104 protein-coding genes, 2 tRNA genes, 3 rRNA genes and 3 pseudogenes (2 of these 112 only partly in view) are annotated in these 115,343 nt (G+C 51.5%); 44 read left to right on the top strand and 68 right to left on the bottom strand.

Features of this window, described 5'->3' with window-relative positions:
- The 4 genes from sbp to cpxP form a co-directional block, all read right to left on the bottom strand.
- A protein-coding gene (gene sbp / locus KXD89_RS21180; protein ID WP_001045689.1) for a sulfate/thiosulfate ABC transporter substrate-binding protein Sbp crosses the window boundary here: on the bottom strand, positions 1-144 show its 5' portion. The gene continues 846 nt to the left of window position 1, outside the view; only the first 144 of its 990 coding nucleotides appear in the window; the start codon lies at positions 142-144; the stop codon falls past the left edge of the window.
- 319 nt (positions 145-463) lie between these two features.
- Positions 464-1,426, bottom strand: a complete 963-nt coding sequence (pfkA, locus tag KXD89_RS21185) for a 6-phosphofructokinase (RefSeq protein ID WP_000591795.1) — start codon at positions 1,424-1,426, stop codon at positions 464-466.
- A gap of 180 nt (positions 1,427-1,606) precedes the next feature.
- The gene (gene fieF / locus KXD89_RS21190) at positions 1,607-2,509 is read right to left on the bottom strand and encodes a CDF family cation-efflux transporter FieF (protein ID WP_001076742.1); all 903 of its coding nucleotides are present in this window, start codon (positions 2,507-2,509) and stop codon (positions 1,607-1,609) included.
- Positions 2,510-2,657: 148 nt separating this feature from the next.
- Complete coding sequence (gene cpxP, locus KXD89_RS21195) at positions 2,658-3,158, bottom strand: cell-envelope stress modulator CpxP (protein ID WP_001223800.1); 501 nt, start codon at positions 3,156-3,158, stop codon at positions 2,658-2,660.
- Positions 3,159-3,307: 149 nt separating this feature from the next.
- On the opposite strand from cpxP, the gene cpxR reads away from it, so the two are divergent.
- On the top strand, positions 3,308-4,006 hold the full coding sequence (gene cpxR / locus KXD89_RS21200; RefSeq protein ID WP_001033722.1) for an envelope stress response regulator transcription factor CpxR: 699 nt from the start codon (positions 3,308-3,310) through the stop codon (positions 4,004-4,006).
- Positions 4,003-5,376, top strand: coding sequence for an envelope stress sensor histidine kinase CpxA (cpxA, locus tag KXD89_RS21205; RefSeq protein WP_000580417.1), 1,374 nt, complete (start codon positions 4,003-4,005; stop codon positions 5,374-5,376). The genes cpxR and cpxA overlap by 4 nt, the downstream gene beginning before the upstream one ends.
- A gap of 105 nt (positions 5,377-5,481) precedes the next feature.
- On the opposite strand, the gene yiiM is transcribed toward cpxA, so the two are convergent.
- The 3 genes from yiiM to sodA form a co-directional block, all read right to left on the bottom strand.
- Positions 5,482-6,156, bottom strand: a complete 675-nt coding sequence (yiiM, locus tag KXD89_RS21210; RefSeq protein WP_001270260.1) for a 6-hydroxyaminopurine reductase — start codon at positions 6,154-6,156, stop codon at positions 5,482-5,484.
- A 148-nt stretch (positions 6,157-6,304) separates the two neighbouring features.
- Positions 6,305-7,288: a 2-keto-3-deoxygluconate transporter gene (kdgT, locus tag KXD89_RS21215; protein ID WP_001166063.1), complete on the bottom strand. Its 984-nt coding sequence runs from the start codon at positions 7,286-7,288 to the stop codon at positions 6,305-6,307.
- 259 nt (positions 7,289-7,547) lie between these two features.
- A complete protein-coding gene (gene sodA, locus KXD89_RS21220) occupies positions 7,548-8,168 on the bottom strand; it encodes a superoxide dismutase [Mn] (RefSeq protein ID WP_000122641.1) in 621 nt (206 codons plus the stop codon).
- Positions 8,169-8,452: 284 nt separating this feature from the next.
- Between sodA and rhaT the strand changes: the two genes are divergently transcribed.
- Positions 8,453-9,487, top strand: coding sequence for an L-rhamnose/proton symporter RhaT (gene rhaT / locus KXD89_RS21225; RefSeq protein ID WP_000063526.1), 1,035 nt, complete (start codon positions 8,453-8,455; stop codon positions 9,485-9,487).
- Here rhaT and rhaR read toward each other — a convergent pair.
- Both rhaR and rhaS read right to left on the bottom strand, forming a co-directional pair.
- Entirely contained in the window at positions 9,484-10,332 is an 849-nt protein-coding gene (gene rhaR, locus KXD89_RS21230) for an HTH-type transcriptional activator RhaR (protein ID WP_001336056.1), read from the bottom strand. The genes rhaT and rhaR overlap by 4 nt on opposite strands.
- 73 nt (positions 10,333-10,405) lie before the next feature.
- Positions 10,406-11,242 carry an HTH-type transcriptional activator RhaS gene (rhaS, locus tag KXD89_RS21235; RefSeq protein WP_000217137.1) on the bottom strand — a complete coding sequence of 279 codons (837 nt, stop codon included), beginning with the start codon at positions 11,240-11,242 and terminating at the stop codon, positions 10,406-10,408.
- A 287-nt stretch (positions 11,243-11,529) separates the two neighbouring features.
- Between rhaS and rhaB the strand changes: the two genes are divergently transcribed.
- The 8 genes from rhaB to KXD89_RS21275 all read left to right on the top strand — a co-directional run bounded on the left by rhaB (position 11,530) and on the right by KXD89_RS21275 (position 20,871).
- Positions 11,530-12,999: a rhamnulokinase gene (gene rhaB / locus KXD89_RS21240; protein WP_000144073.1), complete on the top strand. Its 1,470-nt coding sequence runs from the start codon at positions 11,530-11,532 to the stop codon at positions 12,997-12,999.
- Positions 12,996-14,255, top strand: coding sequence for an L-rhamnose isomerase (gene rhaA / locus KXD89_RS21245; RefSeq protein ID WP_001311268.1), 1,260 nt, complete (start codon positions 12,996-12,998; stop codon positions 14,253-14,255). The genes rhaB and rhaA overlap by 4 nt, the downstream gene beginning before the upstream one ends.
- 450 nt (positions 14,256-14,705) lie before the next feature.
- Entirely contained in the window at positions 14,706-15,530 is an 825-nt protein-coding gene (gene rhaD / locus KXD89_RS21250) for a rhamnulose-1-phosphate aldolase (protein ID WP_001179745.1), read from the top strand.
- 9 nt (positions 15,531-15,539) lie between these two features.
- The gene (rhaM, locus tag KXD89_RS21255) at positions 15,540-15,854 is read left to right on the top strand and encodes an L-rhamnose mutarotase (protein ID WP_000619493.1); all 315 of its coding nucleotides are present in this window, start codon (positions 15,540-15,542) and stop codon (positions 15,852-15,854) included.
- Positions 15,855-16,154: 300 nt separating this feature from the next.
- Positions 16,155-16,601 carry a PTS fructose transporter subunit IIA gene (locus KXD89_RS21260; RefSeq protein WP_000729595.1) on the top strand — a complete coding sequence of 149 codons (447 nt, stop codon included), beginning with the start codon at positions 16,155-16,157 and terminating at the stop codon, positions 16,599-16,601.
- Positions 16,602-16,611: 10 nt separating this feature from the next.
- Positions 16,612-18,063 (top strand): PTS fructose-like transporter subunit IIBC, encoded by a 1,452-nt coding sequence (locus KXD89_RS21265; protein ID WP_000446023.1) that lies wholly within the window; start codon positions 16,612-16,614, stop codon positions 18,061-18,063.
- Positions 18,053-19,123 (top strand): aminopeptidase, encoded by a 1,071-nt coding sequence (locus KXD89_RS21270; RefSeq protein ID WP_001019484.1) that lies wholly within the window; start codon positions 18,053-18,055, stop codon positions 19,121-19,123. Before KXD89_RS21265 ends, KXD89_RS21270 begins: the two co-directional genes overlap by 11 nt.
- Entirely contained in the window at positions 19,123-20,871 is a 1,749-nt protein-coding gene (locus tag KXD89_RS21275; RefSeq protein WP_000931299.1) for a putative frv operon regulatory protein, read from the top strand. Before KXD89_RS21270 ends, KXD89_RS21275 begins: the two co-directional genes overlap by 1 nt.
- A 49-nt stretch (positions 20,872-20,920) precedes the next feature.
- Here KXD89_RS21275 and KXD89_RS21280 read toward each other — a convergent pair whose 3' ends face one another.
- A complete protein-coding gene (locus tag KXD89_RS21280; protein ID WP_001295677.1) occupies positions 20,921-21,976 on the bottom strand; it encodes a YiiG family protein in 1,056 nt (351 codons plus the stop codon).
- Positions 21,977-22,128: 152 nt separating this feature from the next.
- The gene (gene fdhD / locus KXD89_RS21285) at positions 22,129-22,962 is read right to left on the bottom strand and encodes a formate dehydrogenase accessory sulfurtransferase FdhD (protein WP_000753617.1); all 834 of its coding nucleotides are present in this window, start codon (positions 22,960-22,962) and stop codon (positions 22,129-22,131) included.
- A gap of 193 nt (positions 22,963-23,155) precedes the next feature.
- Here fdhD and fdnG point away from each other — a divergent pair, with 193 nt between their 5' ends.
- From fdnG to fdhE, 4 genes are read left to right on the top strand one after another with little or no spacing between them, the layout of a single operon-like run.
- Positions 23,156-26,206 (top strand): formate dehydrogenase-N subunit alpha, encoded by a 3,051-nt coding sequence (gene fdnG / locus KXD89_RS21290; protein WP_010723259.1) that lies wholly within the window; start codon positions 23,156-23,158, stop codon positions 26,204-26,206.
- Positions 26,207-26,218: 12 nt separating this feature from the next.
- On the top strand, positions 26,219-27,121 hold the full coding sequence (fdoH, locus tag KXD89_RS21295; protein WP_000331377.1) for a formate dehydrogenase O subunit beta: 903 nt from the start codon (positions 26,219-26,221) through the stop codon (positions 27,119-27,121).
- Positions 27,118-27,753 (top strand): formate dehydrogenase cytochrome b556 subunit, encoded by a 636-nt coding sequence (gene fdoI / locus KXD89_RS21300; RefSeq protein WP_000829013.1) that lies wholly within the window; start codon positions 27,118-27,120, stop codon positions 27,751-27,753. The genes fdoH and fdoI overlap by 4 nt, the downstream gene beginning before the upstream one ends.
- A complete protein-coding gene (gene fdhE, locus KXD89_RS21305) occupies positions 27,750-28,679 on the top strand; it encodes a formate dehydrogenase accessory protein FdhE (protein ID WP_000027703.1) in 930 nt (309 codons plus the stop codon). Before fdoI ends, fdhE begins: the two co-directional genes overlap by 4 nt.
- 329 nt (positions 28,680-29,008) lie before the next feature.
- Here the strand turns inward: fdhE and yiiF are convergent, their stop codons facing one another.
- The 9 genes and pseudogenes from yiiF to yihV all read right to left on the bottom strand — a co-directional run bounded on the left by yiiF (position 29,009) and on the right by yihV (position 35,239).
- Positions 29,009-29,251 carry a protein YiiF gene (yiiF, locus tag KXD89_RS21310; protein WP_001086388.1) on the bottom strand — a complete coding sequence of 81 codons (243 nt, stop codon included), beginning with the start codon at positions 29,249-29,251 and terminating at the stop codon, positions 29,009-29,011.
- Between the two features lie 217 nt (positions 29,252-29,468).
- On the bottom strand, positions 29,469-29,687 hold the full coding sequence (locus tag KXD89_RS21315; protein ID WP_001295676.1) for a CopG family transcriptional regulator: 219 nt from the start codon (positions 29,685-29,687) through the stop codon (positions 29,469-29,471).
- A gap of 376 nt (positions 29,688-30,063) precedes the next feature.
- A pseudogene (locus KXD89_RS22620) lies at positions 30,064-30,180 on the bottom strand (hypothetical protein); the annotation flags it as partial.
- 359 nt (positions 30,181-30,539) lie between these two features.
- Entirely contained in the window at positions 30,540-31,481 is a 942-nt protein-coding gene (gene fabY, locus KXD89_RS21320; protein WP_001297068.1) for a fatty acid biosynthesis protein FabY, read from the bottom strand.
- A 44-nt stretch (positions 31,482-31,525) separates the two neighbouring features.
- A complete protein-coding gene (gene dtd, locus KXD89_RS21325; RefSeq protein ID WP_000560983.1) occupies positions 31,526-31,963 on the bottom strand; it encodes a D-aminoacyl-tRNA deacylase in 438 nt (145 codons plus the stop codon).
- Complete coding sequence (locus KXD89_RS21330; RefSeq protein WP_000920762.1) at positions 31,960-32,832, bottom strand: virulence factor BrkB family protein; 873 nt, start codon at positions 32,830-32,832, stop codon at positions 31,960-31,962. Before KXD89_RS21330 ends, dtd begins: the two co-directional genes overlap by 4 nt.
- Positions 32,826-33,425 carry a glucose-1-phosphatase gene (gene yihX, locus KXD89_RS21335; RefSeq protein ID WP_001295269.1) on the bottom strand — a complete coding sequence of 200 codons (600 nt, stop codon included), beginning with the start codon at positions 33,423-33,425 and terminating at the stop codon, positions 32,826-32,828. The genes KXD89_RS21330 and yihX overlap by 7 nt, the downstream gene beginning before the upstream one ends.
- A 98-nt stretch (positions 33,426-33,523) precedes the next feature.
- Positions 33,524-34,309 carry a DeoR/GlpR family DNA-binding transcription regulator gene (locus tag KXD89_RS21340; RefSeq protein WP_000059678.1) on the bottom strand — a complete coding sequence of 262 codons (786 nt, stop codon included), beginning with the start codon at positions 34,307-34,309 and terminating at the stop codon, positions 33,524-33,526.
- Positions 34,310-34,342: 33 nt separating this feature from the next.
- Positions 34,343-35,239, bottom strand: a complete 897-nt coding sequence (yihV, locus tag KXD89_RS21345) for a sulfofructose kinase (RefSeq protein ID WP_000621656.1) — start codon at positions 35,237-35,239, stop codon at positions 34,343-34,345.
- A gap of 167 nt (positions 35,240-35,406) precedes the next feature.
- Between yihV and yihU the strand changes: the two genes are divergently transcribed.
- The 8 genes from yihU (at position 35,407) to ompL (ending at position 45,375) form a co-directional block, all read left to right on the top strand.
- The gene (gene yihU / locus KXD89_RS21350) at positions 35,407-36,303 is read left to right on the top strand and encodes a sulfolactaldehyde 3-reductase (RefSeq protein WP_000718893.1); all 897 of its coding nucleotides are present in this window, start codon (positions 35,407-35,409) and stop codon (positions 36,301-36,303) included.
- 23 nt (positions 36,304-36,326) lie between these two features.
- Positions 36,327-37,205: a sulfofructosephosphate aldolase gene (gene yihT, locus KXD89_RS21355; RefSeq protein ID WP_001046453.1), complete on the top strand. Its 879-nt coding sequence runs from the start codon at positions 36,327-36,329 to the stop codon at positions 37,203-37,205.
- Between the two features lie 16 nt (positions 37,206-37,221).
- Complete coding sequence (gene yihS / locus KXD89_RS21360; RefSeq protein WP_000870916.1) at positions 37,222-38,463, top strand: sulfoquinovose isomerase; 1,242 nt, start codon at positions 37,222-37,224, stop codon at positions 38,461-38,463.
- Positions 38,464-38,600: 137 nt separating this feature from the next.
- Positions 38,601-39,503 carry an aldose-1-epimerase gene (locus tag KXD89_RS21365; protein ID WP_001295268.1) on the top strand — a complete coding sequence of 301 codons (903 nt, stop codon included), beginning with the start codon at positions 38,601-38,603 and terminating at the stop codon, positions 39,501-39,503.
- A gap of 198 nt (positions 39,504-39,701) precedes the next feature.
- On the top strand, positions 39,702-41,738 hold the full coding sequence (gene yihQ, locus KXD89_RS21370; protein WP_000380843.1) for a sulfoquinovosidase: 2,037 nt from the start codon (positions 39,702-39,704) through the stop codon (positions 41,736-41,738).
- A gap of 45 nt (positions 41,739-41,783) precedes the next feature.
- On the top strand, positions 41,784-43,169 hold the full coding sequence (locus KXD89_RS21375; RefSeq protein ID WP_000018380.1) for an MFS transporter: 1,386 nt from the start codon (positions 41,784-41,786) through the stop codon (positions 43,167-43,169).
- Between the two features lie 42 nt (positions 43,170-43,211).
- A complete protein-coding gene (locus KXD89_RS21380) occupies positions 43,212-44,615 on the top strand; it encodes an MFS transporter (protein ID WP_001295267.1) in 1,404 nt (467 codons plus the stop codon).
- A gap of 67 nt (positions 44,616-44,682) precedes the next feature.
- On the top strand, positions 44,683-45,375 hold the full coding sequence (ompL, locus tag KXD89_RS21385; protein ID WP_072647347.1) for a porin OmpL: 693 nt from the start codon (positions 44,683-44,685) through the stop codon (positions 45,373-45,375).
- 90 nt (positions 45,376-45,465) lie between these two features.
- On the opposite strand, the gene KXD89_RS21390 is transcribed toward ompL, so the two are convergent.
- The 4 genes from KXD89_RS21390 to typA form a co-directional block, all read right to left on the bottom strand.
- Positions 45,466-46,731, bottom strand: a complete 1,266-nt coding sequence (locus KXD89_RS21390; protein WP_000956313.1) for an MFS transporter — start codon at positions 46,729-46,731, stop codon at positions 45,466-45,468.
- Positions 46,732-46,832: 101 nt separating this feature from the next.
- Positions 46,833-47,813 carry a sugar phosphate isomerase/epimerase gene (locus tag KXD89_RS21395; RefSeq protein ID WP_000256396.1) on the bottom strand — a complete coding sequence of 327 codons (981 nt, stop codon included), beginning with the start codon at positions 47,811-47,813 and terminating at the stop codon, positions 46,833-46,835.
- Positions 47,814-47,820: 7 nt separating this feature from the next.
- Complete coding sequence (locus KXD89_RS21400) at positions 47,821-48,531, bottom strand: GntR family transcriptional regulator (RefSeq protein ID WP_000829798.1); 711 nt, start codon at positions 48,529-48,531, stop codon at positions 47,821-47,823.
- Between the two features lie 216 nt (positions 48,532-48,747).
- Positions 48,748-50,571: a ribosome-dependent GTPase TypA gene (gene typA / locus KXD89_RS21405; protein ID WP_000570668.1), complete on the bottom strand. Its 1,824-nt coding sequence runs from the start codon at positions 50,569-50,571 to the stop codon at positions 48,748-48,750.
- 372 nt (positions 50,572-50,943) lie between these two features.
- On the opposite strand from typA, the gene glnA reads away from it, so the two are divergent.
- The 4 genes from glnA to KXD89_RS21425 all read left to right on the top strand — a co-directional run bounded on the left by glnA (position 50,944) and on the right by KXD89_RS21425 (position 55,331).
- Positions 50,944-52,353, top strand: a complete 1,410-nt coding sequence (glnA, locus tag KXD89_RS21410) for a glutamate--ammonia ligase (RefSeq protein ID WP_001271717.1) — start codon at positions 50,944-50,946, stop codon at positions 52,351-52,353.
- A gap of 285 nt (positions 52,354-52,638) precedes the next feature.
- Positions 52,639-53,688: a nitrogen regulation protein NR(II) gene (gene glnL / locus KXD89_RS21415; protein WP_000190577.1), complete on the top strand. Its 1,050-nt coding sequence runs from the start codon at positions 52,639-52,641 to the stop codon at positions 53,686-53,688.
- 11 nt (positions 53,689-53,699) lie between these two features.
- Entirely contained in the window at positions 53,700-55,109 is a 1,410-nt protein-coding gene (gene glnG, locus KXD89_RS21420; protein ID WP_001188777.1) for a nitrogen regulation protein NR(I), read from the top strand.
- A gap of 111 nt (positions 55,110-55,220) precedes the next feature.
- Positions 55,221-55,331 (top strand): YshB family small membrane protein, encoded by a 111-nt coding sequence (locus KXD89_RS21425; RefSeq protein ID WP_000893994.1) that lies wholly within the window; start codon positions 55,221-55,223, stop codon positions 55,329-55,331.
- Positions 55,332-55,559: 228 nt separating this feature from the next.
- Here the strand turns inward: KXD89_RS21425 and hemN are convergent, their stop codons facing one another.
- The 3 genes and pseudogenes from hemN to KXD89_RS22370 all read right to left on the bottom strand — a co-directional run bounded on the left by hemN (position 55,560) and on the right by KXD89_RS22370 (position 57,916).
- Entirely contained in the window at positions 55,560-56,933 is a 1,374-nt protein-coding gene (gene hemN / locus KXD89_RS21430) for an oxygen-independent coproporphyrinogen III oxidase (protein ID WP_000116090.1), read from the bottom strand.
- A gap of 188 nt (positions 56,934-57,121) precedes the next feature.
- On the bottom strand, positions 57,122-57,631 hold the full coding sequence (gene yihI / locus KXD89_RS21435; RefSeq protein ID WP_001295266.1) for a Der GTPase-activating protein YihI: 510 nt from the start codon (positions 57,629-57,631) through the stop codon (positions 57,122-57,124).
- 118 nt (positions 57,632-57,749) lie between these two features.
- Positions 57,750-57,916, bottom strand: a pseudogene (locus KXD89_RS22370) (hypothetical protein).
- Between the two features lie 296 nt (positions 57,917-58,212).
- On the opposite strand from KXD89_RS22370, the gene yihA reads away from it, so the two are divergent.
- Complete coding sequence (gene yihA / locus KXD89_RS21440) at positions 58,213-58,845, top strand: ribosome biogenesis GTP-binding protein YihA/YsxC (protein ID WP_000183349.1); 633 nt, start codon at positions 58,213-58,215, stop codon at positions 58,843-58,845.
- A 380-nt stretch (positions 58,846-59,225) separates the two neighbouring features.
- On the opposite strand, the gene polA is transcribed toward yihA, so the two are convergent.
- Positions 59,226-62,012 (bottom strand): DNA polymerase I, encoded by a 2,787-nt coding sequence (gene polA, locus KXD89_RS21445; RefSeq protein ID WP_000250006.1) that lies wholly within the window; start codon positions 62,010-62,012, stop codon positions 59,226-59,228.
- Positions 62,013-62,375: 363 nt separating this feature from the next.
- Here polA and KXD89_RS21450 point away from each other — a divergent pair, with 363 nt between their 5' ends.
- Positions 62,376-63,308, top strand: a complete 933-nt coding sequence (locus KXD89_RS21450; protein WP_001311257.1) for an acyltransferase — start codon at positions 62,376-62,378, stop codon at positions 63,306-63,308.
- Between the two features lie 40 nt (positions 63,309-63,348).
- Here KXD89_RS21450 and KXD89_RS21455 read toward each other — a convergent pair whose 3' ends face one another.
- The 4 genes from KXD89_RS21455 to KXD89_RS21470 all read right to left on the bottom strand — a co-directional run bounded on the left by KXD89_RS21455 (position 63,349) and on the right by KXD89_RS21470 (position 66,909).
- The gene (locus KXD89_RS21455; protein WP_001333507.1) at positions 63,349-64,779 is read right to left on the bottom strand and encodes a YdgA family protein; all 1,431 of its coding nucleotides are present in this window, start codon (positions 64,777-64,779) and stop codon (positions 63,349-63,351) included.
- Positions 64,780-64,933: 154 nt separating this feature from the next.
- Positions 64,934-65,560 carry a thiol:disulfide interchange protein DsbA gene (dsbA, locus tag KXD89_RS21460; protein ID WP_000725337.1) on the bottom strand — a complete coding sequence of 209 codons (627 nt, stop codon included), beginning with the start codon at positions 65,558-65,560 and terminating at the stop codon, positions 64,934-64,936.
- Positions 65,561-65,576: 16 nt separating this feature from the next.
- Entirely contained in the window at positions 65,577-66,563 is a 987-nt protein-coding gene (gene srkA, locus KXD89_RS21465; RefSeq protein ID WP_001065497.1) for a stress response kinase SrkA, read from the bottom strand.
- Between the two features lie 76 nt (positions 66,564-66,639).
- Positions 66,640-66,909, bottom strand: coding sequence for a YihD family protein (locus KXD89_RS21470; RefSeq protein ID WP_001295263.1), 270 nt, complete (start codon positions 66,907-66,909; stop codon positions 66,640-66,642).
- A 69-nt stretch (positions 66,910-66,978) separates the two neighbouring features.
- Between KXD89_RS21470 and mobA the strand changes: the two genes are divergently transcribed.
- Positions 66,979-67,563 (top strand): molybdenum cofactor guanylyltransferase MobA, encoded by a 585-nt coding sequence (gene mobA, locus KXD89_RS21475; RefSeq protein WP_001052181.1) that lies wholly within the window; start codon positions 66,979-66,981, stop codon positions 67,561-67,563.
- Positions 67,545-68,072, top strand: coding sequence for a molybdopterin-guanine dinucleotide biosynthesis protein MobB (mobB, locus tag KXD89_RS21480; RefSeq protein WP_000907622.1), 528 nt, complete (start codon positions 67,545-67,547; stop codon positions 68,070-68,072). The genes mobA and mobB overlap by 19 nt, the downstream gene beginning before the upstream one ends.
- A gap of 271 nt (positions 68,073-68,343) precedes the next feature.
- On the opposite strand, the gene rrf is transcribed toward mobB, so the two are convergent.
- The 9 genes from rrf to pepQ all read right to left on the bottom strand — a co-directional run bounded on the left by rrf (position 68,344) and on the right by pepQ (position 77,816).
- Positions 68,344-68,459 (bottom strand): 5S ribosomal RNA (gene rrf, locus KXD89_RS21485).
- A 95-nt stretch (positions 68,460-68,554) separates the two neighbouring features.
- A 23S ribosomal RNA gene (locus tag KXD89_RS21490) occupies positions 68,555-71,458 on the bottom strand.
- 183 nt (positions 71,459-71,641) lie between these two features.
- Positions 71,642-71,717, bottom strand: a tRNA-Ala gene (locus KXD89_RS21495).
- Positions 71,718-71,759: 42 nt separating this feature from the next.
- Positions 71,760-71,836, bottom strand: a tRNA-Ile gene (locus KXD89_RS21500).
- A gap of 68 nt (positions 71,837-71,904) precedes the next feature.
- Positions 71,905-73,446, bottom strand: a 16S ribosomal RNA gene (locus KXD89_RS21505).
- Together the 16S, 23S and 5S rRNA genes with 2 tRNA genes alongside form the textbook arrangement of a ribosomal RNA operon.
- A 377-nt stretch (positions 73,447-73,823) precedes the next feature.
- On the bottom strand, positions 73,824-74,369 hold the full coding sequence (gene hemG, locus KXD89_RS21510) for a menaquinone-dependent protoporphyrinogen IX dehydrogenase (protein WP_000853959.1): 546 nt from the start codon (positions 74,367-74,369) through the stop codon (positions 73,824-73,826).
- 11 nt (positions 74,370-74,380) lie between these two features.
- Positions 74,381-75,832, bottom strand: a complete 1,452-nt coding sequence (trkH, locus tag KXD89_RS21515) for a Trk system potassium transporter TrkH (protein WP_000545677.1) — start codon at positions 75,830-75,832, stop codon at positions 74,381-74,383.
- Positions 75,833-75,870: 38 nt separating this feature from the next.
- A complete protein-coding gene (locus tag KXD89_RS21520) occupies positions 75,871-76,485 on the bottom strand; it encodes an IMPACT family protein (RefSeq protein WP_001308167.1) in 615 nt (204 codons plus the stop codon).
- A complete protein-coding gene (gene pepQ, locus KXD89_RS21525) occupies positions 76,485-77,816 on the bottom strand; it encodes a Xaa-Pro dipeptidase (RefSeq protein ID WP_000444561.1) in 1,332 nt (443 codons plus the stop codon). The genes KXD89_RS21520 and pepQ overlap by 1 nt, the downstream gene beginning before the upstream one ends.
- Before the next feature lie 189 nt (positions 77,817-78,005).
- Between pepQ and fadB the strand changes: the two genes are divergently transcribed.
- The gene (gene fadB / locus KXD89_RS21530; protein WP_000965936.1) at positions 78,006-80,195 is read left to right on the top strand and encodes a fatty acid oxidation complex subunit alpha FadB; all 2,190 of its coding nucleotides are present in this window, start codon (positions 78,006-78,008) and stop codon (positions 80,193-80,195) included.
- 9 nt (positions 80,196-80,204) lie between these two features.
- Positions 80,205-81,368, top strand: a complete 1,164-nt coding sequence (fadA, locus tag KXD89_RS21535; RefSeq protein WP_000438725.1) for an acetyl-CoA C-acyltransferase FadA — start codon at positions 80,205-80,207, stop codon at positions 81,366-81,368.
- 380 nt (positions 81,369-81,748) lie between these two features.
- On the opposite strand, the gene fre is transcribed toward fadA, so the two are convergent.
- Together fre and ubiD are read right to left on the bottom strand one after the other, a co-directional pair.
- A complete protein-coding gene (gene fre / locus KXD89_RS21540; RefSeq protein ID WP_000209826.1) occupies positions 81,749-82,450 on the bottom strand; it encodes an NAD(P)H-flavin reductase in 702 nt (233 codons plus the stop codon).
- Between the two features lie 45 nt (positions 82,451-82,495).
- Complete coding sequence (gene ubiD, locus KXD89_RS21545; RefSeq protein ID WP_000339804.1) at positions 82,496-83,989, bottom strand: 4-hydroxy-3-polyprenylbenzoate decarboxylase; 1,494 nt, start codon at positions 83,987-83,989, stop codon at positions 82,496-82,498.
- 166 nt (positions 83,990-84,155) lie between these two features.
- Here ubiD and rfaH point away from each other — a divergent pair, with 166 nt between their 5' ends.
- Positions 84,156-84,644 carry a transcription/translation regulatory transformer protein RfaH gene (rfaH, locus tag KXD89_RS21550; RefSeq protein WP_001192396.1) on the top strand — a complete coding sequence of 163 codons (489 nt, stop codon included), beginning with the start codon at positions 84,156-84,158 and terminating at the stop codon, positions 84,642-84,644.
- On the opposite strand, the gene tatD is transcribed toward rfaH, so the two are convergent.
- From tatD to udp, 9 genes are all read right to left on the bottom strand, one after another.
- Positions 84,641-85,423 (bottom strand): 3'-5' ssDNA/RNA exonuclease TatD, encoded by a 783-nt coding sequence (gene tatD / locus KXD89_RS21555; protein WP_000459630.1) that lies wholly within the window; start codon positions 85,421-85,423, stop codon positions 84,641-84,643. The two genes, rfaH and tatD, sit on opposite strands and share 4 nt — an antisense overlap.
- A gap of 41 nt (positions 85,424-85,464) precedes the next feature.
- The gene (gene tatC, locus KXD89_RS21560) at positions 85,465-86,241 is read right to left on the bottom strand and encodes a Sec-independent protein translocase subunit TatC (protein WP_000109943.1); all 777 of its coding nucleotides are present in this window, start codon (positions 86,239-86,241) and stop codon (positions 85,465-85,467) included.
- A 2-nt stretch (positions 86,242-86,243) separates the two neighbouring features.
- Positions 86,244-86,759: a Sec-independent protein translocase protein TatB gene (gene tatB, locus KXD89_RS21565; RefSeq protein WP_000459594.1), complete on the bottom strand. Its 516-nt coding sequence runs from the start codon at positions 86,757-86,759 to the stop codon at positions 86,244-86,246.
- 3 nt (positions 86,760-86,762) lie between these two features.
- Positions 86,763-87,032: a Sec-independent protein translocase subunit TatA gene (gene tatA / locus KXD89_RS21570; RefSeq protein ID WP_001295260.1), complete on the bottom strand. Its 270-nt coding sequence runs from the start codon at positions 87,030-87,032 to the stop codon at positions 86,763-86,765.
- Between the two features lie 78 nt (positions 87,033-87,110).
- Positions 87,111-88,751 (bottom strand): ubiquinone biosynthesis regulatory protein kinase UbiB, encoded by a 1,641-nt coding sequence (gene ubiB / locus KXD89_RS21575; protein WP_000187530.1) that lies wholly within the window; start codon positions 88,749-88,751, stop codon positions 87,111-87,113.
- On the bottom strand, positions 88,748-89,353 hold the full coding sequence (ubiJ, locus tag KXD89_RS21580) for a ubiquinone biosynthesis protein UbiJ (protein ID WP_001295259.1): 606 nt from the start codon (positions 89,351-89,353) through the stop codon (positions 88,748-88,750). Before ubiJ ends, ubiB begins: the two co-directional genes overlap by 4 nt.
- Positions 89,354-89,366: 13 nt before the next feature.
- Positions 89,367-90,122, bottom strand: coding sequence for a bifunctional demethylmenaquinone methyltransferase/2-methoxy-6-polyprenyl-1,4-benzoquinol methylase UbiE (ubiE, locus tag KXD89_RS21585; protein WP_000227958.1), 756 nt, complete (start codon positions 90,120-90,122; stop codon positions 89,367-89,369).
- 94 nt (positions 90,123-90,216) lie between these two features.
- Positions 90,217-91,644 carry a DNA recombination protein RmuC gene (gene rmuC / locus KXD89_RS21590; protein ID WP_000347714.1) on the bottom strand — a complete coding sequence of 476 codons (1,428 nt, stop codon included), beginning with the start codon at positions 91,642-91,644 and terminating at the stop codon, positions 90,217-90,219.
- Between the two features lie 140 nt (positions 91,645-91,784).
- Positions 91,785-92,546, bottom strand: coding sequence for a uridine phosphorylase (gene udp, locus KXD89_RS21595; RefSeq protein ID WP_000045177.1), 762 nt, complete (start codon positions 92,544-92,546; stop codon positions 91,785-91,787).
- Between the two features lie 261 nt (positions 92,547-92,807).
- Between udp and KXD89_RS21600 the strand changes: the two genes are divergently transcribed.
- Entirely contained in the window at positions 92,808-93,623 is an 816-nt protein-coding gene (locus tag KXD89_RS21600; protein WP_001336442.1) for a dienelactone hydrolase family protein, read from the top strand.
- Between the two features lie 39 nt (positions 93,624-93,662).
- On the opposite strand, the gene metE is transcribed toward KXD89_RS21600, so the two are convergent.
- Positions 93,663-95,924 carry a 5-methyltetrahydropteroyltriglutamate--homocysteine S-methyltransferase gene (gene metE / locus KXD89_RS21605; protein WP_072647351.1) on the bottom strand — a complete coding sequence of 754 codons (2,262 nt, stop codon included), beginning with the start codon at positions 95,922-95,924 and terminating at the stop codon, positions 93,663-93,665.
- A gap of 236 nt (positions 95,925-96,160) precedes the next feature.
- Here metE and metR point away from each other — a divergent pair, with 236 nt between their 5' ends.
- Positions 96,161-97,114, top strand: coding sequence for an HTH-type transcriptional regulator MetR (gene metR, locus KXD89_RS21610; RefSeq protein WP_000573621.1), 954 nt, complete (start codon positions 96,161-96,163; stop codon positions 97,112-97,114).
- Here metR and bioP read toward each other — a convergent pair.
- The 3 genes from bioP to pldB form a co-directional block, all read right to left on the bottom strand.
- On the bottom strand, positions 97,002-97,901 hold the full coding sequence (gene bioP, locus KXD89_RS21615) for a biotin transporter (RefSeq protein WP_001196238.1): 900 nt from the start codon (positions 97,899-97,901) through the stop codon (positions 97,002-97,004). The two genes, metR and bioP, sit on opposite strands and share 113 nt — an antisense overlap.
- 75 nt (positions 97,902-97,976) lie before the next feature.
- Positions 97,977-98,777, bottom strand: coding sequence for a sugar/pyridoxal phosphate phosphatase YigL (gene yigL, locus KXD89_RS21620; RefSeq protein WP_000285362.1), 801 nt, complete (start codon positions 98,775-98,777; stop codon positions 97,977-97,979).
- Positions 98,778-98,784: 7 nt separating this feature from the next.
- Positions 98,785-99,807, bottom strand: coding sequence for a lysophospholipase L2 (pldB, locus tag KXD89_RS21625; RefSeq protein WP_000487654.1), 1,023 nt, complete (start codon positions 99,805-99,807; stop codon positions 98,785-98,787).
- 110 nt (positions 99,808-99,917) lie between these two features.
- Here pldB and rhtB point away from each other — a divergent pair, with 110 nt between their 5' ends.
- Positions 99,918-100,538, top strand: coding sequence for a homoserine/homoserine lactone efflux protein (gene rhtB, locus KXD89_RS21630; RefSeq protein ID WP_000171710.1), 621 nt, complete (start codon positions 99,918-99,920; stop codon positions 100,536-100,538).
- A 61-nt stretch (positions 100,539-100,599) separates the two neighbouring features.
- On the opposite strand, the gene rhtC is transcribed toward rhtB, so the two are convergent.
- The 3 genes from rhtC to pldA form a co-directional block, all read right to left on the bottom strand.
- Positions 100,600-101,220 carry a threonine export protein RhtC gene (gene rhtC / locus KXD89_RS21635; protein WP_000928824.1) on the bottom strand — a complete coding sequence of 207 codons (621 nt, stop codon included), beginning with the start codon at positions 101,218-101,220 and terminating at the stop codon, positions 100,600-100,602.
- A gap of 63 nt (positions 101,221-101,283) precedes the next feature.
- Entirely contained in the window at positions 101,284-103,113 is a 1,830-nt protein-coding gene (recQ, locus tag KXD89_RS21640; protein WP_000035581.1) for an ATP-dependent DNA helicase RecQ, read from the bottom strand.
- A gap of 132 nt (positions 103,114-103,245) precedes the next feature.
- Positions 103,246-104,115: a phospholipase A gene (gene pldA / locus KXD89_RS21645; RefSeq protein WP_001259700.1), complete on the bottom strand. Its 870-nt coding sequence runs from the start codon at positions 104,113-104,115 to the stop codon at positions 103,246-103,248.
- A 164-nt stretch (positions 104,116-104,279) separates the two neighbouring features.
- Here pldA and yigI point away from each other — a divergent pair, with 164 nt between their 5' ends.
- The 4 genes from yigI to KXD89_RS21665 all read left to right on the top strand — a co-directional run bounded on the left by yigI (position 104,280) and on the right by KXD89_RS21665 (position 106,558).
- Positions 104,280-104,747 carry an acyl-CoA thioesterase YigI gene (gene yigI, locus KXD89_RS21650; protein WP_001277142.1) on the top strand — a complete coding sequence of 156 codons (468 nt, stop codon included), beginning with the start codon at positions 104,280-104,282 and terminating at the stop codon, positions 104,745-104,747.
- 51 nt (positions 104,748-104,798) lie between these two features.
- A complete protein-coding gene (gene rarD / locus KXD89_RS21655) occupies positions 104,799-105,689 on the top strand; it encodes an EamA family transporter RarD (RefSeq protein WP_000339104.1) in 891 nt (296 codons plus the stop codon).
- Positions 105,690-105,783: 94 nt separating this feature from the next.
- A complete protein-coding gene (yigG, locus tag KXD89_RS21660) occupies positions 105,784-106,164 on the top strand; it encodes a protein YigG (RefSeq protein ID WP_000944218.1) in 381 nt (126 codons plus the stop codon).
- A gap of 13 nt (positions 106,165-106,177) precedes the next feature.
- Complete coding sequence (locus KXD89_RS21665; protein WP_000032581.1) at positions 106,178-106,558, top strand: DUF2628 domain-containing protein; 381 nt, start codon at positions 106,178-106,180, stop codon at positions 106,556-106,558.
- A gap of 42 nt (positions 106,559-106,600) precedes the next feature.
- Here the strand turns inward: KXD89_RS21665 and corA are convergent, their stop codons facing one another.
- Both corA and ysgD read right to left on the bottom strand, forming a co-directional pair.
- Complete coding sequence (corA, locus tag KXD89_RS21670; RefSeq protein WP_000947159.1) at positions 106,601-107,551, bottom strand: magnesium/cobalt transporter CorA; 951 nt, start codon at positions 107,549-107,551, stop codon at positions 106,601-106,603.
- A gap of 151 nt (positions 107,552-107,702) precedes the next feature.
- The gene (gene ysgD, locus KXD89_RS21675; protein ID WP_211180520.1) at positions 107,703-107,759 is read right to left on the bottom strand and encodes a protein YsgD; all 57 of its coding nucleotides are present in this window, start codon (positions 107,757-107,759) and stop codon (positions 107,703-107,705) included.
- A 161-nt stretch (positions 107,760-107,920) separates the two neighbouring features.
- Here ysgD and KXD89_RS21680 point away from each other — a divergent pair, with 161 nt between their 5' ends.
- Positions 107,921-108,685, top strand: a complete 765-nt coding sequence (locus KXD89_RS21680) for a phosphodiester glycosidase family protein (protein ID WP_000951133.1) — start codon at positions 107,921-107,923, stop codon at positions 108,683-108,685.
- Positions 108,686-108,831: 146 nt separating this feature from the next.
- Here KXD89_RS21680 and uvrD read toward each other — a convergent pair whose 3' ends face one another.
- From uvrD to KXD89_RS21710, 6 genes are all read right to left on the bottom strand, one after another.
- Positions 108,832-110,994, bottom strand: coding sequence for a DNA helicase II (gene uvrD, locus KXD89_RS21685; protein ID WP_000383406.1), 2,163 nt, complete (start codon positions 110,992-110,994; stop codon positions 108,832-108,834).
- Between the two features lie 83 nt (positions 110,995-111,077).
- Positions 111,078-111,794: a 5-amino-6-(5-phospho-D-ribitylamino)uracil phosphatase YigB gene (gene yigB, locus KXD89_RS21690; RefSeq protein ID WP_001213584.1), complete on the bottom strand. Its 717-nt coding sequence runs from the start codon at positions 111,792-111,794 to the stop codon at positions 111,078-111,080.
- Positions 111,794-112,690: a tyrosine recombinase XerC gene (gene xerC, locus KXD89_RS21695; protein WP_000130691.1), complete on the bottom strand. Its 897-nt coding sequence runs from the start codon at positions 112,688-112,690 to the stop codon at positions 111,794-111,796. Before xerC ends, yigB begins: the two co-directional genes overlap by 1 nt.
- Complete coding sequence (locus tag KXD89_RS21700; RefSeq protein ID WP_000812796.1) at positions 112,687-113,394, bottom strand: DUF484 domain-containing protein; 708 nt, start codon at positions 113,392-113,394, stop codon at positions 112,687-112,689. The genes xerC and KXD89_RS21700 overlap by 4 nt, the downstream gene beginning before the upstream one ends.
- Complete coding sequence (gene dapF / locus KXD89_RS21705; RefSeq protein WP_001160654.1) at positions 113,391-114,215, bottom strand: diaminopimelate epimerase; 825 nt, start codon at positions 114,213-114,215, stop codon at positions 113,391-113,393. Before dapF ends, KXD89_RS21700 begins: the two co-directional genes overlap by 4 nt.
- A gap of 36 nt (positions 114,216-114,251) precedes the next feature.
- Positions 114,252-114,455, bottom strand: coding sequence for a lipoprotein (locus KXD89_RS21710; protein WP_000799889.1), 204 nt, complete (start codon positions 114,453-114,455; stop codon positions 114,252-114,254).
- A 158-nt stretch (positions 114,456-114,613) separates the two neighbouring features.
- Here KXD89_RS21710 and KXD89_RS22375 point away from each other — a divergent pair.
- Together KXD89_RS22375 and cyaY are read left to right on the top strand one after the other, a co-directional pair.
- A pseudogene (locus KXD89_RS22375) lies at positions 114,614-114,792 on the top strand (DKNYY family protein); the annotation flags it as partial.
- 125 nt (positions 114,793-114,917) lie between these two features.
- Positions 114,918-115,238, top strand: a complete 321-nt coding sequence (gene cyaY / locus KXD89_RS21715) for an iron donor protein CyaY (RefSeq protein ID WP_000999947.1) — start codon at positions 114,918-114,920, stop codon at positions 115,236-115,238.
- Between the two features lie 39 nt (positions 115,239-115,277).
- Here cyaY and cyaA read toward each other — a convergent pair whose 3' ends face one another.
- Positions 115,278-115,343, bottom strand: partial view of a class I adenylate cyclase gene (cyaA, locus tag KXD89_RS21720; protein ID WP_000281668.1) — the end only. It continues 2,481 nt past the right edge of the window; 66 of the gene's 2,547 nt are visible here — the last part of the coding sequence; its start codon lies beyond the right edge, outside the window; it ends in the stop codon at positions 115,278-115,280.

Consider the following 115,343-nt stretch of genomic DNA (forward strand, 5'->3'; position numbering starts at 1 on the left):
TTTCCAGTGGGCGCTGAATGCCTTGTTGTACTGTTCGTACAATTCGCGCGTTGGATCATATGAAACGTTAAGAAGCTGAATATCCTTTGCCATAACGCTGGTTGCCGCCAGCAAAAATGTTAACCCTACGCCCCACTTGTTCATCGCCCGACTCTCTTATGTTGTGTTGTGATGAGCAAAGCGTGCCAGAAGGTTAACCAAACATTAAAGAATAAAAAAAGATTGGCTATAACTTGCGGGTATATGTTGAGGGATTAAAAAGGCGGAAGAAATCCGCCTCATATTGCTGACAAAGTGCGCTTTGTCCATGCCGGATGCGGCGCGAACGCCTTATCCGGCCTACAAAAGTTTGCAAATTCAATAAATTGCAGAATTCATGTAGGCCTGATAAGCGAAGCGCATCAGGCATTTTTGCTTCTGTCATCGGTTTCAGGGTAAAGGAATCTGCCTTTTTCCGAAATCATTAATACAGTTTTTTCGCGCAGTCCAGCCAGTCACCTTTGAACGGACGCTTCATGTTTTCGATAGCGTCGATGATGTCGTGGTGAACCAGCTGTTCGTTCTGGATACCTACACAACGACCGCCGTAACCTGCCAGCAGCAGATCGATAGCGTAAGCGCCCATACGGGAAGCCAGAATACGGTCGTAAGGCACCGGAGAACCACCGCGCTGGATGTGGCCCAGCACAGTTGCGCGGGTTTCACGACCGGTTTCTTTCTCGATGAAATGCGCCAGTTCGTCAACATCACACATATGTTCGGTAATCGCCACGATCGCGTGTTTTTTACCTTTCGCGATACCCGCTTTGATTTCGTTTACCAGGTCTTCACGGCTGAATTCAACTTCCGGAACCACAACGAATTCACAGCCACCGGCAATGGCCGCAGCCAACGTCAGATCTCCACAATAACGGCCCATCACTTCCACCACGGAAATACGCTGGTGAGAAGAAGAGGTGTCACGCAGACGGTCGATCGCTTCTACAACGGTGCTCAGCGCAGTGAAGAAACCGATAGTGTAGTCAGTGCCTTTGATGTCGTTGTCGATAGTGCCCGGCAGACCGATGCACGGGAAGCCCATTTCGGTCAGACGCATTGCACCCATGTAGGAACCGTCACCGCCGATAACCACCAGCGCGTCGATACCACGTTTTTTCAGGTTTTCGATAGCCACGGCGCGGATGTTCTCGTCGCGGAATTCCGGGAAACGCGCAGAACCGAGGAACGTACCGCCACGGTTGATCATGTCAGACACGCTGTAACGGTCTAGCTGTACCATACGGTCTTCATACAGACCCAGATAGCCGTCATAAATACCCATTACTTCCAGACCTTCTGTCAGCGCAGAACGAACAACCCCGCGAATTGCGGCGTTCATGCCTGGCGCATCACCGCCGCTTGTCAACACACCGATTTTCTTAATCATGACTACCTCTGAACTTTGGAATGCAAAATGAAATCTGTTGCCGGAAGTCTTCTTGCACATCGAAGTGATCCAACGAATGTGCAAATAGTATAACAATCACTTCCTGCTGAATTGATTCAGGTCAGGCCAAATGGCGGTATTTTATACACAAAATGCGGGTCTGGCTCTCTTTTATACTGATTATGAAAGCATAGACCGTTTACCCTCCCTGGGTACGACGGAACAGGGGTCCTGATGGATAATTACATCCGATCCCGGAAAACGCCGTAAAATAGCCTGCTCTACCTGATCCGCCACCATATGTGCCTGAACCAAAGGCAGAGAGTCTTCCATTTCCAAATGAATCTGAATAAAGCGGGTCGGCCCTGACTGCCGCGTGCGAAGATCGTGAGCGCCGCTAACACCCGGCCAGGAAGTCACGATATCAATAATTTCTTGCCGTTCCTCATCAGGCAATGCGCGATCCAGTAATGACTGTACCGCCTCATATCCCATGCGTAACGCGCTATATAAAATATAGATGCCGATTCCCAATGCAAACAGAGCATCGGCGCGATGCCAGCCGTACCAGGACAACCCCAGCGCCAGCAGAATTGCGCCGTTCATCATAACATCAGACTGGTAATGTAGCATATCAGCCCGCACCGCCTGGCTTTGCGTCCGCCGCACCACCCAACGCTGAAACGAGACAAGGATAATCGTACAAATTAGCGCCACAATTGTCACGATAACCCCGACGCCTGGATCTGTCATCGGTGTTGGAGATATCAGATGTTGAATACCCGTCAAAAACAGGAATAGTGCCGAACCGGAGATAAACATACTTTGCGCCAGCGCCGCGAGGGACTCAGCTTTACCGTGACCAAACGAGTGATTATCGTCGGCAGGTTGCAGGGAATATCGCACCACCAATAAATTCGTCAACGACGCGCCGATATCCACCAGCGAATCCACCAGCGCGGCGAGAATACTCACCGACCCGGTATACCACCATGCAAAAATTTTAATCAGCAATAGCAGCGAAGCCATCGCCGTCGCAGCAATCGCCGCCCGACTGACCAGCCGTCCATAAGATTGATTCATAAATACTCCCGCTATCAACTGACGCTAGTATAACGGAAGCAAATCATCTGCAATGCATTAAGCAGCAGGCAAATTGAGGATAAAAAAAACCCCCACAGCATGTGGGGGAAGACAGGGATGGTGTCTATGGCAAGGAAAACAGGGTTTACTACTGGGAACGTGAGTTGCTACTACTCAATAGCTTCAACGATGAACTTTTTTGCCATTGCGTCACGTCACGCAACTGCTCCATTCGTTGTTGATGTTTCTCGTTTAAAACCGCTTGCTGCTCCGGCGTTAACAGGCGATACATTTGGTTGCGGACTTTTGCCATCTCAACCTGACGAGCAATTTGCTCATTCGCCATTTTTTCTGCCTGTGCGCGCACAGCGTTTTCATCAAAATTTTCTGCGGTGACAAGGCGATGCATTGTCTCCAGTTCGCTAACATTAACAGGAGGCTGTTCGTGCCGGGCCTGTTGCATAAGATCTCGCATCTGCTGACGCTGATGTTCGGTTAAACTTATGCCGTCGAACATATGGCTCTGCGTACTGCGCTGCGTAAGTTCTTCACCCGGATGCCAGTTATCGCCTGAACCGACTTCAGCAGCGTGGCTTAATGAACTGACTGCCAGCGTTGAGGCCATGACGGCAGCGGTAACTATGCGCATCATTTGCTCCCAAAATCTTTCTGTCGCGATTCAACGATAGAGAGTTTACGATTCAGGCTGCAAACATGCGTCAGGGGGTGTAAAACAACGTAAAGTCATGGATTAGCGACGTCTGATGACGTAATTTCTGCCTCGGAGGTATTTAAACAATGAATAAAATCCTGTTAGTTGATGATGACCGAGAGCTGACTTCCCTATTAAAGGAGCTGCTCGAGATGGAAGGCTTCAACGTGATTGTTGCCCACGATGGGGAACAGGCGCTTGATCTTCTGGACGACAGCATTGATTTACTTTTGCTTGACGTAATGATGCCGAAGAAAAATGGTATCGACACATTAAAAGCACTTCGCCAGACACACCAGACGCCTGTCATTATGTTGACGGCGCGCGGCAGTGAACTTGATCGCGTTCTCGGCCTTGAGCTGGGCGCAGATGACTATCTCCCGAAACCGTTTAATGATCGTGAGCTGGTGGCACGTATTCGCGCGATCCTGCGCCGTTCGCACTGGAGCGAGCAACAGCAAAACAACGACAACGGTTCACCGACACTGGAAGTTGATGCCTTAGTGCTGAATCCAGGCCGTCAGGAAGCCAGCTTCGACGGGCAAACGCTGGAGTTAACCGGTACTGAGTTTACCCTGCTCTATTTGCTGGCACAGCATCTGGGTCAGGTGGTTTCCCGTGAACATTTAAGCCAGGAAGTGTTGGGCAAACGCCTGACGCCTTTCGACCGCGCTATTGATATGCACATTTCCAACCTGCGTCGTAAACTGCCGGATCGTAAAGATGGTCACCCGTGGTTTAAAACCTTGCGTGGTCGCGGCTATCTGATGGTTTCTGCTTCATGATAGGCAGCTTAACCGCGCGCATCTTCGCCATCTTCTGGCTGACGCTGGCGCTGGTGTTGATGTTGGTTTTGATGTTACCCAAGCTCGATTCACGCCAGATGACCGAGCTTCTGGATAGCGAACAGCGTCAGGGGCTGATGATTGAGCAGCATGTCGAAGCGGAGCTGGCGAACGATCCGCCCAACGATTTAATGTGGTGGCGGCGTCTGTTCCGGGCGATTGATAAGTGGGCACCGCCAGGACAGCGTTTGTTATTGGTGACCACCGAAGGCCGCGTGATCGGCGCTGAACGCAGCGAAATGCAGATCATTCGTAACTTTATTGGTCAGGCCGATAACGCCGATCATCCGCAGAAGAAAAAGTATGGCCGCGTGGAACTGGTCGGTCCGTTCTCCGTGCGTGATGGCGAAGATAATTACCAACTTTATCTGATTCGTCCGGCCAGCAGTTCTCAATCCGATTTCATTAACTTACTGTTTGACCGCCCGCTATTACTGCTGATTGTCACCATGTTGGTCAGTACGCCGCTGCTGTTGTGGTTGGCCTGGAGTCTGGCAAAACCGGCGCGTAAGCTGAAAAACGCTGCCGATGAAGTTGCCCAGGGAAACTTACGCCAGCACCCGGAACTGGAAGCGGGGCCACAGGAATTCCTTGCCGCAGGTGCCAGTTTTAACCAGATGGTCACCGCGCTGGAGCGCATGATGACCTCTCAGCAGCGTCTGCTTTCTGATATCTCTCACGAGCTGCGCACCCCGCTGACGCGTCTGCAACTGGGTACGGCGTTACTGCGCCGTCGTAGCGGTGAAAGCAAGGAACTGGAGCGTATTGAAACCGAAGCGCAACGTCTGGACAGCATGATCAACGATCTGTTGGTGATGTCACGTAATCAGCAAAAAAACGCGCTGGTTAGCGAAACCATCAAAGCCAACCAGTTGTGGAGTGAAGTGCTGGATAACGCGGCGTTCGAAGCCGAGCAAATGGGCAAGTCGTTGACAGTTAACTTCCCGCCTGGGCCGTGGCCGCTGTACGGCAATCCGAACGCCCTGGAAAGTGCGCTGGAAAACATTGTTCGTAATGCTCTGCGTTATTCCCATACGAAGATTGAAGTGGGCTTTGCGGTAGATAAAGACGGTATCACCATTACGGTGGACGACGATGGTCCTGGCGTTAGCCCGGAAGATCGCGAACAGATTTTCCGTCCGTTCTATCGTACCGATGAAGCACGCGATCGTGAATCTGGCGGTACAGGTTTGGGGCTGGCGATTGTTGAAACCGCCATTCAGCAGCATCGTGGCTGGGTGAAGGCAGAAGACAGCCCGCTGGGCGGTTTACGGCTGGTGATTTGGTTGCCGCTGTATAAGCGGAGTTAAACTTCGCATTTGCAGGCAGGATAAGGCGTTTACGCCGCATCCGGCATTTGAGCAGGATGCCTGATGCGACGCTGATAGCGTCTTATCAGGCCTACACTCCGGGGGTTATTTTCCCCACAACCGGCGGGAAAAATCTTCGATCTTGCCGCTCAGTCGGCGCTTTTGCATCGTCCGCGTCCAGCTTTTCGATAACCCGGCAGCGGAGAGTAAACGGTGATATTGATCGTCATCAAACGGCATATGCCATGCGATGGCGGCAGCCTCCTGCACGGTCACATCGCTGACACGGGAAACCAACTCCAGCGGCGCGTCCGCAGACACTTTCCCTGGCGCTATCACGCTATACAACCACCCCACCTTACCTGTGTTTTGCATCAACTGCGCTATATCGCTGATATCAAAATGGTAATTGAGTTTATAGCAAGGCGAGCGCGGCTGGCTGACCTGAATTAATGCCTCTCCCCAGCGGAAAATATCGCCCATATAAACATTACTTTCCGTCAGGCCGTCGGTTGAGAGGTTTTCACCAAACGCAGGCGCAACAAACAACTCCGCCTGTTCCGGAAATTCCCGCGCCCAGTAGAGATAATGCTCACGAGGATAATGACACAGCGCTCTGTCTGGCCCGCCGTGAACCTTTTTCTCCGCCTGCTCGTCACCTTCCAGCCCCAGCTCCGTCAGCATCAACTCACCATCAACCTGGATTTTAGCAATTGCGCTGGGTTTGCCTTCGGGATAAGCCTGAATCTTGCCTGTGTATACATCAACCGGATATCGCATCTGTTCCCTCTCCACGAGAAATTTCCCCATTAGACCATATTTATTTTATGTCAGGCGTGCTGTTTTCGCGGTAAGTATCCAGGCAGGAACTCAATAGCAAACCGGACGAACGTTAGTTCATCCGGCTGTGGGGATTAAGGAAGCAGGTTTATTTCACCGTACCTAAAATTTCGATTTTCGCTGCTCTGGCTTTGACTTTACGTGACCAGATAGAGGTAAGAATTGGCACCAGAATCGAAGTCACAATGACCGCCGTCGCTACCAGCGAAGTTGCTGCCGGAGCCATCGGTTTAAACGCAGGCACCATTTCTGCAATCAGCACAGGTGTCGCTACCGCGGCCCCTGCGGAACTGGAAGCGGCAATTCCGGCAGTGCCATCGCCACCGCCAATCAATTTATCGGCGATAATCAACGGAATACCGGTCACGATAATTACTGCCACACCCAACAGGATCCCCAGCAAACCAGTCTGGGCAATCACAGTCAAATCAATGGTATTGCCCAGCGCGAAGGCAAAGAATGGAATCAGCGTTTGCACCGCTTTGCTGAAAAATTCTCGCAATTCAGGGTCAAGGTTCCCCAGGGCAAAGCCCACCAGGAACGGTAATACTGCGCCGACGAAAACATGCGGTTCAAACGAGGCAATCCCGGCAGTGCCCAGAATAATCATCGTCATGAGCGGCCCGGACTCCAACGACATCAACACAAATGCCCCAGCTTCTTCTTTTGTGCCGTACTGCTGCATGATGGAAGCGTAAAGTCCGCCATTGGTCATATCCATCGCCGCCACCAGCGCCAGCGTTGAAAGTCCGGCAAAGAATCCAACTTCAACACCATGTTCCGGAATAATACGCGAGGCAATTGCCGCAACCACCCACGCGACGGCAATTTTAGTTACCACCAGCGTACCGGATTTACGCAGTACCGTTCCCGTCGCGCTTAATTTTATTGACGCCCCCATGCAAAAAAACCACACCGCCAGAATGGGCACCGTACCGGTAATCATCCCGTTGGTGAATGATCCAAAATATTTCCCCGCCCCCGGCGAGAAGGTGTGGCACAGTGCGCCAAGGAATAGCGGGACGAGCATCATCCCCCCCGGGATTTTCTCAATCGAGCGTTTTATCTGCATTTCCATCACCTGTCGGCATATTTTTAAGGGCTGATGCGTAATTCCTCAATGGAGCATCAGTGTTGATGGAAACGAAGATAGACATTCATTTAATCAATAAAAGTGATCAAAACCACATCAATTGAAACGCTGTTTTATTTTTATCGGATCATTGTTTTTATTTTGAAATTGATCACAAAAAAACCACCGCCGTTGGCGATGGTTCATTTTTTAAGCTGATATGCGGCCTATACGCCTCATTGCAGCAGGCGGCAAATGATTATTTTTTCGCCGCAAAACGTGCCGCTGCTTCGTCCCAGTTCACCACGTTCCAGAACTCTTTAATGTAGTCCGGACGGCGGTTCTGGAATTTCAGGTAGTAAGCATGTTCCCACACATCCAGGCCCATAATCGGGAAGCCGGAAGCGCCAGAAATAGCTTCACCCATCAGCGGAGAATCCTGGTTAGCAGTAGAAACCACCGCCAGTTTATCGCCTTTCAGCACCAGCCATGCCCAGCCGGAACCAAAGCGGGAAGCTGCCGCTTTTTCAAATTCTGCTTTGAAGTTATCAACGGAGCCGAAGTCACGTTCGATAGCCGCTTTCAGGTCACCCTGCAGGGTGGTGCCTTTTTTCAGACCTTTCCAGAACAGGCTGTGGTTAGCGTGACCGCCAGCGTTGTTGCGCAGTACGGTTTTCTTGTCTGCTGGCAGCTGGTCCAGTTTGGTGATCAGCTCTTCAACCGGCAGGTTGGCAAATTCTGGCAGGCTTTCCAGCGCCGCGTTGGCGTTGTTTACGTAGGTCTGATGGTGTTTGGTGTGGTGGATTTCCATGGTCTGCTTATCGAAGTGCGGTTCCAGGGCATCGTAAGCATACGGCAGGGATGGCAGGGTATAGCTCATATTCATCTCCAGTATTGTCGGGCGGCCGATTGTTAATGCCGCGTAAGCAGTTGGTTCATTATAGTTAATTAAATGATATTGAAAATGATTATCAATGCCGTACTTTTCGTAAGGGTATGGTTTTGCAGGAAAATGCCCGAGATGTGAAGCAAATCACCCACTTAATGCCGTGATTGCCAGTAAATCGACAACGGCGGCAACAGGCGAAAGGTTAATCGACAGCACGATTTTTACACTCATCTCGTCGGAGATGTGACGCGACGAAAAATGATGAGGATAAGAAGATGAGTAACGCGATTACGATGGGGATATTTTGGCATTTGATCGGCGCGGCCAGTGCAGCCTGTTTTTACGCTCCGTTCAAAAAAGTAAAAAAATGGTCATGGGAAACCATGTGGTCAGTCGGTGGGATTGTTTCGTGGATTATTCTGCCGTGGGCCATCAGCGCCCTGTTACTACCGAATTTCTGGGCGTATTACAGCTCGTTTAGTCTCTCTACGCGACTGCCTGTTTTTCTGTTCGGCGCTATGTGGGGGATCGGTAATATCAACTACGGCCTGACCATGCGTTATCTCGGCATGTCGATGGGAATTGGCATCGCCATTGGCATTACGTTGATTGTCGGTACGCTGATGACGCCAATTATCAACGGCAATTTCGATGTGTTGATTAGCACCGAAGGCGGACGCATGACGTTGCTCGGCGTTCTGGTGGCGCTGATTGGCGTAGGGATTGTAACTCGCGCCGGGCAGTTGAAAGAGCGCAAGATGGGCATTAAAGCCGAAGAGTTCAATCTGAAAAAAGGGCTGGTGCTGGCGGTGATGTGCGGCATTTTCTCTGCCGGGATGTCCTTTGCGATGAACGCCGCAAAACCGATGCATGAAGCCGCTGCCGCACTTGGCGTCGATCCACTGTATGTCGCTCTGCCAAGCTATGTTGTCATCATGGGCGGCGGCGCGATCATTAACCTCGGTTTCTGTTTTATTCGTCTGGCAAAAGTGAAGGATTTGTCGCTAAAAGCCGACTTCTCGCTGGCAAAATCGCTGATCATTCACAATGTGTTACTCTCGACACTGGGCGGGTTGATGTGGTATCTGCAATTCTTTTTCTATGCCTGGGGCCACGCCCGCATTCCGGCGCAGTATGACTACATCAGTTGGATGCTGCATATGAGTTTCTATGTATTGTGCGGCGGTATCGTCGGGCTGGTGCTGAAAGAGTGGAACAATGCAGGACGCCGTCCGGTAACGGTGTTGAGCCTCGGTTGTGTGGTGATTATTGTCGCCGCTAACATCGTCGGCATCGGCATGGCGAATTAATCTTTCTGCGAATTGAGATGACGCCACTGGCTGGGCGTCATCCCGGTTTCCCGGGTAAACACCACCGAAAAATAGTTACTATCTTCAAAGCCACATTCGGTCGAAATATCACTGATTAACAGGCGGCTATGCTGGAGAAGATATTGCGCATGACACACTCTGACCTGTCGCAGATATTGATTGATGGTCATTCCAGTCTGCTGGCGAAATTGCTGACGCAAAACGCGCTCACTGCACGATGCCTCATCACAAAATTTATCCAGCGCAAAGGGACTTTTCAGGCTAGCCGCCAGCCGGGTAATCAGCTTATCCAGCAACGTTTCGCTGGATGTTGGCGGCAACGAATCACTGGTGTAACGATGGCGATTCAGCAACATCACCAACTGCCCGAACAGCAACTCAGCCATTTCGTTAGCAAACGGCACATGCTGACTACTTTCATGCTCAAGCTGACCGATAACCTGCCGCGCCTGCGCCATCCCCATGCTACCTAAGCGCCAGTGTGGTTGCCCTGCGCTGGCGTTAAATCCCGGAATCGCCCCCTGCCAGTCAAGATTCAGCTTCAGACGCTCCGGGCAATAAATAATATTCTGCAAAACCAGATCGTTAACGGAAGCGTAGGAGTGTTTATCGTCAGCATGAATGTAAAAGAGATCGCCACGGGTAATGCGATAAGGGCGATCGTTGAGTACATGCAGGCCATTACCGCGCCAGACAATCACCAGCTCACAAAAATCATGTGTATGTTCAGCAAAGACATCTTGCGGATAACGGTCAGCCACAGCGACTGCCTGCTGGTCGCTGGCAAAAAAATCATCTTTGAGAAGTTTTAACTGATGCGCCACCGTGGCTACCTCGGCCAGAGAACGAAGTTGATTATTCGCAATATGGCGTACAAATACGTTGAGAAGATTCGCGTTATTGCAGAAAGCCATCCCGTCCCTGGCGAATATCACGCGGTGACCAGTTAAACTCTCGGCGAAAAAGCGTCGAAAAGTGGTTACTGTCGCTGAATCCACAGCGATAGGCGATGTCAGTAACGCTGGCCTCGCTGTGGCGTAGCAGATGTCGGGCTTTCATCAGTCGCAGGCGGTTCAGGTATCGCTGAGGCGTCAGTCCCGTTTGCTGCTTAAGCTGCCGATGTAGCGTACGCAGTGAAAGAGAAAATTGATCCGCCACGGCATCCCAATTCACCTCATCGGCAAAATGGTCCTCCAGCCAGGCCAGAAGCAAGTTGAGACGTGATGCGCTGTTTTCCAGGTTCTCCTGCAAACTGCTTTTACGCAGCAAGAGCAGTAATTGCATAAACAAGATCTCGCGACTGGCGGTCGAGGGTAAATCATTTTCCCCTTCCTGCTGTTCCATCTGTGCAACCAGCTGTCGCACCTGCTGCAATACGCTGTGGTTAACGCGCCAGTGAGACGGATACTGCCCATCCAGCTCTTGTGGCAGCAACTGATTCAGCCCGGCGAGAAACTGAAATCGATCCGGCGAGCGATACAGCACATTGGTCAGACACAGATTATCGGTATGTTCATACAGATGCCGATCATGATCGCGTACGAAACAGACCGTGCCACCGGTGATGGTATAGGGCTGCCCATTAAACACATGAATACCCGTGCCATGTTCGACAATCACAATTTCATGAAAATCATGATGATGTTCAGGAAAATCCGCCTGCGGGAGCCGGGGTTCTATCGCCACGGACGCGTTACCAGACGGAAAAAAATCCACACTATGTAATACGGTCATACTGGCCTCCTGATGTCGTCAACACGGCGAAATAGTAATCACGAGGTCAGGTTCTTACCTTAAATTTTCGACGGAAAACCACGTAAAAAACGTCGATTTTTCAAGATACAGCGTGAATTTTCAGGAAATGCGGTGAGCATCACATCACCACAATTCAGCAAATTGTGAACATCATCACGTTCATCTTTCCCTGGTTGCCAATGGCCCATTTTCCTGTCAGTAACGAGAAGGTCGCGAATTCAGGCGCTTTTTAGACTGGTCGTAATGAAATTCAGCAGGATCACATTATGACCTTTCGCAATTGTGTCGCCGTCGATCTCGGCGCATCCAGTGGGCGCGTGATGCTGGCGCGTTACGAGCGTGAATGCCGCAGCCTGACGCTGCGCGAAATCCATCGTTTTAACAATGGGCTGCATAGTCAGAACGGCTATGTCACCTGGGATGTGGATAGCCTTGAAAGTGCCATTCGCCTTGGATTAAACAAGGTGTGCGAGGAAGGGATTCGTATCGATAGCATTGGGATTGATACCTGGGGCGTGGACTTTGTGCTGCTCGACCAACAGGGTCAGCGTGTGGGCCTGCCCGTTGCTTATCGCGATAGCCGCACCAATGGCCTAATGGCGCAGGCACAACAACAACTCGGCAAACGCGATATTTATCAACGTAGCGGCATCCAGTTTCTGCCCTTCAATACGCTTTATCAGTTGCGTGCGCTGACGGAGCAACAACCTGAACTTATTCCACACATTGCTCACGCTCTGCTGATGCCGGATTACTTCAGTTATCGCCTGACCGGCAAGATGAACTGGGAATATACCAACGCCACGACCACGCAACTGGTCAATATCAATAGCGACGACTGGGACGAGTCGCTACTGGCGTGGAGCGGGGCCAACAAAGCCTGGTTTGGTCGCCCGACGCATCCGGGTAATGTCATAGGTCACTGGATTTGCCCGCAGGGTAATGAGATTCCAGTGGTCGCCGTTGCCAGCCATGATACCGCCAGCGCGGTTATCGCCTCGCCGTTAAACGGCTCACGTGCTGCTTATCTCTCTTCTGGCACCTGGTCATTGATGGGCTTCGAAAGCCAGACGCCATTTACCAATGACACGGCACTGGCAGCCAACATCACCAATGAAGGCGGGGCGGAAGGTCGCTATCGGGTGCTGAAAAATATTATGGGCTTATGGCTGCTTCAGCGAGTGCTTCAGGAGCAGCAAATCAACGATCTTCCGGCGCTTATCTCCGCGACACAGGCACTTCCGGCTTGCCGCTTCATTATCAATCCCAATGACGATCGCTTTATTAATCCTGAGACGATGTGCAGCGAAATTCAGGCTGCGTGTCGGGAAACGGCGCAACCGATCCCGGAAAGTGATGCTGAACTGGCGCGCTGCATTTTCGACAGTCTGGCGCTGCTGTATGCCGATGTGTTGCATGAGCTGGCGCAGCTGCGCGGTGAAGATTTCTCGCAACTGCATATTGTCGGCGGAGGCTGCCAGAACACGCTGCTCAACCAGCTATGCGCCGATGCCTGCGGTATTCGGGTGATCGCCGGGCCTGTTGAAGCCTCGACGCTCGGCAATATCGGCATCCAGTTAATGACGCTGGATGAACTCAACAATGTGGATGATTTCCGTCAGGTCGTCAGCACCACCGCGAATCTGACCACCTTTACCCCTAATCCTGACAGTGAAATTGCCCACTATGTGGCGCAGATTCACTCTACACGACAGACAAAGGAGCTTTGCGCATGACCACTCAACTGGAACAGGCCTGGGAGCTAGCGAAACAGCGTTTCGCGGCGGTGGGGATTGATGTCGAGGAGGCGCTGCGCCAACTTGATCGTTTACCCGTTTCAATGCACTGCTGGCAGGGCGATGATGTTTCCGGTTTTGAAAACCCGGAAGGTTCGCTGACCGGGGGGATTCAGGCCACAGGCAATTATCCGGGCAAAGCGCGTAATGCCAGTGAGCTACGTGCCGATCTGGAACAGGCTATGCGGCTGATTCCGGGGCCGAAACGGCTTAATTTACATGCCATCTATCTGGAATCAGATACGCCAGTCTCGCGCGACCAGATCAAACCAGAGCACTTCAAAAACTGGGTTGAATGGGCGAAAGCCAATCAGCTCGGTCTGGATTTTAACCCCTCCTGCTTTTCGCATCCGCTAAGCGCCGATGGCTTTACGCTTTCCCATGCCGACGACAGCATTCGCCAGTTCTGGATTGATCACTGCAAAGCCAGCCGTCGCGTTTCGGCCTATTTTGGCGAGCAACTCGGCACACCATCGGTGATGAACATCTGGATCCCGGATGGTATGAAAGATATCACCGTTGACCGTCTCGCCCCGCGTCAGCGTCTGCTGGCAGCACTGGATGAGGTGATCAGCGAGAAGCTAAACCCTGCGCACCATATCGACGCCGTTGAGAGCAAATTGTTTGGCATTGGCGCAGAGAGCTACACGGTTGGCTCCAATGAGTTTTACATGGGGTATGCCACCAGCCGCCAGACTGCGCTGTGCCTGGACGCCGGGCACTTCCACCCGACTGAAGTGATTTCCGACAAGATTTCCGCCGCCATGCTGTATGTGCCGCAGTTGCTGCTGCACGTCAGCCGTCCGGTTCGCTGGGACAGCGATCACGTAGTGCTGCTGGATGATGAAACCCAGGCAATTGCCAGTGAGATTGTGCGTCACGATCTGTTTGACCGGGTGCATATCGGCCTTGACTTCTTCGATGCCTCTATCAACCGCATTGCCGCGTGGGTCATTGGTACACGCAATATGAAAAAAGCCCTGCTGCGTGCGTTGCTGGAACCTACCGCTGAGCTGCGCAAGCTGGAAGCGGCGGGCGATTACACTGCGCGTCTGGCACTGCTGGAAGAGCAGAAATCGTTGCCGTGGCAGGCGGTCTGGGAAATGTATTGCCAACGTCACGATACGCCAGCAGGTAGCGAATGGCTGGAGAGCGTGCGGGCTTATGAGAAAGAAATTTTGAGTCGCCGCGGGTAAACACTGCCGGATGCGGCGCGAGCGCCTTATCCGGCCTACGGGTCGGCAACAGTTGTAGGCCTGATAAGACGCGACAGCGTCGCATCAGGCATTGATTGCCGGATGCGGCACAAGTGCCTTATCCGGCCTACAGGTCGGCAATAGTTGTAGGCCTGATAAGACGCGACAGCGTCGCATCAGGCATTGATTGCCGGATGCGGCACAAGTGCCTTATCCGGCCTACAGGTCGGCAACAGTTGTAGGCCTGATAAGACGCGACAGCGTCGCATCAGGCATTGATTGCCGGATGCGGCACAAGTGCCTTATCAGGCCTACAGGTCGGCAATAGTTGTAGGCCTGATAAGACGCGACAGCGTCGCATCAGGCATTGATTGCCGGATGCGGCGCGAGCGCCTTATCCGGCCTACGGGTCGTGCATCCGACAACACCGAATTTACAGGAACACAGAACATGCAAAACATTACTCAGTCCTGGTTTGTCCAGGGAATGATCAAAGCCACCACCGACGCCTGGCTGAAAGGCTGGGATGAGCGCAACGGCGGCAACCTGACGCTACGCCTGGATGACGCCGATATCGCACCATATCACGACAATTTCCACCAACAACCGCGCTATATCCCGCTCAGCCAGCCCATGCCTTTACTGGCAAATACACCGTTTATTGTCACCGGCTCGGGCAAATTCTTCCGTAACGTCCAGCTTGATCCTGCGGCTAACTTAGGCATCGTAAAAGTCGACAGCGACGGCGCGGGCTACCACATTCTTTGGGGGTTAACCAACGAAGCCGTCCCCACTTCCGAACTTCCGGCTCACTTCCTTTCCCACTGCGAGCGCATTAAAGCCACCAACGGCAAAGATCGGGTGATCATGCACTGCCACGCCACCAACCTGATCGCCCTCACCTATGTACTTGAAAACGACACCGCGGTCTTCACTCGCCAACTGTGGGAAGGCAGCACCGAGTGTCTGGTGGTATTCCCGGATGGCGTTGGCATTTTGCCGTGGATGGTGCCCGGCACGGACGAAATCGGCCAGGCGACCGCACAAGAGATGCAAAAACATTCGCTGGTGTTGTGGCCCTTCCACGGCGTCTTCGGCAGCGGACCGACGCTGGATGAAACCTTCGGTTTAATCGACACCGCAGAAAAATCAGCACAAGTATTAGTGAAGGTTTATTCGATGGGCGGCATGAAACAGACCATCAGCCGTGAAGAGTTGATAGCGCTCGGCAAGCGTTTCGGCGTTACGCCACTCGCCAGTGCGCTGGCGCTGTAAGGAGCAAACATGATCCGCAAAGCCTTTGTCATGCAGGTAAACCCCGACGCCCACGAAGAGTATCAGCGTCGGCATAATCCCATCTGGCCAGAACTGGAAGCAGTGCTGAAATCTCACGGTGCGCATAACTACGCCATCTATCTCGACAAAGCGCGTAATCTGCTGTTTGCCATGGTAGAGATTGAATCTGAAGAACGCTGGAATGCGGTTGCCAGCACTGATGTTTGCCAACGTTGGTGGAAATATATGACCGATGTTATGCCCGCTAACCCGGATAACAGCCCGGTGAGTAGCGAGCTGCAAGAAGTGTTTTACCTGCCGTAATTGCCCAATGTGCCAGAGATGCCTCCGGCACAATATTTTAAATTTCGATTTGAAAAATTAAACATATTACATCTCCCGGTAAGTTATATTTTCCTGATACATTGTGAGTAAATCACAAAAATAATGAATAACCCATTAATGATTCATGTGGTTTATTTAAATAACCATTATGTGCATTACTCCGCAAATCTGACCTTTCACTCTGTCTCAAATTGTCATTGTTTACCGACATATCGCCTCTCATCACTTAATCGCTCCACCATTACAATTGATTAAAATATATTTTATGGAGTCCGATTAATGGCAGCTCTTACTGCAAGCTGTATTGACCTGAATATTCAGGGCAATGGCGCTTATTCCGTTCTGAAGCAGTTGGCGACAATAGCGTTACAAAACGGTTTTATCACCGACTCACACCAGTTCCTGCAAACCCTGCTGCTGCGCGAAAAAATGCACTCTACTGGATTTGGTTCCGGTGTCGCCGTGCCGCACGGTAAAAGCGCCTGCGTTAAACAACCGTTCGTATTATTCGCCCGCAAAGCGCAGGCTATTGACTGGAAAGCCAGCGATGGCGAAGACGTCAATTGCTGGATCTGCCTCGGCGTGCCGCAAAGCGGCGAAGAGGATCAGGTCAAAATCATCGGCACACTGTGTCGCAAAATTATTCACAAGGAATTTATTCATCAACTGCAACAGGGCGATACCGACCAGGTGCTTGCCTTGTTAAATCAAACCCTCAGCTCATAAGGAAGTGGCGATGGAGTCATCCTTACGTATTGTCGCGATCACCAACTGCCCCGCCGGGATCGCTCACACCTACATGGTGGCGGAAGCCCTGGAACAGAAAGCCCGTTCTCTCGGTCATACCATAAAAGTGGAAACTCAAGGGTCCAGTGGCGTTGAAAACCGCTTATCCAGCGAAGAGATTGCCGCTGCCGATTACGTCATTCTCGCTACCGGGCGTGGCCTGAGCGGTGATGATCGCGCGCGGTTTGCCGGGAAGAAAGTTTATGAGATTGCCATCTCCCAGGCGTTGAAAAATATCGACCAGATTTTCAGCGAATTACCGACAAACTCGCAGCTTTTTGCCGCAGATAGCGGCGTGAAGCTTGGCAAACAGGAAGTGCAAAGCGGTAGCGTGATGAGCCACCTGATGGCGGGCGTCTCTGCGGCGCTGCCGTTTGTCATCGGCGGTGGTATCCTGGTGGCGCTTGCCAACATGCTGGTGCAGTTCGGTTTGCCGTATACCGATATGTCGAAAGGCGCGCCGTCGTTTACCTGGGTAGTTGAATCCATCGGTTACCTTGGCTTCACCTTTATGATCCCCATCATGGGCGCTTATATTGCCTCGTCGATTGCCGATAAACCGGCTTTCGCTCCGGCGTTTCTGGTTTGCTATCTGGCGAACGACAAAGCGCTGCTCGGCACCCAGTCGGGTGCGGGATTCCTCGGCGCGGTGGTGCTGGGGCTGGCGATTGGCTATTTCGTCTTCTGGTTCCGCAAAGTGCGCCTTGGCAAAGCATTACAACCGCTGCTCGGTTCAATGCTGATCCCGTTCGTTACTCTGCTGGTTTTCGGCGTGCTCACTTACTACGTTATCGGGCCGGTGATGTCCGACCTCATGGGCGGGCTGCTCCACTTCCTGAATACCATTCCTCCATCAATGAAGTTTGCGGCAGCGTTTCTGGTCGGTGCGATGCTGGCGTTCGATATGGGCGGCCCCATCAATAAAACCGCCTGGTTCTTCTGCTTCTCACTGCTGGAAAAACACATTTATGACTGGTACGCCATCGTCGGCGTTGTCGCGCTGATGCCGCCCGTCGCGGCGGGTCTTGCGACGTTCATTGCGCCCAAACTGTTTACCCGACAGGAAAAAGAGGCTGCCAGTAGTGCCATTGTGGTCGGTGCCACAGTCGCAACCGAACCGGCTATTCCTTACGCTCTGGCAGCTCCGTTGCCGATGATTACCGCCAATACGCTGGCGGGCGGCATTACCGGCGTGCTGGTGATCGCTTTCGGAATCAAACGTCTGGCACCTGGTTTGGGTATCTTTGACCCGCTGATCGGCCTGATGTCGCCGGTGGGTTCGTTTTATCTGGTGCTGGCGATTGGCCTCGCGCTGAACATTTCATTCATTATCGTCCTGAAAGGATTGTGGTTACGCCGCAAAGCGAAAGCCGCGCAACAGGAGCTTGTCCATGAACATTGAGTTACTGCAACAGTTGTGCGAAGCCAGCGCCGTCAGCGGCGATGAACAGGAAGTTCGCGACATTCTGATAAACACGCTGGAACCTTGCGTGAATGAAATCACCTTCGATGGTCTGGGCAGCTTTGTTGCCCGTAAGGGGAATAAAGGTCCAAAAGTTGCCGTTGTCGGACATATGGATGAAGTCGGCTTTATGGTCACCCACATCGACGAGAGCGGTTTTCTGCGTTTTACCACCATTGGCGGCTGGTGGAATCAGTCGATGCTCAACCACCGGGTAACCATACGCACACACAAGGGAGTGAAAATCCCTGGTGTGATTGGTTCCGTCGCGCCTCATGCGTTAACGGAAAAGCAAAAGCAACAACCGCTGTCATTTGATGAGATGTTCATTGATATTGGCGCGAACAGTCGCGAAGAGGTGGAAAAGCGCGGCGTGGAAATTGGTAATTTTATTAGCCCGGAAGCCAATTTTGCCTGCTGGGGCGAAGATAAAGTGGTCGGCAAGGCGTTGGATAACCGCATCGGCTGCGCAATGATGGCTGAACTATTGCAGACGGTGAATAATCCCGAAATTACGCTGTATGGCGTTGGCAGTGTGGAAGAAGAAGTTGGGCTACGCGGGGCGCAAACCTCGGCGGAACACATTAAACCGGACGTCGTGATCGTGTTGGATACCGCCGTAGCGGGCGATGTTCCGGGCATTGATAACATTAAATACCCGCTGAAACTGGGCCAGGGGCCGGGGCTGATGCTGTTTGACAAGCGCTACTTCCCCAACCAGAAACTGGTAGCAGCGTTAAAAAGCTGTGCCGCACATAACGATTTACCGCTGCAATTTTCCACCATGAAAACCGGTGCGACGGATGGCGGGCGCTACAACGTGATGGGCGGCGGGCGTCCGGTTGTCGCGCTGTGTCTGCCAACTCGTTATCTGCACGCCAACAGCGGTATGATTTCAAAAGCCGATTACGAAGCTCTGCTCACGCTGATACGGGGTTTTCTGACGACCTTAACTGCGGAGAAAGTCAACGCGTTTAGCCAGTTCCGTCAGGTGGATTAATGCTAAACGAACGCCAGTTAAAGATTGTCGATCTGCTGGAGCAACAGCCGCGCACGCCTGGCGAGCTGGCGCAACAGACTGGCGTTTCAGGCAGGACCATCCTGCGTGATATTGACTATCTCAACTTCACCCTTAACGGCAAAGCCCGCATTTTCGCCAGTGGCAGTGCGGGCTATCAGCTGGAAATCTTCGAGCGCCGCAGCTTTTTTCAGTTGCTGCAAAAGCACGATAACGACGATCGGCTGCTGGCGCTGTTATTACTGAATACTTTCACTCCCCGTGCGCAACTCGCCTCGGCGCTTAATTTGCCAGAAACGTGGGTAGCAGAGCGTCTGCCCCGGTTAAAACAGCGTTATGAACGCACTTGTTGCCTGGCCAGCCGCCCTGGTTTGGGCCATTTCATTGATGAGACAGAAGAGAAACGCGTTATCTTGCTGGCGAACTTGCTGCGCAAAGATCCGTTTTTAATTCCGCTGGCGGGCATAACACGAGACAACCTTCAGCATTTATCCACGGCCTGCGACAACCAACACCGCTGGCCGCTCATGCAGGGTGATTATCTCTCCAGCCTGATTCTGGCGATTTACGCCCTGCGTAATCAACTGACCGATGAGTGGCCGCAATATCCCGGTGACGAGATAAAACAAATCGTTGAACATAGCGGTCTGTTTCTTGGTGATAACGCTGTAAGAACCCTGACGGGTTTGATAGAGAAACAGCATCAGCAAGCGCAGGTAATTTCAGCCGATAATGTGCAGGGGTTGCTGCAAAGGGTGCCGGGCATCGCGTCATTGAATATTATTGATGCGCAGCTGGTTGAGAATATTACCGGGCATTTATTACGTTGCCTTGCCGCACCAGTGTGGATTGCTGAGCACCGCCAGAGCAGCATGAATAACCTGAAAGCCGCCTGGCCTGCGGCCTTTGATATGAGTCTGCACTTTATTACGCTACTGCGTGAACAGCTCGATATTCCCCTTTTCGACAGCGATCTGATCGGTTTGTATTTTGCCTGTGCGCTGGAGCGGCATCAAAACGAACGCCAGCCGATCATTTTGCTCTCGGACCAGAACGCGATTGCCACTATTAATCAGCTCGCCATTGAGCGCGATGTTTTAAATTGTCGGGTAATTATTGCCCGTAGCTTAAGCGAACTTGTTGCCATTCGCGAAGAGATTGAGCCGTTATTGATCATTAACAACAGCCATTATTTACTGGATGACGCGGTAAATAATTACATCACCGTAAAAAATATCATTACGGCTGCCGGTATCGAACAAATAAAACATTTTCTGGCGACGGCATTTATTCGCCAACAGCCGGAGCGTTTTTTCTCTGCCCCCGGAAGTTTTCATTATTCGAATGTACGCGGTGAAAGCTGGCAACATATTACCCGGCAAATTTGTGCGCAATTAGTCGCACAACACCATATTACCGCCGATGAAGCACAACGCATCATCGCCCGCGAAGGCGAAGGTGAAAACCTGATTGTTAATCGCCTCGCCATCCCACATTGCTGGAGCGAACAGGAGCGACGTTTTCGTGGATTTTTTATTACCCTCGCCCAACCAGTTGAGGTGAATAACGAAGTCATTAACCATGTCTTGATCGCCTGCGCCGCCGCCGATGCGCGTCATGAGCTAAAAATATTTAGCTATCTGGCAAGCATATTGTGTCAGCATCCGGCGGAGATTATTGCCGGGTTAACAGGATATGAGGCATTTATGGAGTTACTTCACAAGGGGTGAACTGTGTCGGATGCGCCGCATCCGACACTGCATTTATCATCAAAAACGTTTAACGCAGGCTATTATAGTCATCAACCATTTCGTTGTACTCGCGTAATGCTCTCGGGAAAGAGTCTTCGACCATCCAGCTTGAGTTTGCGTCCTGAAGTTGCTCTTTATCCCAGTCAGAGTACGGGACTTTATCTCTGATGCGGCGAACGTATTTTTTAGCCTCGAGTTGATACTGGCCTGCCGAATTAATAAACGAGAAATTCATGCCGCCTTTATCCGCTTCTTTGGCCTGCGCCACTAGCGTTTCCAGTTCAGACACTTTCTTCATTGCCGCTTCTGCATCAAACTTATCTTGCGATATCAGGTTATTAATTTGTTTCGCTGAAATCATGACTGCCAGAGAGTAGTAGTGGAATGTTTTCCCTTCTCTTTCTTCAATATTTTTCAGTTCCGCAAGCTGACGCTTATCATTAATTTCCTGAATCGCCGCATGATAAGATTCGGCTACAGGTTCAAAGGCTTCCAGATTTTTTAAGAATGTCTGGTGCAGCGTTTTCCCTTTCGCAAACGCATCGTCTTTATAATTTTCCTGGGTGTAATATTTATCCATTTCGTTAATGGTATTACCCAACGCCACGGCAGCATCGATATAACTCACCGCCACGCCATCAATTGGTTGCAGCGCAGGCGTTAACGCCACAGCACTTTTTACGCCTTTTTCACACTCAGCGAGGTTGGATTCACTAATGCCGTAGATGCCATAAACAGTACGCTCTTCACCGGTAGGCCCCTGTTTAAAATCTTTCAGCCAGTCAGCATAACGCGCCAGACTGCGCTGTACCGGGATCTGTAACTTGTTGTAGCACTTGATATAGACATCCATTTTTTCGTCGAAAACCGCTTGTTCATCGACCACCGGTTGCGCAGGTGTTTCAGGTTTAGCTTCTGCTTTTGCAACGGGAGCTTCAGTAGGTTTCGCTTCAGGAGCTGGTGCGGCAGGTTGACTATTGGCAGGCGGGAGCGTTTCTGTTTCGGCTTTTTTATCATCACAACCCGTCAGACCGAGGGACATGATGGCGACTATAATAGCGGAAGATAATAAATTCCTTTTCATTTAATTGCCTTATAAATATATAGATAAGAGAGTGAACATAATAAATGAAAAAAGAAAACGCCACTACACGCATTTTGTTTATAAATAAAATAATAAAATTCACGAAATGAATAAGTCCTGCAATTTAATATATTTCGCAGGACTTATTTTAATTAATTGCTCAAACGCTGCGGATGGGTATAAACCGTTGCCCGACCCGGTTTACAAAAACCTACCAGTGTCAGATTACAGCGCTCAGCCACTTCTACAGCAAGCGTGGTCGCGGCAGACACCGCAAACAAAATCTCTACGCCGCACATCGCCGACTTTTGCACCATTTCATAACTGGCACGACTGGAAACCAGTACCGCACCTTGCTGCCAGCTTTCCCCTTCTTGTGACCGGCGGCCTAACAGTTTGTCCAGCGCCACATGGCGACCCACGTCTTCATGCCCGCCGACCAGTTCGCCAGATGGCAACATCCAGGCAGCGGCGTGAGTACAACCAGTCAGTTGCCCCACTGGCTGAAAATCGTTGAGATGACGTAATGCATCATCCAGTTTGTTGAGATCAAACGTCTGGGTGAACGGTAGCGGCTGCACCGGTTTTCCGATGTCATTAAGTTGCTCCACGCCGCATACGCCACAGCCCGTACGTCCCGCCAGCGCCCGGCGGCGCTCCTTCAACCCCATAAAGCGGCGGCTGGAAAGCTCAATTTGTACTTCAAGACCATTACAGGAAGGAACGACATCCATGCCGAAGATATCGCGCGGACTTTCGATAATCCCCTCGGAAAGCGAAAAACCGAGCGCAAAGTACTCAAGGTCTTTGGGCGACGCCATCATCACCACATGCGAAATGCCGTTGTAGACCAGCGCAACGGGAACTTCTTCCGCGACCTCATCTAACCGTGGGTGTTGTAAATCATCACGCCGCCATAACTCAATTTGACGAACACCTGTGATATTTGTCACATTTTCGATTTCTTTTCGCTGTGTTTTTTTCACTTTCTCTTAACCAGATAAGAACACACACACCAACATTATGGTATTCTGTTACAAACCCTTCCTGGATGGAGGGAAATTGAGCCAATTCTGGACCTTTGCGGCCCCTTCCGCAAAGAAAAATAACTCCCACTCCCTGCACACGCAGCAAGCGAATGTAAATGGGACGTGACAATGTCGAAACAAGGAGCAATCCATGCAGGTCAGCAGAAGGCAGTTCTTTAAGATCTGCGCTGGCGGTATGGCAGGCACCACGGCAGCGGCACTGGGTTTTGCACCCAGCGTAGCACTCGCGGAAACCCGGCAGTATAAACTGCTGCGCACCCGCGAAACCCGTAATACCTGCACCTATTGTTCCGTAGGCTGTGGGCTGTTGATGTACAGCCTCGGTGACGGAGCAAAAAACGCCAAAGCATCTATCTTCCATATCGAAGGCGATCCGGATCACCCGGTCAACCGCGGTGCACTTTGTCCGAAAGGCGCTGGCCTGGTGGATTTCATCCACTCCGAAAGCCGTCTGAAGTTTCCGGAATACCGTGCGCCAGGTTCTGATAAATGGCAGCAAATCAGTTGGGAAGAGGCGTTTGATCGCATCGCCAAACTGATGAAAGAAGACCGCGATGCTAACTACATTGCGCAAAACGCCGAAGGCGTGACTGTTAACCGCTGGCTCTCCACCGGGATGCTGTGTGCTTCCGCGTCGAGTAACGAAACCGGCTATTTAACGCAAAAATTCTCCCGCGCGCTGGGTATGCTCGCGGTCGACAACCAGGCGCGTGTCTGACACGGACCAACGGTAGCAAGTCTTGCTCCAACATTTGGTCGCGGTGCGATGACCAACCACTGGGTCGACATCAAGAACGCCAACCTCGTCGTGGTGATGGGCGGTAACGCCGCTGAAGCTCACCCGGTCGGGTTCCGCTGGGCGATGGAAGCCAAAATTCACAACGGCGCGAAGCTGATTGTGATCGATCCTCGCTTTACGCGTACGGCGGCGGTAGCTGACTACTATGCCCCTATTCGTTCCGGTACTGACATTGCTTTCCTGTCAGGCGTATTGCTGTACCTGCTGAACAATGAAAAATTCAACCGCGAATACACCGAAGCCTATACCAACGCCAGCCTGATCGTGCGTGAGGATTACGGCTTTGAAGATGGCCTGTTCACCGGCTACGACGCGGAAAAACGCAAGTACGATAAATCCTCCTGGACTTATGAACTGGACGAAAACGGCTTCGCCAAACGCGATACCACGCTGCAACATCCGCGCTGCGTGTGGAACTTGCTGAAACAGCACGTTTCCCGCTACACGCCAGATGTGGTTGAAAACATCTGTGGTACGCCAAAAGACGCGTTCCTGAAAGTCTGCGAATACATCGCAGAAACCAGTGCTCACGATAAAACTGCCTCGTTCCTGTATGCCCTCGGCTGGACGCAACACTCCGTTGGTGCGCAAAACATTCGTACGATGGCGATGATCCAGCTGCTGCTCGGCAATATGGGGATGGCAGGCGGCGGCGTTAACGCCCTGCGCGGTCACTCCAATATTCAGGGGCTGACGGACCTGGGGCTGCTGTCGCAGAGCCTGCCAGGTTACATGACGCTGCCAAGCGAGAAGCAGACCGATCTGCAAACCTACCTTACCGCCAACACGCCAAAACCGCTGCTGGAAGGCCAGGTAAACTACTGGGGCAACTACCCGAAATTCTTCGTCTCTATGATGAAGGCCTTCTTTGGTGATAAAGCGACGGCGGAAAATAGCTGGGGCTTTGACTGGTTGCCGAAGTGGGATAAAGGCTACGACGTCCTGCAATACTTCGAGATGATGAAAGAGGGCAAGGTCAATGGCTATATCTGCCAGGGCTTTAACCCTGTTGCCTCATTCCCGAACAAAAACAAAGTGATCGGTTGTCTGTCGAAACTGAAGTTCCTCGTCACCATCGACCCACTGAACACTGAAACCTCTAACTTCTGGCAGAACCACGGTGAGCTGAACGAAGTTGACTCGTCGAAGATCCAGACCGAAGTGTTCCGTCTGCCATCGACCTGCTTCGCGGAAGAGAACGGTTCTATCGTTAACTCAGGTCGCTGGTTACAGTGGCACTGGAAAGGTGCGGACGCCCCGGGGATTGCGCTGACTGACGGCGAGATCCTCTCCGGTATCTTCCTGCGCTTGCGCAAGATGTATGCCGAACAGGGTGGCGCGAACCCGGACCAGGTGCTGAACATGACATGGAACTACGCCATTCCGCATGAGCCATCTTCAGAAGAAGTGGCGATGGAGAGCAACGGTAAGGCGCTGGCCGATATTACCGATCCGGCAACCGGTGCGGTTATCGTCAAGAAAGGCCAACAACTTAGTTCGTTCGCCCAATTGCGCGATGACGGTACAACCTCCTGTGGCTGCTGGATTTTCGCCGGTAGCTGGACGCCGGAAGGCAACCAGATGGCACGCCGTGATAACGCCGATCCGTCTGGCCTCGGTAACACGCTGGGCTGGGCATGGGCATGGCCGCTTAACCGCCGCATTCTGTATAACCGCGCCTCCGCAGATCCGCAGGGTAACCCGTGGGATCCGAAGCGTCAGTTGCTGAAATGGGACGGCACTAAGTGGACCGGCTGGGATATTCCGGACTACAGCGCAGCGCCTCCGGGTAGCGGCGTCGGGCCGTTTATCATGCAGCAGGAAGGCATGGGGCGTCTGTTTGCCCTCGATAAGATGGCGGAAGGTCCGTTCCCGGAACACTACGAGCCGTTTGAAACGCCGCTGGGAACTAACCCGCTGCATCCAAACGTTATCTCGAACCCGGCTGCACGTATCTTTAAAGACGACGCCGAAGCATTGGGTAAAGCCGATAAGTTCCCGTATGTCGGAACCACCTATCGTCTGACCGAGCACTTCCACTACTGGACCAAACACGCGCTGTTGAACGCGATTTTGCAGCCAGAGCAGTTTGTGGAAATCGGGGAGTCGCTGGCGAATAAACTTGGCATTGCCCAGGGCGATACCGTGAAAGTCTCCTCCAACCGTGGCTATATCAAAGCCAAAGCGGTGGTGACCAAACGTATTCGCACGCTGAAAGCGAACGGCAAAGATATCGATACCATCGGTATTCCGATTCACTGGGGCTATGAAGGCGTAGCTAAAAAAGGCTTTATTGCCAATACTTTAACGCCATTCGTTGGTGATGCGAACACGCAGACGCCGGAGTTTAAGTCCTTCCTTGTGAATGTGGAAAAGGTGTAACGGAGACGACATATGGCTTATCAATCTCAAGATATCATTCGTCGTTCCGCGACTAACGGTCTGACCCCCGCGCCTCAGGCGCGGGACTTCCAGGAAGAAGTGGCGAAACTCATCGACGTTACCACCTGTATCGGCTGTAAAGCCTGTCAGGTGGCGTGTTCAGAGTGGAACGACATTCGCGATACCGTCGGCAATAACATTGGGGTGTACGACAACCCCAATGATTTAAGCGCCAAATCGTGGACGGTAATGCGCTTCTCGGAAGTGGAGCAGAACGACAAACTGGAATGGCTGATCCGCAAAGACGGCTGTATGCACTGTTCCGATCCAGGCTGCCTGAAAGCGTGCCCGGCGGAAGGTGCAATTATTCAGTATGCCAACGGTATCGTCGACTTCCAGTCCGAGCAGTGCATTGGCTGCGGTTATTGCATTGCGGGCTGTCCGTTTGACATTCCGCGCCTCAACCCGGAAGACAACCGCGTCTACAAATGTACGCTGTGCGTTGACCGCGTGGTGGTTGGGCAAGAACCAGCCTGCGTGAAGACCTGCCCAACGGGCGCGATTCACTTCGGTACGAAAGAGTCGATGAAAACGCTGGCGAGCGAGCGCGTTGCTGAGCTGAAAACCCGCGGTTACGACAATGCGGGTCTGTACGATCCGGCAGGCGTCGGTGGTACACACGTCATGTACGTGCTGCACCATGCTGACAAGCCAAATCTGTATCATGGCTTGCCGGAGAACCCGGAAATCAGCGAAACCGTGAAATTCTGGAAAGGCATCTGGAAACCGCTCGCGGCTGTTGGCTTTGCGGCTACCTTTGCGGCCAGTATCTTCCACTACGTGGGTGTCGGTCCGAACCGTGCGGATGAGGAAGAGAATAATCTGCACGAAGAGAAAGACGAGGAGCGCAAATGAAACGACGTGACACCATCGTGCGCTACACCGCGCCGGAACGTATCAACCACTGGATCACCGCCTTCTGCTTCATCCTGGCGGCGGTGAGCGGGCTGGGCTTTTTGTTCCCGTCCTTCAACTGGTTGATGCAAATCATGGGCACACCGCAGCTGGCGCGAATTCTGCACCCGTTTGTCGGCGTGGTTATGTTTGCCTCGTTCATCATCATGTTTTTCCGTTACTGGCATCACAACCTAATCAATCGGGATGATATCTTTTGGGCGAAGAATATTCGTAAGATCGTCGTCAACGAGGAAGTAGGTGACACCGGGCGTTATAACTTCGGTCAGAAATGCGTTTTCTGGGCGGCGATTATTTTCCTGGTTCTGCTGCTGGTGAGCGGCGTGATTATCTGGCGTCCTTATTTTGCGCCTGCTTTCTCAATCCCGGTGATCCGATTCGCGTTAATGCTGCATTCATTTGCCGCAGTGGCGTTAATTGTGGTTATCATGGTGCATATCTACGCCGCCCTTTGGGTGAAAGGCACGATTACCGCCATGGTGGAAGGATGGGTTACCAGCGCCTGGGCGAAGAAACATCACCCGCGCTGGTACCGTGAGGTCCGCAAGACAACGGAAAAGAAAGCTGAATGAGTATTCGCATAATCCCGCAAGATGAGCTGGGTTCAAGCGAGAAACGTACGGCGGATATGATTCCGCCGTTATTGTTCCCTCGGCTCAAGAATTTATACAACCGCCGCGCCGAGCGTCTGCGCGAGCTGGCAGAAAATAATCCTCTGGGTGATTACCTGCGCTTTGCTGCGCTTATCGCCCACGCCCAGGAAGTGGTGCTGTACGACCATCCGCTGGAGATGGATCTGACTGCGCGCATTAAAGAAGCCAGCGCACAAGGCAAGCCCCCGCTGGATATTCACGTTCTGCCGCGTGATAAGCACTGGCAAAAGCTGCTGATGGCGCTGATTGCTGAGCTGAAACCTGAAATGAGCGGCCCGGCGCTGGCAGTGATTGAGAATCTGGAGAAGGCATCGACTCAGGAGCTGGAAGATATGGCCAGCGCGCTGTTTGCCTCTGATTTCTCGTCCGTCAGCAGCGATAAAGCGCCGTTTATCTGGGCTGCACTGTCGCTCTACTGGGCGCAGATGGCCAATCTGATCCCCGGCAAAGCCCGCGCTGAATACGGCGAGCAACGTCAATATTGCCCGGTTTGTGGTTCTATGCCGGTGTCCAGCATGGTGCAAATTGGCACCACTCAGGGGCTACGTTACCTGCACTGCAACCTGTGTGAAACTGAATGGCACGTAGTGCGCGTAAAATGCAGCAACTGCGAGCAGAGCGGCAAACTGCATTACTGGTCGCTGGATGACGAACAGGCCGCGATTAAAGCCGAAAGCTGCGATGACTGCGACACTTACCTGAAAATTCTCTATCAGGAAAAAGATCCAAAAATCGAAGCCGTAGCAGATGACCTCGCCTCTCTGGTACTGGACGCACGAATGGAGCAAGAAGGCTATGCCCGCAGTTCCATCAACCCGTTCCTGTTTCCGGGTGAAGGAGAGTAATCTCTGACGTTTTCCGGGTGGCGCAGGTCGCCCGGATTACAGCTCATAGGGTGTGACGACACCATCTCTCGTATTCCGCGTTACCACCTCAAGCTATGCCGCCAGTGCCGGTTTGGCCTCAATTTACCCACCACCACATCAATAAGGTTATGGGCATGAGACTGATGACAAGCGTAAGATTGCCTGATGCGCTGCGCTTATCAGGCCTACCAATAAACTGCAATACATTGAATTTATACGACTTTGTAGGCCGGATAAGGCGTTCACGCCGCATCCGGCATGAACAACGCGCACGTTGTCAGCAATCTGATTGACATCATTTTTTCCCATTACCATTCCTCGCGCAGCTTACGCTGATATTCGACACCATCTTCCTCACACCCTTGCCAGATGCCAGGAACACTGGTTCTTGCTGTTTGCGATTGATTTATCAGGTATTGATCTACCGCTTCCCTTAATAGGTCCGCACGAGGAAGATTACGCTGCACCTCGAGATCATCAAGTTGCTTAATCACCTCATTCGATAAATCGAGTAAAATTCTGCCCATATCTATACCTGCCAGAGAGTTCATAAATATCTCGCCAATATCATTTTTGAATCTATGGAGAGAAAAGTACCCTTGCCGAATCTTTAAAGAAAGCTCATTTACGCATCATTTTTTATTTTTGCGAGGCGTTTTCCAGATATGATGTAACAGTTGCAGTTATTATAAGTTCAAGTAAAACAGCCTTGTATTAATACCAGAATAAGGGCATCTGTTTTTTATATTCAAGAATGAAAAATTTTTGTCATTCCTTATGCTCCTTACACTGATCATCAACACCAACTACCTCCCCCTTTTGCCTGCCTCCCTTTGCTTTACGCACCGGGAATTGCTGACGTTCCAGATATTGCTCTACCGCTTCGCGTAAAATTGCAGATCGTGAAACCTTACGCCAGCCCCGAAGCTTGTTCAGCCGTTTAATTGCCTCTTCTGATAAATGAAGAAAAACCGTATTCATCGCCATTACCAATACCTTACATATATTACTCATTAATGTATGTGCGAAAATTACGCCGGAAAATCATTTAAAAAAAGCGGATTTTTGCATGTTGTTTTGTTTTTGCGAGGCGTTTTCCAGAAATAATAAGAGTGTTGCAGTTGTTTCATTTATTACTCAAAAATGGTTTAGTTATCGCCCAGGATGAATTATGGGTGCTATGAATATATTATATTCAGAGATATTTATTTGCATAATCTGAATGGTGTAGCCGAAAAACGTCAGCATCCTAACAGCACCAGGATTTAAGGTGAAATTAATCTTTCATCACAGACCGGTCAGTACTGCCACCAACCGGTCTTTACTTGCTCATCGTTATAATTTTGTTGGTAACAGTTCGGGAAAGTTGTTTTTCTAAATTAACAACAGAATAACTTTCTTGTTTAATGAGATTAATATTGGCAACCATTATAGCCTCCTTCCCACGGTTTAAGAGCAAACATACAACATAATTATTCATAACATACAGAGCAGTAAATGAATGATACTGACAATGATGCTAGTCCATTATCTTTGCATAATATTTGTTAGCTATAGATTTTAAAAATATTTATGAGAAAAGTATGGCACCAGAGGGGGTTTTGACTATCAAAAATCGCTCAAACATGAACTAAGATGATGAATTAAGCATTATCTGCGATAATTGCCACTCAGTTCTACAAATAATATTTAAATGCTCCTGAACAGTGATGTAGCAAGACACGTATGGAGCCAACGAAGAATAAAAATTTATAGAGTTCTTATTTAATATAACCGAAATAGCCAAGGACTAATATAAATGACCTGAATGAGAGAGGCAGCACCGCCCCTCTCCATCAGCTACTCTTCTTCGTTCCCGCCCTCTTCATACGGGCCAAATGGCTTCGCGGGCAGAACGATATACGTGCCTTCAAACACTGCACCCGGCGTCTCGTCGCCAAAGATTTCGACCTGCATCTGCACCCGTGCTTTTCGTCCGCGCGCCAGACGGTCGAGATCGCCGCTTAAGGCACCGAGGTCGGCTACCGCATGAGGTTTACCGCTAATCGGCTTGCTGTAGCGGATATGCGCATCCGCAAGAATAATCGTTCCGCCGAGGTGGCGTTCACGCAGCATCAGCCAGATAAGTCCCCAACCAGTGAGCGTCGCCAGTGAGAATAAACTCCCGGCAAACAGCGTATGGTGCGGATTCTGATTGCCGGTTTCTGGCATGGTAGTGATAAATTTTTGCCCGGTATATTGCTGAATGCGCACGCCCATTTTTTCACTAAGCGGGATATGTTCGTACCACGCCTGTTGCAGCTGCGCGCACCAGTCGCCGCGATGCAGAATGTCATCCAGAGTGGCGACGGGCTTAATCATCAAAAAATGGCGAATCGGCGTGGTGGTTGGCGTGGTGATTTCTCCCTGATTAACAAACCCCAGCTTGGCGAAAAACTCCACCGCGTCTTCACGGGCGCTACAGGTCACGCGCTTAACGCCTTCCTGACGCGCCACCGACTCCAGGGTCATCGCCATCAGCGTGCCTAACCCTTTGTCCTGCACGTCGGGATGAACGGCCATAAAGCGAATGGACGCTTCATTGTCGGCATTAATATACAGTCGGCCTACCGCCACCAGATTACCCTGCTCGTCGACGACCATCTGGTGATGCGCCATCGCATCCCACGCGTCGCGTTCCGAACCTTTTGGTTGATGCAGGGGCTTACGCAACATTTCCCAGCGAAACTGATAGTAACGCTCTAATTCTTCTTCTGTTTGTGGAACCCGAAGGTGATACATAGCGATACTCTCTCTTGTTTCCCGTGACAACCCTGGAAGCTGGCTCATACCTGCAACCAGAATGTCACGGGGCCATCATTGACCAGCGATACCTGCATATCCGCAGCGAAGCGTCCTGTTTGCGTGTTCATCTCTTGCTGACGGCAGCGTTCGACGAAATAGTCATATAACGCCTCTGCGCGATCCGGTGATGCACCTTTGGAGAAACTTGGGCGCATCCCCCGTTCGGTATCTGCGGCGAGGGTAAACTGGGAAACCACCAGCACACTGCCGCCCGCCTGTTGCACGTTGAGATTCATCTTGCCTTCGGCATCGCTAAAGATGCGGTAGCCGAGCACACGCTCGCACAGACGGTTTGCTTTCTGTTCGTCGTCATCCTTTTCGACACCCAATAACACCAAAAGTCCCGCGCCAATTTCGCCCGTCACTTCTCCCTCCACGGTGACGCTGGCACGGGTTACGCGTTGAATTAATGCAATCATGGTTCGTCGTCTTCTTCTTGTTCAGCTGCTTGTTTTAGTTTGCGGTATTCCCCGAGAGTGACAGTAATTTCCGCGCCAAGCAAGACGATACACCATGTCCAGTAGACCCAAACAAAGAGAATGGGGATCACCGCCAGCACACCATAAATGAGCTGATATGACGGGAACATGGTGATATAAAGCGCGAAACCTTTCTTTCCTGCTTCGAACAGGAGTGCGGCGACAAACGCGCCGACAATCGCGTCGCGGTTAGGTACGCGGATGGTAGGAACAATGCTGTACAGCAACCAGAAGGAGATCCACGACAACAGCAACGGAAAAATACGCAGCACGTTGTCGATGACAGTATTGAGATCGCTCGCCCAGCGCAGGGAGAGCAAATAGGAACTGATCGCCAGACTGGCCCCTGCCAGCAGCGGCCCCAGCGTTAAAATCATCCAGTACACGGCGAACGAGTAAATTTTTGGTCGCGCTCGTTTACTGCGCCAGATGGTATTCAACGCGCTATCGATGGAGTACATCAACAATAACGCGGTGACGATCAGCCCGCACGCCCCAACGGCGGTCATCTTGTTGGAATTGGCAACAAATTGTTCGATATACCGCTGAATAACATCGCCAGTAGCAGGCAGAAAGTTGGCAAAAATAAAGTGACGTAACTGAATGCTGACGTCGGAAAACATGGGAAAAGCGGCGAAAAGCGCAAAAACAACGGCAACCAGCGGCACTAATGAGAGCAACGACACATAGGCAAGGTTACCTGCCAGGGTTGTCATGTTGTCCTCATCAATGCGTTGCCAGAGTAGTTTTAGCCAGGCCCATAGTGGACGGGTACGGTGCCTGGCTTTGTCCTGAATGGTTTTTAGCATAACACCTTCGCGAAATAGTCCGGGATGGTGGTTTTATCTTTCACCAGAATACTGGTAATGCCCAGCTGATTGGCTCCTTCTATATTATCGGCGTTATCGTCGAAAAAGACCGTATCGCTGGGTGAAAAACCTTCCGCCTGCAAAACATGCTGGTAAATTCGTGCTTCAGGTTTGCGCATCCCCAGATCTTGCGACAGATAGATATGGTCAGCAGCATCACGAATTTCCGGGTATTCTTCCGGCCAGAAGGTGGTATGCAGGCGGTTGGTATTGGAAAGCACCACCACGCGATGCCCCTGCTCACGCAGTTTATGCATGATGGCGATCACTTCCGGGCGCAGCGCAACAAACACCGCCTGCCAGCCGTGAGAGAACTGCTCGTAGCTTAGCGGTAGAGCCATCTCATGACACAGCGCCTCTGCGAACGCTTCGTCGCTAATTTCCCCACGCTCATGCTGATGAAACGCCTCCCCCATATGAAAACTCTTCTTAAGCGATGCCAGCGGAATACGCGTTAAATCGCTCCAGGCTCCCAGCACACGGTTAAAGTCGATATCGACAATCACATTACCTAAATCAAAGATATAGAGCATTTTTGCCTCCTTTCGCGCCACAAGAAATTAACTGTAGCGGGAAAGGATGGGTTTGGCTATGTGGCAAGGTATGAAGCCAGGTTAACGGTCACAAAAATCTACGCGTCTTCCTGGGGAAGAATGATTTCAATTTGGCTGTCTTGTAAGCGTGATTTTAGCGCAGCGGGCGGCAGCTCGTCGGTAAAGAGCGCAGTGACCTGTGCCACGTTACCAATTTCAACCGCCGCCGAAGCATGATACTTAGTGTGATCGGCGACCAGCAGAATATTTCTCGCGTGCGCCATCATCGTTTTCACCACGTTAGCTTCGTTTACATCAAACTCCATCAACGCGCCATCGCTCTCAATCGCCCCAACGCTTGTTACCAGATAATCAGCACGAAAATCAGCCACAAAGGACGCCGCTGAAGGGCCAATGATCCCGCTATTATGAGAGCGCAACGTACCGCCGGGCACCATCACTTCAAAGCGCGGGTTGTGGTAAAGAATATGCGCCACACGCAGGCTGTTGGTGATTATCCGCAAATGATTATGGTTAAGTAACGCCCGGGCAACATGCTCAACAGTCGTACCAATGGTGATAAATATTGTTGAACCATCAGGAATATAGTCTGCCACCGCTTCGGCAATCGCTTTTTTTTCCTCGGTTTGCGAAACCTCACGCTGCTCGAACGCCGTATTAACGACGCTGGAAGCCCGACCCGCGCCACCGTGATGGCGCGTAATCAGGCCTTGCTCGCTTAATTTACGAATATCCCGGCGGACCGTCTGCGTGGAGACATCCAGCAGATTTGCCAGCTCATCAATATTCATATACCCACGCTCGGCGATCAGCATGAGGAGTTGGTCGTGCCGCGGGTTACCGGTTAGTTCGGTAAGGCTCATGAAAATTCCTCGAAAAACCATCACCCTGGCATTTTATACAAAAAGTGACAAAAAAGATCGGGTTTGATCACAGTCAGGGATCCCGGCTCGTCCACCGGGACGTGTGCATTTTAACGCCGCTACACCGCTGGCGAAGCGGACTGACTCCGCTAAATCCCCACTTGTTGCCAGCGCCACCGCCAAAGCGCCGTGAAAAACATCACCCGCACCTGTGGTATCTACCACATCAACTTTGAAGGCCGGTTGATGCTGACGCCCACCATTTTCCAGCCAGTCGCAGCCTGCGCTACCCTGGGTCACATAGACATGACCATTTGTGAGCGTTTGTGCCTGTTTTAGCGCACTGGCCATCTCTTTCACGCCCGTTAAGCGCGCCAGACCCGGTTCTGAAAAGGCCGCGTGATCGCTTAATGCCACCAGCTCACTGATATCCTGCGGCGTAATGTCCCCGTCCAGAACGGTCATCACACCCGCCTGACGGGCCAGGGTGAAGGCTTTTTTAGCGCCGTCGTGCCAGCGTACATCTGCCAGCACAACATCCCACTGAGAGAAATCAATTTCCTCCAACCACTCTGCGTCAGGCAGCAGATCCGGGCTGGGGTAGTTAATGATTATCCGCTCGCCTTTGGTATCCACCATGATGGCGGATTGCGAAGATTTCGCCTGGTTATACCGTTTGGTGTAACGGGTGTTAACGCCCCAGGATTCCAGCTCTGCCAGCAGGCTGTTGCCCGTGTCGTCATCACCTACGCGACCAATAAAATCGACCTGCGCCCCCAGCCTTGCCGCCGCAACCGCTGCCGTCGCCGCTGGCCCGCCACCAACTTCCGTATAATTTCTCGCCACGTATTTACCGCTCTCCGTCGGTAACCCTTCCACGTAATAGATGCGATCCATCACGGTTATACCTACACAAGCAACACGAATCATGGTCATTCCTTAAACATTTTGGGATGCGTTCATTTTAATTTCACCAATTGTTTAAAAAGTGACGGCTGTCAATTTTTTGACGATAAATTACAAATACGATCAAAAACAGACAAGCAAAGCATGTCATAAATGACAAAAAGTGACATAACTGTATTCAGGAGAGGGTTATGGCAGCAATCGCGTTTATCGGTTTAGGACAAATGGGTTCGCCAATGGCGAGCAATTTATTGCAGCAAGGGCATCAACTTCGCGTCTTTGATGTGAACGCCGAAGCTGTGCGGCATCTGGTAGACAAAGGTGCGACTCCCGCCGCCAACCCGGCGCAGGCCGCTAAAGATGCCGAATTTATCATTACCATGTTGCCGAATGGCGATCTGGTGCGCAACGTGTTGTTCGGTGAAAACGGCGTTTGCGAAGGCTTATCTACCGATGCGCTGGTCATTGATATGTCCACCATCCATCCGCTGCAAACCGATAAATTGATTGCCGATATGCAAGCCAAAGGCTTCAGCATGATGGATGTTCCGGTAGGCCGTACTTCTGCAAATGCCATTACCGGTACTCTGTTACTGCTGGCTGGCGGCACCGCTGAACAAGTTGAACGTGCCACACCGATCCTGATGGCGATGGGCAGTGAGTTGATCAACGCTGGCGGTCCGGGCATGGGGATCCGCGTTAAGCTCATCAACAACTACATGAGCATCGCGCTCAATGCGCTTTCGGCAGAAGCCGCCGTTTTGTGCGAAGCCCTGAATCTTCCCTTCGATGTTGCCGTCAAAGTGATGAGCGGTACCGCCGCCGGTAAAGGTCACTTCACCACTTCCTGGCCAAACAAAGTCCTCAGCGGAGATCTTTCTCCCGCCTTCATGATCGATCTTGCCCATAAGGATCTTGGCATCGCCCTTGATGTCGCCAACCAGCTGCATGTGCCAATGCCGCTGGGGGCCGCCTCACGGGAGGTTTATAGCCAGGCGCGCGCAGCGGGTCGCGGTCGCCAGGACTGGTCCGCCATTCTGGAACAGGTCCGTGTCAGTGCCGGGATGACTGCCAAAGTAAAAATGTAACGACTGGATAAAGGAATAAATGAATGAATAAGTACACCATCAACGACATTACGCGCGCATCGGGCGGTTTTGCCATGCTGGCGGTCGATCAGCGCGAAGCCATGCGCATGATGTTTGCCGCGGCTGGGGCACCCGCTCCGGTAGCCGATAGCGTTTTAACTGATTTCAAAGTTAACGCTGCAAAGGCCCTCTCGCCTTATGCCTCGGCGATTCTGGTAGATCAACAATTCTGCTACCGCCAGGTGGTTGAGCAAAACGCGATTGCCAAAAGTTGCGCCATGATTGTCGCCGCCGATGAGTTCATTCCTGGCAACGGTATTCCGGTCGATAGCGTGGTTATTGACCGCAAAATCAATCCGCTACAGATCAAACAAGACGGTGGCAAAGCCTTAAAACTGCTGGTGCTGTGGCGTAGTGATGAAGATGCGCAGCAACGTCTGGATATGGTGAAAGAGTTCAACGAACTGTGCCACTCACACGGTCTGGTAAGCATCATTGAGCCAGTCGTCCGCCCACCGCGTCGTGGCGATAAATTCGATCGCGAACAAGCGATCATCGATGCCGCCAAAGAGCTGGGCGACAGTGGCGCTGACCTCTACAAAGTTGAAATGCCGCTTTATGGCAAAGGTCCGCAACAAGAGCTTCTCTGTGCTTCACAACGTCTGAATGACCATATCAATATGCCATGGGTGATCCTCTCTTCCGGTGTCGACGAAAAACTGTTCCCGCGTGCCGTACGCGTGGCAATGACGGCGGGCGCATCGGGATTCCTGGCAGGCCGTGCAGTCTGGGCATCGGTCGTCGGTTTACCAGACAACGAGCTGATGCTGCGTGACGTTTGCGCACCGAAATTACAACAACTTGGCGATATCGTCGACGAAATGATGGCTAAACGCCGCTAAGATGAGGATAAAAGGAATGAAATGGTTTAACACCCTAAGCCACAACCGTTGGCTGGAACAGGAAACCGACCGCATCTTTGATTTTGGTAAAAATTCCGTAGTGCCGACTGGTTTTGGCTGGTTAGGCAATAAAGGGCAAATCAAAGAAGAGATGGGCACCCATCTGTGGATCACCGCTCGTATGTTGCACGTTTATTCCGTTGCTGCGGCGATGGGTCGACCTGGCGCTTACTCGTTGGTTGATCACGGTATCAAAGCCATGAACGGCGCACTGCGTGATAAAAAATATGGCGGCTGGTATGCCTGCGTGAATGACGAGGGCGTGGTGGATGCCTCCAAACAGGGCTATCAACACTTCTTTGCTCTGCTGGGTGCCGCCAGCGCCGTCACAACGGGTCACCCGGAAGCGCGCAAGCTGCTCGATTACACCATTGAAATTATCGAGAAATATTTCTGGAGCGAAGAAGAGCAGATGTGCCTGGAATCCTGGGACGAAGCCTTCAGCAAAACCGAAGAGTACCGCGGCGGCAATGCCAATATGCACGCGGTGGAAGCTTTCTTGATTGTTTATGACGTCACTCACGACAAAAAATGGCTGGATCGCGCGATTCGCGTGGCTTCCGTGATTATCCACGACGTCGCCAGAAATAATCATTATCGCGTTAACGAACACTTCGATACCCAGTGGAATCCGCTGCCGGATTACAACAAAGATAACCCGGCGCATCGCTTCCGCGCGTTCGGAGGTACACCAGGCCACTGGATCGAATGGGGCCGTTTAATGCTGCACATCCATGCTGCCCTGGAAGCCCGTTGCGAACAACCACCAGCATGGCTGCTAGAAGATGCCAAAGGTCTGTTTAACGCCACCGTGCGCGATGCCTGGGCACCCGATGGCGCGGACGGGATTGTTTATACCGTTGACTGGGAAGGAAAACCGGTGGTCCGCGAACGTGTACGTTGGCCTATCGTCGAAGCAATGGGTACGGCCTACGCGCTCTACACCGTCACTGGCGATCGCCAGTATGAAACCTGGTATCAAACATGGTGGGAGTACTGCATTAAGTACCTGATGGACTATGAAAATGGTTCCTGGTGGCAGGAGCTGGATGCGGACAATAAGGTCACCACCAAAGTCTGGGACGGCAAACAGGATATTTATCACCTGCTGCATTGCCTGGTGATCCCGCGTATCCCGTTAGCGCCCGGCATGGCTCCAGCGGTTGCAGCGGGTCTGCTGGATATTAATGCGAAATAACTGATCTGAAAATAGGGTGCGGGTTTTCCCCTCTCCCTAACCCTCTCCCCAAAGGGGCGAGGGGACCGTCCGGTGCAGTTTTTGGGTTTGACATCAGCCTCACGGGAGGCTGTATGTCGTTAATTAAGGTGCCTTGTATGCAAATCACCAATATGCATTGCAGTGGACAGACCGTTTCACTTGCCGCGGGGGATTATCACGCGACCATTGTGACCGTCGGTGCTGGTCTGGCTGAATTAACCTTTCAGGGTTGTCATTTAGTCATCCCGCACAAACCCGAAGAGATGCCGCTGGCGCATCTGGGTAAAGTGCTTATTCCGTGGCCGAACCGGATCGCCAACGGCTGTTACCGCTATCAGGGGCAGGAATATCAGTTACCCATTAATGAACATAGTTCAAAAGCCGCTATTCACGGGCTGCTTGCCTGGCGAGACTGGCAAATTAGTGAATTAACCGCCACCAGCGTTACCCTGACAGCTTTTCTGCCGCCCAGTTACGGCTATCCGTTTATGCTGGCTTCACAAGTTGTTTATTCGCTCAACGCACACACGGGTCTTTCCGTTGAGATCGCAAGCCAGAATATCGGCACTGTCGCAGCGCCTTATGGCGTGGGTATTCATCCTTATTTAACCTGCAACTTAACATCTGTTGATGAATATCTGTTCCAGCTTCCGGCAAACCAGGTTTATGCCGTCGATGAGCACGCGAATCCGACAACGCTTCACCACGTTGATGAGCTGGATTTAAATTTCACGCAGGCGAAAAAAATAGCCGCGACAAAAATCGACCACACCTTTAAAACCGCTAATGATTTGTGGGAAATGACCATTACCCATCCACAGCAGGCGCTTTCGGTAAGCCTTTGTTCCGATCAACTCTGGGTGCAGGTTTATAGCGGTGAAAAATTACAGCGTCAGGGACTGGCAGTTGAACCTATGAGTTGCCCGCCTAACGCCTTTAATTCAGGTATCGACTTATTATTACTGGAATCAGGAAAACCGCACCGCCTGTTTTTTAATATTTACGGACAGAGAAAATAACTTGTATTGATTAGCAGTCAAAATCATTGAAGAACATTTCACTCGCTAAAGGCAACATTATGTATCTTCAATTTATTAAGTTAAAAACAGCTCAGCTTCTGTAAAGTTTTTATATATCAGTTTTATGAGAATCATTTTACATAAGCCTGTAATAACAGGAAGGCAACAATCTCGTTCTCAACTCTATGGAGATTAGTTATGGATACGCCACGTCCACAGTTATTAGATTTTCAATTTCATCAGAATAACGACAGTTTTACCCTACATTTTCAACAACGTCTTATTTTAACCCATAGCAAAGATAATCCTTGTTTATGGATTGGCTCAGGTATAGCGGATATCGATATGTTCCGCGGTAATTTCAGCATTAAAGATAAACTACAGGAGAAAATTGCGCTTACCGACGCCATCGTCAGCCAGTCACCGGATGGTTGGTTAATTCATTTCAGCCGTGGTTCTGACATTAGCGCCACGCTGAATATCTCTGCCGACGATCAGGGGCGTTTATTGCTGGAACTACAAAACGACAACCTTAACCACAACCGTATCTGGCTGCGCCTTGCCGCTCAACCAGAGGACCATATCTACGGCTGCGGCGAACAGTTTTCCTACTTCGATCTGCGTGGCAAACCGTTCCCGCTATGGACCAGTGAACAAGGCGTTGGTCGCAACAAACAAACCTATGTCACCTGGCAGGCCGACTGCAAAGAAAATGCGGGCGGCGACTATTACTGGACTTTCTTCCCACAGCCTACGTTTGTCAGCACGCAGAAGTATTACTGCCATGTTGATAACAGTTGCTATATGAACTTCGACTTTAGTGCCCCGGAATACCATGAACTGGCGCTGTGGGAAGACAAAGCAACGCTGCGTTTTGAATGTGCTGACACATACATTTCCCTGCTGGAAAAATTAACCGCCCTGCTGGGACGCCAGCCAGAACTGCCCGACTGGATTTATGACGGAGTAACGCTCGGCATTCAGGGCGGGACGGAAGTGTGCCAGAAGAAACTGGACACCATGCGTAACGCGGGCGTGAAGGTCAACGGCATCTGGGCGCAGGACTGGTCCGGTATTCGTATGACCTCTTTTGGCAAACGCGTGATGTGGAACTGGAAGTGGAACAGCGAAAACTACCCGCAACTGGATTCACGCATTAAGCAGTGGAATCAGGAGGGCGTGCAGTTCCTGGCCTATATCAACCCGTATGTTGCCAGCGATAAAGATCTCTGCGAAGAAGCGGCACAACACGGCTATCTGGCAAAAGATGCCTCTGGCGGTGACTATCTGGTGGAGTTTGGCGAGTTTTACGGCGGCGTTGTCGATCTCACTAATCCAGAAGCCTACGCCTGGTTCAAGGAAGTGATCAAAAAGAACATGATTGAACTCGGCTGCGGCGGCTGGATGGCTGACTTCGGCGAGTATCTGCCCACCGACACGTACTTGCATAACGGCGTCAGTGCCGAAATTATGCATAACGCCTGGCCTGCGCTGTGGGCGAAGTGTAACTACGAAGCCCTTGAAGAAACGGGCAAGCTCGGCGAGATCCTTTTCTTTATGCGCGCCGGTTCTACCGGTAGCCAGAAATACTCCACCATGATGTGGGCGGGCGACCAGAACGTCGACTGGAGTCTCGACGATGGCCTGGCGTCGGTTGTCCCGGCGGCGCTGTCGCTGGCAATGACCGGACATGGCCTGCACCACAGCGACATTGGCGGTTACACCACCCTGTTTGAGATGAAGCGCAGCAAAGAGCTGCTGCTGCGCTGGTGCGATTTCAGCGCCTTCACGCCGATGATGCGCACCCACGAAGGTAACCGTCCTGGCGACAACTGGCAGTTTGACGGCGACGCAGAAACCATCGCCCATTTCGCCCGTATGACCACCGTCTTCACCACCCTGAAACCTTACCTGAAAGAGGCCGTCGCGCTGAATGCGAAGTCCGGCCTGCCGGTTATGCGCCCGCTGTTCCTGCATTACGAAGACGATGCGCACACTTACACCCTGAAATATCAGTACCTGTTAGGTCGCGACATTCTGGTCGCTCCGGTGCATGAAGAAGGCCGTAGCGACTGGACGCTCTATCTGCCGGAGGATAACTGGGTCCACGCCTGGACGGGTGAAGCGTTCCGGGGCGGGGAAGTTACCGTTAATGCGCCCATCGGCAAGCCGCCGGTCTTTTATCGCGCCGATAGCGAATGGGCGGCACTGTTCGCGTCGTTAAAAAGCATCTAATCACATCCGCCCGTGGGGAAACTCATGGGCAAAGGGAGAACATCGATGAGTCACATCACAACGGAAGATCCAGCAACTTTACGCCTGCCCTTTAAAGAGAAACTCTCTTACGGTATTGGCGACCTGGCCTCTAACATCCTGCTGGATATCGGTACGCTTTATCTTTTGAAGTTTTATACCGACGTTCTGGGGCTGCCAGGCACCTATGGCGGCATTATCTTTTTGATTTCAAAATTCTTTACTGCGTTTACCGATATGGGTACCGGCATTATGTTGGATTCCCGACGCAAGATCGGTCCAAAAGGTAAGTTCCGTCCTTTTATTCTGTATGCGTCATTCCCGGTCACCTTACTGGCGATCGCCAACTTTGTCGGCACACCGTTTGATGTCACCGGTAAAACGGTGATGGCCACTATTCTGTTTATGCTTTACGGACTGTTTTTCAGCATGATGAACTGCTCCTACGGCGCAATGGTTCCCGCTATCACCAAAAACCCCAACGAACGCGCCTCACTGGCGGCATGGCGTCAGGGCGGCGCTACGCTGGGCCTGCTGCTGTGCACGGTGGGATTCGTGCCAGTTATGAATCTTATCGAAGGTAATCAGCAACTTGGCTATATCTTCGCCGCCACGCTGTTTTCACTGTTTGGCCTGCTGTTTATGTGGATCTGCTACTCGGGCGTGAAAGAGCGTTATGTCGAAACCCAGCCTGCTAATCCGGCGCAAAAGCCGGGCCTGCTGCAATCTTTCCGCGCAATTGCGGGTAACCGCCCGCTGTTCATTCTGTGCATTGCCAACCTCTGCACTTTAGGGGCGTTTAACGTCAAGCTCGCCATCCAGGTCTATTACACCCAGTACGTGCTTAACGATCCCATCCTGTTGTCGTATATGGGATTTTTCAGCATGGGCTGTATTTTCATCGGCGTATTCCTGATGCCTGCCTCAGTCAGACGTTTTGGCAAGAAGAAAGTTTATATCGGCGGCCTGCTGATTTGGGTGCTGGGCGATCTGCTCAACTATTTCTTCGGCGGCGGTTCGGTCAGCTTCGTGGCGTTCTCCTGCCTGGCGTTCTTTGGCTCAGCGTTTGTTAACAGCCTGAACTGGGCGCTGGTTTCCGACACCGTCGAGTACGGCGAGTGGCGCACCGGCGTGCGTTCGGAAGGAACGGTCTACACCGGTTTTACCTTCTTTCGCAAAGTGTCTCAGGCGCTGGCTGGTTTCTTCCCCGGCTGGATGCTGACGCAAATTGGCTATGTGCCGAACGTCGCACAGGCTGACCACACCATTGAAGGGTTACGCCAGTTGATCTTCATCTACCCAAGCGCACTGGCGGTAGTCACCATTGTGGCGATGGGTTGCTTCTACAGCCTGAACGAGAAGATGTATGTCCGCATTGTGGAAGAGATAGAAGCCCGTAAACGCACGGCGTAATAATAATAAACGACGCCCTGCGGGGCGTTATAAGGAGTGATTATGTCTGACCATAATCCACTGACATTAAAACTGAATCTGCGGGAAAAAATCGCCTATGGTATGGGCGACGTCGGTTCGAATTTAATGCTCTGCATCGGTACTCTGTATCTCCTCAAATTTTATACCGATGAATTAGGGATGCCTGCTTACTATGGCGGGATTATCTTTCTGGTGGCGAAGTTTTTTACCGCGTTTACCGATATGCTCACCGGATTTTTACTCGACTCGCGGAAAAATATTGGGCCTAAAGGCAAATTTCGTCCCTTTATTTTATATGCAGCGGTTCCGGCGGCGTTAATTGCAACGCTCCAGTTTATCGCCACCACCTTTTGTTTGCCGGTTAAAACGACGATTGCCACCGCGCTGTTTATGATGTTTGGACTTTCATACAGTCTGATGAACTGCTCGTATGGTGCGATGATCCCGGCAATTACCAAAAACCCGAATGAGCGCGCGCAGCTCGCGGCTTACCGCCAGGGTGGTGCAACCATAGGGCTATTGATTTGTACCGTGGCGTTTATTCCGTTGCAGTCGCTTTTTTCTGACTCAACCGTCGGTTATGCCTGTGCGGCACTTATGTTCTCCATTGGCGGCTTTATTTTTATGATGCTGTGCTACAGAGGCGTCAAAGAGCATTATGTGGACACAACGCCAACCGGACATAAAGCCAGTATTCTCAAATCATTTTGCGCGATATTTCGGAATCCGCCATTGCTGGTTTTATGCATTGCTAACTTGTGTACCCTGGCGGCATTTAATATCAAACTGGCGATTCAGGTCTATTACACCCAGTATGTGCTGAATGATATTAATTTATTGTCGTGGATGGGATTCTTCAGTATGGGATGCATCCTCATCGGCGTATTACTGGTGCCATTAACTGTAAAATGTTTTGGTAAAAAACAGGTTTATCTGGCTGGCATGGTGCTGTGGGCGGTGGGTGATATACTGAATTATTTCTGGGGAAGTAACTCTTTCACTTTCGTCATGTTCTCTTGTGTCGCCTTTTTTGGCACGGCCTTTGTAAACAGCCTGAACTGGGCACTGGTACCAGATACCGTAGATTACGGTGAATGGAAAACCGGTATTCGTGCCGAAGGTTCTGTTTATACCGGTTATACCTTCTTTCGTAAAATTTCTGCCGCACTTGCTGGCTTCTTGCCAGGCATTATGCTGACGCAAATTGGTTATGTTCCCAACATCGCGCAAAGCGATGCGACATTACAGGGTTTGCGTCAGCTCATTTTTATCTGGCCTTGTGCACTGGCAATTATTGCTGCATTGACGATGGGATTCTTTTACACACTCAATGAAAAACGGTTTGCATTGATTATTGAGGAAATCAACCAACGCAAAAATAAAGAGATGGCGACAGAAGAAAAAACGGCTTCCGTAACGTTATAAATGTCAATAGCCGCTATTTCCATCCTGGTGGGTGGCGGCCTCCCTACGTTTAAAAAATGGACTTATTATGAAAAAGATTAATGCAATAATTTTATTATCTTCTCTGACCTCTGCCTCGGTATTTGCTGGCGCATACGTCGAAAACAGGGAGGCATATAATCTTGCCTCCGATCAGGGCGAGGTTATGCTACGTGTGGGTTATAACTTCGATATGGGCGCGGGTATTATGTTAACCAATACCTACAACTTTCAGCGAGAAGATGAACTAAAACATGGATATAACGAAATTGAAGGCTGGTATCCGTTATTTAAACCAACCGATAAATTAACCATCCAGCCCGGTGGCTTAATTAATGATAAGAGTATCGGTTCGGGTGGTGCAGTGTATCTGGACGTCAACTATAAATTTGTACCATGGTTTAATCTGACAGTACGAAATCGCTATAACCATAATAACTATAGTTCAACAAATTTGAGCGGGGAACTGGATAATAATGACACCTATGAAATTGGCACCTACTGGAATTTTAAAATCACCGATAAATTTTCCTATACATTTGAGCCACATTACTTCATGCGAGTGAATGACTTTAATAGTAGCAACGGGAAAGATCATCATTGGGAAATCACTAACACCTTCCGTTACCGTATTAATGAACACTGGCTCCCTTATTTCGAATTGCGCTGGTTAGACCGCAACGTCGAACCGTACCACCGCGAGCAAAACCAGATCCGTATCGGGACGAAGTATTTCTTCTGATGTGAAACTGCCGGATGCGGCGTAAACGCCTTATCCGGCCTACGGTTGATACGGTTTTCGTTGGCCGGATTAAGCACATCCGGCCATTAATTAAGCTTCAGCCGCCAGCATCTCTTTCTTACGTTGGCTAATACGCTTAACCAGCATTACGGAAACCACCGCACCACTGAATGCGAAGCAGGCCATAATGCCAAACACGATTTTGTAGCCAATAATCCCCGGATTTAAATCCAGAATGTAGCCATACAGACTGAAGCAGAACATCGCCGGAGCGTAACCAATAAAGCTACCCAACGCCATCGCCGCACCTGTTTTATTTTCAGCAATTTTTGCTTCGCCGATAGGTGCAAAAAATACGGCTCGCTGTGTAAAGACTATCGCGCCAAAGCCCAGCGTACATGCCATCCCTAAATAGACCGGCATACTTTCGTGCGGCAGCATAATCAACAGTACGAGCGCAGCGGTACTAATGATAAAGGTGTAGCATAGATATTTACTTGGCGATTTCAGGATCTTATCTGAAATCATGCCACCAATCGGTCCACCAATCATTTTCAGACAGTATTGGTTAATGATGCCGTAAGCCCCCACCAGCGCAACGGGCAATAGATAGATGTTTTTCAGGAATGGAATGAAGAATGTCAGGCCACAGTAAACCGCGTAAACGAAGAAGACGTTAAAAGCGATAAGCCAGATAGTTTTGTCTTTCAGCACCGAGGTCATACTGGTGTTTTTCGATGCTCCGTCTTCTTTTTTCACCTCAACGGACGGTGCCTCTTCTTTGTCATTCAGGACAAAGAAAATAATAATGCCTACGGCAATCACAATAAGGGAATAGAACCAGATGCCTGCTTTAAAACCTAATAAGCCACTGCCAAACCAGGTAAATACTGCCAACGCAGAAAATGCCACCACGGTATCGACAATGCCACGCCCTGTTTCGAAGAAGCCAAACAACCGACCTTGTTGTTCGCTATTGCCCAATCGACTTACCGACTTGAGCAAGACCGGCCAGTTCATCATGTCGCAAGTAACGCCAAATAGCGCCCAGACAAAGAGGATGCCCCAATACCCCGGCATTGTCGTCAAATAAACACCCAGTAATCCTGTCGCAATGAGTGAGAATGACATGGTGTATCTGCGCGGTAGTTTATCGGCAAAATAAATAGACAGAAAAAAGCCCACTGTGGTGACAAATGAGTTTACCGACATAGCATTACCAATTTGACCATTGGTCAAATGGAAATATTCCTGCATCGGGATATAAAACGCATCTTTCAGCGACGGTAATTTATAAATTGTACCGCCACACAGTGTTAATAGACTAAATAACGCCCATTTCTTTTTCGTGAGCATAACATCCCCTAAGCGATTTTTAAAATCACTGTTTTAAAGGCAATAAGATACCGACCATTCATATGGAATGGTTTTATTAACTGCGTATGAGTTAAAACTTATTAGTGGTTCAGAAGATGGTTTGCCTCTTGTTTGATTTGTTGTAGTACGTTACGCACATGATTTATCTGATTAATTGCATCTTCTTTTTCTTTACGTAACCGCGCATCCAGTAAATGATTTTCTGGCAATGGTGTTTCACTCATCTGGCGATAAGGGATCCACGGATTATCATCTTCGTCTTCAAAGCGGAACGCCGGCGCATAGTAATCAACCTCTTCTTCCAGGCCATATGCCGTCACCTGCGGCTCATCATCACCCAGGCAGATAAGGTGCGTTAATAACGCTTTGAACGGCATATCACCCTGACCTGAAATACAGGCTTTATGACCCAGGCCACCCGGTTCTTTAACGATCAAGGCATCTTTGATATGGACCTGGGTAATATGCGGTGCCATCGTTTTTAAAGCGTCGATGGGATGCTCATTTGCATTGATCATGTTCGCAAAATCAAACAGTAAGGAAAGAGATTCCATCTCACTTTCTTTGACCAGCGACACCAGCTCATGACTTTTTAAATCTTCATGCTGCTCGATCGTAAAAGTCAGGCCGCTGTCCTGATACGTTTCCCGTACATAGGCAATGTCGTTAGCGATAATCGATAATACGTCGCGCAAATTACCTTCATAACGTGGATAAAAACGTACGGACGATGCCCCAGTTTTCAACGCGATGGCGACGGCTTCGTCAATAGATGCCTTATCTGAGGCGCTGGTTTCAATATGAATATCAAGGTTCAGACGGCGGGCTTTATCCCCAAAGGCAGAGAGTTCTTTATCGTCCATATTACCAAGAGAAAAACGCTCGCCATCGAGAACATGGATTTTGACGCCACGTAGATTATTTTCACTTGCGATATCAAGTAAATCAGCAGGCAACACTCTTTCCAGCCGCATATTTAAATGAAAGGCATAAGCATGTAAATAAAGAGGAAGAGTGTCGACACGTTGTAGAATCTTTCTTGCGTTATTTATTGTCACCATAAAACACCTACAGATTAATGATGAGGTCTACGGCCTCAAATCGCCAATATTCAATATCTATTTGGACAATATTGCCTTGCTGGTCGGCGCGATGCTTTTCAATTAAGATCGCTGGCATACCCGCAGAACCGCCAAGATACTTGCTGATATCGCCCGGCATTCTGACGGGTTTGAAAATCAATTTTTTTACTACCGTCTCTTTTTGGTAGCACTTTTCCCAGACTGCAGAAAATGAGTGGTTTTCAAGTTGTTCAATAAAGCCCGGAGCAACTTCAGGATTAATATATGTTTCGTGATAGAAAACTTTATGTCCTTCCAGCGCCCCCCAGCCGGTGATGCGATAGAGTTCAGTTGATGGCGTCACTGCAATCAGTGGCGCGAGCGTCTCGGGAATATCGCTGGTACGGTTTTTCTCGGTAAACCCCCAGGAAGGCTCTCGCCCTTGCTCAATTGCGGCCCGCTGAAAGCTCGCCGACAGCTCCGGACTGTAATTAAATCGCGGCTGGGTCACGAACCACCCCTTACGATCCTTACGGAAGATTTTGGATTCTGCCTCGAGGTTCAACAACGCCTGGCGCAGCGTCATACGTTTAATGCCCAGCAGTTCTCCCAGCTCTCTTTCTGAAGGGAGTTTTCCACCCGGCGTGGTGATGCCATCTTTCAACCACCGATCCAGTTTCTCTTTTGCATTTTCTACGGTGGATTGATTCTCCGCCATTGTTTAATCCTTTTGGTTTAAACCAGATGAAGCATCTTACGCTTACGCCAAAAAAGAAAGCAATTAACGGCGTATGACTTTGCAGATAATTGTGACAAAGCTCTCTATTGACGTAACCACAGACTTATAAGGGAGATACTCGCATTGGTGTGCGCTCACGACAGGCAAAAAAAAACCTGCCATCGCTGGCAGGTTTTTTATGACTAAAAAACGAAATTAATCGTCTTTCGGTGCGCGGTTGGCGCGGCGACGATCGTTTTCCGTCAGGTGACGTTTACGAATACGGATAGAGGTCGGAGTCACTTCTACCAGTTCGTCATCATCGATGAACTCCAGAGCTTGTTCCAGAGTCATGCGGATAGGCGGAACCAGAACAACGGCTTCGTCAGTACCGGAAGCACGCATGTTGGTCAGTTTCTTACCGGTCAGGCAGTTTACAGTCAGGTCGTTAGAGCGGCTATGAATACCGATAATCTGACCTTCGTAAACTTCTGCACCGTGACCGAGGAACAGCTTACCGCGATCCTGCAGACCGAACAGCGCGAACGCGACCGCTTTACCCTGACCGTTAGAGATCAGTACGCCGTTCTGACGCTGACCCACTTCACCCGGACGTACGTCGTCGTAGTGGCTGAAGGTGGAGTACAGCAGACCAGTACCGGAAGTCATGGTCATGAACTCAGAACGGAAGCCAATCAGACCACGGCTTGGGATCACGTAGTCGAGACGTACGCGGCCTTTACCGTCTGGATTCATGTTTTTCAGGTCGCCTTTACGTTCGCCCAGCGCCTGCATTACAGAACCCTGATGCTGTTCTTCAACGTCCAGAGTCACGTTTTCATACGGCTCTTGTTTACGACCGTCGATTTCACGGAAGATAACTTTCGGACGGGATACCGCCAGTTCGAAACCTTCACGACGCATGTTTTCGATCAGAACAGACAGGTGCAGTTCGCCACGACCAGAAACGCGGAACGCATCGGCGTCTTCGGTTTCTTCTACGCGCAGCGCAACGTTGTGTACCAGTTCTTTGTTCAGACGATCCAGGATCTGACGAGACGTTACGAACTTACCTTCTTTACCGCAGAACGGCGAGGTGTTAACGCAGAAGAACATAGAAACGGTCGGCTCATCAACGGAGAGTGCCGGCAGCGCTTCAACGTTTTGCGTGTCGCAAACGGTGTCAGAAATGTTCAGTTCGCCAAGGCCCGTGATCGCAACGATATCGCCAGCTTCCGCCAGATCGGTTTCGATACGTTCCAGACCGAGGTGGCCCAGCACTTTACCGACTTTCGCGTTGCGGGTTTTGCCTTCGCTATCGATGATAGTGACCTGCTGGTTCGGCTTCACTTTACCGCGCTTGATGCGGCCAATGCCGATAACGCCAACATAGCTGTTGTAATCGAGCTGAGAAATCTGCATCTGGAACGGACCGTCAAGGTCAACGTCCGGCGCAGGAACGTGGTCAACAATCGCCTGGTACAGCGGGGTCATGTCTTCCGCCATATCTTCGTGGTCCAGACCCGCGATACCGTTCAGCGCAGAAGCGTAAACGATCGGGAAGTCCAGCTGCTCGTCGGTCGCGTCGAGGTTAACGAACAGATCGAATACCTGATCCACAACCCAATCAGGACGCGCGCCAGGGCGGTCAACTTTGTTGATAACAACAATCGGCTTCAGGCCGTAAGCAAACGCTTTTTTGGTTACGAAGCGCGTTTGCGGCATCGGGCCGTCAAATGCGTCAACCACCAGCAGCACTGAGTCTACCATGGACATTACACGTTCAACTTCACCACCGAAGTCGGCGTGCCCCGGGGTATCAACGATGTTGATACGGTAATCATTCCATTTGATAGCGGTGTTTTTCGCGAGGATGGTAATCCCACGCTCTTTCTCCAAATCGTTGGAGTCCATCACGCGCTCTTGGGTTTCGGCACGAGAGTCGAACGTACCGGATTGTTGGAGCAGCTTGTCTACCAGGGTGGTTTTACCATGGTCTACGTGCGCGATGATGGCGATATTACGCAATTTTTCGATCACAACTTTGCCTCAGGCATTAGAAATAGCGCGTTATTGTACACGGATTAATCGCACTACAAAACAGGATCACAAACATCCTCCGCAAACAAGTATTGCAGAGTCCCTTTGTGATCGCTTTCACGGAGCATAAAAAGGGTTATCCAAAGGTCATTGCACCAACATGGTGCTTAATGTTTCCATTGAAGCACTATATTGGTGCAACATTCACATCGTGGTGCAGCCCTTTTGCACGATGGTGCGCATGATAACGCCTTTTAGGGGCAATTTAAAAGTTGGCACAGATTTCGCTTTATCTTTTTTACGGCGACACGGCCAAAATAATTGCAGATTTCGTTACCACGACGACCATGACCAATCCAGGAGAGTTAAAGTATGTCCGCTGAACACGTACTGACGATGCTGAACGAGCACGAAGTGAAGTTTGTTGATTTGCGCTTCACCGATACTAAAGGTAAAGAACAGCACGTCACTATCCCTGCTCATCAGGTGAATGCTGAATTCTTCGAAGAAGGCAAAATGTTTGACGGCTCCTCGATTGGCGGCTGGAAAGGCATTAACGAGTCCGACATGGTGCTGATGCCAGACGCATCCACCGCAGTGATTGACCCGTTCTTCGCCGACTCCACCCTGATTATCCGTTGCGACATCCTTGAACCTGGCACCCTGCAAGGCTATGACCGTGACCCGCGCTCCATTGCGAAGCGCGCCGAAGATTACCTGCGTTCCACTGGCATTGCCGACACCGTACTGTTCGGGCCAGAACCTGAATTCTTCCTGTTCGATGACATCCGTTTCGGATCATCTATCTCCGGTTCCCACGTTGCTATCGACGATATCGAAGGCGCATGGAACTCCTCCACCCAATACGAAGGTGGTAACAAAGGTCACCGTCCGGCAGTGAAAGGCGGTTACTTCCCGGTTCCACCGGTAGACTCGGCTCAGGATATTCGTTCTGAAATGTGTCTGGTGATGGAACAGATGGGTCTGGTGGTTGAAGCCCATCACCACGAAGTAGCGACTGCTGGTCAGAACGAAGTGGCTACCCGCTTCAATACCATGACCAAAAAAGCTGACGAAATTCAGATCTACAAATATGTTGTGCACAACGTAGCGCACCGCTTCGGTAAAACCGCGACCTTTATGCCAAAACCGATGTTCGGTGATAACGGCTCCGGTATGCACTGCCACATGTCTCTGTCTAAAAACGGCGTTAACCTGTTCGCAGGCGACAAATACGCAGGTCTGTCTGAGCAGGCGCTGTACTACATTGGCGGCGTAATCAAACACGCTAAAGCGATTAACGCCCTGGCAAACCCGACCACCAACTCTTATAAGCGTCTGGTCCCGGGCTATGAAGCACCGGTAATGCTGGCTTACTCTGCGCGTAACCGTTCTGCGTCTATCCGTATTCCGGTGGTTTCTTCTCCGAAAGCACGTCGTATCGAAGTACGTTTCCCGGATCCGGCAGCTAACCCGTACCTGTGCTTTGCTGCCCTGCTGATGGCCGGTCTTGATGGTATCAAGAACAAGATCCATCCGGGCGAAGCCATGGACAAAAACCTGTATGACCTGCCGCCAGAAGAAGCGAAAGAGATCCCACAGGTTGCAGGCTCTCTGGAAGAAGCACTGAACGAACTGGATCTGGACCGCGAGTTCCTGAAAGCCGGTGGCGTGTTCACTGACGAAGCAATTGATGCGTACATCGCTCTGCGTCGCGAAGAAGATGACCGCGTGCGTATGACTCCGCATCCGGTAGAGTTTGAGCTGTACTACAGCGTCTAAGTGTTTTAGTTGCCGTGGAAACTTTTCGCCTGTCTCTGGCAGGCCTGGGATCGGTGGCAAGCACATCACGCCGGATGCGACGCAAATGCGTCTTATCCGGCCTACACGGTGATGATGTGGTAGGCCGGAGCAGGTGAGTCGCTCTCCAACGTGAAGTTTGTCAGCTATCTGTAGCCCATCTCTGCATGGGCTTTTTTCTCCGTCAATTCTCTGATGCTTCGCGCTTTTTATCCGTAAAAAGCTATAATGCACTAAAATGGTGCAACCTGTTCAGGAGACTGCTTTATGGCAACAGGCACGCAGCCCGATGCTGGGCAGATCCTCAACTCGCTGATTAACAGTATTTTGTTAATCGATGACAACCTGGCGATCCATTACGCCAACCCTGCCGCGCAACAACTGCTCGCCCAAAGCTCCCGCAAATTGTTTGGTACACCGTTACCGGAACTGTTGAGCTACTTCTCATTAAATATCGAGCTGATGCAAGAAAGTCTGGAGGCGGGGCAAGGTTTTACCGATAACGAAGTGACGCTGGTCATCGACGGGCGCTCGCATATCCTTTCTGTGACGGCCCAGCGTATGCCGGACGGCATGATCCTGCTGGAGATGGCTCCGATGGATAACCAGCGCCGCTTAAGTCAGGAACAGCTACAGCACGCCCAGCAGGTTGCTGCCCGTGATTTAGTGCGCGGCCTGGCACATGAGATTAAAAATCCGCTTGGCGGTTTACGTGGCGCGGCGCAGCTGCTCAGCAAAGCGTTACCTGACCCATCACTACTCGAATATACCAAAGTGATTATCGAACAGGCGGACCGGCTGCGAAATCTGGTCGACCGTCTGTTGGGGCCGCAGCTGCCCGGTACGCGCGTTACCGAAAGTATTCACAAAGTGGCTGAACGCGTGGTAACGCTGGTGTCGATGGAACTGCCGGACAACGTGCGGTTGATTCGTGATTACGATCCCAGCCTACCGGAACTGGCGCACGACCCGGATCAAATTGAACAGGTCTTGCTGAATATTGTGCGCAATGCGCTACAGGCGCTGGGGCCGGAAGGCGGTGAAATCATTCTGCGTACCCGCACCGCGTTTCAACTGACCTTACACGGCGAGCGCTACCGGCTGGCGGCGCGGATTGATGTGGAAGATAACGGGCCGGGCATTCCGCCTCATTTGCAGGATACGCTGTTTTACCCGATGGTCAGCGGCCGCGAAGGTGGCACCGGGCTTGGCTTATCCATCGCTCGTAATTTGATTGATCAGCATTCAGGCAAAATTGAATTTACCAGTTGGCCAGGGCATACCGAGTTCTCGGTTTACCTGCCTATCAGGAAATAAAGGTGACGTTTATGCAACGAGGGATAGTCTGGGTAGTCGATGACGATAGTTCCATCCGTTGGGTGCTTGAACGTGCGCTCGCTGGGGCAGGTTTAACCTGTACGACGTTTGAGAACGGCGCAGAAGTGCTGGAGGCGCTGGCGAGCAAAACGCCGGATGTGCTGCTTTCAGATATCCGTATGCCGGGAATGGACGGGCTGGCGCTGCTCAAGCAGATTAAACAGCGCCATCCAATGCTTCCGGTCATCATTATGACCGCACATTCCGATCTGGATGCTGCCGTCAGCGCCTATCAACAAGGGGCGTTTGATTATCTGCCCAAACCGTTTGATATCGACGAAGCAGTGGCGCTGGTTGAGCGCGCTATCAGTCATTACCAGGAACAGCAGCAGCCGCGTAATGTTCAGCTTAACGGCCCAACGACCGATATCATCGGCGAAGCGCCAGCCATGCAGGACGTGTTCCGTATTATCGGTCGGCTTTCGCGTTCTTCTATTAGCGTGCTGATTAACGGCGAATCCGGCACCGGTAAAGAACTGGTCGCTCATGCCCTGCATCGCCACAGTCCGCGCGCCAAAGCGCCGTTTATCGCGCTGAATATGGCAGCTATCCCAAAAGATTTGATCGAATCAGAACTGTTTGGCCACGAGAAAGGCGCGTTTACTGGCGCGAATACCATTCGTCAGGGGCGTTTTGAACAGGCCGATGGCGGTACATTATTCCTCGACGAAATTGGTGATATGCCGCTGGATGTGCAGACGCGTTTGCTGCGCGTGCTGGCAGACGGTCAGTTTTACCGCGTTGGCGGCTATGCGCCGGTGAAAGTGGATGTGCGGATTATCGCTGCCACTCACCAGAATCTCGAACAGCGAGTGCAGGAAGGTAAGTTCCGTGAGGATCTGTTCCACCGCCTGAACGTTATCCGCGTTCATCTGCCGCCGCTGCGCGAACGTCGGGAAGATATTCCCCGTCTGGCGCGCCATTTTTTACAGGTTGCCGCGCGCGAACTGGGCGTAGAAGCGAAGTTACTGCATCCGGAAACCGAAGCTGCTCTGACGCGTCTGGCGTGGCCAGGCAACGTGCGCCAGCTGGAAAACACCTGCCGCTGGCTAACGGTGATGGCCGCCGGGCAGGAAGTGTTGATTCAGGATTTGCCCGGCGAACTGTTTGAATCAACGGTTGCGGAGAGTACTTCGCAAATGCAACCGGACAGCTGGGCGACGCTTCTTGCGCAGTGGGCAGACAGAGCGCTGCGTTCCGGTCATCAAAATCTGCTTTCCGAAGCGCAGCCAGAGCTGGAGCGGACGTTACTGACGACCGCGTTGCGACATACGCAGGGGCATAAACAGGAAGCGGCGCGGCTACTCGGCTGGGGCCGCAACACCCTGACGCGTAAGTTAAAAGAGCTGGGGATGGAGTGATTCACAGCTTGTGTGTAAAGATTGATTATTGAGCGCAAATTGCTGGTATTTTACGCTTTACTGTTCCGATAAGTTCAGTATGATCTTGCCCGGAAAACGGGGAGAGTCATTATGCTGGAATCAATAATTAATCTGGTATCGAGTGGCGCAGTTGACAGCCACACACCGCAAACTGCCGTTGCTGCCGTGCTGTGTGCCGCAATGATTGGGCTGTTTAGCTGAAGCTCGTTGTTTATGCCGGATGCGGAGAAAGTCGTAGGCCTGATAAGACGCGACCAGCGCCGCATCAGGCATCATGCTCAGATGCCTGATGCGGCGTAAACGCCTTATCCGGCCTACAAAAGCAATAATTTCAACAGGTTTTGTTGCCCAGCGCATCAGGCAATCTTGTTCTCAGCACATTGATGGCGCTTTCGTTTTCTACTTTGTAAACGAAGCGCCATTCACTATTTAAATCACCCGAGAGAACTGCTGCATCCGCGCTTTCTGGCGCAGATAGGTATCAAAGCACATGCAAATGTTGCGGATCAGCAAGCGACCTTTCGCCGTCACCTGTATTCCCTTCTCATCCACATCCACCAGCCCATCTTTTGCTAACGGGGCGAGCAGCTTGAGATCTTCCGCAAAGTAATCAGCGAAGTGCAAATCCCACTGTTTCTCAATAGGGGCGTAATCCAGACGGAAGTTGCAGATGAGCGACTTAATCACATCGCGGCGAATACAGTCATCACGCGTTAGCGCAATACCACGCCACAGCGCATTGCCTTGTTCATCCACTTGCTGATAGTACTGCTTCAACTCTTTCTGGTTCTGCGCGTAGCAGTCGCCAATCATGCTGATGGCGGAAACGCCCATCCCCAGCAGATCGGTATCGCCCTGAGTGGTGTAGCCCTGGAAGTTACGATGCAGCACGCCTTCACGCTGGGCCACCGCCAGCTCGTCATCCGGACGGGCAAAGTGATCCATACCGATAAACTGATAGCCCGATTGCGTCAGGAAGGCGATGGTTTCCTGCAGGATATCGAGTTTTTGCTGCGGACTCGGCAGGTCAGCATCTTTGATTTTGCGCTGAGCAGCAAAAATGGTCGGCAGATGCGCGTAGTTAAAGACACTCAGACGATCGGGGTTCAGCTCCGCCACACGTTTCAGGGTAAAGGCGAAACTCTCCGGCGTCTGTTTCGGCAGGCCGTAAATCAGGTCGATGTTGGTGGAGGTAAAACCAATCTCACGCGCATGGTTAAGCAGTGCAAAGATGAACTCTTCATCCTGCTCGCGGTTAACCAGACGTTGCACTTCTTTGTTGAAGTCCTGCACGCCCATGCTCAGGCGATTAAAGCCTTCGGCGCGTAAATGATCGAGTACATCCAGTTCGATTTCCCGCGGATCGACTTCGATCGAAATCTCCGCATCGGCATTGAACTGGAAGTTTTCGCGCAGCAGCTTCATCAGGCGGCTGATTTGCGCTTTATTCAGATACGTCGGCGTTCCGCCGCCCCAGTGCAATTGGCTGACGTGACGCCCGGCGAACAGCGGTGCACGATGGACGATTTCTTGCTCCAGCGCGTCCAGATACTGATCGGCCTTGTGCTGCTGGCGAGTAACAATCTTATTGCAACCGCAGAAGTAACAAAGCTTATGGCAGAACGGGATATGTACGTAGAGAGATAATGGACGCTCAGGATAGCGCGCCACGGCTTGTAAAAACGCCTGTTCGCCGAAGTCTTCTGAAAACTCCAGCGCGGTCGGGTACGAGGTGTATCGTGGCCCGGAATAGTTATATTTCTGGATCAGGGCCAGATCCCAGTCGATTTGCTGTACAGACATGCTCACTCCTTCCGATGGCGTCTCTGGCGGCTACGGCGTACCGGCGGATGCCCGTTTCGGGTCATCAGCCGGTTGCGCAGCCACTTTTGTCGCCGCGACAACCGCTGTAGTTTAACGAATAACCACACCAGATAACATATAACCGGAAGGGTTATCAGCAGAACGGGAAGGCCCACGGCGGCAATCCGTTAGTTGCCCCGCAGCAGACGCATCATGTCTTCTTGCTTCTCGTCTTCTTCCTCTTCTTCGTCATCGTCATAAGAGAGGCCGAGTTTCTGCATCAACTCATCAATACGATCCAGTTTAGCATCCACCCAGGATTGCTCTTCGGCACTCAGGGTTTCGCCTGCTTCCAGACGTTCCAGCAGCGCATCCAGACGCTCATCCGTTTCCAGTAATTCCAACTCCGCCTGCGGTGAAAGCATAGGTTTCTCACTCTTCGGTTTGTGCTGTTTGGTGACTTTTTCAGTCACGCCCAATGGAATAGGGGTTTTACTGCCAATACGTGGATCTTTTGGTGCGTTCTGGCCTTTGCTGCCTGACGTGGTGTTTCCGCCCGCTGCGCGGCTGCCCGGCGCATGACCACGACGTTTTTTCTGACGCTTGCGATCACGAGCTTCCTGATCCAGCTCCTCGCGTGTTTTTCGACGCGCTTTTGCATGACCTTTGCTGCGTGAGTTTGAAGATGATGGTTTCATAATGGTTCGTCTTTTAGCCGTTTTATTCAGTATAGATTTGCGGCGGAATCTAACAGAAAGCAAGCAAAGAAAAAAGGCGACAGATTACTCTGTCGCCTTTTTTCCTGACTCATAACCCTTAACGGGTCTTACAATCCTTGCAGGCCGCCAACACACCCTGTTTTTCCTTTAGCCGGAACAATCCGTGTTGATTCCATTTCCGTTTAATTACGTCTCCGGACGTTTGTCTTCCTGACAATCCTCTGTCTTCGCCTCCTGGCGCTCCTGACCCTCATCCTGAGTCATTGTTCCTGTTAGCGTCCTCGCTCTATGGGTGCTACTTTACGCCTTTGCTTTAAACAAACAATCAACCGCCATCAGTATTTGCACATTTTCAGAGTTTTATATAAAAGCAATTCACTGATTTATATAGCTTATTTGACATGCATCGCAGAATTTTCTCTGCTATTTCGCATAAAGACTATCGGCAATGTCTCACAAAGCGTATGGCTTTTACTTACAACGCTCACGCCGAAAAATCCGCCTTTTATTATGGTTCAGGTATAATCGCCACAAAGCTTTGACTGACGGAGACGACCGCTTTGACTAATTTGAATTATCAACAGACGCATTTTGTGATGAGTGCGCCTGATATTCGCCACCTACCTTCCGATACCGGAATTGAAGTGGCTTTTGCAGGCCGTTCCAACGCAGGTAAATCCAGCGCGCTGAACACGCTGACTAACCAGAAAAGCCTGGCTCGTACCTCAAAAACCCCAGGGCGCACCCAGCTTATCAACCTGTTTGAAGTGGCTGACGGCAAGCGTCTGGTTGACTTGCCTGGGTACGGTTATGCGGAAGTCCCGGAAGAGATGAAGCGCAAATGGCAGCGTGCGCTCGGCGAATACCTCGAAAAACGTCAGAGCCTGCAAGGTCTGGTGGTGCTAATGGATATTCGCCATCCGCTGAAAGATTTGGATCAGCAGATGATTGAGTGGGCGGTAGACAGCAATATCGCCGTTCTGGTGCTGCTGACCAAAGCGGACAAACTGGCAAGCGGCGCACGTAAAGCGCAATTGAATATGGTGCGTGAAGCTGTACTGGCGTTTAACGGTGATGTGCAGGTTGAAACGTTTTCTTCGTTGAAGAAACAAGGCGTGGACAAGCTGCGGCAGAAACTGGATACCTGGTTTAGCGAGATGCAGCCTGTAGAAGAAACGCAGGACGGCGAATAATTTTCTTGCCTTAATGCTTGTGCCGGATGTGGCGTATCCGGCCCGTAAATTCAATAGATTACAATTCTACCGTTGGCCTGATAAACATAGCGCATCAGGCATTACGGATCTTTTCTTTCGCCCAATAAAAAACGCCCCAGTCATTACTGACTGGGGCGGCTAAAATATTCAGCCAAATCCGATTACGTGAAGTAAAAGGTCTGAAAGATAGAACATCTTACCTCTGTACCCTACGCGACTAACTTTACTCTTTTTTGTTCAGTTCAGAAAGCACTTTTTGTAATTTTTTTTCAGTTGTTGCATAGGAATTTCTAATAGCCATCACAAAACGTGACAGCTTATGTTGCTTACTTACGAAAAAAGGCATGTTCAGGCGAATCTTAGTGCGCCTGATCCCAGTTTTCGCCACTCCCCACTTCCACCAGCAACGGCACATCCAGACGGGTACAGTTTTCCATCAGTTGATGAATCTGCTTCGCGACGGCATCAACATCATCTTTATGAACTTCAAATACCAGTTCATCGTGTACCTGCATGATCATACGTACACGCGGTTGCTCAGCCTGTAACCACGCATCAACGGCAATCATCGCCCGTTTGATAATGTCGGCGGCGGTTCCCTGCATTGGCGCGTTAATGGCTGCACGTTCAGCCGCTGCACGACGAGCACCATTGCTGGATTTGATATCCGGCAGATACAGACGGCGTCCGTCCAGCGTTTCAACGTAGCCCTGCTCTTTCGCCTGAGCACGGGTGCGTTCCATATACTCCAGCACGCCAGGGTAGCGTTCGAAGTAAAGGTCCATGTACTTCTGCGCTTCTTTACGTGGAATGTTCAATTGCCGCGCCAGACCGAAAGCACTCATGCCATAAATCAGACCAAAGTTGATCGCTTTCGCGCTACGGCGTTGCTCGCTGGTGACGGTTTCCAGTGGCAAACCAAACACTTCTGCCGCCGTTGCCCGGTGGATATCTTTTCCTTCCGCGAATGCGGTCAGCAAGCCTTTGTCACGCGAAAGATGCGCCATAATGCGCAGTTCAATCTGCGAGTAGTCCGCTGAGACAATCACATAATCCTCTGGCGCAATAAACGCCTGGCGGATACGACGACCTTCTTCGTTACGCACCGGAATGTTTTGCAGGTTAGGATCGGTTGACGATAAACGTCCCGTTGCAGTTACTGCCTGGTGATAAGAGGTATGCACACGCCCGGTTTTCGGGTTGATCATCAGCGGCAGCTTGTCGGTGTAGGTCGATTTCAGCTTCGCCAGACCACGATACTCCAGAATCACTTTTGGCAACGGATAGTCCAGCGCCAGTTCTTCCAGTACCTCTTCCGACGTTGACGGCGCGCCACCCGGCGTTTTCTTCAGCGGTTTAATGCCCTGTTTTTCAAAGAGAATGGTTTGTAACTGCTTGGTGGAAGAAAGGTTAAATTCCTCACCTGCAATTTCATGCGCTTTCTTTTCCAGCTCAGCCAGACGAAGGGTGAGCTCTTCAGAATGATTGTGCAGCACTTTCGGATCGATCTTCACACCGTTACGTTCAATGCGTGAAAGCACCGGCACCAGCGGCATTTCGATATTCTCGAAGACGTTCAACGGCCCTTTGTGTTTTTGCAGATCCGGCCACATTTTCAGATGCAACTGCAAGGTGACATCTGCATCTTCGGCGGCGTAACGTCCGGCTTCTTCGAGGGCAATCTGGTTAAAGGTCAGTTGATTTTTGCCTTTACCAGCAATCTCTTCAAAAGTGATGGTTTTGTGCTTCAACCAACGTTCCGCGAGGCTGTCCATATCGTGACGCCCGGCAACGCTATTGAGAATGTAGGACTCCAGCATGGTATCAAACGCAATCCCACGCAGTTCAATGCCGTAGTTCGCCAGAATACCGCGATCGTATTTCAGGTTTTGCCCGACCTTCAGCGCCTTTTCATCTTCCAGCAGCGGTTTTAGCAACTCGAGTGCACGCTCGCGAGAGATTTGATCGGGCGCATCAAGATAATCATGAGCAACCGGAATATATGCCGCTACGCCTGGCTCGATAGCAAAAGAAAGCCCGACCAGGTTAGCAGAGATGTTATCAAGGCTGTCGGTTTCGGTATCAAATGCAAATACCGGCGCTTTTTCCAGCTTCGCAATCCACGCTTTCAGTGTTTCTTCATCAAGGATGGTGACGTAGTTGTCATAAGAAATCACCGTTGCCGTCACTTCTGGTGCTTCGTCTGCAACACTGGTTTCCTGTGGCTTCGCGGCTGGTTTTGCCCCTTTGGCCTGTAACCATTTGCCCGCTTCGACATCAGCAGTCCAGCGTTTGAACTCATACTTTTTGAACAGCCCCAACAACTCTTCCGCTGCCGGTTGCTGCACTTCCAGTTGTTCACAGGTCAGCTCCAGTTCAACGTCGGTTTTAATCGTCGCCAGCTGGTATGAGAGATAAGCAACTTCTTTGTTTTGCTCGAGCTTCGCTGCCATTGTTTTCGCGCCACGGAAGCTCAACCCAGCAATTTTTTCTGGCTCGGCATACAGCGTATCCAGTCCGCCAAGACCTTGCAGCAATGCCTGCGCGGTTTTTTCACCGACGCCCGGTACGCCAGGAATGTTATCAGAGGAGTCACCCATCAGCGCCAGGAAATCGATGATCAGTTCTGGCGGCACGCCGTACTTATTCACCACCTCTTCCGGTCCGAGGATGGTATTCGTCATGGTATTGATAAGCGTAATATTTGGCGTCACCAGCTGCGCCATATCTTTATCGCCAGTGCTGATCAGCACCGGACGCCCGGCTTTTTCGGCTTCGCGCGCCAGAGTACCGATAACGTCGTCCGCTTCTACGCCAGAAACCGCCAGCAGCGGCAGTCCCATCGCTTTAACCATCGCGTGCAAGGGTTCGATTTGTGCACGCAGATCGTCCGGCATTGGCGGGCGATGTGATTTGTAATGTTCAAACAGTTCATCACGAAAGGTTTTTCCCTTGGCGTCAAAGACCACCGCTGCATGCGTCGGTTTATATTGCATGATCAGACTGCGCAGCATGTTGAGGACACCATACATCGCACCGGTCGGCTCGCCTGCGCTGTTAGTCAGCGGGGGAAACGCGTGATATGCGCGATAAAGATAAGATGAACCATCTACAAGGATAAGTGGATTTTGGGGGATCTGAACCATAATGTCCGTGCCTGTTTATCAGATTATGGGTAAAGGATGCCACAGACAGGATGAAAACATGAGTTTTTCACCGCTTTTCGTGAAAATCTTTTGTAGATCTTCTGGATCGCTCGCAAATCGTCATGTGGATAACTTTGTGCATAAATTATTTACATCGCTTTTAATTTATTATCATGCTTTTTACAGCATGATGTTTGTCTTTGTTTTTCATGCAGTTAAAAATAAATCCATCCCTAATAATTGAGATAATGGGATTTTTTCTAATGTGGATAGATATGAATTATTTTTCTCCTTAAGGATCATCCGTTATTTGGGTCGTTTTCTGCTAAAATCTGCGCCTTGCGCTTCTTTAGCGCACTGTCTATGGCTAACCTTTTGAATAAATTCATTATGACGAGAATACTCGCTGCGATAACCCTTTTGCTGAGTATCGTATTGACCATTTTGGTCACTATTTTTTGTTCCGTCCCGATCATCATTGCCGGGATTGTAAAACTATTGCTACCTGTGCCAGTCATTTGGCGAAAGGTTTCGCGTTTTTGTGATTTTATGATGTATTGCTGGTGTGAAGGTCTGGCGGTATTACTGCATCTGAACCCACACCTTCAATGGGAAGTTCACGGGCTGGAAGGGTTAAGTAAGAAGAACTGGTATCTGCTTATTTGTAACCACCGTAGTTGGGCAGATATTGTCGTACTGTGCGTGCTGTTTCGTAAGCACATTCCGATGAATAAATATTTCCTCAAGCAACAGCTGGCCTGGGTGCCATTTCTTGGCCTGGCGTGCTGGTCGCTGGATATGCCGTTTATGAAGCGTTATTCCCGCGCTTATTTATTACGTCATCCGGAGCGACGTGGTAAAGATGTTGAAACCACTCGGCGTTCTTGTGAAAAGTTTCGCCTGCATCCCACCACCATTGTCAATTTCGTTGAAGGCTCCCGTTTCACGCAAGAAAAACATCAGCAAACCCACTCCACTTTTCAAAACTTGTTGCCACCAAAGGCGGCAGGCATTGCGATGGCGCTAAATGTACTGGGTAAACAATTCGATAAACTGCTTAATGTTACGCTGTGTTATCCGGACAATAACCGTCAGCCGTTCTTCGATATGTTAAGCGGTAAACTGACGCGGATTGTCGTACATGTGGATTTACAGCCTATTGCCGATGAGTTACATGGCGACTACATCAATGACAAAAGCTTTAAGCGCCATTTTCAGCAATGGCTGAACTCATTGTGGCAGGAAAAAGACCGGCTTCTGACGTCTCTCATGTCATCACAGCGTCAGAATAAGTAAGTTTTACTCGCCTCTGAATGAGCAGAGGCGAGTGAGTATTTTAATGAACAAAACGTCCGGCACGAGACATAAATTCTTCTTCGCTCATCTCCTGTCCGTTAAAAACAACTTTACCCGGTGTATAACGCAGCTGCAGCGAGGCGGTATTGTTGTCAATCGTGATTAACTGAAACATCTGACCTAATGTCATCATCCCGCTGATTTGTTTATCAGCCTGCTTTTGCGCTTTTTCCGCATCCATTCCTTCAGATAAATTAAGCTGTTTTGCGGTTTCTGTGACGACATTAAGCGGTAACTTCACATCAAAATTGAGCGATTTGATATCTTTGTTTGTGGATGATGAAGATTTGGCTGGGTCGGCAATACTGATATCCAGATTGGCATTTAGTTCGCCGAGTGCGTTCTTCCATCTTACCGGTTGTTTAATGGTCGGCTCACTTTTTTGTAATAACGGTAAATACTCTTTGAACAATGCAGCATTCACTTCTTGCAGAGCAACTTCATCGTTTGCTAACTCAGGGTGTGCAGCAAGCTGCTTCTGCATCGCAATGTTATACTGGATGATAAATTGGCGCACTGCTGAGGGATCAATAGATTCAGCAATCAATGACCACTCACCACTACCGAGTTGCTGATTCCCTTTTGTTAACTTATCAAGTTCGTAGGTGAGATTGACATTGATATAATCTTTGTCTTTAACGCGATCCAGCCTGGTTTTTGCAACGAAAGCATCGATTTGGGCAACGTCTTCCCCGTGATTGATAATGTTAATCTGATTAAATTTCGACTCGCTTTCACCAACCGGAAATTTCTTTTCTTCTAATCGCGCCAGAGAATCAATGGTAAAACTTTTTGCCGTTACTTTGTTCATTGGTGATAATTGCAGAACAATATCTTCGACTTTGCCTTCAATATCCAGGTTAGACAATGAACTACCATCACCATTAAAAGTAAACTGGCCCTCACCAAAAGAAAACTTTCCATACTCTGCAGGGGCAACATCTAATGTCGTAGAGAATGAGCCACCAAACGCGAATCGCAATGTCGCTTCCACGGGCGATTTATTTTTCGCGGCGATAAATAGCGGTTGTGTCAGTTCATTATTCACTAAGTTCACTTTTGCCGCTGCCAGTGCTGGGATGACATTACCATGCATTAACATTGTGATGGGCAACGGACCGTGCTCAACATCCACATCAAATACAACTTTCTGGCCTGGCTTGATATTGAGATCGGGTGCACCGTTATCGAATGTCATTTGCATTTGAAAACGGGAATTAAAAAAGCCTTTGTCAAAATTTTGATAACTTAACGTCATATCGTAGGCATGTTCACCTTTCTTTTTAGCATCGTTAAAATCTTTAATAAATTTTTCGACACCAGGCTGAATTTGCGTACCTGTGTACCATGTGCCACCACCCCAGATTACGGCTAACGCAACAATAACACCTGTAGCTGACTTACGTATCATATAAATATTCCCTGATAAAACAGCAAAACTTTGAATATCCACTTATGCTGAAATAATGTCCAGCGGCAGGATGCATTATCAGAATGTATTTATATTTATTAAATAATAAAAAAAGCCCGTGAATATTCACGGGCTTTATGTAATTTACATTGAATTATTTTTTCTCGGACAGATATTTCACTGTATCAGCATACTGCTGAACAAAAACATCCATATTGCTGGTATCCATACCCTGCGGATTCAGCTGATATTTACCGTTAACAAACATCGCCGGAACGCCACGCAATTGCACGTCAGCTGCAGCTTTTTCCTGCTGAGCGACCAGAGATTTCACCACGAAGCTGTTCCACGCCGCGTCGTACTCTTCACCTTTAATACCTGCGTTGATAAATACATCGCGGATATCAGAAGCAGAACGAATGGTCTGGGTTTTCTGTACGCCTTCAAACAGCGGAACAGTCACTTTGTCTTCCACGCCCAGCGCCATCGCCACAGCCCATGCCTGAGTCAGATCTTTGCCCAGGTCACCACCCATGAAGTTGACGTGGTATTTAGTCATCTTCACGCCTTCCGGCAGTTTTTTCTTCACATTATCAGAAATATGCAGAACTTCTTCAAACTGATAGCAGTGCGGGCAGAAGAAAGAGAAAAACTCCAGCACTTGCGGCGCGCCAGCTACCGGTTTTTCCAGGGTAGTGTACTGTTTACCATCTTCATACTGCGCCGCCGATGCGCTAAACGCTAAAACTAAACCAGCCAGCGCCAGCCAAATCTTTTTCATGATCTACTCTCTCCGATTAATACATAGGTGTTAATTGCAAAGGGGGTTCTTGTAGAACTTTTGCCTGTTCTATAAAAGTCGCCGTCTGTCGCAGCCAGTAATCTTCCCCGGTTAACCACGGGAAATTTTTCGGGAACGCGGGATCAGCCCAACGCCGCATTAGCCAGGCAAGATAATAAACCAAACGCATGGCGCGTAAAGGTTCAATCAGTCCGATTTCAGCGGTGTCGAACTCGCTAAATTCTTCATAAGCTTCAATAATAGTTTCCAGTTGCATCCGCTGCTCGGCTTTATCGCCATTGAGCAACATCCACAAATCCTGAACGGCTGGACCATTACGTGCATCATCCAGATCAACAAACATTGGACCATCGCGCCAGAGAATATTCCCGGCGTGGCAGTCTCCATGTAGCCGCAGAACGGTGAAATCTTCCCGCCAGTGTGCTGTAACGGCGGCAATCAGCTCATCTGTCGCTTTCAGGAATGCCGCTTTCAACCCGGAAGGTATCAGTGTAGCGTCCTCAAACAGCTTGCGTGGCTCAATGAGATATTCGTTCAAACCGATGGTCGGGCGATGGATAAAAAGCTGTTTGCGCCCCGTCTGGTGCATACGCCCTAAATAACGCCCAACCGCTTCCATCTGATCGATATTATCAGCTTCGAACTGGCGACCACCGACGCTTGGAAAAACAGCGAAATAAAATCCCTGATGATTCAATAAAGTCTGACCGTTAAAGGCCACAGGTGCTGCGACCGGAACTTCATCATTTACCAGCTGCAACGCAAATTGATGTTCTTCGAGGATTTGATCGGCTGTCCAACGTTCAGGGCGATAAAATTTGACGACAAAACGTCGACGATCTTCGTCCTGAAATTGATAGACACGGTTTTCATAGCTGTTAAGCGGGGTAAGACCGGAATCCACCCGGATCCCATGCTCAAACAGAGCGTCCATGATGGTATCCGGGTGTAGTGTCTGGAAAGTAAAAGCGCTGTTATTCATCCCATCATCCGGAAAACATTACGAATGACGAAGGATATCATTTCACGATGATTTTGGTGGCGCCGCTTACAAGCTTTTACTCTTTAATTACGCCGCGAGCGCGTAACAGCGCCGTTTTGAAGTCTTCTTCATAATCTTTCTGCAAACCCGGGATCACCGCATCTTTCGCGGAATCACGCATTTTCAGGTGATAGATCAGAATGTCATCCGTCAAATCCGCCAGTTCGCCGTCAAAACCTGACTCTTTCGCCAGTTTCTGCAAAAATTGCAGCAGGTTAAGGTCTGGCTCTTTTTGCCAGGCTGGCTGGAGGAGTTCAATAACTTCATTCAGACGTTTACATTTCATAGTGATGCTCCTTACTCTTGAGACAGACACGTTAGCAGGGTCAATCCCACAATAAAAGAGGCGATATCGGTGAATCTGATGACGACGATAACAGGCGTTGTGCTGGCAGGCGGTAAAGCCAGACGAATGGGCGGCGTAGATAAAGGATTGCTTGAATTAAACGGCAAACCATTATGGCAACATGTCGCTGACGCGCTTATGACGCAGCTCTCTCACGTCGTGGTTAATGCTAATCGTCATCAGGAAATCTATCAGGCAAGCGGTCTGAAAGTGATTGAAGATTCACTGGCGGATTACCCAGGCCCTCTGGCAGGAATGCTTTCAGTAATGCAGCAGGAAGCTGGTGAGTGGTTTTTGTTTTGCCCGTGCGATACGCCTTACATTCCCCCTGATTTAGCAGCCAGGCTTAATCATCAGCGCAAAGATGCGCCTGTCGTGTGGGTCCATGACGGTGAACGCGATCACCCGACTATTGCTCTGGTAAACCGCGCTATTGAGCCTTTATTACTGGAATATCTGCAAGCAGGAGAACGCCGGGTAATGGTATTTATGCGTCTGGCTGGCGGTCATGCGGTTGATTTCAGCGATCATAAAGATGCATTTGTTAACGTGAATACGCCAGAGGAGCTTGCCCGATGGCAGGAAAAACGATGATACCGTTACTCGCCTTTGCCGCGTGGAGTGGTACCGGAAAAACTACGCTTTTGAAAAAACTGATCCCGGCATTATGCGCCAGAGGGATCCGTCCAGGGCTGATTAAGCATACGCACCATGATATGGATGTTGATAAGCCAGGCAAAGATAGCTATGAGCTGCGCAAGGCTGGCGCGGCACAAACCATCGTTGCCAGCCAGCAACGATGGGCCTTGATGACGGAAACACCAGACGAAGAAGAGCTGGATCTACAGTTTCTCGCAAGTCGAATGGATACCTCAAAGCTGGATTTGATTCTGGTCGAAGGGTTTAAGCATGAAGAGATCGCAAAGATTGTGCTGTTTCGCGATGGAGCCGGACATCGACCTGAAGAATTAGTGATAGACAGGCATGTTATTGCTGTAGCCAGTGATGTGCCGCTTAATCTTGATGTCGCATTACTGGATATTAATGATGTTGAGGGGCTGGCTGATTTTGTGGTGGAGTGGATGCAAAAGCAGAACGGATAAGCAAGAGTAGGCTGGATAAGACGCGCCAGCGTCGCATCCGGCATTTTTTTCTGCGCCAATGCAAAAAGGCCATCCGTCAGGATGGCCTTCTGCTTAATTTGATGCCTGGCAGTTTATGGCGGGCGTCCTGCCCGCCACCCTCCGGGCCGTTGCTTCGCAACGTTCAAATCCGCTCCCGGCGGATTTGTCCTACTCAGGAGAGCGTTCACCGACAAACAACAGATAAAACGAAAGGCCCAGTCTTCCGACTGAGCCTTTCGTTTTATTTGATGCCTGGCAGTTCCCTACTCTCGCATGAGGAGACCCCACACTACCATCGGCGCTACGGCGTTTCACTTCTGAGTTCGGCATGGGGTCAGGTGGGACCACCGCGCTACTGCCGCCAGGCAAATTCTGTTTTATCAGACCGCTTCTGCGTTCTGATTTAATCTGTATCAGGCTGAAAATCTTCTCTCAATCCGCCAAAACACCTTCGGCGTTGTAAGGTTAAGCCTCACGGTTCATTAGTACCGGTTAGCTCAACGCATCGCTGCGCTTACACACCCGGCCTATCAACGTCGTCGTCTTCAACGTTCCTTCAGGACTCTCAAGGAGTCAGGGAGAACTCATCTCGGGGCAAGTTTCGTGCTTAGATGCTTTCAGCACTTATCTCTTCCGCATTTAGCTACCGGGCAGTGCCATTGGCATGACAACCCGAACACCAGTGATGCGTCCACTCCGGTCCTCTCGTACTAGGAGCAGCTCCCCTCAGTTCTCCAGCGCCCACGGCAGATAGGGACCGAACTGTCTCACGACGTTCTAAACCCAGCTCGCGTACCACTTTAAATGGCGAACAGCCATACCCTTGGGACCTACTTCAGCCCCAGGATGTGATGAGCCGACATCGAGGTGCCAAACACCGCCGTCGATATGAACTCTTGGGCGGTATCAGCCTGTTATCCCCGGAGTACCTTTTATCCGTTGAGCGATGGCCCTTCCATTCAGAACCACCGGATCACTATGACCTGCTTTCGCACCTGCTCGCGCCGTCACGCTCGCAGTCAAGCTGGCTTATGCCATTGCACTAACCTCCTGATGTCCGACCAGGATTAGCCAACCTTCGTGCTCCTCCGTTACTCTTTAGGAGGAGACCGCCCCAGTCAAACTACCCACCAGACACTGTCCGCAACCCGGATTACGGGTCAACGTTAGAACATCAAACATTAAAGGGTGGTATTTCAAGGTCGGCTCCATGCAGACTGGCGTCCACACTTCAAAGCCTCCCACCTATCCTACACATCAAGGCTCAATGTTCAGTGTCAAGCTATAGTAAAGGTTCACGGGGTCTTTCCGTCTTGCCGCGGGTACACTGCATCTTCACAGCGAGTTCAATTTCACTGAGTCTCGGGTGGAGACAGCCTGGCCATCATTACGCCATTCGTGCAGGTCGGAACTTACCCGACAAGGAATTTCGCTACCTTAGGACCGTTATAGTTACGGCCGCCGTTTACCGGGGCTTCGATCAAGAGCTTCGCTTGCGCTAACCCCATCAATTAACCTTCCGGCACCGGGCAGGCGTCACACCGTATACGTCCACTTTCGTGTTTGCACAGTGCTGTGTTTTTAATAAACAGTTGCAGCCAGCTGGTATCTTCGACTGATTTCAGCTCCATCCGCGAGGGACCTCACCTACATATCAGCGTGCCTTCTCCCGAAGTTACGGCACCATTTTGCCTAGTTCCTTCACCCGAGTTCTCTCAAGCGCCTTGGTATTCTCTACCTGACCACCTGTGTCGGTTTGGGGTACGATTTGATGTTACCTGATGCTTAGAGGCTTTTCCTGGAAGCAGGGCATTTGTTGCTTCAGCACCGTAGTGCCTCGTCATCACGCCTCAGCCTTGATTTTCCGGATTTGCCTGGAAAACCAGCCTACACGCTTAAACCGGGACAACCGTCGCCCGGCCAACATAGCCTTCTCCGTCCCCCCTTCGCAGTAACACCAAGTACAGGAATATTAACCTGTTTCCCATCGACTACGCCTTTCGGCCTCGCCTTAGGGGTCGACTCACCCTGCCCCGATTAACGTTGGACAGGAACCCTTGGTCTTCCGGCGAGCGGGCTTTTCACCCGCTTTATCGTTACTTATGTCAGCATTCGCACTTCTGATACCTCCAGCATGCCTCACAGCACACCTTCGCAGGCTTACAGAACGCTCCCCTACCCAACAACGCATAAGCGTCGCTGCCGCAGCTTCGGTGCATGGTTTAGCCCCGTTACATCTTCCGCGCAGGCCGACTCGACCAGTGAGCTATTACGCTTTCTTTAAATGATGGCTGCTTCTAAGCCAACATCCTGGCTGTCTGGGCCTTCCCACATCGTTTCCCACTTAACCATGACTTTGGGACCTTAGCTGGCGGTCTGGGTTGTTTCCCTCTTCACGACGGACGTTAGCACCCGCCGTGTGTCTCCCGTGATAACATTCTCCGGTATTCGCAGTTTGCATCGGGTTGGTAAGTCGGGATGACCCCCTTGCCGAAACAGTGCTCTACCCCCGGAGATGAATTCACGAGGCGCTACCTAAATAGCTTTCGGGGAGAACCAGCTATCTCCCGGTTTGATTGGCCTTTCACCCCCAGCCACAAGTCATCCGCTAATTTTTCAACATTAGTCGGTTCGGTCCTCCAGTTAGTGTTACCCAACCTTCAACCTGCCCATGGCTAGATCACCGGGTTTCGGGTCTATACCCTGCAACTTAACGCCCAGTTAAGACTCGGTTTCCCTTCGGCTCCCCTATTCGGTTAACCTTGCTACAGAATATAAGTCGCTGACCCATTATACAAAAGGTACGCAGTCACACGCCTAAGCGTGCTCCCACTGCTTGTACGTACACGGTTTCAGGTTCTTTTTCACTCCCCTCGCCGGGGTTCTTTTCGCCTTTCCCTCACGGTACTGGTTCACTATCGGTCAGTCAGGAGTATTTAGCCTTGGAGGATGGTCCCCCCATATTCAGACAGGATACCACGTGTCCCGCCCTACTCATCGAGCTCACAGCATGTGCATTTTTGTGTACGGGGCTGTCACCCTGTATCGCGCGCCTTTCCAGACGCTTCCACTAACACACACACTGATTCAGGCTCTGGGCTGCTCCCCGTTCGCTCGCCGCTACTGGGGGAATCTCGGTTGATTTCTTTTCCTCGGGGTACTTAGATGTTTCAGTTCCCCCGGTTCGCCTCATTAACCTATGGATTCAGTTAATGATAGTGTGTCGAAACACACTGGGTTTCCCCATTCGGAAATCGCCGGTTATAACGGTTCATATCACCTTACCGACGCTTATCGCAGATTAGCACGTCCTTCATCGCCTCTGACTGCCAGGGCATCCACCGTGTACGCTTAGTCGCTTAACCTCACAACCCGAAGATGTTTCTTTCGATTCATCATCGTGTTGCGAAAATTTGAGAGACTCACGAACAACTTTCGTTGTTCAGTGTTTCAATTTTCAGCTTGATCCAGATTTTTAAAGAGCAAAACTTCGCAGTGAACCTTTGCAGGTACACTCTGAAGTATTTTTTATTTAATCACTACAGAGATGGTGGAGCTATGCGGGATCGAACCGCAGACCTCCTGCGTGCAAAGCAGGCGCTCTCCCAGCTGAGCTATAGCCCCATAACATGTAGTTAAAACCTCTTCAAATTTGCCGTGCAAATTTGGTAGGCCTGAGTGGACTTGAACCACCGACCTCACCCTTATCAGGGGTGCGCTCTAACCACCTGAGCTACAAGCCTGTAGAGGTTTTACTGCTCATTTTCATCAGACAATCTGTGTGAGCACTTCAAAGAACGCTTCTTTAAGGTAAGGAGGTGATCCAACCGCAGGTTCCCCTACGGTTACCTTGTTACGACTTCACCCCAGTCATGAATCACAAAGTGGTAAGCGCCCTCCCGAAGGTTAAGCTACCTACTTCTTTTGCAACCCACTCCCATGGTGTGACGGGCGGTGTGTACAAGGCCCGGGAACGTATTCACCGTGGCATTCTGATCCACGATTACTAGCGATTCCGACTTCATGGAGTCGAGTTGCAGACTCCAATCCGGACTACGACGCACTTTATGAGGTCCGCTTGCTCTCGCGAGGTCGCTTCTCTTTGTATGCGCCATTGTAGCACGTGTGTAGCCCTGGTCGTAAGGGCCATGATGACTTGACGTCATCCCCACCTTCCTCCAGTTTATCACTGGCAGTCTCCTTTGAGTTCCCGGCCGGACCGCTGGCAACAAAGGATAAGGGTTGCGCTCGTTGCGGGACTTAACCCAACATTTCACAACACGAGCTGACGACAGCCATGCAGCACCTGTCTCACGGTTCCCGAAGGCACATTCTCATCTCTGAAAACTTCCGTGGATGTCAAGACCAGGTAAGGTTCTTCGCGTTGCATCGAATTAAACCACATGCTCCACCGCTTGTGCGGGCCCCCGTCAATTCATTTGAGTTTTAACCTTGCGGCCGTACTCCCCAGGCGGTCGACTTAACGCGTTAGCTCCGGAAGCCACGCCTCAAGGGCACAACCTCCAAGTCGACATCGTTTACGGCGTGGACTACCAGGGTATCTAATCCTGTTTGCTCCCCACGCTTTCGCACCTGAGCGTCAGTCTTCGTCCAGGGGGCCGCCTTCGCCACCGGTATTCCTCCAGATCTCTACGCATTTCACCGCTACACCTGGAATTCTACCCCCCTCTACGAGACTCAAGCTTGCCAGTATCAGATGCAGTTCCCAGGTTGAGCCCGGGGATTTCACATCTGACTTAACAAACCGCCTGCGTGCGCTTTACGCCCAGTAATTCCGATTAACGCTTGCACCCTCCGTATTACCGCGGCTGCTGGCACGGAGTTAGCCGGTGCTTCTTCTGCGGGTAACGTCAATGAGCAAAGGTATTAACTTTACTCCCTTCCTCCCCGCTGAAAGTACTTTACAACCCGAAGGCCTTCTTCATACACGCGGCATGGCTGCATCAGGCTTGCGCCCATTGTGCAATATTCCCCACTGCTGCCTCCCGTAGGAGTCTGGACCGTGTCTCAGTTCCAGTGTGGCTGGTCATCCTCTCAGACCAGCTAGGGATCGTCGCCTAGGTGAGCCGTTACCCCACCTACTAGCTAATCCCATCTGGGCACATCCGATGGCAAGAGGCCCGAAGGTCCCCCTCTTTGGTCTTGCGACGTTATGCGGTATTAGCTACCGTTTCCAGTAGTTATCCCCCTCCATCAGGCAGTTTCCCAGACATTACTCACCCGTCCGCCACTCGTCAGCAAAGAAGCAAGCTTCTTCCTGTTACCGTTCGACTTGCATGTGTTAGGCCTGCCGCCAGCGTTCAATCTGAGCCATGATCAAACTCTTCAATTTAAAAGTTTGATGCTCAAAGAATTAAACTTCGTAATGAATTACGTGTTCACTCTTGAGACTTGGTATTCATTTTTCGTCTTGCGACGTTAAGAATCCGTATCTTCGAGTGCCCACACAGATTGTCTGATAAATTGTTAAAGAGCAGTGCCGCTTCGCTTTTTCTCAGCGGCGCGGGGTGTGCATAATACGCCTTCCCGCTACAGAGTCAAGCATTTATTTTTGCTTTCTCTGCCGGAGTTCTCAGGAGAACCCCGCTGACCCGGCGGCGTGTTTGCCGTTGTTCCGTGTCAGTGGTGGCGCATTATAGGGAGTTATTCCGGCCTGACAAGAGGAAATTTAAAATAATTTTCTGACCGCGCATTTTTTATTCTTTATGCTTATTTCAGCGTCGGTTTGTCGGTTAAATGGGCGATTTCTCGGGCGAAATTCGCCACCTGCTCCCAATCGGTATAGACAACTTCTTTGCGCGTATCCGTTTCACCGCCTGACATCTTCATAATCAGCTTGATCATAAAACGGTCGTACCAGCGATAACGTGGGTAACGCAGCGCCCCGGCAATGACCGCGCAGCGATCGGGACGCCATTGCGAGTTCATCAGAAACTTGCGCGCGTAGCTGTTGGTCTGTGGAGTACGCTTCTCCGGTTTGCGCGCCACCAGATTCACGGAGTAAAAGGCGCTCGGCATCGAATTCAGCCGCGTCGCATGTTTTTTGACAAATTCCTGGAACGCTGAATGGTAGTGACCATAGCGAATAGAAGCACCAATGACCACACGGTCATAGTTTTCCCACTGTGGTTCTTCAATGCGGTGCACATTGGCGACATCCGCCTGGATCCCCAGTTCTTTCAGTTCCGAAGCCAGGTAGGAGGCAATCTCGCGCGTTTGTCCGTCCCTTGTTGAGAAAAGAATTAATGTTTTCACGTATTACTCCATCATTCACGCCAGAAAGTCGGGGTAAAGAGCACCAGCAATGTAAAGACCTCGAGACGACCAAACAGCATGTTGGCAATCAGGATCCATTTAGCCACCGGGTTCATACTGGTAAAGTTATCAGCAACCACGCCAAGCCCTGGCCCCAGGTTATTCAATGTCGCAACAACCGACGCAAAGGCAGAAAAGTCATCCACGCCCGTGGCGATAATCGCCAGCATACTGACAATAAACACCAATGCATAGGCGGAGAAAAATCCCCAAACGGCTTCGAGGATACGTTCCGGCAGTGCGCGATTCCCCAGCTTAATGCTATAGACGGCGTTCGGATGCACCAGTCGTTTCAGCTCACGGTTCCCCTGCTTAAACAGCAGCAGGATGCGGATCACCTTCAGGCCACCGCCCGTTGACCCGGCGCAACCGCCGATAAAGGCTGAACATAAAAGCAGTACCGGCAAAAAGAGCGGCCAGCGGGCAATGCTGTCAGTTGTAAACCCGGCGGTTGTCGCCATCGACACCACCTGGAAAAACGCCTGGTTAATTGTCATCAGCGCCGAACTGTAGACATTATGAAACCACAGTACGAGGGTACAAATAACCACCAGCGTAAACTGTACGCCGATAAACATGCGAAATTCCGGATCGCGCCAATAAACCTTCAGACTACGCCCACTTAACAGTGAAAAGTGCAGACCGTAGTTACAGCCGGAGATCAGCAGGAAGATAGCAATGATAGTGTTAATAGTCGGGCTATCGAAATAACCGATACTGGCATCATGTGTCGAGAAGCCGCCAATAGCGATAGTCGCAAAGCTATGGCCGATGGCATCAAAGGCATCCATTCCGGCAAACCACAACGCCAGCGCACAGGCGACGGTCAGCAAGACATAAATCAACCACAGGGTTTTCGCCGTTTCCGCAATTCGCGGGCGCATTTTGTTATCTTTCAGCGGGCCGGGCATTTCTGCGCGATAGAGCTGCATCCCACCCACGCCGAGGATAGGCAGTATCGCAACCGCCAACACGATGATCCCCATCCCGCCAAACCATTGCAGCATCTGGCGATAAAAGAGGATGGCGTGAGGGAGCGAATCCAGCCCCACCAGCGTAGTGGCTCCCGTAGTGGTCAGGCCAGAGAAAGATTCAAAAAACGCATCGGTAATCGTGAGGTTCGGGCTTTCCGAGAAGATAAAAGGGAGCGCACCGACGCTACCCAGCACGGTCCAGAACAGCACCACTATCAGAAACCCCTCACGGGATTTAAGTTCGCCTTTCTCTTTGCGGTTCGGCCACCACAGCATAGAGCCAATGGCGAGGGCGACAAAAAAGGTCTGGGTAAAAGCGCGGCCCGCTCCATCCCGGTAGATGAGTGCTACCAGCCCAGGGATAATCATGGTCCCTGAAAATAAGATGACCAGTAGTCCAACGATTCGGGTAATGGCGCGAAAATGCATCTCTGCCGCTTCCTTAGTTCTGCAAAACGAAGTGGGGATTATTCTTCAATCGCTAACAATTGCAATGAACCACGGCTAAAATCCGCCAGCTTTGCGGAAAATTCAGCCACTTTCGCCGCCGGAAGCGCCACCCGCAGCAGAACGAATGCCTGATAATCACTGTTGATAATTTTGCCGTCACACTGCCCCAGCAACGCTTCAATGCCGGTTAACTGATGATATTCACATTGCAAAGTATATTCGGTTAATGGCGTCTTGCGTTGGGTCGTTAGCTGGCGCAGCGCCTGATTCACGCCGCCGCCATACGCTTTCACTAACCCACCGGTGCCAAGCAATATGCCGCCGTAGTAGCGCACTACCACAGCGGTAATTTCCCCGACGCCGCTGCCCATTAGCTGGGCGAGCATCGGTTTACCTGCCGTTCCCGCCGGCTCCCCGTCGTCAGAGAAACCCAGCTGTTGAGAATCATCCGGCGCACCCGCGACCCACGCCACGCAATGGTGCCGGGCATCGGGGTGTTCTGCCCGCACCGATTCAACAAACGCTTTCGCCGCCTCAACGCCATCGGTATGCGCCAACATCGTTATGAAGCGGCTCTTTTTGATCTCTTCAACGACCGTGACCGGTGCCGCAGGAATTAACCAGCTTTCCATCACGCCAGTTTCAGATCCCGGGTCATGTTTTCCACGTTGTTTTCGTGGATCACCACGTTGTCTTCGATACGAATGCCGCCGAACGGTTTCAGTGCTTCAATTTTCTGCCAGTTGAAGTGCTTGCTGAACTGCCCTTCACGCCACGGTGCCAGTAGCGATTCGATGAAGTAGATACCCGGTTCGATGGTTAACACCATGCCCGGCTGGAGAATACGGGTGCAGCGCAGGTACGGATATTTTGCCGGTGCCGCGAGGTGCGTACCGCTATCATCCTGCATAAAACCAGCGACGTCATGCACCTGCAGGCCCAGCGGATGGCCGATACCATGCGGCATAAACGGCCCGGTAAGATCGTTTTCGACCATCGCTTCTTCACTCATATCGGTGATGATTTGATGTTTACGCAGCAGTTTGGCGATGCGCTGATGGAACTGGATGTGGTAATCCACATAGCTGACGCCTGCTTTCATGGTGGCGATCAGCGCCAGTTGTTCATCATTAACGTCCTTCACCAGCTGCGCGTAGTCGTTGTCACTTTTTGCCGACCAGGTACGGGTCAGGTCAGCCGCATAGCCGTTATATTCTGCCCCGGCATCCAGCAGGAAGCTGCGCATCTCTTCCGGTGCCTGATGGTCCAGTTTGGTGTAATGCAGTACCGCAGCGTGTTCGTTAAGCGCCACAATGTTGCTGTAAGGTACGTCGGTATCACGATGACCGGTCGCGGTCAGATAGGCAATGTTGATATCGAACTCGCTCATGCCAGAACGGAACGCTTCTTCTGCCGCGCGGTGACCGTTGACCGCCATTTTCTGCGCTTCACGCATACAGGCCAGTTCGTACTCAGTTTTGAAGGAGCGATAGTAATGCAGGTAGTCGATAACCCCTTTCGGGTTGATGTTGCTGGCCTCAATACCCAGTTGCAGCGCACGTTCCGGCACCGGACCGATATAACCGATATTGCCGCGCGCAGCAGGCAGCAGGCTACCAATGCCATCGGCTTTCGGCAGCGCGATCACTTCCACATCTTCAGTCCAGAAAGAGGTCGGCAGCGGTTCGACGTTGTGCCAGTAATCAACCGGCAGATAGAACCACAGTTTCGGCTTGTTCACGCCATCCACCAGCAACCAGCAGTTTGGCACCTGAGTTACCGGCACCCACGCTTTGAATTGCGGGTTCACTTTAAACGGATAGGGATGATCGTCGAGAAAAACATTGAACAGCTCGCCGGAGTGAATAAGTAACGCATCCAGCTTGAAGCGCGCCAGCGCATCGCGAGTCCGTTCTTGTAAGGTAGCTATATGATTTTTATAGAGCGAGGCCAGTGATTCCATTTTTTACCCTTCTGTTTTTTTGACCTTAAGTCTCCGCATCTTAGCACATCGTTCATCCAGAGCGTGATTTCTGCCGAGCGTGATCAGATCGGCATTTCTTTAATCTTTTGTTTGCATATTTTTAACACAAAATACACACTTCGACTCATCTGGTACGACCAGATCACCTTGCGGATTCAGGAGACTGACATGCTTTACAAAGGCGACACCCTGTACCTTGACTGGCTGGAAGATGGCATTGCCGAACTGGTATTTGATGCCCCAGGTTCAGTTAATAAACTCGACACTGCGACCGTCGCCAGCCTCGGCGAGGCCATCGGCGTGCTGGAACAGCAATCAGATCTAAAAGGGCTGCTGCTGCGTTCGAACAAAGCAGCCTTTATCGTCGGTGCTGATATCACCGAATTTTTGTCCCTGTTCCTCGTTCCTGAAGAACAGTTAAGTCAGTGGCTGCACTTTGCCAATAGCGTGTTTAATCGCCTGGAAGATCTGCCGGTGCCGACCATTGCTGCCGTCAATGGCTATGCGCTGGGCGGTGGCTGCGAATGCGTGCTGGCGACCGATTATCGTCTGGCGACGCCGGATCTGCGCATCGGTCTGCCGGAAACCAAACTGGGCATCATGCCTGGCTTTGGCGGTTCTGTACGTATGCCACGTATGCTGGGCGCTGACAGTGCGCTGGAAATCATTGCCGCCGGTAAAGATGTCGGCGCGGATCAGGCGCTGAAAATCGGTCTGGTGGATGGCGTAGTCAAAGCAGAAAAACTGGTTGAAGGCGCAAAGGCGGTTTTACGCCAGGCCATTAACGGCGACCTCGACTGGAAAGCAAAACGTCAGCCGAAGCTGGAACCACTAAAACTGAGCAAGATTGAAGCCACCATGAGCTTCACCATCGCTAAAGGGATGGTCGCACAAACAGCGGGGAAACATTATCCGGCCCCCATCACCGCAGTAAAAACCATTGAAGCTGCGGCCCGTTTTGGTCGTGAAGAAGCCTTAAACCTGGAAAACAAAAGTTTTGTCCCGCTGGCGCATACCAACGAAGCCCGCGCACTGGTCGGCATTTTCCTTAACGATCAATATGTAAAAGGCAAAGCGAAGAAACTCACCAAAGACGTTGAAACCCCGAAACAGGCCGCGGTGCTGGGTGCAGGCATTATGGGCGGCGGCATCGCTTACCAGTCTGCGTGGAAAGGCGTGCCGGTTGTCATGAAAGATATCAACGACAAGTCGTTAACCCTCGGCATGACCGAAGCCGCGAAACTGCTGAACAAGCAGCTTGAGCGCGGCAAGATCGATGGTCTGAAACTGGCTGGCGTGATCTCCACAATCCACCCAACGCTCGACTACGCCGGATTTGACCGCGTGGATATTGTGGTAGAAGCGGTTGTTGAAAACCCGAAAGTGAAAAAAGCCGTACTGGCAGAAACCGAACAAAAAGTACGCCAGGATACCGTGCTGGCGTCTAACACTTCAACCATTCCTATCAGCGAACTGGCCAACGCGCTGGAACGCCCGGAAAACTTCTGCGGGATGCACTTCTTTAACCCGGTCCACCGAATGCCGTTGGTAGAAATTATTCGCGGCGAGAAAAGCTCCGACGAAACCATCGCGAAAGTTGTCGCCTGGGCGAGCAAGATGGGCAAGACGCCGATTGTGGTTAACGACTGCCCCGGCTTCTTTGTTAACCGCGTGCTGTTCCCGTATTTCGCCGGTTTCAGCCAGCTGCTGCGCGACGGCGCGGATTTCCGCAAGATCGACAAAGTGATGGAAAAACAGTTTGGCTGGCCGATGGGCCCGGCATATCTGCTGGACGTTGTGGGCATTGATACCGCGCATCACGCTCAGGCTGTCATGGCAGCAGGCTTCCCGCAGCGGATGCAGAAAGATTACCGCGATGCCATCGACGCGCTGTTTGATGCCAACCGCTTTGGTCAGAAGAACGGCCTCGGTTTCTGGCGTTATAAAGAAGACAGCAAAGGTAAGCCGAAGAAAGAAGAAGACGCCGCCGTTGAAGACCTGCTGGCAGAAGTGAGCCAGCCGAAGCGCGATTTCAGCGAAGAAGAGATTATCGCCCGCATGATGATCCCGATGGTCAACGAAGTGGTGCGCTGTCTGGAGGAAGGCATTATCGCCACTCCGGCGGAAGCGGATATGGCGCTGGTCTACGGCCTGGGCTTCCCTCCGTTCCACGGCGGCGCGTTCCGCTGGCTGGACACCCTCGGTAGCGCAAAATACCTCGATATGGCACAGCAATATCAGCACCTCGGCCCGCTGTATGAAGTGCCGGAAGGTCTGCGTAATAAAGCGCGTCATAACGAACCGTACTATCCTCCGGTTGAGCCAGCCCGTCCGGTTGGCGACCTGAAAACGGCTTAAGGAGTCACAATGGAACAGGTTGTCATTGTCGATGCAATTCGCACCCCGATGGGCCGTTCGAAGGGCGGTGCTTTTCGTAACGTGCGTGCAGAAGATCTCTCCGCTCATTTAATGCGTAGCCTGCTGGCGCGTAACCCGGCGCTGGAAGCGGCGGCCCTCGACGATATTTACTGGGGTTGTGTGCAGCAGACGCTGGAGCAGGGTTTTAATATCGCCCGTAACGCGGCGCTGCTGGCAGAAGTACCACACTCTGTCCCGGCGGTTACCGTTAATCGCTTGTGTGGTTCATCCATGCAGGCACTGCATGACGCAGCACGAATGATCATGACTGGCGATGCGCAGGCATGTCTGGTTGGCGGCGTGGAGCATATGGGCCATGTGCCGATGAGTCACGGCGTCGATTTTCACCCCGGCCTGAGCCGCAATGTCGCCAAAGCGGCGGGCATGATGGGCTTAACGGCAGAAATGCTGGCGCGTATGCACGGTATCAGCCGTGAAATGCAGGATGCCTTTGCCGCGCGGTCACACGCCCGCGCCTGGGCCGCCACGCAGTCGGCCGCATTTAAAAATGAAATCATCCCGACCGGTGGTCACGATGCCGACGGCGTCCTGAAGCAGTTTAATTACGACGAAGTGATTCGCCCGGAAACCACCGTGGAAGCCCTCGCCACGCTGCGTCCGGCGTTTGATCCAGTAAACGGTATGGTAACGGCGGGCACATCTTCTGCACTTTCCGATGGCGCAGCTGCCATGCTGGTGATGAGTGAAAGCCGCGCCCATGAATTAGGTCTTAAGCCGCGCGCTCGTGTGCGTTCGATGGCGGTCGTTGGTTGTGACCCATCGATTATGGGTTACGGCCCGGTTCCGGCCTCGAAACTGGCGCTGAAAAAAGCGGGGCTTTCTGCCAGCGATATCGGCGTGTTTGAAATGAACGAAGCCTTTGCCGCGCAGATCCTGCCATGTATTAAAGATCTGGGACTAATTGAGCAGATTGACGAGAAGATCAACCTCAACGGTGGCGCGATCGCGCTGGGTCATCCGCTGGGTTGTTCCGGTGCGCGTATCAGCACCACGCTGCTGAATCTGATGGAACGCAAAGACGTTCAGTTTGGTCTGGCGACGATGTGTATCGGTCTGGGTCAGGGTATTGCGACGGTGTTTGAGCGGGTTTAACCACTTGCCGGATGCGGCGTGAACGCCTTATCCGGTCTACCGATCCGGCACCAATGTAGGCCTGATAAGACGCGCCAGCGTCGCATCAGGCATCATGCACCAATTGCCGGATGCGGCGTAAACGCCTTATCCGGCCTACGGTTCGGACTATTTGTAGGCACGATAAGACGCGACAGCGTCGCATCAGGCATCATGCACCAATTGCCGGATGCGGCGTAAACGCCTTATCCGGCCTACGGTTCGGACTATTTGTAGGCACGATAAGACGCGACAGCGTCGCATCGGGCATGGTTTGCCAGATACGTCATAGATCTAAATGCCACTGAATAACAGTTTAGTTGCCGTTCTTCCCGCCTGTCAGGGGCGGGTTTTTTTATATCTCAGATAAATGCAAACGCATCGCCAAACAGGCGATCTTCCCGCGCATTACGCTCACTGCAAAACAGATCGCGGGCAATTTTCGCCATCTCAAAACGTCCGGCAATATAGATATCATGCTCTGCCAGCGTACCGTGATCCTGCAATACCGCCGTTAACACGGTGCCAGTACGCCCACGCCAGCCCGCTTCCGGTTGTTCAACCACCGGCACCACTTGCAGACCAGGATGCTTCAACGAAAGCGCCTCAAGCTCGCAGAGATCATACAGATGCTGCTCTTCACGCCCGCCCCAGTAAATGGTGATATCACGGTTTGGGTTACGCGCCAACGCTGTCAGCAAAATCGAGCGGGCATAAGAGAACCCGGTGCCGCCCGCAATCAAAATCATCGGACGCTCTTCATCATCGCGCAGCCACGCTTCTCCGTGGGGAATGTCGACCACGATTTGATGATCTTTGAGGATGCGGTCCATGACTGCTTTCGCGTAAAGGTTGATTTCAGAAGCGCCAATATGCAGCTCGATAAACCCTTTTTCATCCGGCGTCGAAGCCATTGAGAACGGACGTTTGTCGCGCTCATCCATCACTACCATCAAATACTGACCAGCACGAAAAGAAAAGGCCGCGTCTGGCACGATGCGGACACGATATACGGTATCCGTGATAGCTTCTACCGAGGTCACTTTACAGCTTAAGGTTGTCATGCGCTTTCTCTGTCGGATCGATAAATAGGGCAAAACAAACGCGCATCAGGCGCTTTTACCGTTGTTAAAAATAGCCAGTTCATCCCAGATGGCGTCAATATGCGCGACAACATCTGGATCTTTTTTGATGGGACGTCCCCATTCACGCTGGGTTTCCCCCGGCCATTTATTCGTGGCATCCAGCCCCATTTTTGAACCCAGCCCGGAGACAGGCGAGGCAAAATCCAGATAATCAATAGGCGTATTTTCTACCAGAACAGTATCCCGCGCCGGGTCCATACGGGTGGTAATCGCCCAAATCACATCGTTCCAGTCGCGTGCGTTAACGTCATCATCGCAAACGATCACAAATTTAGTGTACATAAACTGGCGTAAGAACGACCAGACGCCCATCATGACGCGCTTCGCGTGTCCGGCGTACTGTTTTTTGATTGTCACTACCGCCAGGCGATAAGAGCAGCCTTCCGGCGGCAGGTAAAAATCGACAATTTCCGGGAACTGTTTTTGCAGAATCGGCACAAACACTTCGTTCAGTGCGACACCCAGCACCGCGGGCTCATCTGGCGGACGCCCGGTATAGGTGGAATGGTAAATCGCATCTTCACGCTGGGTAATATGCGTCACGGTAAATACCGGGAAACTATCGACTTCATTATAGTAACCGGTGTGGTCGCCATACGGCCCTTCCGGCGCAGTTTCGCCTTGTTCGATATACCCTTCCAGCACAATCTCCGCACTGGCGGGCACTTCAAGATCATTGGAGATACACTTCACCACTTCGGTCTTGGTGCCACGTAGCAATCCGGCAAACGCATACTCTGAAAGCGTATCCGGAACGGGAGTGACTGCACCGAGAATCGTGGCGGGATCGGCACCCAGCGCCACAGAAACCGGGAAACGTTCGCCCGGATGCGCCGCACACCACTCCTGATAATCCAGCGCGCCGCCGCGATGCGACAGCCAGCGCATAATCAGTTTGTTTTTACCAATCAGCTGCTGGCGATAAATGCCCAGATTCTGCCGCTCTTTATGTGGGCCGCGCGTCACTGTCAGCCCCCAGGTAATCAGCGGCGCGGCATCTTCCGGCCAGCAGGTCATAATGGGAATGCGATTGAGATCGACGTCATCGCCAGAGACGATTTTTTGTTGGCAGGGCGCACCACGCAGCCGCTTTGTCGGCATGTTCAATACTTGCTTAAACTGCGGCAGTTTATCAAACAGGTCGCGGAAACCTTTTGGCGGCTCCGGCTCTTTCAGAAACGCCAATAATTTACCAACTTCACGCAGCGCCGAAACATCTTCCTGCCCCATGCCCATCGCCACGCGCTTTGGCGTACCGAACAGGTTGCACAGCACCGGCATTGAGTAGCCTTTAGGGTTTTCGAACAACAGCGCAGGCCCACCGGCACGCAAAGTGCGGTCAGCAATTTCAGTGATTTCCAGATGCGGATCCACCGGGAGCGTGATACGTTTTAGCTCACCCTGCTGTTCAAGCAGCGTCAAGAAGTCGCGTAAATCGTTATATTTCATGGCGTCCATTGTAGCCTCTTAATCTGCGCCCATTATACGGCGTTCATCTTTGCGATGCTGTAAATTTGTTAAATTAGCGTGAACTCTGACGGTATAACGCAAACCGGGGAATATAATTAACTTAGCGTAAAGCTTTTGCTATCCTTGCGCCCCGATTAAACGGATAAGAGTCATTATGCAATCCTGGTATTTACTGTACTGCAAGCGCGGGCAACTTCAACGTGCCCAGGAACACCTCGAAAGACAGGCTGTGAATTGCCTGGCACCGATGATCACCCTGGAAAAAATCGTGCGTGGAAAACGTACTGCAGTCAGTGAGCCATTGTTCCCCAACTACCTGTTTGTGGAATTTGACCCAGAAGTGATTCATACCACGACTATCAACGCGACCCGCGGTGTCAGCCACTTCGTGCGCTTTGGCGCGTCGCCAGCGATAGTCCCATCGGCGGTTATTCATCAGCTATCGGTATATAAACCGAAAGACATTGTCGATCCGGCAACCCCTTATCCGGGTGATAAGGTGATTATTACCGAAGGCGCGTTCGAAGGCTTTCAGGCCATTTTCACCGAACCCGATGGTGAGGCTCGCTCCATGCTATTGCTTAATCTTATTAATAAAGAGATTAAGCACAGTGTGAAGAATACCGAGTTCCGCAAACTCTAAAACGCAATCCCAAACAGTGTTTTGACATTAGCATCCGTGGTGGCAGCCAGCCATGCGGCATCTTCTCCACGCCAGTGCGCAATACGTTGCAAAATATGGGGCAGATGGGCTGGCTCGTTGCGCCGGGATGATGGCTTTGGCGTGAGATCGCGAGGGAGCAGATACGGCGCATCAGTTTCGATCAGTAATTTTTCCGCCGGAATCAACGGCAAAAGTTCCCGCAGCTCCAGTCCGCGTCGTTCATCGCAAACCCAACCGGTAATGCCGATATAAATTCCATGCGCCACGCACGCCTGCATCTCTTCGCGTGTGCCGGTAAAGCAATGAAGAACCGCACCAGGCAGTTTATCCAGCCACGGCTCCAGCAATGTCATAAACCGCTCGTGGGCATCGCGACAGTGCATAAATACCGGCATGTTTAAATCTGCGGCAATGCGTAGCTGGGCAACAAAAGCGCGTTCCTGCTCTTCCGGCGTCGAAAAGTTGCGGTTAAAGTCGAGACCACATTCACCAATCGCCACCACTTCTGGCTGCGCGGCCAGCTCAATAATCGCTTCTTCAGTCGCAGCTTGCCACTGGCTGCTGTCGTGAGGATGTACGCCCGCCGTTGACCAACAGGACGAATACTGACGCGCCAGCTTTTGCGCCTGCTGGCTTTCACGCAGGTTAGTGCCGGTGATGAGTAGCCCATTAACTCCCGCGTCAAAAGCGCACGCTACAACATCATCACGGTCTTTCGCAAATTGCGAACTGGTCAAATTAACGCCGATATCAAACATCCTGTACTCCATATGACAACCGCCCTGACGGGCGGTTGAATTTATTCTTCAGTTTTTTCGCTTTCTGCTTCAGCGTCGTTTTCCTCTTCCCGATTTCGCCCTTTACCAACGTAAAAGCGTGAGAAGAAGACACCGATTTCAAACAGACAGTACATCGGGATCGCCAACAGCGTTTGCGAGAAGACATCCGGCGGCGTCAGCAACATCCCGACAACGAATGCACCAACCAGCACATACGGGCGTTTTTTGCGTAAGTCTTCTGGCGAGGTAATCCCCATCCAGCACAGCAGCACAATTGCTACCGGCACTTCAAAGGAGACACCAAACGCCATAAACAGCGCCATAACGAAGCTTAAATAGCTGGCGATGTCGGTGGATACCTGCACCCCTTCCGGCGCGGTATTGGCAAGGAAGCCAAATGCCAGCGGAAAGACCACAAAGTAGGCGAATGCCATGCCGATATAAAACAGCAGAGAGCTGGAAACCAGCAGCGGCACCACCAGGCGACGTTCATGCTTATACAGCGCTGGGGCGATAAATGCCCACACCTGATAGAGAATCACCGGCGCTGACAGAATCAGCGACACCATAAAGGTCAGCTTGATCGGCGTAAAGAACGGCGAGGCCACGTCGGTGGCGATCATCGTTGAACCTTGCGGCAACTGCTTGATCAATGGCGCGGATACCAGGTGATAGATGTCATTGGCGAAATAGACCAGACACAGGAATATCACGATCACCGCGATAATGCAGTTCAGCAGACGCTTACGCAGCTCAATCAGATGCGTGATAAGCGGTTGAGTATCTTCTACAGACATGTTTACGGTTTATCACTCGACGAAGGGGAAGGTGCAGCGGTTTTCGGTTCAGCGTCCGCAGCAGGTTTTACCACCGGCTCTGGCGTGGTTTCTGGCTTCTGTTCCGGCGAACTGGCCTGCGTTTGTGCAGCGGCAGGCGTTACGCCCTCATGCGCAGCTTCATTATCTTTCACCACCGGGTTATGGATGGTGTGCGCTTCATCGCTCGCCTTTTCAGGATCGTTTGCAACGTAGGAACGCTTCATCGACTCCGCGGCCTGGCGTAGTTCATCCATCGACGCTTTCAGTTCGGGCGTCAGGTTAGTGAGGCTCGCCTTTTCAACCTTTTTCAGACTGTCCTGAAACTCCTGGAGTTTTAACTCCTGGGTCAGTTCGTTCTGCACCGTTGTCGCCAGTGAACGCAACGCGCGAATCCAGCCCGCTACCGTTTTTACCGCCACAGGCAGTCGTTGCGGCCCCAGAACGACGAGGCCGATGATGAACACCAATAGCAGTTCGCTAAAACCGATATCAAACACGGATTACACCTGCTCTTTATCGTGGCGCTTCGCGTCTTCTGTTTTAGCCTGTTCCTGATTCGTATCCGCCTGCTTATCGGCGATAGTTTTCGCAGTAAAATCAGCATCCTGACTGGTTTTATCCTGCTTTGGTTCATCATCGCTCATTGCTTTTTTAAAGCCTTTGATCGACGCACCAAGATCGGAACCGATGGAGCCGAGCTTTTTGGTGCCAAAAAGCAGTACAACGATGACGGCAATAATCAATAACTGCCAAATACTGATACCACCCATACATGTTCCTCTGTGGTAGATGATGATTAAACAAAGCCGCATTATACGTTACACGGCCCGCCTTGAGCGATGAAAAAATCAGCGTGTTTTGCGCCAACCGACAAACCAGGCGATCAGACCACCTGCCATTAACCAGCCGGGCATCAGCCCCCATTCAGGTCGGCTGACCAACAAGAATGTGCCACTTAATACTAACGTAGCGCCAATTCCGAGAAAATAACGCGATTGTCCCTGACGTACATGATTTGACTGAAGCTCGCGGGCAATCTTATCAACACTGTGCTGTAAATACTTGCCCTGGCGCAAACTGTCGTAAACCAATTCAGGCAGTTCTGGCATTTTTTCGACCCAGAACGGCGCTTTTTCTTTAAATGCTCTCACCAGCGCAGGAATACCGACCTGATCTTTAATCCACGACTCCAGGAAAGGCTTCGCCGTTTTCCATAAATCGAGTTGCGGATAAAGCTGGCGTCCTACCCCTTCGACGTAGAGCAGGGTTTTCTGGAGTAACACCAGTTGCGGCTGCACTTCCATATTGAAGCGACGCGCCGTATTAAACAGATTTAACAGTACATGTCCAAACGAAATTTCGGCCAGCGGTTTCTCAAAGATAGGTTCACAGACCGTACGAATGGCAAATTCGAACTCTTCAACGTTGGTATCTGGTGGCACCCAGCCAGAATCGACGTGTAGCTCTGCCACTTTGCGATAGTCGCGATTAAAGAAGGCGATAAAGTTTTCTGCCAGATAGCGTTTATCTTCTTTGTTTAGCGAGCCAACAATCCCGCAATCAATGCCGATATATTTCGGGTTTTCCGGGTGTTCATAGCTTACGAAGATGTTGCCAGGGTGCATATCGGCATGGAAAAAGCTGTCGCGAAAGACCTGAGTGAAGAACACCTGCACGCCGCGTTCCGCCAGCAATTTCATGTTAGTGCCGTTTTTCTCCAGCGCCGCAACATCAGACACCGGAATGCCGTAAATGCGCTCCATCACCATCATCCCTTCACTACAATAGTCAGGGTAAACTTCCGGGATGTAGAGCATCGGGCTGTCTTCAAAATTGCGCCGAAGCTGAATGGCGTTGGCAGATTCCCGCAGCAAATTCAGTTCATCAATCAATGTCTTTTCGTACTCGCGCACCACTTCGGTTGGGCGCAGACGGCGACCATCCGGCAGCAAACGCGGCACCCAGCGAGCCAGACGGTAGATAAGTTTCAGATCCGCTTTAATAACCGGCAAAATATCCGGGCGGATGACTTTAATCACCACCTCTTTACCATTCGATTTCAATCGCGCGGTATGAACCTGGGCGATAGAAGCAGAAGCCAGCGGCTTGATTTCAAAATCGTCAAACCACGCTTCTACCGGCAAGCCGCCCATTGCAGCTTCAATCTGCTGCTTCGCCAGCTTGCCATCAAACGGAGCAACTTTGTCCTGCAATAACGCCAGCTGATCGGCAATATGCGGTGGAAAAAGATCGCGGCGGGTTGATAACATTTGCCCGAACTTGATCCAAACCGGCCCCAGTTCTTGCAGGGCCAGTCGTAGTCGCTCACCTAAAAGTTTGTCTTTATGCCGATTTGGCATCCAGAATAATGAGTATCGCCATAGCCGTAGCGGCAGGGTGATACGCATTTTGGGGATCAGTTCATCAAGTCCGTAGCTTAAAAAAGTGCGAATGATGAAATATAGGCGCCGTACTTCACCTGGCGTCATTTAGCCTCCAGTTTTTCCAGCCGTTTGGTCAGGGCATCAACAGCACGCTCGACGGCAGCCGTCTCTTCCGCAAACCAGGCCACTTCAAGCGGACCGGGTGCCATACGCCACTCTTCAGTAATGGCTTCCGCCACATAACGTTGCTGGCGCTTAATGCCGTGATGCAGGAACTTTGCGCCTCCGCGCATGGCTTTGCTGATTCCTTCAGCGGCGATATCACCGGTATAAGGGGCCAGCAGTTCCGCAGGGTCGAACTCTGCCAGATCTGCCAGCGCAACGAAGTTTTGCACCACCTGAATATCGCCCTGCACTTCCAGCTCACCACTGCGAATCAGTGCGGTAAGCTGCTGGCGATCGCGAAGTTTCGGCAACACACTGGCGTAGGCGATAACGGTACAGTCAGCATCGCCTGCCCATTCGCCCAGTACATCAACCTGGCGTTCGCTGAACACCAGAATCAATGACGTCGAAAAGCCTTTTACCTCCACGCGCAATACTTTACCCAGCAGACGCGAGCGGGCCGTTTTCAGCGCGGGTGAGCGATACAGGAAGGTGTTGAGCAGACTTTCAATTCCTGCCGTCACTAAAGGTTTAAAAGGCATTTCCGGTCTCCTGTCAGAACTTATAACCACGATGCAGCGCCACAACCCCTGCCGTCAGATTGTAGTAGTCGACACTTTCGAATCCGGCATCCTGCATCATGGCTTTCAGGGTATCCTGATCGGGATGCATACGGATGGATTCTGCCAGATAACGGTAGCTGTCGGCGTCGTTCGCGACCAGTGAGCCAATACGCGGCAGCACATGGAAGGAGTATGCATCATAGGCTTTGCTCAGCGGCTCGATAATTGGCTTCGAGAACTCAAGCACCAGCAGGCGGCCGCCGGGTTTCAGCACGCGATACATTGAACGCAGTGCTTTATCTTTGTCGGTGACGTTACGCAGACCAAACGAAATGGTGATGCAATCAAAGGTGTTATCCGGGAACGGCAGCGCCTCAGCGTTCGCCTGAACATACTCAACGTTGCCAATCACACCGATATTACGCAGCTTCTCGCGGCCCATTTTGAGCATGGATTCATTGATATCAGCAAGGACCACTTTGCCAGTTTCTCCGACCAGGCGGGAGAATTTCGCTGTCAGGTCGCCGGTGCCACCAGCCAGATCCAGCACGGTCTGCCCACGGCGTACGCCGCTGCAATCAATCGTGAATCGCTTCCACAAACGATGAATACCAAATGACATCAAATCATTCATGACATCGTATTTTGATGCCACGGAATGGAAAACGTGGGCGACCATATCCGCTTTTTGTTCCTTCGCGACGGTCTGAAAACCAAAGTGCGTCGTTTCTTGTGACTTATCCACCATCTCAATGCCTGCTCATCAAAAAATTGTTCCAGAAGTGTAACAGATTGGGCGTCGATGCCCTAGATTTCTACCCGGCTTAACTACTCCCAATGGGCTAGCGCGACTGCTGATTATATTCATCATCGCGTTGATAAGCTTCATCATTCGGCTGCTCCGGAACCGACCGAAGTCGATACTCTTCATCCTGGCTCACCGCCTGTTCAGCCAAATCCGGATTAATCTCGCGTTTAATTTCTACTCCTAAACCGCGAAACGCTTCTGCCTGCGCCAGCACATTTCCGCGCCCTGAAGAGAGTTTTTTCATTGCCTGCCGATAATTATCCTGCGCTTTGTCGAGACTTTGACCAATCGCGGACATGTCATCGATGAACAAACGCATCTTGTCGTACAGCTTGCTGGCACGATCGGCGATTTGCTGGGCGTTGCGGCTTTGATGCTCATAACGCCACAGGTTGGCGATAGTGCGCAGCGCCACCAGCAGCGTAGTCGGGCTAACCAGCATGATGTTGTTTTTCAACGCTTCGGTGATCAGCTCCGGCTGGCGGTCAAGCGCCAGTAAAAAAGCGGGTTCAACGGGAATAAACATCAGCACGTAATCCAGAGTTCGCAGCCCCGGCAGCTGTTGATAATCTTTGCGTCCCAGCAAACGGATATGGTTACGCACCGACGCGATATGTTCCTGTAGCGCGCTTTCGCGGGTGTAGTCGTCTTCGGCGTTAAAATAGCGTTCATAGGCGACCAGCGTCATTTTGGCGTCGATCACCACATCTTTTCCCTGCGGCAGGCGCACGATGACATCCGGCTGCATCCGCGAGCGGGCGTCATTTTCGATGCTGACCTGGGTTTCATATTCATACCCTTCACGCAGACCGGAAGCCTCCAGCACCCGCGTCAATACTACCTCGCCCCAGTTGCCCTGGGTTTTATTGTCGCCTTTCAGCGCGCGCGTCAGGTTGATCGCTTCCTGGGCCATTTGCGCGTTGAGTTGCTGGAGATTGCGAATTTCGTGGGTCAGGGTATGGCGTTCTTGTGCTTCTTTACCGAAGCTGTCCTGAACCTGACGGCGGAAACCGTCCAGTTGTTCACGTAGCGGCGACAACAGGCTGTTCAGACTCTGACGGTTTTGCTCATCAACCCGGCGATTGCTGTGCTCAAAAATACGGTTGGCGAGGTTTTCAAACTGCTCACTGAGGCGCTGCTCGCTGTTAATCATCTGGCGAATTTTATCGTCAGCATGTTGCTGTGCGGCTTCCATCCGCGTGGTTACTTCACGCAGATCGGCCTCCAGAGAGGTGTTAATACTTTGCAGGCTGCGCACTTCGTTATTGAGTAACTCGCACTCTGCACGCCAGTGCTCGCTTTGGGTAATTTGTTGTTTTGCCGCGCTTAACTCCGCGACCATCTCTTCACGTTCAGCTAATTGCTCGGCTTTTTGCTGCGCATGTTGATAACTGGCAAACAGCCAGCCAATTGCCACACCCACCAACGCAATAACTGCGTAAACCATGATTGAGAAATCCACAACGCCTCCTGACGCAACAACTTACCCGCACAAAATAGAATTGTGCTGTACAAACGTCCAGTTGGAAAGGCATTTCCTGCGAGGCGCTACGCAAAAATACAAAAGGCCGAACGCGTCGGCCTTCAGACAGGAGAAGAGAATTACAGCAGACGACGCGCCGCTTCCACCACGATTTTCACCGCATGGCTTTCGGTTTGTTTCATCGTCTCAGCATTCGGGATCTCTTGCTGGGTGCGGTTAACGATAACACCCGCTACCATACCGGCACGCAGGCCCTGACTTGCACACATGGTCAGCAGGGTTGCAGATTCCATTTCATAGTTCATTACGCCCATCGCCTGCCACTCTTCCATAGAACCTTTAAAGTGACGAACTACGCGACCAGAGTAAGTATCGTAACGTTCCTGACCTGGGTAGAAGGTATCAGAAGAAGCTGTCACGCCAACGTGAGTTGTCGCGCCAATGGATTTCGCAGCTTCAACCAGCGCAGTCGTACATTCGAAATCAGCGACAGCCGGGAATTCCAGCGGTGCGAAGTGCAGGCTCGCGCCATCCAGACGGACAGACGCCGTGGTAACCAGGACATCACCCACATTAATATGCGGCTGAATAGCGCCCGTTGTACCGATACGCAGGAAGGTGCGAATGCCCAGCTGTGCCAGCTCTTCAACAGCAATAGAGGTAGACGGGCCGCCGATACCGGTAGAGCAGACGATAACAGGTTTACCATCCAGCTCTGCACGCCAGGTAGTGAATTCGCGGTGAGATGCCAGCTTAACCGGCTTATCCATCAGCGCGGCGATCTTTTCCACACGATCCGGGTCGCCAGGGACGATGGCAAGCGTAGCCCCTTGTAAATCGTTTTTAGTGAGGCCGAGATGAAAAACATCAGACTTGGACATATACAACTCCTCTGTGAATCGGTTTAGTCAGAAGAAGCAAAAAGACACTTTACCGAAGGGTTTAACATTTTTTCGTGATACTCATCACCATGACGCAAATGCGTTGCATAAATTTACCCACCAAAAGTGATGCAAATCACATAAATCACCCTTCATTCTGCAGGACTGCATAAAAGATGAGCCGATTCAGGCAATGTGATTTGTTGCATGCTGACTATAGTTAACATTGCGCAACATTTTTATAAGGGTACGGAGAATACCATGGCAACAACACAACAATCTGGATTTGCACCTGCTGCATCGCCTCTCGCTTCGACCATCGTTCAGACCCCGGACGACGCGATTGTGGCGGGCTTCACCTCTATCCCTTCACAAGGGGATAACATGCCTGCTTACCATGCCAGACCAAAGCAAAGCGATGGCCCACTGCCAGTGGTCATTGTAGTGCAGGAAATTTTTGGCGTGCATGAACATATCCGCGACATTTGTCGCCGTCTGGCGCTGGAGGGGTATCTGGCTATCGCACCTGAACTTTACTTCCGCGAAGGCGATCCGAATGATTTTGCCGATATCCCCACGTTGCTTAGCGGTCTGGTAGCAAAAGTGCCTGACTCGCAGGTGCTGGCCGATCTCGATCATGTCGCCAGTTGGGCTTCCCGCAACGGCGGCGATGTTCATCGTTTAATGATCACCGGATTCTGCTGGGGTGGACGTATCACCTGGCTGTATGCCGCGCATAATCCACAGCTAAAAGCCGCAGTGGCGTGGTACGGCAAACTGACGGGCGACAAGTCGCTGAATTCACCGAAACAACCTGTTGATATCGCAACCGATCTTAACGCGCCGATTCTCGGCTTATATGGTGGTCAGGATAACAGCATTCCGCAGGAGAGCGTTGAAACCATGCGCCAGGCGCTGCGGGCTGCTAATGCGAAAGCAGAGATTATCGTGTACCCGGACGCCGGGCATGCATTCAACGCTGATTATCGCCCGAGCTATCATGCCGCATCTGCAGAAGATGGCTGGCAGCGTATGCTGGAATGGTTTAAGCAGTATGGTGGGAAGAAGTCGCTGTAATGAGAAAAGACCGGGTGGTATTACCACCCGGTTTGGATTTTACCCCCGACGCAAGTTCTGCGCCGCCTGCACCATGTTCGCCAGTGCCGCGCGGGTTTCTGGCCAGCCGCGCGTTTTCAGGCCACAGTCCGGGTTGACCCACAGGCGCTCTGCCGGAATGCGTTTTGCCGCTTTCTTCAGCAAGGCTTCAATCCATTCCACGCTCGGTACGTTTGGCGAGTGAATGTCATAGACGCCAGGACCGATTTCATTTGGATAATCAAACTCTTCAAACAACTCCAGCAACTCCATGTCGGAACGCGAGGTTTCGATGGTGATGACGTCTGCGTCCAGCGCCGCAATCGAATCCATGATGTCGTTGAACTCGCAATAACACATGTGAGTGTGGATTTGTGTGTCATCTTTCGCCACGGCGGCGTTGATACGGAAGGCCTCTACGCCCCACTGGAGATACGCATCCCAGTCGCTACGACGCAGCGGTAAACCTTCGCGCAGCGCCGGTTCGTCAATCTGGATGATGCCAATTCCAGCGGCTTCCAGATCGGCCACTTCATCACGCAGCGCCAGCGCAATCTGTTTGGCGATGGTTTCACGGCTGACATCTTCACGCGGGAACGACCAGCAGAGTATGGTCACCGGCCCCGTCAGCATCCCTTTCACCGGTTTGTCGGTCAGCGATTGCGCATACTTCGCCCACTCCACGGTAATCGGTGCCGGGCGGCTAATGTCACCAATGACAATCGGTGGCTTCACGCAGCGGGAACCGTAGCTCTGTACCCAACCGTTTTGCGTAAAGACAAATCCGTCGAGGTGCTCGCCAAAGTATTCCACCATGTCATTACGCTCGGCCTCGCCATGTACCAGCACATCCAGTCCCAAACGTTCCTGCTCAACAATGGCCTGCTTGATATGTTCCGCAATGCCCGTGCGGTAGTTGTTGGCGTCGAGATTGCCCTTTTTGAAATCCAGACGCAGGGTACGAATTTCCGTGGTTTGCGGGAAGGAACCAATCGTGGTGGTCGGCCACGCTGGCAGTTTAAAACGCGCACGCTGGGCTTCAGCACGCACTTCATAGACATTCGCACGCTGGCTGTCCTGGGCGGTGATCGCCGCCAGACGCTTTTCTACCGCCGGATTATGTACGCGGGTAGAGTGACGACGTGCCTGAATCGGGGCGCTCCACTCTGCCAGAGCTGCCGTGTCACCACTGTTCAGCGCATCGCGCAGCAGTGCCAGTTCATGGCATTTTTGTAGGGCGAAGGCAAACCAGCTTTTCACTTCTGCATCAAGACGCGTTTCCACGCTCAGGTCGATGGGGCTGTGCAGCAACGAGCAGGAAGATGCCACCCACAAATCACGTTTGCCGACAATGTCCTTAATTTGCGCATATTTCTCGGTAAGATCGGCGCGCCAGACGTTACGACCATTGATCAGACCCGCAGACAGCAACCAGTCAGAAGGCAGGCGCTTGTGCAGTTCAGCAACGTCATCTTTACCATGTACGAGGTCAACATGCAGACCCTGAACAGGCAGCGCAGTAATCGTGTCGAGATTTGGCGTTACGCCTTCAAAATAGGTGGTCAGCAGCAGTTTCACCTGTCCCTGGAGCGCGTCGTAAGCGGGTTTGTATGCGTCCAGCCACGCCTGTGGTAGTTCCAGTACCAGCGCGGGTTCATCAATCTGTACCCACTCGATGCCGCGTTTCGCCAGTTCTGCCAGCACTTGCTGATAAACCGGCAGAATGTCGTTCAGCAGGCTCAGGCGGTCAAATTGTTCACCTTTCACTTTCCCCAGCCACAGCCAGGTAACCGGCCCCAGCAGCACAGGTTTCACCTTGTGGCCCAGCGCCAGCGCCTCGTCCACTTCGTCCAGCAGCTGCGTCCAGGTCAGTTTGAACTGTTGGCCTTTAACGAACTCCGGCACCATGTAGTGATAGTTGGTGTTAAACCATTTGGTCATTTCCGCTGCCGCCGCAGGTTCGCCAGTCGGCGCACGTCCACGACCAATACGGAACAGGGTGTCGATATCTACCGAACCATCTTTGTTCTGATGACGCGCCGGAACGTTACCCAGCAGCAGACTGGTGGTCAGTACATGATCGTACCAGGCAAAATCGCCCACCGGCAGCAGGTCGATACCCGCTTGCTTTTGTTGATCCCAGTGACGAGCACGCAATTCACGCCCTACCGCCAGCAGTTCTTCACGCGTGGAGTTCCCCGCCCAATAACTTTCTTGCGCTTTTTTCAGCTCGCGACGCAGGCCAACGCGAGGGAAACCGAGGGTGTGATTCAATATTGTCATTTTTTCTTCCTCTAATTATATGTAAATCCTATGGATTTTGAATTTAGGGAAGGCGGCAAGTTTATTCATCCCCGGGAGCTTACTGAAGTAAGTGACCGGGGTGGAGAAACGCAGCCAACGCACCATAAATTTAAAAGACGAAGGATTTTAGCCGTCCAGATGTTTACACATCCATAATTGGCGGTTACTGTATATTCCTCAAGCGCAAATTATTCATGCCGAAGTGAAGGACTTTCATGATCGAAGTAAAACACCTGAAAACGCTACAAGCGTTGCGGAACTGCGGCTCGCTCGCAGCCGCTGCGGCGACGTTGCATCAGACGCAATCCGCCCTGTCTCACCAGTTTAGCGATCTGGAACAACGCCTTGGCTTCCGGCTATTTGTGCGTAAGAGCCAGCCGCTACGCTTTACACCGCAGGGAGAAATCCTGTTGCAACTGGCAAACCAGGTACTGCCGCAAATTAGCCAGGCCCTGCAAGCCTGCAATGAACCGCAGCAGACGCGTCTGCGCATTGCCATTGAGTGCCATAGCTGTATTCAGTGGCTGACACCCGCGTTAGAAAATTTCCATAAGAACTGGCCGCAGGTAGAGATGGATTTTAAATCGGGCGTGACATTTGACCCGCAGCCCGCCTTGCAACAGGGAGAGCTGGATCTGGTAATGACGTCCGATATTCTGCCGCGCAGTGGCCTGCATTATTCGCCGATGTTCGACTATGAAGTGCGTCTGGTGTTAGCACCTGACCATCCACTGGCGGCGAAAACGCGAATTACACCGGAAGATCTCGCCAGCGAGACGCTATTAATTTATCCGGTGCAGCGTAGTCGACTGGATGTCTGGCGGCATTTTCTTCAGCCGGCAGGCGTCAGCCCGTCACTGAAAAGCGTCGATAACACCTTATTGTTGATTCAGATGGTTGCCGCGCGGATGGGTATTGCCGCGCTACCGCATTGGGTAGTAGAGAGTTTTGAGCGCCAGGGTCTGGTGGTGACCAAAACCCTGGGCGAAGGCTTGTGGAGCCGACTGTACGCCGCCGTGCGCGATGGCGAGCAGCGTCAGCCAGTTACGGAAGCGTTTATTCGCTCAGCGCGCAATCACGCCTGCGATCATCTGCCGTTTGTGAAGAGCGCGGAGCGACCCACTTACGATGCACCCACAGTGAGGCCAGGATCACCAGCGCGCCTGTAATAAACGTTGGCCAGTGCGGCTGTTGGTGCCAGATAGCCAGGTTTACCAGCAGCCCTGCCGGAACGTGCATATTATTCATAATGCCCAGCGTTCCGGCGTCCACCTGCGTCGCGCCGTAGTTCCACATAAAGTAGCCAATCCCGGAAGCCACCACGCCAAGAAACACCAGAATGCCCCATTGCAGCGTGGTTTGCGGCATTTTCTGCGCATTTCCCAGCAAGAACCATGCAATCACTGCCACCAGAAACGCGCCAAGATAGAACCACGCAAAGGCGTTATGCTGTGGCATCGGGCGAGTTTCCATCAGGCGTTTGTAACCCACCATGCCAATGGCAAAAGTGATATTGGAGAGTTGCACCAGCAGCAAGCCAGTCCAGAAATGGTCGGTGACCTGATCATAGCGAATAATCCCGGCACCAATCACCGCCAGCAAGGCGCTAAAGGCATAGCCCCAGCGCAGACGGCGCTTACTCATGATGTCATAAATCAGCGTGATGTAGAGCGGCGTCAGCACGGTGAACAGCAGCAGCTCGGAAACCGTCAGGTAGAGATAAGCGCGGAAACTCAGCATATACATCACGCCAAGCTGCATCGCGCCCACCAGCATATACAGGCCGACCGTTTTCAGGCTATTGCCACGGGTACGCAGAAACGGCAGAAAAACGAGTGCCGCCAGGCCAACGCGCACCAGCACCGCAAAATAGCTATCGACGTGCCCCGCAAGGTACTCGCCATAAAAGCTAAAGGAGAAGGCCCACAGAATCGTGGTGATGATAAGTAGCGCCACAATGGAAAACTCTTTGATTAACGGGTATCCATTGTAGCGAAGTATCAGGTTGACAACTGACCAAATAAAGAACGATTACGATAAATAGAGTTTACGCAGATAATGCGGCACCGCGTCGTCGGCATTAGTACCAATCACTTCCAGCTCGGGATGAAGGTCTTTCAGACGCTGGTGCGCACTGCCCATAATGCAGCCTTTCCCCGCCATCGACAGCATTTCGGCGTCGTTCATCCCGTCACCAAACGCAATACAATCCTTCAGGCTGTAGCCCAGTTTCTTCGCCACCGCTTCCAGCGCATGGCCTTTTGAAACGCCGCCCGCCATCACTTCCAGACAGGTTAAGGTAGAGAAACTGACGTTGACGCGATCGCCCCAACGAGCGTTAATCGCCTGCTCCAGCGGCAGCAGTTGTTCATGGGAATCGCAGGTGAAGAACACTTTGCTGACGCCTTCCGGCTCCAGTAATCCAGGCTCATACAGCGCATATTGGAACACCGCTTCTTTAAAAAAGCGCATCTCTTCCGGGCGATGGCGATTCATAAACCATTCGTCGTCGCGATAAACGTTAGTAATGATGTCCGGATTGTCGTTGACTACGCCAAACAGATCGCTGGCAATGTCGCGATCCAGGTTATGAGCAAAAATCAGATTACCATCCAGATCGTGAACGCGCGCACCATTGGAGGTAATCATGTAAGACTTAATCTCCAGATTATCGCGAATTTGCCCCACATCAACGTGGTGACGACCGGTCGCAAACACAAAGTTGATGCCGCGCGCGGTGAGCAGCTTCAGAGTTTCTTTGGCGTAAGGGGATAACGTATGGTCGGGAGAAAGTAACGTGCCATCTAAATCAGACGCAACAACCTGGTACATAAGAAATTTAAACCTCTGTAGAGCGGTTTCCGCTGGGTGAGTTATGCCTGTTGAAAAAATCAACGATGGCGTGGAGCGCGACTGAGCGCATTGCGTCCTTTTCAAAAAGGATCTCATGGTAAGCACCTTTAATTACCAACGGCCGTCCTCCTTCGACAGGATGGCCCGCGGCGGTGCGGAGTTCACAAAAACGGTCATGCATGCGGTTATCCACCACGCGTTCCTCTTCAGCCTGCAAGAGAAGCGTTGGCGTGGCGTCATCACCCGCACCGGCTAACACCTGTTCGCCAGCCAGAATACTTTCGCGTACCCAATGGTAGGTCGGCCCACCGACGCGAATCGTTGGGTCATCAGCATAGAAGCGTAAGTTACGTCGATATCGCTGTCTGCTGTGGGTCAGTACGTTGATAGCAAACGGCAACGCGCGCCAGCGCCCGGTGCCTATTGCATAGCCATCACGGAAACGTGGATGCGCTTCGGCCCAGTTGAGGATCTGCCGTGCCATAAATGACGGCATACGAATCACGATCCCAAACATTGGCGCAGTTAGCGCAATGGCGTCACATACACCTGGATGGCGTTGCAGAAATAATGTGGAGATCGCACCGCCCATCGAATGTGCCAGTATATAGCGTTTACGCCACGGACCGGGCTGAACCTCCTGCTGCCAGAATGCCGCCAGATCATCAACATAATCATTAAAGCGATTAACATGCCCGAGATGCGGATCGGCTAACAGGCGACCGGAACGTCCCTGCCCGCGATGGTCGATGATTAAGACATCAAACCCCAAATGGAACAGGTCATAGGCCAGTTCCGCATATTTTACGTAGCTCTCAATACGCCCCGGGCAGATGACTACCACCCGGTCATGGTGCTGTGCGCGAAAACGGACAAAGCGCACCGGAATGTCATCCACACCAGTAAACTCTGCTTCATCACGCTGACGCCAGAAATCAGTCAGCGGTCCCATGGTAAAAGCAGCAAACGCGTTTTCTCTTGTTTCCCAGTCTTTTTGCTGCTGAAACATCGGGTAATCTGCCTCTTAAACCACGTAAAATCGTTTTTTTTAGCGTGCCTGACACAACGCTGCGACAGTAGCGTATTGTGGCACAAAAATAGACACACCGGGAGTTCATCATGACCTTAGAATGGTGGTTTGCCTACCTGCTGACATCGATCATTTTAAGCCTGTCGCCAGGCTCTGGTGCAATCAACACTATGACCACCTCGCTCAACCACGGTTATCGCGGCGCGGTGGCGTCTATTGCTGGGCTTCAGACCGGACTGGCGATTCATATTGTGCTGGTTGGCGTGGGGTTGGGGACGCTATTTTCCCGCTCAGTGATTGCGTTTGAAGTGTTGAAGTGGGCAGGCGCGGCTTACTTGATTTGGCTGGGAATCCAGCAGTGGCGCGCCGCTGGTGCAATTGACCTTAAATCGCTGGCCTCTACTCAATCGCGTCGACATTTGTTCCAGCGCGCAGTTTTTGTGAATCTCACCAATCCCAAAAGTATTGTGTTTCTGGCGGCGCTATTTCCGCAATTCATCATGCCGCAACAGCCGCAACTGATGCAGTATATCGTGCTCGGCGTCACCACTATTGTGGTCGATATTATTGTGATGATCGGTTACGCCACCCTTGCTCAACGGATTGCTCTATGGATTAAAGGACCAAAGCAGATGAAGGCGCTGAATAAGATTTTCGGCTCGTTGTTTATGCTGGTGGGAGCGCTGTTAGCATCGGCGAGGCATGCGTGAAAAATAATGTCGGATGCGGCGTAAACGCCTTATCCGACTTACTCTGAAGACGCGTCTGGCATCACCGCGAAATAATCAAATGAATGCCAAATCCGGCAAATAACGCCCCGGCAAAACCATCAATCCACTTCGCCAGACGTTGATAACCACGGCGCATTTGCGGCAGGGCAAACAGGCTGGCAACGACGGTAAACCACGCCAGCGTTTCGACAATGATCAGCGCAAAAATGCCCCAGCGCGCGGTAGTGCCAACGTTATCACCGACAAACAATGAGAACACCGAGCCAAAGTAGATAATCGCTTTCGGATTAGCGAGATTGGTCAGTAAACCTTTCAGGAAACTGCGCCCACTTTTCGCCAGCTCGACCTGTGGCGCAGGTGCAGAAACCGCCTCTTTTTTCAGTGCACCACGTAGCATCTGGTAACCCATCCAGCAGAGATACAGGCCACCGCCCACCATAATCAGCGTATGCAGCCAGGCCATTTTTTCGATAATCAAATGCAGGCCAAGCAGCGCAATCCCAGCCCAAACCATTACGCCGCAGGTAATGCCCAGCACGCCCATCATCGCTTCTTTACGGGAACGACTGACAGCGGTCTGAGAGACAAAAAAGAAATCGGGACCGGGGCTCATAAGCGCCACAATGTGCACCATGGCGACGGTGAGAAATAACATCAACATACATTTGACTCGCGGGGGAAACGTTTACGGAGTCTTCATACTGGCACTTTTTTATGCTGCTGACTACTCTTCGTCATCGCCATCAACATGCGCACGAATCAGCGCCATAAACGGTTTGCCAAAGCGTTCCAGCTTGCGCATCCCAACGCCGTTAACGCTGAGCATTTCGCTGGCGGTGATCGGCATCTGTTCAGCCATCTCAATCAAGGTTGCGTCGTTAAACACCACGTACGGCGGGACATTACTTTCATCGGCTATCGATTTACGCAGTTTGCGTAATTTGGCGAACAGTTTGCGATCATAGTTGCCGCCGAACGATTTCTGCATCGCTTTCGGTTTGAGCGCCACGATACGCGGCACGGCAAGTTGCAAAGAGGATTCGCCGCGCAGCACCGGGCGCGCGGCCTCTGTCAGTTGTAGGGCAGAATGCTGGGCAATATTTTGCGTCACCAGGCCGAGGTGAATCAGCTGGCGGATCACGCTCACCCAATGTTCATGGCTTTTATCACGGCCCATGCCATAGACTTTCAGTTTGTCATGACCATAGTCGCGGATACGCTGGTTATTAGCACCACGAATCACTTCCACCACATAACCCATCCCAAACCGCTGATTCACACGACCAATGGTGGAAAGGGCAATCTGAGCATCGGTTGAACCGTCGTACTGTTTCGGCGGATCGAGGCAGATATCGCAGTTCCCGCACGGCTCCTGACGCCCTTCGCCAAAATAGTTCAGCAATACCAGACGACGGCAAGTTTGCGCTTCGGCAAACGCGCCCATCGCATTGAGTTTGTGGCGCTCGATATCCTGCAACTGCCCCTGCGGCTTCTCTTCCAGACAACGGCGCAGCCACGCCATATCAGCCGGATCGTAAAACAGCATCGCTTCCGCGGGCAGGCCATCACGCCCGGCGCGTCCGGTTTCCTGATAATAGGATTCGATATTGCGCGGAATATCAAAGTGGACCACGAAGCGAACGTTTGGTTTATTGATGCCCATGCCGAACGCCACCGTCGCCACCACAATTTGCAGGTCATCGCGCTGGAATTTTTCCTGCACATCGGCGCGAACATTATTTTCCAGCCCGGCATGATAGGCCGCCGCGCTAATTCCCTTGCTTTGCAGGCGCGCAGCGGTGTCTTCTACTTTCGCGCGGCTGTTGCAGTAGATAATGCCTGACTTACCGCGCTGTTCCTGCACGTAGCGCATCAACTGATCGAGCGGTTTGAACTTCTCCATCAGCATGTAGCGAATATTCGGACGGTCAAAACTGCTGATTTGAATCAGCGGATCGTTCAGCCCCAGCAGGCGCACGATATCCTGGCGCGTGGTGTCGTCGGCTGTGGCGGTCAGCGCCATAAACGGCAGCGTCGGGAACCGCTGGCGCAACTGACCGAGCGCGGCATATTCCGGGCGGAAATCGTGGCCCCATTGGGAGATACAGTGCGCTTCATCAACGGCTAATAACACCGGATTCCAGTGCGCCAGATGCTCAAGAAAGTTATCCAGCATCAGGCGTTCCGGGGCGATATAAAGCAGACGAATTTGCCCGGTGCGGCAGCCTGTCATCACTTCAAGTTGCTGTTCGCGGGTTTGCGTCGAGTTAAGGCACGCCGCCGCCACGCCGTTGGCTTGCAGTTGATCCACCTGATCTTTCATCAACGAAATCAGCGGTGAAACAACCACGGTAAGGCCGTTTAGCAATAAGGCAGGGATTTGATAGCAAAGGGATTTTCCGCCACCAGTGGGCATGACGACGAGGCAATCGCGGCCGGAAAGCACAGTGTCGATAATTTCTTCCTGGCCGGGGCGAAACTGTTGGTAGCCAAAGGTTTCTTGTAAAACCTGTTTAGCTCCGGACTCCAGATTCAACACTTCCGCCTGCGCCACATTCACCCCGATTGCCTGAAATAAAAACAGGCGCTATTTTCAGCGCCTGCGCGAGAAACTGCAATGCTTTTAGTCTCTGAGAGGGTAATCCTGGATGCTGGATTCCAGATTTGCCAACCACTCAACCGTTCATCAAAACAAATCGTTTAGCATAACCCCCACACCGACACGGGTCTGGTTGAAGTTATAGTCGATGAGCGATTCGCCATAGCCGCTGTAAACCTGAGTATAAAGGCGCACATGTTTGGTGATCGGGTAACTTAAGCCTAACTCCGCGCCGCCGTAGCCGGTGTTCCAGTTGTACTGTCCTTTCGCACTGAGCACCGCATCACCGAGGTGATAGCCGATTTTAAGCTGGTAGTAACCCATATATTTGGTGATATCCGGGTTATCGTCAGTATTACCCACCACATACCACGGCTTCACTTCTACCAGCCAGTTACCGTTTTCTGCCATCAGGCGAGTATAAAGGCGGTTCCAGCTGCGGGAGGTCGGGTCGGAACGCCCGTTAGAGTCGTGGTTATACCCCATCTCCACATCGCGCAGCGTCCAACCTGCAAAACGGTAATCGGTGGCAAAACCGAGGAACAATTGCGGTTCGTAGTTGGTTTCACGAAACGGTGAAGACTCTTCGCTATTGGACAGTTGCCACCAGGATTTTTGCGTATAAGACGCACCCAACACCGAGTTCGGGCCTAAAATCCCACGCCACAGCGGAAATGCCAGGCTCAACTGAAACTTTACTTCATCCTTACGCGCATTTTCCGCCCAGTCGTAACTGGCAATCGCTTCTTTATTCAGATCGCTGGTTTGGGTGTAAATGAGGTAGTTGGTGTCATAAGGATAGAGCGTGAACGGATTGTCATGCTCCTGCAGCATATTGGCGATAATACTGCCACGCACCGCTGGCGCGTCATGCACCTCTTTCACCGTTGCCTCTTGTGCATATACTGCCATAGGCAACATAAACACCGGCAACAACCAGCCCTGCAGAGTCCGCATCGGTCGTGTTCTCCGTAACGAATTATTGATAAGGTGAATATTTTTCTGCGGGCTATTTTACATACTTAACTCCATAGCCGTTAGTTATCCCTTCCTAAAGTAGAAACCAACAACAAAGAAGCATAAAATCAACATTTCATTAACCAATGAAGTGTAAGGATGATATGTCTGCCGTACTGACCGCTGAACAAGCCCTGAAATTAGTGGGTGAGATGTTTGTTTATCACATGCCATTTAACCGCGCATTGGGGATGGAACTGGAGCGTTACGAAAAAGAGTTCGCACAGCTGGCCTTTAAAAATCAGCCAATGATGGTGGGCAACTGGGCGCAAAGCATTTTGCACGGCGGGGTCATTGCGTCGGCGCTGGATGTCGCCGCCGGTCTGGTGTGCGTGGGAAGTACCTTAACCCGCCACGAAACCATCAGTGAAGATGAACTACGCCAGCGGCTATCGCGGATGGGGACCATTGATCTTCGCGTTGATTATCTGCGCCCAGGCAGGGGCGAGCGTTTTACTGCTACTAGTAGCCTGTTGCGTGCAGGCAATAAAGTCGCCGTCGCCCGCGTTGAATTACACAATGAAGAACAGCTTTATATTGCCAGTGCCACCGCCACCTATATGGTAGGTTGAAGACATAAAAGCAGGTAAACTGCTGTTACCAATTAAAAATGAGTATTCCCGATGGATGCAAAACAAACGCGGCAGGGCGTATTACTCGCTCTTGCCGCTTATTTTATTTGGGGTATAGCGCCAGCGTACTTCAAGTTGATTTACTACGTGCCCGCCGATGAAATCCTGACGCATCGCGTGATCTGGTCGTTTTTCTTTATGGTGGTGCTGATGAGCATTTGCCGCCAGTGGTCCTATTTAAAAACGCTGATTCAGACGCCACAGAAAATTTTTATGCTGGCAGTCTCTGCCGTGCTGATTGGTGGCAACTGGCTACTGTTTATCTGGGCGGTGAACAATCACCATATGCTGGAAGCGAGCCTTGGTTACTTTATTAACCCGCTGGTGAACATTGTGCTGGGGATGATTTTCCTCGGCGAGCGATTCCGCCGGATGCAATGGCTGGCGGTGATTCTGGCGATATGTGGCGTGTTAGTCCAGCTGTGGACTTTTGGTTCGCTACCTATTATCGCGCTGGGACTGGCATTTAGTTTTGCCTTCTACGGTCTGGTACGCAAGAAGATTGCCGTTGAAGCGCAAACCGGCATGTTAATCGAAACCATGTGGCTGCTGCCCGTGGCGGCAATTTACCTGTTTGCTATTGCCGACAGCTCAACCAGCCATATGGGGCAAAACCCGATGTCGCTGAATTTACTGCTGATCGCCGCCGGTATTGTCACTACCGTACCGCTGTTGTGTTTTACCGCCGCTGCCACGCGCTTGCGTCTCTCAACGTTAGGCTTTTTCCAGTACATTGGCCCGACGCTGATGTTCCTGCTGGCTGTGACGTTTTATGGTGAAAAACCGGGTGCCGATAAGATGGTGACTTTCGCCTTTATTTGGGTGGCGCTGGCAATTTTTGTGATGGATGCGATTTATACGCAGCGTAGAACGTCCAAATAAAAAATAAATATATTCTGAAAAAATATGCCGACTCTTGCATGAGAGTGGGCATATTGCCATGCTGACCGGAGACTCATACAAGGATGTAAAATTTATGTTACGTATATTTATCCCAACATCTAACGGTAAGATTTCCAGACGTCGTTATATATTTTCATTTATTTTAATAAATTTCATTTTTGCCTTTCTTATTATCTTTTTTAACGATGGAGAAGCAGGCTTTCTTGTTATAGTCTCTACCATCGTACTCCATTATCTCGTCATCAACATGAATTGCCAGCGACTCCGTGATAGTGGTTTCATCTATATAAAAACTTATGTTTTTGGTACATTAGCAGTATATATCATCTCTATCATCACAATGATAGCCGAAGATTTTGCCTGTTCAGGCAATGGTTCGATGATTTTTTTGATTTGTTATTTTTCCACTTTCAGTATGCTAATGCTTGCACCTACTGATTCATCAAAACAATAGTTATGGAGTATTTATGAGTAAGGAATATATGAACGATGGTTCATTAAGTGAAAAATGGAAATACCGATTTAATTTTTATGATCAACATGGTTTTCCTGGATTCTGGGGGGCAACACCAGAATATAAAGCAGCATTTAAAGCATTAAAAGTAAGACAACGCTTAACTATTCAAATGAATTTCATTGCTTTCTTCTGTTCCTGGATATATTTATTTGTCCTGGGGTTATGGAAAAAAGCAATTATAGTTCTATTACTTGGTATTCTATCTCTATTTGTTGGTGCACTAATTGGCGTTAACATTCTGGGAATTGCCGTAGCAGCCTATGTTGCTGTTAACACAAACAAATGGTTCTATGAGAAAGAGGTAAAAGGGTTAAATACCTGGAGCCTTTGAATAACAGGTGGCTTAGCCAGACTAAGCCACCGCTCTCGTTTTTTACAACCAGTTCTTCCGCTTAAAGTACAGATACGGTGCCAGGCCCGCGAGGATCATAAAGATAATCGCGCCAGGGTAGCCGAAGCTCCACTTCAGTTCTGGCATAAACTCAAAGTTCATGCCATAGCTGGAAGCAACGAGCGTCGGCGGCAGGAATACCACGGATACCACCGAGAAGATTTTGATGATGCGGTTCTGCTCGATGTTGATAAAACCCATTGCCGCCTGCATCAGGAAGTTCACCTTCTGGAACAGGGATTCGTTATGCGGCAGCAGGGATTCGATATCTCGCAGGATTTCACGCGCCTGCTCCAGTTGCCCACCCGGTAAACGCGCTTTACGCACCAGGAAGTTGAGCGCGCGCTGGGTATCCATCAGACACAGGCGAACTTTCCAGCCGATATCTTCCAGTTCCGCCAGAGTGGAGAGCGCCTCGTCGTACTCATCGCCCTGATGCCCTTCCATAATCACCCGGCTCAACTGCTCCAGGTCGCTATAGATATTTTCAATTTCATCTGCCAACTGTTCGATTTTGGTTTCGAACAGATCCAGCAGCAACTCGTAGGCGTTACCGTCTACCATCGACTGGCTACGGGCACGCATACGATACAGACGAAAAGCGGGCAGTTCACGCTCACGCAGAGTAAACAGACGACCATCACGGATGGTAAATGCCACAGTGGAGTTACCGGCGTGATCTTCCGCATCTTCAAAGAAGAAGAAGGAGTGAATATGCAGGCCGTCGTCGTCTTCAAAGAAACGTGCCGATGCTTCGATGTCTTCCAGTTCCGGGCGGGTTGCCAGGCTCTGGCCAAGTTCAGATTGTACGCGCAGTCGCTCGTCGTCGTCCGGTTCGACAAGATCAATCCATACTGCATTTACAAGGGGTTGTGACTCTTCGACTTCCAGCCGGGTCAGTCGGTTATTTTCCAGTTGAAATGCGCTCAGCATGACCGGGACTCCCAATGCTTAAAATATCGGACAGTTCGGTGGGCACACAGAAACAAATTGGGTTTCAGACCATTAAACAGCCTGACTCAGCGCGACGGGAAAAATTGAGGTCGCTGACAACCGCTAAGGCTATCAGCAAAAAGGGATAGCCTTAGGAGTTGATCCTGGATGACAGGATAGTGAGCCAGTATCTACTGGGTGTGTCCAAGGCGAATGTCCTCTTAGAGTGATCGTGCGCGCATGTTACGCCAGCAAAATTTTGCCGTCAACACGCAACAGAACACCACAGAACAATAGTTGAACTTCGCGCTTTTTGGTACTCGTCAAGGTCGCTAACAGGATAAAAAAATCCCACATCCAGGACCTATAATGGCGCATCAGCTACTCATTGGTAAAGGAATGATCACCTTGAATCTCAAACGGATTTTTCTCGCCCTCACCTTACTTCCCTTGTTTGCTGTTGCCGCTGATGATTGCGCACTCTCAGATCCGACGCTGACCGTACAGGCGTATACCGTTAATCCTCAAACAGAGCGGGTGAAAATGTACTGGCAAAAAGCCAATGGCGAAGCGTGGGGAACGTTACATGCTCTGCTGGCGGATATTAATAGTCAGGGTCAGGTGCAGATGGCGATGAACGGCGGCATCTATGATGAAAGCTATGCGCCGCTCGGTTTGTACATCGAAAACGGTCAGCAGAAGGTGGCGTTAAATCTCGCTTCAGGTGAAGGGAATTTCTTTATCCGTCCTGGCGGCGTGTTTTATGTCGCGGGAGATAAAGTCGGCATCGTTCGTCTGGATGCCTTCAAAACCAGTAAAGAGATTCAGTTTGCGGTGCAGTCAGGGCCAATGTTGATGGAAAACGGTGTAATTAATCCGCGTATTCATCCCAACGTCGCCTCAAGCAAAATTCGTAACGGTGTTGGGATTAATAAACATGGGAACGCCGTGTTTTTGTTGAGCCAGCAGGCAACAAATTTTTATGATTTTGCCTGTTATGCCAAAGCGAAACTGAACGTTGAGCAGCTGCTTTATCTTGATGGCACGATTTCACATATGTATATGAAAGGCGGGGCAATCCCGTGGCAACGCTATCCTTTTGTCACCATGATTTCCGTCGAGCGGAAAGGTTAAAACGATAGTTTTGTGTCAGATACTGAAGATGGCGCAGATGCCGGATGCGGCGTAAACGCCCTATCCGGCCTACATGACGTTGCAATTTATTGAATCTGAATGATTTTTTAGGCCAAATAAGGTGCGCAGCACCGCATCCGGCAACGTTACACCGACTCCAGCCGGGCGTATGCCGCCACCAGCCATTTAATACCCTGGCCCTGAAATGCCACCTGCAAACGGCTATGCTCACCGCTGCCTTCCATATTGACAATGGTGCCTTCACCAAACTTAGCGTGGCGTACGCGCTGGCCGAGCTTGTAGCCGCTGTCGTTCTCGACCATCGGCGTACCCATCCGCTGATGGCTGACCGGGCGGCTTACCGTGGCGCGCAGGCGCACCTCTTCCACACACTCTTCCGGCAGCTCGCCGATAAAGCGCGACGGGCGATGGTAAACCTCTTTACCATACAGACGGCGGGTTTCCGCGTAGGTCAGCGTCAGTTTCTGCATCGCGCGGGTTACGCCAACGTAGGCCAGACGGCGTTCTTCTTCCAGACGCCCGCCTTCATCCAGCGACATCTGGCTTGGGAACATGCCCTCTTCCATACCAACGATAAACACCTGCGGGAACTCCAGGCCTTTCGCCGAGTGTAGCGTCATCAACTGCACCGCATCCTGCCAGGTATCCGCCTGCCCTTCACCTGCTTCCAGTGCCGCATGGGAGAGGAACGCCTGCAGCGGCATTAAATCTTCGTCTTCTTCGTTGTAGCTGAACTGGCGCGTTGCCGTCACCAGTTCCTCTAAGTTTTCGATACGCGTCTGACCTTTTTCGCCCTTCTCCTGCTCATACATGGTACGCAGGCCGGAGTCTTTAATTACCCGGTCAGTCTGTACATGCAGCGGCATATCGGCAGTTTCCTGCGCTAAGGCGTCGATTAATTCCATAAATCGCTGCAAGGCGCTGGCAGCTCGCCCGGCGAGGGCTTTTTCCTGCAACAGCTCACGACATGCCTGCCAGAGTGTTAACTGGCGATCGCGCGATGTCTGACGTACCACGTCCAGCGTCCGGTCACCAATACCCCGCGTTGGCGTATTCACCACACGCTCAAAGGCCGCGTCGTCGTTGCGGTTGGCAATCAGGCGCAGATACGAGAGCGCATCTTTGATTTCCTGGCGTTCGAAGAAGCGCATCCCGCCGTAAATACGGTACGGCATACTGGCCTGCAATAACGCCTCTTCGAGCACCCGCGACTGGGCGTTGCTGCGGTAGAGAATGGCGCACTCGGCAAGCGCTCCGCCGTTGTCCTGCCAGGTTTTGATGCGGTTAACCACAAAACGCGCTTCATCGAGTTCGTTAAAAGCGCAATAGAGGGAAATAGGCTCACCGTCCGCGCCATCGGTCCACAGTTTTTTACCCAGACGCCCGTTATTGTTTTCAATCAGGGCGTTAGCGGCGCTCAGAATATTGCTGGTAGAGCGGTAGTTTTGCTCCAGACGAATAGTTTCGGCACCGGGGAAATCATTAAGGAAACGCTGAATATTCTCCACCTGCGCCCCGCGCCAGCCGTAGATTGACTGGTCGTCATCACCGACGATCATCACTTTGCCGGTGTCGCCCGCCAGCAGGCGGATCCACGCGTACTGAATGTTGTTGGTATCCTGGAATTCGTCCACCAGGATATTGGTAAAACGTTCGCGGTAGTGTTGCAGGATATGCGGCTTGTTAAGCCACAACTCGTGAGCGCGCAGCAGCAGCTCGGCGAAGTCCACCAGGCCCGCGCGGTCACACGCTTCCTGATACGCCTGATACACCTTCTGCCAGGTCTGCTCCACCGGATTACCGTAGCTTTGAATATGATGCGGACGCAGGCCTTCATCTTTCTGGCTGTTGATGTACCACATTGCCTGCCGCGGCGGCCACTGCTTCTCGTCGAGGTTCATGGCTTTGATCAGACGCTTAAGCAGGCGTAGCTGGTCTTCACTGTCGAGGATCTGGAAATCCTGCGGCAGATTGGCGTCCATATGGTGCGCACGCAGCAAACGGTGCGCCAGCCCGTGGAAGGTGCCGACCCACATACCGCCCTGGCTCGTGCCCATCAGTTGCCCGATACGATGACGCATCTCCGCCGCCGCTTTGTTGGTAAACGTCACCGCCATAATCGAGTATGGCGAGCAGTTTTCCACGCTCATCAACCAGGCGATACGATGCACCAGTACGCGCGTCTTACCACTGCCCGCGCCCGCCAGCACCAGAAGGTTGCTGCGTGGCGCGGCCACCGCTTCGCGCTGTTTGTCATTAAGGCTGTCGAGCAGGTAAGAAACGTCCATTGGCACCGCCGCGTAAAAATAGGTTGGGCGGAGAAGCGCAACGCCCTCCGCCAAAAAGCTGGGTATATATACAGATTTGCTGATTATATCAGCGAGGTCAGAGATGCCAACCGGGAAATTTCCAGATGCGGCAGTAAACGGCTGTCCCAGGTTTGCATCAGATCGCCATTTTCCGGTCTGATCCAACAAGCCTGCATTCCGCTGCGAATTGCCCCACCCACGTCAGTGGTGAGATCGTCCCCAACATGTAAGATCTCGCCGATCGGCACGTTGAGTTTTTCCGCAGCCAAAAAGTACATATCGCTGAACGGTTTTGAGCGCCCGTGCGGGCCAGCGCGCAGCACAAACTCAAAATAATCCCCCAAACCAAACAGCTCCGGCTGGGCGTTACCGTTGGTGATCGCCACCAGCGGCCATTTCTTCGCCAGCTGTTTTAAGGTGTCGTGAGTTTGCTGCGGGACGTCGATTCGGCTGCGCCATTTGGCAAAGTTGATCATTGCTGCGTGTGCGCCTGCACTGGCTTCTTCGGCACTCAGCCCGGCGTCGAGCATCGCTTGTTCAATCGAACGAAAACGCCAGCGCGTCACGTCGTGATAAATCTCGGGTTCCGCTTCCCGTACCGCCTGGCGCAGGCGTTGCAGATCTTCATTCTGGAAGCTGCGCAGCGCCGGATGATAATTTTGCACAAAGGTAAGCGCCTCTCGCTCGGTGCGCAAAATCACCGGACGGTTATCGTAAAGGGTATCATCCAGGTCAAAGGTGAGCGCCGAGATGCGCCCCAAAGGCCGGTAAAAACGCATTATTTCCCCCGTTTGGCGCGTGGATGCGCCGCATCGTACACCGAGGCAAGGTGTTGAAAATCAAGATGAGTATAGATTTGCGTGGTGGAGAGGTTGGCATGACCCAGCAGCTCCTGCACACCACGAAGATCGCCGCTCGACTCCAGCATATGCGTGGCGAACGAGTGACGTAATTTATGCGGATGAACGTGATTATTCAGCCCTTGTTTTATGCCCCATTCGGCAAAGCGTTTCTGCACATTACGCGCGGAGATACGCTTGCCCAGTTTCGACAGAAAAAGCGCGTCGTCTTCGCTACCAAACAGGTCGCGCAAATCAAGCCAGTGCTCAATCCACGCCACAGCGTTGCGACCAATCGGCAGGCGGCGCTCTTTGCTGCCTTTCCCCATAACCCACACTTCACCAGACTCCAGGTCGAGGTGTTTAATATCCAGCCCCACCAGCTCAGAAAGACGCAGACCCGCGCCGTACATCACTTCCAGCATTGCACGGTCGCGTACAGCGAGGGGATCATTGATATCAATATCCAGCAGCCGATTCATATCGTCGACGTCGATGTTTTTCGGCAGATGACGCGGCGCTTTCGGTGCCGAAACACCTTTCGCCGGGTTAGCTTTGAGTTCGTTCTGGCTGACCAGCCAGTCAAAAAAGCTACGTAGCGCAGAAAGCCGTAACGCCAGACTTGCTGCTCCCAGCCCTTTACGGCGACTGCGTACAGCAAAATTGCGCACCATCGTCACATCACATTGCTGCCAGCTTTGCAGGCCGTTTTCGCTGGCAAAATTGATGATCGCCTCAAGCTGACGCTGGTAGTTAAGCAGGGTTATCGGGCTAAGCTGGCGCTCCACGCTCAGATAACGTAGGTAGCGTTCTACATCGGTGTGTAAATCGGTCATACGCGTTCAATCCAACGCTCCAGAAGCTCCGGCAACATCAGCGCAATTTCATGAAGTAACTGCGTTCCTTGCCCTTGTTGATAGTGACTGGCATCGCGACTGGTAAACAGCACGACACCCAAATCAGCATCGCTTCCCAGCATCGACATCGCCACCGATCCCACCGCTTTCGCTTCCGGTAGCACCACCAGCAGCTCTGGTCCGTTAAGCGGCCCAAGATAGTGCTGTTCCTGCCCCAAACGCTGAATACGCAGCGGTTCGAAAGACTGACGGCTTAATGCCAGATGAGTGTGGTTCGACGGCGCACCTAAGCGCCAGCGATCCGGAAACAGGCGCAGACTCGCACCTGCCAGGCCGAGATCGCGCGCCCAGCGGTGAAAGCGCATCAGCATATCGTCGAGACTGCTGGCGGCGGTGAGACTGCGCTGCAGGTAGAGTAGGCGATAAAACAGGCCTTCGTTGGCGATAGCCTGTTCCATCAACAGCGCCATGTTCTCTTCCAGAACATGAATATGATTACGTGCGCGGGCCATGTGCCACTCGACCAACGAAACGGTGCCGCGTACCGGATGCGGCACACGTATCGCTTCTACTGCGCGCGCATTACGGATAAAAAACTCAGGATTTTTAATCAGATAATCGACAACCGCCCGGTCATCAAGCTCCGTGAGTGTTTCCTGCAGTTCTTCCCCTGGTTGCTTCATAGATGAATAAATCCGTCGTAGACATGTACCGCCGGGCCAGTCATATATAACGGGTGACCCGGACCTTTCCAGGCGATATCAAGACGACCGCCGGGGAGTTCCACGCGTACTTCTTCGGCCAGCAAACCTTGCTGAATCCCTACTGCAACCGCCGCACACGCGCCGCTGCCGCAGGCCTGGGTTTCTCCTGCCCCACGCTCATAAACGCGTAAACGAATATGCTCGCGCTTAACCACTTGCATAAAACCGATATTGGCGCGCTCCGGAAAACGCTCGTGGCTTTCCAGAACAGGACCAAGCGTTTCTACCGCCGCGGTATCGACATCATCGACCTGAATCACGCAATGCGGATTTCCCATCGACACCACGCCGCATAAGATTGTCTGCTCGGCGGCGCGCATAATATAGGTCTTTTCCGCTTTGTTAGCGCGAAACGGCACGGCGGAAGGTTCGAAGTTGGGTTCGCCCATATTTACGCGGACCAGATCATCATCGGTGACGGTCAGAACCATCCGCCCGTTGGCGGTGCTGACGCGGATATCACGCTTATTGGTCAGTCCTTTCAGACGCACAAAACGGGCAAAGCAGCGCGCACCGTTGCCGCACTGCGCCACTTCACTGCCATCAGCATTGAAAATGCGATAGTGAAAATCCAGTTCAGGATCATACGGCGGCTCAACCACCAGCAGTTGGTCAAACCCTACCCCCAGGTGCCGATCAGCCAGGCGACGAATCAGCTCCGGTGAAAAAAAGACATTCTGCGTTACCGCGTCGACGACCATAAAATCGTTGCCAAGGCCATGCATTTTCGAGAACTGCATCATTTACTCCAATCACGCGGGTACAGAAACTGACTTTTAGTAATTCACCTGGGATGGACCATCGCCAGTGGCGCGATCGTTTTTATCCGGCACCGTGGATTGCGTTTGCGTCTCTACCGGTTTGGTCGGCGGCGGTGCGTTTTTATCTGCAGGCGGGAAATAGAGCGGACCTTTCAGACCGCAGCCCGTCAGGCTGAAGAGAGTAAGTAATACAGTGAGTGCCTTAAACACGTTTTTCATTATGGATTGCCTGTAAAGTTCATCGCTTTCTGCTTTCTATCATCGCAGGAGAAGACGTAAAAGCAAGCGTTTAGCGACTCTTTATGAAGTCTGAAAAGTGAGGAAATGCTGCGAGTATAACGCTTACTCGTGGGGATTTATGTTTTGCTGGTAGTTTCGTGATCGGCACCTCGCGCCAGGATGGCTTTATGCACTATCGCAATGTGGTTTGTTTGTTGTCTTTTTTAGTTCCGTCAGCGTGAGGATGCTCGCTCGGTAAACCTGATCATAATGTTTACCAGAAACAGGGAAAGACGTGGTGTAACTGCGCCCTAATGAAGAGACAAATCTTTCGCTACACAGAGACATCATTATTCCGGTGACGGATGAATCGTGCCGGAACGCAGCCGCAGAGGTGCAAACTTTGAAGCCCTGACCCCATGCCGCTATACTGCCGCCATCACTTAAAAACAGGATACAACAATGAACGACAGTGAATTTCATCGCCTGGCTGATCAACTCTGGCTGACCATTGAAGAACGCCTGGACGACTGGGATGGCGACAGCGATATCGACTGCGAAATCAACGGCGGCGTACTGACCATTACCTTTGAGAATGGCAGCAAAATCATTATCAACCGCCAGGAGCCGCTGCACCAGGTATGGCTGGCAACCAAACAGGGCGGCTACCATTTTGACCTGAAAGGCGATGAGTGGATTTGTGATCGCAGCGGCGAAACCTTCTGGGATTTGCTGGAACAGGCGGCGACGCAGCAGGCGGGTGAAACAGTCAGTTTCCGCTAAGATTGCATGCCGGATAAGCCTCGCTTTCCGGCACGTTCATCACGAAAAATATTGCTGTAATAGCGGCGTATCGTGATCCTGATTGGCAGGCGGCATGTTACCGAT

It is taken from the genome of Escherichia sp. TC-EC600-tetX4 (assembly GCF_019356055.1).
Classification (GTDB): Bacteria; Pseudomonadota; Gammaproteobacteria; order Enterobacterales; family Enterobacteriaceae.

Coding starts and splice junctions, on each gene's coding strand:
- pfkA (WP_000591795.1), bottom strand. CDS start 1,426: ATGATTAAGAAAATCGGTGTGTTGACAAGCGGCGGTGATGCGCCAGGC.
- fieF (WP_001076742.1), bottom strand. CDS start 2,509: ATGAATCAATCTTATGGACGGCTGGTCAGTCGGGCGGCGATTGCTGCG.
- cpxP (WP_001223800.1), bottom strand. CDS start 3,158: ATGCGCATAGTTACCGCTGCCGTCATGGCCTCAACGCTGGCAGTCAGT.
- cpxR (WP_001033722.1), top strand. CDS start 3,308: ATGAATAAAATCCTGTTAGTTGATGATGACCGAGAGCTGACTTCCCTA.
- cpxA (WP_000580417.1), top strand. CDS start 4,003: ATGATAGGCAGCTTAACCGCGCGCATCTTCGCCATCTTCTGGCTGACG.
- yiiM (WP_001270260.1), bottom strand. CDS start 6,156: ATGCGATATCCGGTTGATGTATACACAGGCAAGATTCAGGCTTATCCC.
- kdgT (WP_001166063.1), bottom strand. CDS start 7,288: ATGCAGATAAAACGCTCGATTGAGAAAATCCCGGGGGGGATGATGCTC.
- sodA (WP_000122641.1), bottom strand. CDS start 8,168: ATGAGCTATACCCTGCCATCCCTGCCGTATGCTTACGATGCCCTGGAA.
- rhaT (WP_000063526.1), top strand. CDS start 8,453: ATGAGTAACGCGATTACGATGGGGATATTTTGGCATTTGATCGGCGCG.
- rhaS (WP_000217137.1), bottom strand. CDS start 11,242: ATGACCGTATTACATAGTGTGGATTTTTTTCCGTCTGGTAACGCGTCC.
- rhaB (WP_000144073.1), top strand. CDS start 11,530: ATGACCTTTCGCAATTGTGTCGCCGTCGATCTCGGCGCATCCAGTGGG.
- rhaA (WP_001311268.1), top strand. CDS start 12,996: ATGACCACTCAACTGGAACAGGCCTGGGAGCTAGCGAAACAGCGTTTC.
- rhaD (WP_001179745.1), top strand. CDS start 14,706: ATGCAAAACATTACTCAGTCCTGGTTTGTCCAGGGAATGATCAAAGCC.
- rhaM (WP_000619493.1), top strand. CDS start 15,540: ATGATCCGCAAAGCCTTTGTCATGCAGGTAAACCCCGACGCCCACGAA.
- KXD89_RS21260 (WP_000729595.1), top strand. CDS start 16,155: ATGGCAGCTCTTACTGCAAGCTGTATTGACCTGAATATTCAGGGCAAT.
- KXD89_RS21265 (WP_000446023.1), top strand. CDS start 16,612: ATGGAGTCATCCTTACGTATTGTCGCGATCACCAACTGCCCCGCCGGG.
- KXD89_RS21270 (WP_001019484.1), top strand. CDS start 18,053: ATGAACATTGAGTTACTGCAACAGTTGTGCGAAGCCAGCGCCGTCAGC.
- KXD89_RS21275 (WP_000931299.1), top strand. CDS start 19,123: ATGCTAAACGAACGCCAGTTAAAGATTGTCGATCTGCTGGAGCAACAG.
- KXD89_RS21280 (WP_001295677.1), bottom strand. CDS start 21,976: ATGAAAAGGAATTTATTATCTTCCGCTATTATAGTCGCCATCATGTCC.
- fdoH (WP_000331377.1), top strand. CDS start 26,219: ATGGCTTATCAATCTCAAGATATCATTCGTCGTTCCGCGACTAACGGT.
- fdoI (WP_000829013.1), top strand. CDS start 27,118: ATGAAACGACGTGACACCATCGTGCGCTACACCGCGCCGGAACGTATC.
- fdhE (WP_000027703.1), top strand. CDS start 27,750: ATGAGTATTCGCATAATCCCGCAAGATGAGCTGGGTTCAAGCGAGAAA.
- yiiF (WP_001086388.1), bottom strand. CDS start 29,251: ATGAACTCTCTGGCAGGTATAGATATGGGCAGAATTTTACTCGATTTA.
- KXD89_RS21315 (WP_001295676.1), bottom strand. CDS start 29,687: ATGGCGATGAATACGGTTTTTCTTCATTTATCAGAAGAGGCAATTAAA.
- fabY (WP_001297068.1), bottom strand. CDS start 31,481: ATGTATCACCTTCGGGTTCCACAAACAGAAGAAGAATTAGAGCGTTAC.
- dtd (WP_000560983.1), bottom strand. CDS start 31,963: ATGATTGCATTAATTCAACGCGTAACCCGTGCCAGCGTCACCGTGGAG.
- KXD89_RS21330 (WP_000920762.1), bottom strand. CDS start 32,832: ATGCTAAAAACCATTCAGGACAAAGCCAGGCACCGTACCCGTCCACTA.
- yihX (WP_001295269.1), bottom strand. CDS start 33,425: ATGCTCTATATCTTTGATTTAGGTAATGTGATTGTCGATATCGACTTT.
- KXD89_RS21340 (WP_000059678.1), bottom strand. CDS start 34,309: ATGAGCCTTACCGAACTAACCGGTAACCCGCGGCACGACCAACTCCTC.
- yihV (WP_000621656.1), bottom strand. CDS start 35,239: ATGATTCGTGTTGCTTGTGTAGGTATAACCGTGATGGATCGCATCTAT.
- yihU (WP_000718893.1), top strand. CDS start 35,407: ATGGCAGCAATCGCGTTTATCGGTTTAGGACAAATGGGTTCGCCAATG.
- yihT (WP_001046453.1), top strand. CDS start 36,327: ATGAATAAGTACACCATCAACGACATTACGCGCGCATCGGGCGGTTTT.
- yihS (WP_000870916.1), top strand. CDS start 37,222: ATGAAATGGTTTAACACCCTAAGCCACAACCGTTGGCTGGAACAGGAA.
- KXD89_RS21365 (WP_001295268.1), top strand. CDS start 38,601: ATGCAAATCACCAATATGCATTGCAGTGGACAGACCGTTTCACTTGCC.
- yihQ (WP_000380843.1), top strand. CDS start 39,702: ATGGATACGCCACGTCCACAGTTATTAGATTTTCAATTTCATCAGAAT.
- KXD89_RS21375 (WP_000018380.1), top strand. CDS start 41,784: ATGAGTCACATCACAACGGAAGATCCAGCAACTTTACGCCTGCCCTTT.
- KXD89_RS21380 (WP_001295267.1), top strand. CDS start 43,212: ATGTCTGACCATAATCCACTGACATTAAAACTGAATCTGCGGGAAAAA.
- ompL (WP_072647347.1), top strand. CDS start 44,683: ATGAAAAAGATTAATGCAATAATTTTATTATCTTCTCTGACCTCTGCC.
- KXD89_RS21390 (WP_000956313.1), bottom strand. CDS start 46,731: ATGCTCACGAAAAAGAAATGGGCGTTATTTAGTCTATTAACACTGTGT.
- KXD89_RS21395 (WP_000256396.1), bottom strand. CDS start 47,813: ATGGTGACAATAAATAACGCAAGAAAGATTCTACAACGTGTCGACACT.
- KXD89_RS21400 (WP_000829798.1), bottom strand. CDS start 48,531: ATGGCGGAGAATCAATCCACCGTAGAAAATGCAAAAGAGAAACTGGAT.
- glnA (WP_001271717.1), top strand. CDS start 50,944: ATGTCCGCTGAACACGTACTGACGATGCTGAACGAGCACGAAGTGAAG.
- glnL (WP_000190577.1), top strand. CDS start 52,639: ATGGCAACAGGCACGCAGCCCGATGCTGGGCAGATCCTCAACTCGCTG.
- glnG (WP_001188777.1), top strand. CDS start 53,700: ATGCAACGAGGGATAGTCTGGGTAGTCGATGACGATAGTTCCATCCGT.
- KXD89_RS21425 (WP_000893994.1), top strand. CDS start 55,221: ATGCTGGAATCAATAATTAATCTGGTATCGAGTGGCGCAGTTGACAGC.
- hemN (WP_000116090.1), bottom strand. CDS start 56,933: ATGTCTGTACAGCAAATCGACTGGGATCTGGCCCTGATCCAGAAATAT.
- yihI (WP_001295266.1), bottom strand. CDS start 57,631: ATGAAACCATCATCTTCAAACTCACGCAGCAAAGGTCATGCAAAAGCG.
- polA (WP_000250006.1), bottom strand. CDS start 62,012: ATGGTTCAGATCCCCCAAAATCCACTTATCCTTGTAGATGGTTCATCT.
- KXD89_RS21450 (WP_001311257.1), top strand. CDS start 62,376: ATGGCTAACCTTTTGAATAAATTCATTATGACGAGAATACTCGCTGCG.
- KXD89_RS21455 (WP_001333507.1), bottom strand. CDS start 64,779: ATGATACGTAAGTCAGCTACAGGTGTTATTGTTGCGTTAGCCGTAATC.
- dsbA (WP_000725337.1), bottom strand. CDS start 65,560: ATGAAAAAGATTTGGCTGGCGCTGGCTGGTTTAGTTTTAGCGTTTAGC.
- srkA (WP_001065497.1), bottom strand. CDS start 66,563: ATGAATAACAGCGCTTTTACTTTCCAGACACTACACCCGGATACCATC.
- KXD89_RS21470 (WP_001295263.1), bottom strand. CDS start 66,909: ATGAAATGTAAACGTCTGAATGAAGTTATTGAACTCCTCCAGCCAGCC.
- mobB (WP_000907622.1), top strand. CDS start 67,545: ATGGCAGGAAAAACGATGATACCGTTACTCGCCTTTGCCGCGTGGAGT.
- trkH (WP_000545677.1), bottom strand. CDS start 75,832: ATGCATTTTCGCGCCATTACCCGAATCGTTGGACTACTGGTCATCTTA.
- KXD89_RS21520 (WP_001308167.1), bottom strand. CDS start 76,485: ATGGAAAGCTGGTTAATTCCTGCGGCACCGGTCACGGTCGTTGAAGAG.
- pepQ (WP_000444561.1), bottom strand. CDS start 77,816: ATGGAATCACTGGCCTCGCTCTATAAAAATCATATAGCTACCTTACAA.
- fadB (WP_000965936.1), top strand. CDS start 78,006: ATGCTTTACAAAGGCGACACCCTGTACCTTGACTGGCTGGAAGATGGC.
- fadA (WP_000438725.1), top strand. CDS start 80,205: ATGGAACAGGTTGTCATTGTCGATGCAATTCGCACCCCGATGGGCCGT.
- fre (WP_000209826.1), bottom strand. CDS start 82,450: ATGACAACCTTAAGCTGTAAAGTGACCTCGGTAGAAGCTATCACGGAT.
- ubiD (WP_000339804.1), bottom strand. CDS start 83,989: ATGGACGCCATGAAATATAACGATTTACGCGACTTCTTGACGCTGCTT.
- rfaH (WP_001192396.1), top strand. CDS start 84,156: ATGCAATCCTGGTATTTACTGTACTGCAAGCGCGGGCAACTTCAACGT.
- tatD (WP_000459630.1), bottom strand. CDS start 85,423: ATGTTTGATATCGGCGTTAATTTGACCAGTTCGCAATTTGCGAAAGAC.
- tatC (WP_000109943.1), bottom strand. CDS start 86,241: ATGTCTGTAGAAGATACTCAACCGCTTATCACGCATCTGATTGAGCTG.
- tatA (WP_001295260.1), bottom strand. CDS start 87,032: ATGGGTGGTATCAGTATTTGGCAGTTATTGATTATTGCCGTCATCGTT.
- ubiB (WP_000187530.1), bottom strand. CDS start 88,751: ATGACGCCAGGTGAAGTACGGCGCCTATATTTCATCATTCGCACTTTT.
- ubiJ (WP_001295259.1), bottom strand. CDS start 89,353: ATGCCTTTTAAACCTTTAGTGACGGCAGGAATTGAAAGTCTGCTCAAC.
- ubiE (WP_000227958.1), bottom strand. CDS start 90,122: ATGGTGGATAAGTCACAAGAAACGACGCACTTTGGTTTTCAGACCGTC.
- udp (WP_000045177.1), bottom strand. CDS start 92,546: ATGTCCAAGTCTGATGTTTTTCATCTCGGCCTCACTAAAAACGATTTA.
- KXD89_RS21600 (WP_001336442.1), top strand. CDS start 92,808: ATGGCAACAACACAACAATCTGGATTTGCACCTGCTGCATCGCCTCTC.
- metE (WP_072647351.1), bottom strand. CDS start 95,924: ATGACAATATTGAATCACACCCTCGGTTTCCCTCGCGTTGGCCTGCGT.
- metR (WP_000573621.1), top strand. CDS start 96,161: ATGATCGAAGTAAAACACCTGAAAACGCTACAAGCGTTGCGGAACTGC.
- yigL (WP_000285362.1), bottom strand. CDS start 98,777: ATGTACCAGGTTGTTGCGTCTGATTTAGATGGCACGTTACTTTCTCCC.
- pldB (WP_000487654.1), bottom strand. CDS start 99,807: ATGTTTCAGCAGCAAAAAGACTGGGAAACAAGAGAAAACGCGTTTGCT.
- rhtB (WP_000171710.1), top strand. CDS start 99,918: ATGACCTTAGAATGGTGGTTTGCCTACCTGCTGACATCGATCATTTTA.
- rhtC (WP_000928824.1), bottom strand. CDS start 101,220: ATGTTGATGTTATTTCTCACCGTCGCCATGGTGCACATTGTGGCGCTT.
- pldA (WP_001259700.1), bottom strand. CDS start 104,115: ATGCGGACTCTGCAGGGCTGGTTGTTGCCGGTGTTTATGTTGCCTATG.
- yigI (WP_001277142.1), top strand. CDS start 104,280: ATGTCTGCCGTACTGACCGCTGAACAAGCCCTGAAATTAGTGGGTGAG.
- rarD (WP_000339104.1), top strand. CDS start 104,799: ATGGATGCAAAACAAACGCGGCAGGGCGTATTACTCGCTCTTGCCGCT.
- yigG (WP_000944218.1), top strand. CDS start 105,784: ATGTTACGTATATTTATCCCAACATCTAACGGTAAGATTTCCAGACGT.
- KXD89_RS21665 (WP_000032581.1), top strand. CDS start 106,178: ATGAGTAAGGAATATATGAACGATGGTTCATTAAGTGAAAAATGGAAA.
- corA (WP_000947159.1), bottom strand. CDS start 107,551: ATGCTGAGCGCATTTCAACTGGAAAATAACCGACTGACCCGGCTGGAA.
- KXD89_RS21680 (WP_000951133.1), top strand. CDS start 107,921: ATGGCGCATCAGCTACTCATTGGTAAAGGAATGATCACCTTGAATCTC.
- uvrD (WP_000383406.1), bottom strand. CDS start 110,994: ATGGACGTTTCTTACCTGCTCGACAGCCTTAATGACAAACAGCGCGAA.
- yigB (WP_001213584.1), bottom strand. CDS start 111,794: ATGCGTTTTTACCGGCCTTTGGGGCGCATCTCGGCGCTCACCTTTGAC.
- xerC (WP_000130691.1), bottom strand. CDS start 112,690: ATGACCGATTTACACACCGATGTAGAACGCTACCTACGTTATCTGAGC.
- KXD89_RS21700 (WP_000812796.1), bottom strand. CDS start 113,394: ATGAAGCAACCAGGGGAAGAACTGCAGGAAACACTCACGGAGCTTGAT.
- dapF (WP_001160654.1), bottom strand. CDS start 114,215: ATGCAGTTCTCGAAAATGCATGGCCTTGGCAACGATTTTATGGTCGTC.
- KXD89_RS21710 (WP_000799889.1), bottom strand. CDS start 114,455: ATGAAAAACGTGTTTAAGGCACTCACTGTATTACTTACTCTCTTCAGC.
- cyaY (WP_000999947.1), top strand. CDS start 114,918: ATGAACGACAGTGAATTTCATCGCCTGGCTGATCAACTCTGGCTGACC.